The 111,032-nt window shown below is 67.1% G+C and carries 108 protein-coding genes and 3 pseudogenes (2 of these 111 only partly in view); 67 read left to right on the top strand and 44 right to left on the bottom strand.

Annotated features, from left to right (window positions below):
* A protein-coding gene (locus ACW17U_RS17405) for a TraB/GumN family protein (RefSeq protein ID WP_492054086.1) crosses the window boundary here: on the bottom strand, positions 1-44 show its 5' portion. 931 nt of this gene lie to the left of the window's left edge; the window shows 44 of its 975 coding nt (coding positions 1-44); it begins with the start codon at positions 42-44; its stop codon lies off the left edge, out of view.
* A 94-nt stretch (positions 45-138) separates the two neighbouring features.
* Entirely contained in the window at positions 139-2,265 is a 2,127-nt protein-coding gene (locus tag ACW17U_RS17400; protein ID WP_062150832.1) for a M3 family metallopeptidase, read from the bottom strand.
* 136 nt (positions 2,266-2,401) lie between these two features.
* Here ACW17U_RS17400 and ACW17U_RS17395 point away from each other — a divergent pair, with 136 nt between their 5' ends.
* Positions 2,402-3,253, top strand: a complete 852-nt coding sequence (locus tag ACW17U_RS17395; protein ID WP_062150835.1) for a glutamate racemase — start codon at positions 2,402-2,404, stop codon at positions 3,251-3,253.
* Here the strand turns inward: ACW17U_RS17395 and ACW17U_RS17390 are convergent.
* Positions 3,250-4,680 (bottom strand): LytTR family transcriptional regulator DNA-binding domain-containing protein, encoded by a 1,431-nt coding sequence (locus ACW17U_RS17390; RefSeq protein ID WP_492054083.1) that lies wholly within the window; start codon positions 4,678-4,680, stop codon positions 3,250-3,252. The two genes, ACW17U_RS17395 and ACW17U_RS17390, sit on opposite strands and share 4 nt — an antisense overlap.
* Before the next feature lie 112 nt (positions 4,681-4,792).
* On the opposite strand from ACW17U_RS17390, the gene ACW17U_RS17385 reads away from it, so the two are divergent.
* From ACW17U_RS17385 to ACW17U_RS17365, 5 genes are all read left to right on the top strand, one after another.
* Positions 4,793-6,256 carry an alpha/beta hydrolase gene (locus ACW17U_RS17385; protein WP_492054081.1) on the top strand — a complete coding sequence of 488 codons (1,464 nt, stop codon included), beginning with the start codon at positions 4,793-4,795 and terminating at the stop codon, positions 6,254-6,256.
* A gap of 80 nt (positions 6,257-6,336) precedes the next feature.
* Positions 6,337-8,787 (top strand): FtsK/SpoIIIE family DNA translocase, encoded by a 2,451-nt coding sequence (locus tag ACW17U_RS17380; protein WP_492054080.1) that lies wholly within the window; start codon positions 6,337-6,339, stop codon positions 8,785-8,787.
* A 380-nt stretch (positions 8,788-9,167) separates the two neighbouring features.
* Positions 9,168-9,389 (top strand): hypothetical protein, encoded by a 222-nt coding sequence (locus tag ACW17U_RS17375; RefSeq protein WP_492054078.1) that lies wholly within the window; start codon positions 9,168-9,170, stop codon positions 9,387-9,389.
* A gap of 191 nt (positions 9,390-9,580) precedes the next feature.
* The gene (locus ACW17U_RS17370; protein WP_492054076.1) at positions 9,581-10,267 is read left to right on the top strand and encodes an outer-membrane lipoprotein carrier protein LolA; all 687 of its coding nucleotides are present in this window, start codon (positions 9,581-9,583) and stop codon (positions 10,265-10,267) included.
* Between the two features lie 231 nt (positions 10,268-10,498).
* Entirely contained in the window at positions 10,499-11,305 is an 807-nt protein-coding gene (locus ACW17U_RS17365) for an exodeoxyribonuclease III (RefSeq protein ID WP_492054074.1), read from the top strand.
* Here ACW17U_RS17365 and ACW17U_RS17360 read toward each other — a convergent pair.
* Complete coding sequence (locus tag ACW17U_RS17360; RefSeq protein WP_492054073.1) at positions 11,302-11,907, bottom strand: TetR/AcrR family transcriptional regulator; 606 nt, start codon at positions 11,905-11,907, stop codon at positions 11,302-11,304. The two genes, ACW17U_RS17365 and ACW17U_RS17360, sit on opposite strands and share 4 nt — an antisense overlap.
* 118 nt (positions 11,908-12,025) lie before the next feature.
* Here ACW17U_RS17360 and ACW17U_RS17355 point away from each other — a divergent pair, with 118 nt between their 5' ends.
* A complete protein-coding gene (locus ACW17U_RS17355; RefSeq protein WP_492054071.1) occupies positions 12,026-13,354 on the top strand; it encodes an oxygenase MpaB family protein in 1,329 nt (442 codons plus the stop codon).
* Here the strand turns inward: ACW17U_RS17355 and dnaQ are convergent.
* Genes dnaQ through ACW17U_RS17330 form a run of 5 tightly spaced genes read right to left on the bottom strand, consistent with a single transcriptional unit; the run spans position 13,351 to position 17,050 of the window.
* Complete coding sequence (gene dnaQ, locus ACW17U_RS17350) at positions 13,351-14,064, bottom strand: DNA polymerase III subunit epsilon (RefSeq protein ID WP_492054069.1); 714 nt, start codon at positions 14,062-14,064, stop codon at positions 13,351-13,353. The genes ACW17U_RS17355 and dnaQ overlap by 4 nt on opposite strands.
* Positions 14,065-14,094: 30 nt before the next feature.
* Complete coding sequence (coaE, locus tag ACW17U_RS17345; RefSeq protein ID WP_492054067.1) at positions 14,095-14,688, bottom strand: dephospho-CoA kinase; 594 nt, start codon at positions 14,686-14,688, stop codon at positions 14,095-14,097.
* 3 nt (positions 14,689-14,691) lie between these two features.
* On the bottom strand, positions 14,692-15,549 hold the full coding sequence (gene aroE, locus ACW17U_RS17340) for a shikimate dehydrogenase (RefSeq protein ID WP_492054066.1): 858 nt from the start codon (positions 15,547-15,549) through the stop codon (positions 14,692-14,694).
* On the bottom strand, positions 15,546-16,145 hold the full coding sequence (locus tag ACW17U_RS17335) for a Maf family protein (RefSeq protein ID WP_492054064.1): 600 nt from the start codon (positions 16,143-16,145) through the stop codon (positions 15,546-15,548). Before ACW17U_RS17335 ends, aroE begins: the two co-directional genes overlap by 4 nt.
* The gene (locus ACW17U_RS17330; protein WP_062150870.1) at positions 16,142-17,050 is read right to left on the bottom strand and encodes a pyruvate, water dikinase regulatory protein; all 909 of its coding nucleotides are present in this window, start codon (positions 17,048-17,050) and stop codon (positions 16,142-16,144) included. The genes ACW17U_RS17335 and ACW17U_RS17330 overlap by 4 nt, the downstream gene beginning before the upstream one ends.
* A 433-nt stretch (positions 17,051-17,483) precedes the next feature.
* Here ACW17U_RS17330 and hemE point away from each other — a divergent pair, with 433 nt between their 5' ends.
* The 4 genes from hemE (at position 17,484) to rho (ending at position 21,698) form a co-directional block, all read left to right on the top strand.
* Complete coding sequence (gene hemE / locus ACW17U_RS17325; RefSeq protein ID WP_492054062.1) at positions 17,484-18,524, top strand: uroporphyrinogen decarboxylase; 1,041 nt, start codon at positions 17,484-17,486, stop codon at positions 18,522-18,524.
* Positions 18,521-19,564 (top strand): ferrochelatase, encoded by a 1,044-nt coding sequence (gene hemH, locus ACW17U_RS17320; protein WP_492054060.1) that lies wholly within the window; start codon positions 18,521-18,523, stop codon positions 19,562-19,564. Before hemE ends, hemH begins: the two co-directional genes overlap by 4 nt.
* On the top strand, positions 19,561-20,028 hold the full coding sequence (locus ACW17U_RS17315) for a CopD family protein (protein WP_084746151.1): 468 nt from the start codon (positions 19,561-19,563) through the stop codon (positions 20,026-20,028). Before hemH ends, ACW17U_RS17315 begins: the two co-directional genes overlap by 4 nt.
* A gap of 260 nt (positions 20,029-20,288) precedes the next feature.
* Entirely contained in the window at positions 20,289-21,698 is a 1,410-nt protein-coding gene (rho, locus tag ACW17U_RS17310) for a transcription termination factor Rho (RefSeq protein WP_492054058.1), read from the top strand.
* Positions 21,699-21,778: 80 nt separating this feature from the next.
* Here the strand turns inward: rho and ACW17U_RS17305 are convergent, their stop codons facing one another.
* Entirely contained in the window at positions 21,779-22,744 is a 966-nt protein-coding gene (locus ACW17U_RS17305; protein ID WP_492054056.1) for a quinone oxidoreductase family protein, read from the bottom strand.
* A gap of 4 nt (positions 22,745-22,748) precedes the next feature.
* On the bottom strand, positions 22,749-23,456 hold the full coding sequence (locus tag ACW17U_RS17300) for a dienelactone hydrolase family protein (protein WP_492054054.1): 708 nt from the start codon (positions 23,454-23,456) through the stop codon (positions 22,749-22,751).
* A gap of 109 nt (positions 23,457-23,565) precedes the next feature.
* Between ACW17U_RS17300 and ACW17U_RS17295 the strand changes: the two genes are divergently transcribed.
* From ACW17U_RS17295 to ACW17U_RS17270, 6 genes are all read left to right on the top strand, one after another.
* Complete coding sequence (locus tag ACW17U_RS17295) at positions 23,566-23,811, top strand: DUF6489 family protein (protein ID WP_062150888.1); 246 nt, start codon at positions 23,566-23,568, stop codon at positions 23,809-23,811.
* Positions 23,811-25,154: a tRNA uridine-5-carboxymethylaminomethyl(34) synthesis GTPase MnmE gene (gene mnmE / locus ACW17U_RS17290; protein ID WP_492054052.1), complete on the top strand. Its 1,344-nt coding sequence runs from the start codon at positions 23,811-23,813 to the stop codon at positions 25,152-25,154. Before ACW17U_RS17295 ends, mnmE begins: the two co-directional genes overlap by 1 nt.
* A gap of 168 nt (positions 25,155-25,322) precedes the next feature.
* Positions 25,323-27,176, top strand: coding sequence for a tRNA uridine-5-carboxymethylaminomethyl(34) synthesis enzyme MnmG (gene mnmG, locus ACW17U_RS17285; RefSeq protein ID WP_492054050.1), 1,854 nt, complete (start codon positions 25,323-25,325; stop codon positions 27,174-27,176).
* Positions 27,166-27,828, top strand: a complete 663-nt coding sequence (rsmG, locus tag ACW17U_RS17280; RefSeq protein ID WP_492054048.1) for a 16S rRNA (guanine(527)-N(7))-methyltransferase RsmG — start codon at positions 27,166-27,168, stop codon at positions 27,826-27,828. The genes mnmG and rsmG overlap by 11 nt, the downstream gene beginning before the upstream one ends.
* On the top strand, positions 27,818-28,630 hold the full coding sequence (locus ACW17U_RS17275) for a ParA family protein (protein ID WP_492054046.1): 813 nt from the start codon (positions 27,818-27,820) through the stop codon (positions 28,628-28,630). The genes rsmG and ACW17U_RS17275 overlap by 11 nt, the downstream gene beginning before the upstream one ends.
* Positions 28,631-28,661: 31 nt before the next feature.
* Entirely contained in the window at positions 28,662-29,576 is a 915-nt protein-coding gene (locus tag ACW17U_RS17270) for a ParB/RepB/Spo0J family partition protein (protein ID WP_062150902.1), read from the top strand.
* A 215-nt stretch (positions 29,577-29,791) separates the two neighbouring features.
* Here the strand turns inward: ACW17U_RS17270 and holA are convergent, their stop codons facing one another.
* The 4 genes and pseudogenes from holA to ACW17U_RS17250 form a co-directional block, all read right to left on the bottom strand.
* Complete coding sequence (gene holA, locus ACW17U_RS17265; RefSeq protein WP_492054044.1) at positions 29,792-30,844, bottom strand: DNA polymerase III subunit delta; 1,053 nt, start codon at positions 30,842-30,844, stop codon at positions 29,792-29,794.
* A gap of 10 nt (positions 30,845-30,854) precedes the next feature.
* A complete protein-coding gene (gene lptE, locus ACW17U_RS17260; RefSeq protein ID WP_062150908.1) occupies positions 30,855-31,358 on the bottom strand; it encodes an LPS assembly lipoprotein LptE in 504 nt (167 codons plus the stop codon).
* A gap of 3 nt (positions 31,359-31,361) precedes the next feature.
* The gene (gene leuS, locus ACW17U_RS17255) at positions 31,362-33,953 is read right to left on the bottom strand and encodes a leucine--tRNA ligase (RefSeq protein WP_492054041.1); all 2,592 of its coding nucleotides are present in this window, start codon (positions 33,951-33,953) and stop codon (positions 31,362-31,364) included.
* Positions 33,954-34,093: 140 nt separating this feature from the next.
* A pseudogene (locus ACW17U_RS17250) lies at positions 34,094-34,631 on the bottom strand (DUF3576 domain-containing protein).
* A 249-nt stretch (positions 34,632-34,880) separates the two neighbouring features.
* On the opposite strand from ACW17U_RS17250, the gene ACW17U_RS17245 reads away from it, so the two are divergent.
* Positions 34,881-35,291, top strand: a complete 411-nt coding sequence (locus tag ACW17U_RS17245) for an NtrZ family periplasmic regulatory protein (protein ID WP_062150919.1) — start codon at positions 34,881-34,883, stop codon at positions 35,289-35,291.
* On the opposite strand, the gene ACW17U_RS17240 is transcribed toward ACW17U_RS17245, so the two are convergent.
* A complete protein-coding gene (locus ACW17U_RS17240; protein ID WP_492054039.1) occupies positions 35,288-35,914 on the bottom strand; it encodes a thiamine phosphate synthase in 627 nt (208 codons plus the stop codon). The two genes, ACW17U_RS17245 and ACW17U_RS17240, sit on opposite strands and share 4 nt — an antisense overlap.
* Here ACW17U_RS17240 and ACW17U_RS17235 point away from each other — a divergent pair.
* Positions 35,913-36,581 (top strand): YggS family pyridoxal phosphate-dependent enzyme, encoded by a 669-nt coding sequence (locus tag ACW17U_RS17235; protein WP_492054037.1) that lies wholly within the window; start codon positions 35,913-35,915, stop codon positions 36,579-36,581. The two genes, ACW17U_RS17240 and ACW17U_RS17235, sit on opposite strands and share 2 nt — an antisense overlap.
* Before the next feature lie 51 nt (positions 36,582-36,632).
* On the opposite strand, the gene ACW17U_RS17230 is transcribed toward ACW17U_RS17235, so the two are convergent.
* Positions 36,633-37,628 carry a helix-turn-helix domain-containing protein gene (locus tag ACW17U_RS17230; RefSeq protein ID WP_492054035.1) on the bottom strand — a complete coding sequence of 332 codons (996 nt, stop codon included), beginning with the start codon at positions 37,626-37,628 and terminating at the stop codon, positions 36,633-36,635.
* Between the two features lie 206 nt (positions 37,629-37,834).
* Here ACW17U_RS17230 and ACW17U_RS17225 point away from each other — a divergent pair, with 206 nt between their 5' ends.
* Positions 37,835-38,590, top strand: coding sequence for a DUF2306 domain-containing protein (locus ACW17U_RS17225; protein ID WP_492054033.1), 756 nt, complete (start codon positions 37,835-37,837; stop codon positions 38,588-38,590).
* A 47-nt stretch (positions 38,591-38,637) separates the two neighbouring features.
* Here the strand turns inward: ACW17U_RS17225 and ACW17U_RS17220 are convergent, their stop codons facing one another.
* Positions 38,638-39,144, bottom strand: coding sequence for a L,D-transpeptidase family protein (locus tag ACW17U_RS17220; RefSeq protein WP_062150930.1), 507 nt, complete (start codon positions 39,142-39,144; stop codon positions 38,638-38,640).
* Positions 39,145-39,205: 61 nt separating this feature from the next.
* Here ACW17U_RS17220 and ACW17U_RS17215 point away from each other — a divergent pair, with 61 nt between their 5' ends.
* Positions 39,206-39,892 carry a response regulator transcription factor gene (locus ACW17U_RS17215; RefSeq protein WP_062151853.1) on the top strand — a complete coding sequence of 229 codons (687 nt, stop codon included), beginning with the start codon at positions 39,206-39,208 and terminating at the stop codon, positions 39,890-39,892.
* Here ACW17U_RS17215 and ACW17U_RS17210 read toward each other — a convergent pair.
* Together ACW17U_RS17210 and secB are read right to left on the bottom strand one after the other, a co-directional pair.
* Positions 39,889-40,233 carry a hypothetical protein gene (locus ACW17U_RS17210; RefSeq protein WP_492054031.1) on the bottom strand — a complete coding sequence of 115 codons (345 nt, stop codon included), beginning with the start codon at positions 40,231-40,233 and terminating at the stop codon, positions 39,889-39,891. The genes ACW17U_RS17215 and ACW17U_RS17210 overlap by 4 nt on opposite strands.
* A gap of 86 nt (positions 40,234-40,319) precedes the next feature.
* On the bottom strand, positions 40,320-40,814 hold the full coding sequence (gene secB, locus ACW17U_RS17205) for a protein-export chaperone SecB (protein ID WP_492054029.1): 495 nt from the start codon (positions 40,812-40,814) through the stop codon (positions 40,320-40,322).
* Positions 40,815-40,981: 167 nt separating this feature from the next.
* Here secB and timA point away from each other — a divergent pair, with 167 nt between their 5' ends.
* The 3 genes from timA to ACW17U_RS17190 are packed head-to-tail and all read left to right on the top strand — an operon-like array spanning position 40,982 to position 43,301.
* Entirely contained in the window at positions 40,982-41,578 is a 597-nt protein-coding gene (gene timA / locus ACW17U_RS17200; RefSeq protein WP_492054028.1) for a TIM44-related membrane protein TimA, read from the top strand.
* Positions 41,578-42,744 (top strand): murein transglycosylase A, encoded by a 1,167-nt coding sequence (gene mltA, locus ACW17U_RS17195; protein ID WP_492054026.1) that lies wholly within the window; start codon positions 41,578-41,580, stop codon positions 42,742-42,744. Before timA ends, mltA begins: the two co-directional genes overlap by 1 nt.
* Positions 42,745-42,746: 2 nt before the next feature.
* On the top strand, positions 42,747-43,301 hold the full coding sequence (locus tag ACW17U_RS17190) for a Smr/MutS family protein (RefSeq protein ID WP_062150940.1): 555 nt from the start codon (positions 42,747-42,749) through the stop codon (positions 43,299-43,301).
* Positions 43,302-43,311: 10 nt separating this feature from the next.
* Here ACW17U_RS17190 and ACW17U_RS17185 read toward each other — a convergent pair whose 3' ends face one another.
* The 8 genes from ACW17U_RS17185 to ACW17U_RS17150 form a co-directional block, all read right to left on the bottom strand.
* The gene (locus tag ACW17U_RS17185; protein ID WP_492054025.1) at positions 43,312-44,049 is read right to left on the bottom strand and encodes a hypothetical protein; all 738 of its coding nucleotides are present in this window, start codon (positions 44,047-44,049) and stop codon (positions 43,312-43,314) included.
* Positions 44,046-44,630 (bottom strand): hypothetical protein, encoded by a 585-nt coding sequence (locus ACW17U_RS17180; RefSeq protein ID WP_492054023.1) that lies wholly within the window; start codon positions 44,628-44,630, stop codon positions 44,046-44,048. Before ACW17U_RS17180 ends, ACW17U_RS17185 begins: the two co-directional genes overlap by 4 nt.
* A gap of 263 nt (positions 44,631-44,893) precedes the next feature.
* A complete protein-coding gene (locus ACW17U_RS17175) occupies positions 44,894-45,220 on the bottom strand; it encodes a phosphoribosyl-ATP diphosphatase (RefSeq protein WP_492054022.1) in 327 nt (108 codons plus the stop codon).
* Positions 45,217-45,999, bottom strand: coding sequence for an imidazole glycerol phosphate synthase subunit HisF (gene hisF / locus ACW17U_RS17170; RefSeq protein WP_492054020.1), 783 nt, complete (start codon positions 45,997-45,999; stop codon positions 45,217-45,219). The genes ACW17U_RS17175 and hisF overlap by 4 nt, the downstream gene beginning before the upstream one ends.
* Entirely contained in the window at positions 45,999-46,733 is a 735-nt protein-coding gene (gene hisA, locus ACW17U_RS17165) for a 1-(5-phosphoribosyl)-5-[(5-phosphoribosylamino)methylideneamino]imidazole-4-carboxamide isomerase (protein ID WP_166504301.1), read from the bottom strand. The genes hisF and hisA overlap by 1 nt, the downstream gene beginning before the upstream one ends.
* A complete protein-coding gene (hisH, locus tag ACW17U_RS17160) occupies positions 46,721-47,362 on the bottom strand; it encodes an imidazole glycerol phosphate synthase subunit HisH (protein ID WP_492054017.1) in 642 nt (213 codons plus the stop codon). Before hisH ends, hisA begins: the two co-directional genes overlap by 13 nt.
* 11 nt (positions 47,363-47,373) lie before the next feature.
* Positions 47,374-47,964, bottom strand: a complete 591-nt coding sequence (gene hisB / locus ACW17U_RS17155; protein WP_492054016.1) for an imidazoleglycerol-phosphate dehydratase HisB — start codon at positions 47,962-47,964, stop codon at positions 47,374-47,376.
* Positions 47,965-47,972: 8 nt separating this feature from the next.
* The gene (locus tag ACW17U_RS17150; RefSeq protein WP_492054014.1) at positions 47,973-48,962 is read right to left on the bottom strand and encodes an adenosine kinase; all 990 of its coding nucleotides are present in this window, start codon (positions 48,960-48,962) and stop codon (positions 47,973-47,975) included.
* A 136-nt stretch (positions 48,963-49,098) separates the two neighbouring features.
* On the opposite strand from ACW17U_RS17150, the gene ACW17U_RS17145 reads away from it, so the two are divergent.
* The gene (locus ACW17U_RS17145; protein WP_492055761.1) at positions 49,099-49,953 is read left to right on the top strand and encodes an ATP-grasp domain-containing protein; all 855 of its coding nucleotides are present in this window, start codon (positions 49,099-49,101) and stop codon (positions 49,951-49,953) included.
* A gap of 48 nt (positions 49,954-50,001) precedes the next feature.
* Positions 50,002-50,706: a glutathione binding-like protein gene (locus tag ACW17U_RS17140; RefSeq protein WP_492054012.1), complete on the top strand. Its 705-nt coding sequence runs from the start codon at positions 50,002-50,004 to the stop codon at positions 50,704-50,706.
* On the opposite strand, the gene nth is transcribed toward ACW17U_RS17140, so the two are convergent.
* Positions 50,703-51,413 (bottom strand): endonuclease III, encoded by a 711-nt coding sequence (gene nth, locus ACW17U_RS17135; protein ID WP_492054010.1) that lies wholly within the window; start codon positions 51,411-51,413, stop codon positions 50,703-50,705. The two genes, ACW17U_RS17140 and nth, sit on opposite strands and share 4 nt — an antisense overlap.
* Positions 51,414-51,465: 52 nt before the next feature.
* Between nth and ACW17U_RS17130 the strand changes: the two genes are divergently transcribed.
* Positions 51,466-51,942 (top strand): DUF2244 domain-containing protein, encoded by a 477-nt coding sequence (locus tag ACW17U_RS17130; protein WP_062150975.1) that lies wholly within the window; start codon positions 51,466-51,468, stop codon positions 51,940-51,942.
* Between the two features lie 47 nt (positions 51,943-51,989).
* Positions 51,990-52,859, top strand: a complete 870-nt coding sequence (locus ACW17U_RS17125; protein ID WP_492054008.1) for a methylated-DNA--[protein]-cysteine S-methyltransferase — start codon at positions 51,990-51,992, stop codon at positions 52,857-52,859.
* A gap of 132 nt (positions 52,860-52,991) precedes the next feature.
* Here ACW17U_RS17125 and hslU read toward each other — a convergent pair whose 3' ends face one another.
* Together hslU and hslV are read right to left on the bottom strand one after the other, a co-directional pair.
* Positions 52,992-54,287: an ATP-dependent protease ATPase subunit HslU gene (gene hslU, locus ACW17U_RS17120; RefSeq protein ID WP_492054006.1), complete on the bottom strand. Its 1,296-nt coding sequence runs from the start codon at positions 54,285-54,287 to the stop codon at positions 52,992-52,994.
* Positions 54,288-54,886 (bottom strand): annotated as a pseudogene (gene hslV / locus ACW17U_RS17115) (ATP-dependent protease subunit HslV). It abuts the gene before it with no gap.
* Between the two features lie 5 nt (positions 54,887-54,891).
* On the opposite strand from hslV, the gene ACW17U_RS17110 reads away from it, so the two are divergent.
* Together ACW17U_RS17110 and ACW17U_RS17105 are read left to right on the top strand one after the other, a co-directional pair.
* A complete protein-coding gene (locus ACW17U_RS17110) occupies positions 54,892-55,629 on the top strand; it encodes a HesA/MoeB/ThiF family protein (RefSeq protein ID WP_492054004.1) in 738 nt (245 codons plus the stop codon).
* Between the two features lie 61 nt (positions 55,630-55,690).
* Positions 55,691-56,671 carry an alpha/beta fold hydrolase gene (locus tag ACW17U_RS17105; RefSeq protein ID WP_062150991.1) on the top strand — a complete coding sequence of 327 codons (981 nt, stop codon included), beginning with the start codon at positions 55,691-55,693 and terminating at the stop codon, positions 56,669-56,671.
* Between the two features lie 4 nt (positions 56,672-56,675).
* Here ACW17U_RS17105 and ACW17U_RS17100 read toward each other — a convergent pair whose 3' ends face one another.
* Entirely contained in the window at positions 56,676-57,662 is a 987-nt protein-coding gene (locus ACW17U_RS17100) for a 2-hydroxyacid dehydrogenase (RefSeq protein WP_062150994.1), read from the bottom strand.
* Positions 57,663-57,734: 72 nt separating this feature from the next.
* Here ACW17U_RS17100 and ACW17U_RS17095 point away from each other — a divergent pair, with 72 nt between their 5' ends.
* From ACW17U_RS17095 to ACW17U_RS17075, 5 genes are all read left to right on the top strand, one after another.
* A complete protein-coding gene (locus ACW17U_RS17095) occupies positions 57,735-58,259 on the top strand; it encodes an SH3 domain-containing protein (RefSeq protein WP_492054002.1) in 525 nt (174 codons plus the stop codon).
* Between the two features lie 95 nt (positions 58,260-58,354).
* Positions 58,355-58,870 carry a 3-hydroxyacyl-[acyl-carrier-protein] dehydratase FabA gene (fabA, locus tag ACW17U_RS17090; RefSeq protein ID WP_062150999.1) on the top strand — a complete coding sequence of 172 codons (516 nt, stop codon included), beginning with the start codon at positions 58,355-58,357 and terminating at the stop codon, positions 58,868-58,870.
* Positions 58,871-58,938: 68 nt separating this feature from the next.
* Positions 58,939-60,156: a beta-ketoacyl-ACP synthase I gene (fabB, locus tag ACW17U_RS17085; RefSeq protein ID WP_492054000.1), complete on the top strand. Its 1,218-nt coding sequence runs from the start codon at positions 58,939-58,941 to the stop codon at positions 60,154-60,156.
* 8 nt (positions 60,157-60,164) lie between these two features.
* Positions 60,165-62,120, top strand: a complete 1,956-nt coding sequence (locus ACW17U_RS17080; protein ID WP_492053998.1) for an O-linked N-acetylglucosamine transferase, SPINDLY family protein — start codon at positions 60,165-60,167, stop codon at positions 62,118-62,120.
* A 65-nt stretch (positions 62,121-62,185) separates the two neighbouring features.
* A complete protein-coding gene (locus ACW17U_RS17075; protein ID WP_062151007.1) occupies positions 62,186-63,001 on the top strand; it encodes an enoyl-ACP reductase FabI in 816 nt (271 codons plus the stop codon).
* A 12-nt stretch (positions 63,002-63,013) separates the two neighbouring features.
* Here the strand turns inward: ACW17U_RS17075 and ACW17U_RS17070 are convergent, their stop codons facing one another.
* Genes ACW17U_RS17070 through ACW17U_RS17060 form a run of 3 tightly spaced genes read right to left on the bottom strand, consistent with a single transcriptional unit; the run spans position 63,014 to position 66,333 of the window.
* Positions 63,014-63,622, bottom strand: a complete 609-nt coding sequence (locus ACW17U_RS17070) for a TetR/AcrR family transcriptional regulator (RefSeq protein WP_062151010.1) — start codon at positions 63,620-63,622, stop codon at positions 63,014-63,016.
* On the bottom strand, positions 63,622-65,214 hold the full coding sequence (locus tag ACW17U_RS17065) for a DHA2 family efflux MFS transporter permease subunit (RefSeq protein WP_062151013.1): 1,593 nt from the start codon (positions 65,212-65,214) through the stop codon (positions 63,622-63,624). Before ACW17U_RS17065 ends, ACW17U_RS17070 begins: the two co-directional genes overlap by 1 nt.
* A 9-nt stretch (positions 65,215-65,223) precedes the next feature.
* Positions 65,224-66,333, bottom strand: a complete 1,110-nt coding sequence (locus ACW17U_RS17060; protein WP_492053995.1) for an HlyD family secretion protein — start codon at positions 66,331-66,333, stop codon at positions 65,224-65,226.
* Between the two features lie 502 nt (positions 66,334-66,835).
* Here ACW17U_RS17060 and ACW17U_RS17055 point away from each other — a divergent pair.
* Complete coding sequence (locus ACW17U_RS17055) at positions 66,836-66,967, top strand: hypothetical protein (protein ID WP_492053993.1); 132 nt, start codon at positions 66,836-66,838, stop codon at positions 66,965-66,967.
* Here ACW17U_RS17055 and dut read toward each other — a convergent pair.
* Both dut and coaBC read right to left on the bottom strand, forming a co-directional pair.
* Positions 66,964-67,419 carry a dUTP diphosphatase gene (gene dut / locus ACW17U_RS17050; RefSeq protein ID WP_062151023.1) on the bottom strand — a complete coding sequence of 152 codons (456 nt, stop codon included), beginning with the start codon at positions 67,417-67,419 and terminating at the stop codon, positions 66,964-66,966. The genes ACW17U_RS17055 and dut overlap by 4 nt on opposite strands.
* 64 nt (positions 67,420-67,483) lie before the next feature.
* Positions 67,484-68,680 carry a bifunctional phosphopantothenoylcysteine decarboxylase/phosphopantothenate--cysteine ligase CoaBC gene (gene coaBC / locus ACW17U_RS17045; RefSeq protein WP_492053991.1) on the bottom strand — a complete coding sequence of 399 codons (1,197 nt, stop codon included), beginning with the start codon at positions 68,678-68,680 and terminating at the stop codon, positions 67,484-67,486.
* A gap of 140 nt (positions 68,681-68,820) precedes the next feature.
* On the opposite strand from coaBC, the gene ACW17U_RS17040 reads away from it, so the two are divergent.
* A complete protein-coding gene (locus ACW17U_RS17040) occupies positions 68,821-69,378 on the top strand; it encodes a hypothetical protein (protein WP_062151030.1) in 558 nt (185 codons plus the stop codon).
* 50 nt (positions 69,379-69,428) lie between these two features.
* Here ACW17U_RS17040 and ubiB read toward each other — a convergent pair whose 3' ends face one another.
* Together ubiB and ACW17U_RS17030 are read right to left on the bottom strand one after the other, a co-directional pair.
* Positions 69,429-70,934 (bottom strand): 2-polyprenylphenol 6-hydroxylase, encoded by a 1,506-nt coding sequence (ubiB, locus tag ACW17U_RS17035; RefSeq protein ID WP_492053988.1) that lies wholly within the window; start codon positions 70,932-70,934, stop codon positions 69,429-69,431.
* Positions 70,935-70,937: 3 nt separating this feature from the next.
* Positions 70,938-71,696, bottom strand: coding sequence for a class I SAM-dependent methyltransferase (locus ACW17U_RS17030; protein ID WP_492053987.1), 759 nt, complete (start codon positions 71,694-71,696; stop codon positions 70,938-70,940).
* A gap of 82 nt (positions 71,697-71,778) precedes the next feature.
* Here ACW17U_RS17030 and mutM point away from each other — a divergent pair, with 82 nt between their 5' ends.
* On the top strand, positions 71,779-72,642 hold the full coding sequence (mutM, locus tag ACW17U_RS17025; RefSeq protein WP_492053985.1) for a bifunctional DNA-formamidopyrimidine glycosylase/DNA-(apurinic or apyrimidinic site) lyase: 864 nt from the start codon (positions 71,779-71,781) through the stop codon (positions 72,640-72,642).
* 90 nt (positions 72,643-72,732) lie between these two features.
* Positions 72,733-72,871, top strand: a pseudogene (locus tag ACW17U_RS17020) (hypothetical protein); the annotation flags it as partial.
* Between the two features lie 83 nt (positions 72,872-72,954).
* On the opposite strand, the gene ACW17U_RS17015 reads toward ACW17U_RS17020, so the two are convergent.
* Complete coding sequence (locus tag ACW17U_RS17015) at positions 72,955-74,379, bottom strand: helix-turn-helix domain-containing protein (RefSeq protein WP_062151039.1); 1,425 nt, start codon at positions 74,377-74,379, stop codon at positions 72,955-72,957.
* Positions 74,380-74,566: 187 nt separating this feature from the next.
* On the opposite strand from ACW17U_RS17015, the gene ACW17U_RS17010 reads away from it, so the two are divergent.
* The 7 genes from ACW17U_RS17010 (at position 74,567) to ACW17U_RS16980 (ending at position 83,390) form a co-directional block, all read left to right on the top strand.
* Positions 74,567-76,186, top strand: a complete 1,620-nt coding sequence (locus ACW17U_RS17010) for an isocitrate lyase (RefSeq protein ID WP_062151042.1) — start codon at positions 74,567-74,569, stop codon at positions 76,184-76,186.
* A gap of 74 nt (positions 76,187-76,260) precedes the next feature.
* Positions 76,261-76,491: a hypothetical protein gene (locus ACW17U_RS17005; RefSeq protein WP_062151046.1), complete on the top strand. Its 231-nt coding sequence runs from the start codon at positions 76,261-76,263 to the stop codon at positions 76,489-76,491.
* Positions 76,492-76,559: 68 nt separating this feature from the next.
* Positions 76,560-78,140, top strand: coding sequence for a malate synthase A (gene aceB, locus ACW17U_RS17000; protein WP_492053983.1), 1,581 nt, complete (start codon positions 76,560-76,562; stop codon positions 78,138-78,140).
* Positions 78,141-78,233: 93 nt separating this feature from the next.
* Positions 78,234-79,022 carry an enoyl-CoA hydratase gene (locus tag ACW17U_RS16995; RefSeq protein WP_492053982.1) on the top strand — a complete coding sequence of 263 codons (789 nt, stop codon included), beginning with the start codon at positions 78,234-78,236 and terminating at the stop codon, positions 79,020-79,022.
* Between the two features lie 150 nt (positions 79,023-79,172).
* The gene (gene rpsT / locus ACW17U_RS16990; RefSeq protein ID WP_062151057.1) at positions 79,173-79,448 is read left to right on the top strand and encodes a 30S ribosomal protein S20; all 276 of its coding nucleotides are present in this window, start codon (positions 79,173-79,175) and stop codon (positions 79,446-79,448) included.
* A gap of 398 nt (positions 79,449-79,846) precedes the next feature.
* Entirely contained in the window at positions 79,847-81,313 is a 1,467-nt protein-coding gene (dnaA, locus tag ACW17U_RS16985) for a chromosomal replication initiator protein DnaA (RefSeq protein WP_062142476.1), read from the top strand.
* Between the two features lie 205 nt (positions 81,314-81,518).
* Complete coding sequence (locus ACW17U_RS16980) at positions 81,519-83,390, top strand: hypothetical protein (RefSeq protein WP_492053980.1); 1,872 nt, start codon at positions 81,519-81,521, stop codon at positions 83,388-83,390.
* A 22-nt stretch (positions 83,391-83,412) separates the two neighbouring features.
* On the opposite strand, the gene ACW17U_RS16975 is transcribed toward ACW17U_RS16980, so the two are convergent.
* Positions 83,413-84,030, bottom strand: a complete 618-nt coding sequence (locus ACW17U_RS16975) for an alpha-ketoglutarate-dependent dioxygenase AlkB (protein ID WP_492053978.1) — start codon at positions 84,028-84,030, stop codon at positions 83,413-83,415.
* 93 nt (positions 84,031-84,123) lie between these two features.
* On the opposite strand from ACW17U_RS16975, the gene ACW17U_RS16970 reads away from it, so the two are divergent.
* From ACW17U_RS16970 to dnaJ, 3 genes are all read left to right on the top strand, one after another.
* Positions 84,124-86,760 (top strand): M1 family metallopeptidase, encoded by a 2,637-nt coding sequence (locus tag ACW17U_RS16970; RefSeq protein WP_492053976.1) that lies wholly within the window; start codon positions 84,124-84,126, stop codon positions 86,758-86,760.
* Positions 86,761-87,084: 324 nt separating this feature from the next.
* Complete coding sequence (gene dnaK / locus ACW17U_RS16965; RefSeq protein ID WP_062142489.1) at positions 87,085-88,977, top strand: molecular chaperone DnaK; 1,893 nt, start codon at positions 87,085-87,087, stop codon at positions 88,975-88,977.
* Between the two features lie 160 nt (positions 88,978-89,137).
* The gene (dnaJ, locus tag ACW17U_RS16960; RefSeq protein WP_062142492.1) at positions 89,138-90,289 is read left to right on the top strand and encodes a molecular chaperone DnaJ; all 1,152 of its coding nucleotides are present in this window, start codon (positions 89,138-89,140) and stop codon (positions 90,287-90,289) included.
* A 98-nt stretch (positions 90,290-90,387) separates the two neighbouring features.
* Here the strand turns inward: dnaJ and ACW17U_RS16955 are convergent, their stop codons facing one another.
* Both ACW17U_RS16955 and ACW17U_RS16950 read right to left on the bottom strand, forming a co-directional pair.
* On the bottom strand, positions 90,388-90,903 hold the full coding sequence (locus ACW17U_RS16955; protein WP_492053974.1) for an energy transducer TonB: 516 nt from the start codon (positions 90,901-90,903) through the stop codon (positions 90,388-90,390).
* A 71-nt stretch (positions 90,904-90,974) separates the two neighbouring features.
* Complete coding sequence (locus ACW17U_RS16950; RefSeq protein WP_492053972.1) at positions 90,975-91,250, bottom strand: type II toxin-antitoxin system YafQ family toxin; 276 nt, start codon at positions 91,248-91,250, stop codon at positions 90,975-90,977.
* Positions 91,251-91,355: 105 nt separating this feature from the next.
* Between ACW17U_RS16950 and ACW17U_RS16945 the strand changes: the two genes are divergently transcribed.
* From ACW17U_RS16945 to trpS, 9 genes are all read left to right on the top strand, one after another.
* Positions 91,356-91,613 (top strand): type II toxin-antitoxin system RelB/DinJ family antitoxin, encoded by a 258-nt coding sequence (locus ACW17U_RS16945; protein ID WP_492053971.1) that lies wholly within the window; start codon positions 91,356-91,358, stop codon positions 91,611-91,613.
* 185 nt (positions 91,614-91,798) lie between these two features.
* Complete coding sequence (mutS, locus tag ACW17U_RS16940) at positions 91,799-94,498, top strand: DNA mismatch repair protein MutS (RefSeq protein WP_492053970.1); 2,700 nt, start codon at positions 91,799-91,801, stop codon at positions 94,496-94,498.
* A 21-nt stretch (positions 94,499-94,519) separates the two neighbouring features.
* A complete protein-coding gene (locus ACW17U_RS16935; protein WP_062142501.1) occupies positions 94,520-97,345 on the top strand; it encodes a [protein-PII] uridylyltransferase in 2,826 nt (941 codons plus the stop codon).
* 761 nt (positions 97,346-98,106) lie between these two features.
* Positions 98,107-98,511, top strand: a complete 405-nt coding sequence (locus ACW17U_RS16930) for a thiol-disulfide oxidoreductase DCC family protein (RefSeq protein WP_492053967.1) — start codon at positions 98,107-98,109, stop codon at positions 98,509-98,511.
* Positions 98,508-98,948 (top strand): DUF3429 domain-containing protein, encoded by a 441-nt coding sequence (locus tag ACW17U_RS16925; RefSeq protein ID WP_492053965.1) that lies wholly within the window; start codon positions 98,508-98,510, stop codon positions 98,946-98,948. Before ACW17U_RS16930 ends, ACW17U_RS16925 begins: the two co-directional genes overlap by 4 nt.
* On the top strand, positions 98,941-99,696 hold the full coding sequence (locus ACW17U_RS16920) for an SDR family NAD(P)-dependent oxidoreductase (protein WP_492053964.1): 756 nt from the start codon (positions 98,941-98,943) through the stop codon (positions 99,694-99,696). The genes ACW17U_RS16925 and ACW17U_RS16920 overlap by 8 nt, the downstream gene beginning before the upstream one ends.
* Positions 99,697-99,700: 4 nt before the next feature.
* Positions 99,701-100,654 (top strand): NAD(P)/FAD-dependent oxidoreductase, encoded by a 954-nt coding sequence (locus tag ACW17U_RS16915; protein ID WP_492053962.1) that lies wholly within the window; start codon positions 99,701-99,703, stop codon positions 100,652-100,654.
* Between the two features lie 99 nt (positions 100,655-100,753).
* A complete protein-coding gene (gene murJ / locus ACW17U_RS16910; protein ID WP_492055760.1) occupies positions 100,754-102,316 on the top strand; it encodes a murein biosynthesis integral membrane protein MurJ in 1,563 nt (520 codons plus the stop codon).
* Positions 102,317-102,483: 167 nt separating this feature from the next.
* A complete protein-coding gene (gene trpS, locus ACW17U_RS16905) occupies positions 102,484-103,533 on the top strand; it encodes a tryptophan--tRNA ligase (protein WP_492053960.1) in 1,050 nt (349 codons plus the stop codon).
* A gap of 127 nt (positions 103,534-103,660) precedes the next feature.
* On the opposite strand, the gene ACW17U_RS16900 is transcribed toward trpS, so the two are convergent.
* The gene (locus ACW17U_RS16900; RefSeq protein WP_062142525.1) at positions 103,661-104,929 is read right to left on the bottom strand and encodes a cytochrome P450; all 1,269 of its coding nucleotides are present in this window, start codon (positions 104,927-104,929) and stop codon (positions 103,661-103,663) included.
* A 119-nt stretch (positions 104,930-105,048) separates the two neighbouring features.
* Here ACW17U_RS16900 and ACW17U_RS16895 point away from each other — a divergent pair, with 119 nt between their 5' ends.
* The 9 genes from ACW17U_RS16895 to ACW17U_RS16855 form a co-directional block, all read left to right on the top strand.
* Positions 105,049-105,618 (top strand): NifU family protein, encoded by a 570-nt coding sequence (locus ACW17U_RS16895; protein WP_062142528.1) that lies wholly within the window; start codon positions 105,049-105,051, stop codon positions 105,616-105,618.
* Positions 105,619-105,716: 98 nt separating this feature from the next.
* The gene (locus ACW17U_RS16890; protein ID WP_062142531.1) at positions 105,717-106,304 is read left to right on the top strand and encodes a malonic semialdehyde reductase; all 588 of its coding nucleotides are present in this window, start codon (positions 105,717-105,719) and stop codon (positions 106,302-106,304) included.
* Positions 106,305-106,413: 109 nt separating this feature from the next.
* Complete coding sequence (gene tsaB, locus ACW17U_RS16885; protein WP_492055759.1) at positions 106,414-107,061, top strand: tRNA (adenosine(37)-N6)-threonylcarbamoyltransferase complex dimerization subunit type 1 TsaB; 648 nt, start codon at positions 106,414-106,416, stop codon at positions 107,059-107,061.
* Entirely contained in the window at positions 107,058-107,510 is a 453-nt protein-coding gene (locus ACW17U_RS16880) for a GNAT family N-acetyltransferase (RefSeq protein WP_492053957.1), read from the top strand. Before tsaB ends, ACW17U_RS16880 begins: the two co-directional genes overlap by 4 nt.
* A 44-nt stretch (positions 107,511-107,554) precedes the next feature.
* Entirely contained in the window at positions 107,555-107,962 is a 408-nt protein-coding gene (locus tag ACW17U_RS16875; protein ID WP_062142537.1) for a Fur family transcriptional regulator, read from the top strand.
* Between the two features lie 180 nt (positions 107,963-108,142).
* Positions 108,143-109,495 (top strand): tRNA (N6-isopentenyl adenosine(37)-C2)-methylthiotransferase MiaB, encoded by a 1,353-nt coding sequence (gene miaB, locus ACW17U_RS16870; RefSeq protein ID WP_492053955.1) that lies wholly within the window; start codon positions 108,143-108,145, stop codon positions 109,493-109,495.
* Positions 109,492-110,436, top strand: a complete 945-nt coding sequence (locus tag ACW17U_RS16865) for a PhoH family protein (RefSeq protein WP_062142543.1) — start codon at positions 109,492-109,494, stop codon at positions 110,434-110,436. Before miaB ends, ACW17U_RS16865 begins: the two co-directional genes overlap by 4 nt.
* Before the next feature lie 34 nt (positions 110,437-110,470).
* The gene (ybeY, locus tag ACW17U_RS16860; protein ID WP_492055758.1) at positions 110,471-110,923 is read left to right on the top strand and encodes an rRNA maturation RNase YbeY; all 453 of its coding nucleotides are present in this window, start codon (positions 110,471-110,473) and stop codon (positions 110,921-110,923) included.
* A gap of 9 nt (positions 110,924-110,932) precedes the next feature.
* On the top strand, positions 110,933-111,032 hold the start of the coding sequence (locus ACW17U_RS16855; protein WP_492053952.1) for a hemolysin family protein. The gene runs 806 nt beyond the window's last position; only the first 100 of its 906 coding nucleotides appear in the window; its start codon is at positions 110,933-110,935; the stop codon falls past the right edge of the window.

The following is a 111,032-nucleotide window of genomic DNA, read 5'->3' as shown; positions in this document are numbered from 1 at the left end:
GCGAAAAACACGATCGCGGTGAGGGTGGACTTCACGGACGCCATGTCACCTTCGCAGTCAAAAAACTCAATCCTGTCATCCCGGATAGCCTCTACGAGGCTTCCGGGATGACAGGCTTTTGGGCTCTGAGTGCGGAGCCTAGGCTCCCGGCGGCACCGGGAAGCCACGGTTGCGCATCAGGGCCCCGATCTTCACGTCGCGGCCGCGGAAGGCCTTGAACTGGTCGACCGGATCGACCGAGTTGCCCTTGGACATGATGGTGGCGATCAGCCTCTGGCCGGTGGGCTTGTCGTAGAAGCCGCCAGGGGCCTCCTTGAAGGCCTCGGCGACATCCGCCGTCAGGGTGTCGGACCACAGATAGCTGTAGTAGCCCGCCGAATAGCCGTCGCCGGAGAAGACGTGGCCAAATTGCGGGGTGCGATGGCGCATGACGATCTCCTTGGGCATGCCCAGCTTCGTCAGCTCATCGCGCTCGAAGGCGTCCGGGTCGATGGCGACGTCACCGGCCAGGTGCAGCTTCATGTCGATCAGGGCGCTGGCCAGATATTCGGTGGTGTCGAAGCCCTGGTTGAAGGTGTCGGCCGCCTTGATCTTGTCCACCAGGGCCAAGGGGATCGGCTCCCCGGTCTTGTAGTGGACGCAGAACTTGCTCAGCACCTGCGGGGTCGGCAGCCAGTGCTCGTTCAGCTGGCTGGGGAACTCCACATAGTCGCGGGCGACATTGGTGCCCGACACCGACGGATAGGTGGCATTGGCGTTGAGGCCATGAATGGCGTGGCCAAACTCGTGGAACAGGGTGGTGGCGTCGTCCCAGGAGATCAGCACCGGCTCGCCCGGCGCACCCTTGATGAAGTTGGAATTGTTGGAGACAATCGTGGTGATCTCGCCCCGGAACCGCTCCTGGGTCCGGTAGGCGTTCATCCACGCGCCCGAGCGCTTGCCAGGCCGGGCATAGGGATCGAAGTACCACAGGCCCACATGCTTGCCGGCGCGGGTCACCTCATAGACGGTGATGTCCTCGTGATAGACCGGCAGGCCTTCGACCTTCTTGTACTCGAAGCCATAGACCTCGCCCGAGGCCCAGAACATCGCCTCGCGCAGCTTGTCCAGCTGCATGTACGGCTTCACCTCGTTCATATCGAGGTCGTACTTGGCCTTGCGGACCTTCTCGGCATAGTAGCGATAGTCCCAGGGCGCGATCTTGAAGCCGCCCTTTTCAGCGTCGACGATGGCCTGCATGGCCGCCACATCGATGGCCACCTGGGCGATGGCCGGCTTCCACACCGCCTCCATCAGGGCCATGGCCTTGTCCGGCGTCTTGGCCATGGCGTTTTCCAGGCGCCAGTGGGCGTGGGTCTTGTAGCCCAGCAGCCTGGCGCGCTCGACGCGCAGCTTCAGGATCTTGGCGATCAGGCCGTTGTTGTCGGTGGCCCCGCCGTTGTCGCCGCGATTGACGAAGGCCTTCCAGACCTTTTCGCGGGTGGCGCGCACCGGCGAATAGGTCAGGTAGGGGTCAACGCTGGAGCGGGTGTTGACGATGATGAACTTGCCCTCGAGCTTGCGCTGGGCGGCGCTGGAGGCGGCATTGGCCTTCAAGGAGTCCGGCAGGCCGACCAGGTCGGCTTCGCTGAGTTCGATATAGGTGTTCTCGTCGGCCAGAAGGTTCTGGCTGAACTTGGTGAAATAGCCGGCCATTTCGGTGTTGATCGCCGCGACCCGGGCCTTGGCGGCGGCGTCGAGCTTGGCCCCGGCCCGCACGAAATTGGTGTAGTAGATCCACAGCACGCGCTGCTGCTCGGGCGTCAGCTTCGCCTTTTCCGGCGAGGTGTAGACCGCCTCGATGCGTTTGAAGAGCGCGGCGTTCTGGGTGATCTTGTCGCCCAGGCTGGCCAGCTTGGTGTCCAGCTCTTCCTCGACCACCTGGAACTCGGGCGTGCTCAGATTGCCGCCCCAGATGCCGTAAAAACAATAGAAGTCCGACAGGGCCCGTCCGCTGTCTTCTAGGGCGGCGATGGTGTTTTCAAAGGTCGGCGCGGCCGGATTGGCGGCGATGGCGTCGATCTCGGCCAGGTTCTTGGCCATGGCGACCTCTGCCGCCGGCTTGAAGTCGGCGACCTTGACCTTGTCAAAGGCCGGGACGCCGCCGAAGGGGCCGGTCCACTTGGCCAGAAGGGGATTGCCGTCTGCGGCCAGGGCGAAGCTCGGATTCAGGGTGGCGGCGACTCCGGTGGCGGCCGCTGAGGCGAGAAAGGTTCGACGTTGCACGGAAGATCTCCGGTGAAGGTGTTGTCGCGACCGTAGGCCAGCCGGAAGGCGGCGTCACATGACAGGACCGTAACCTTTCATGCGACCGAATTGCGGCGGCGTGGACGAACCGTTCGGCGGAGGCTAAACCACCCCCATGTCCATCGGCGTCTTTGACTCTGGCGTGGGCGGCCTCTCGGTCCACCGCGCCCTCGTACAACGCCTCCCGCAGGCGGATTTCACCTATCTGGCTGATCAGGCCAACGCGCCCTATGGCGGTCGGACCGGCGAGGAGATCGTCGACCTGACGCGCGCAGGCTGCGAGCGGTTGTTCGATCGCGGAGCCAATCTGGTCGTTCTGGCCTGCAACACCGCCAGCGCTATCGCCCTGCGTCGCCTGCAGCAGACCTGGCTGCCCGGCTATCGCAAGGCCCTGGGCCGCCCGGTCAATATTCTCGGCATCATCGTGCCGACCATCGAGGCAGCCACCGGCCTGCCCTGGGAGCACGAGGCCGAGCGCCGCGGCGACAAGGTGGAACAGCTGGATGTGCTGGGCGTGTTCTCAACCCCGGCCACGGCTCGCTCGCGCGTCTACGAGATCGAGATCGACAAGCGCAAACAGGACCTGGCGGTGTTTTCCCAGCCCTGCGGCGACCTGGTGCCGATGATCGAGGCCGACGCCGGTGTGGTCGAACTGGCCAAGGCCGTCGAGGCCCATGTCGAGGCTCTGAAAACCCGCATCGGTCGCTACCCACACCGGGTGGTGCTGGGCTGCACCCACTACGAGATCATCGCCGACATTTTCCGGGCAGCCCTGCCGGCCGGAACCCCGCTGATCCAGCAGCCGGCCGCCACGGCCGATGCCCTTGAGCTTTATCTGGAACGTCATCCGGAGCTGGATCCGGGGACCGGCGGGTCGCGCCTGTTCCTGACGACCGGCGCACCGGGCCCGCAGAACGGCCTGGTCGAAAGCTTCTGGGGTGGCCCGCTGAGGTTTGAGGCGGCCTAAACGCTCCGGGCGATGGAGGAGATCTCCAGGGCTTCCCGCAAGGCAGGCTGCCGCGAGCGGCTGACGGGCAGGGGCGGACCCTCGCTGAAATGCAGTTTCCAGCGCGTGCCGTCACGCTCCAGGCGCTGGACATGGGCCAGGTTGGCGATCACCGAGCGATGGATGCGCAGGAAGCCGGTCGGCAGTTGCGACTGCAGGCCCTCGAGGCGGGCGGCATGCAGCAGGCTGCGCCCCCCGACCATCCGCAGCTCAACATAGTCGTCCGCCCCCACCACGGCCAGGATCTCGGCCAGGGGGGCCAGTTCGACTCCGCGCGCCGAGGCTACGGTCAGGCGATCGGGAAGGCTGACGGCCTCGGTCAGGGCGGCTTCGCGGCCCCGGTCATCCCGACCCAGCCGCACCACCTCGACCATCAGCAAGGGCAGGACCAGACCGGCGGCGAGCAGGAAAAAGGACAGATCGGCCAGCCATTGCGGGAACCCGATGGCCAGGGCCAGGAAGAACGCCAGATAAGCCAGGGTCGGTCTCGCGCCCGGACGACGGTCGCGTACACCGATCGCAGCCGGCACGGCAGCCAGGATCACCCCGGTCATCAGGGCCAGCACCGTCTTGACGTCAAAACCAGGTGCCAGGGCGGTAGCGCTGATGACAATCAGGGCCACACCGATCATCAGTCGGCTGGCCTTGGGCCAGTACCGCGCGGCCACATAGCTGACGAGCAGGACCGCGAAGGCCGCCGCCAGCCCCCAGATGGCGCTCATCCGCCAGGCGTGCATGGGATAGGGATAGTTGAACAGGGCCCGCAGGCTTTCGACGATGGCCTGCAGGGCCGCGACTCCGGCCATGGCGGCCAGGACCAGGCTGGAGCCTGTGCGGCGCATGGCATGAATGACCCCGAAACCGAACGCCGCCGCCAGCAGCGTGCCGGCCGCCACAAAGGTGATCGCCAGGAGCACGGTCCGCTGTGGATAGGGATAGGGCCGTACGACCAAGGCGGTCATCGGGCCGTCAAACCTTAAGCCGCCATGGAAGGACGACAGGCGCAGCACGAGGTCATTGGCACCGGGTCGCCAGGCCGTCTCACGGACCGGAAAGATCGCCTGGTATCGCCCGGGCACCTCGTCCTGCGCCGTTTGGGCGGGACGTCCGTTGGAGCCCAGCTGCCGGCTATTGAGCCAGACCTCCGACGAGGCGGCACCTGACACATAGACGGCACGGGCCCGGCTATCGTCGGGGGCCTTGATGGTGGCGCGGATCCACAGCTCCCGGCCCTGGGGGTCAACGACACCCTGGACCGGACGGCAGTCGCTGAGCACAGGACCGCTCGGGCCCGCCACGCCCTGGCAGGCCTGCCATGACAGGGTCTGGGCCTGGGCGAGGGGCGCAAGGCCCGTCAGACAGAGGGTGAGGAGCAGGAGTCGCCACATGCTCACCCTTTTAGGGCGCCGCTCGCCGAGATGCGCCGCCATTCACCGATCAAGCGGCGCCATTGACCGAAGCGGCGTAGCAGGCCCCGACCCGAACGGTTCAGCTGTCGCCATGACCCAGACATCCCTTCATCGCCGCGCCCTGCTCGCCGCCGCCGGCCTCGCCTTTCCGGGCCTGGCCATCGCCCAGTCCATCGCGCCGCCCCCGGCCCCCGCCCCGAACCCGGCCGGTCCTTTCCGGTTCAAGGGCTGGCGGGGCCAGGACACCGAGGCCGAACGCGGCTTCTTCGAAGTGCCCGAAGATCGTCGTGATCCCAAGTCGCGGAAGATCCGGCTGAGCTATGTTCGGTTTGCCTCGACAGCCGCAGAGCCCGGTCCGCCGATCATCTATCTGGCCGGCGGCCCCGGTGGCACGGCGACCCGCGCCCTGTCCGGACCGCGGTTTCCGATCATGATGGCCCTGCGCGAGTCGGCCGACGTCATCGCCTTCGACCAACGCGGAACCGGCCTGTCCAACCCTATCCCCGAGCGGCCGGCCTCGACGCGGCCGCCGCCGGTCCTGACGCAGGAGGGCCTGACCGCCTATCAGCGTGAAGAGTTGCAGTCCGCCTGGGCCGACTGGACCAGGGCCGGCGTGGCCATGAGCGGCTACAATACCGAACAGAACGCCGACGACATCGACGACCTGCGCCGGCATCTGGGTGCCGAGAAGATCGATCTCTGGGGCATCAGCTATGGCACCCACCTGGCCCTGAGCGTGCTCAAGCGGCACGGCGACCGGGTGAGCCGGGTGGCCCTGGCCAGCCTCGAGGGCCAGGACCAGACGGTAAAGCGGCCGGCCGCGATCGACGCCTTTCTGCAGCAGGTCGATGGCCTGCTGGCCGCCGATCCCGCCATCCGCCGGGCCATCCCCGACCTGCCGGCCCTGATGCGTCGGGTCCATGCCAGGCTCGACGCCACGCCCCTGACCCTGCCGACCACACTGAACGGCGCGCCGGGCGAGTTGAAGCTGGGCGGCTTTGCCCTTCAGTTGATGGCGGGAGCCCTGATCGCCAATCCACAAACCCTGGTCATGCTGCCCGGACTCTATCTGGCGCTCGAGGCGGGCATGACGGAGGTGCTGACGCCGTTTGCAGGCGAGTTCGCCAACAGTCTCGGCATTGCCGGCATGCCGGAGGCCATGGACCTCGCATCTGGGATATCGCCCGCCCGCCTGGCCCTGGTGCAGCGCGAGGCCAAGACCGCCGTTCTGGGCTTGGCGCTGAACTTCCCCGTGCCGCAGCTGCTAGGCGTAATTCCGGGCATCGATCTGGGCGAGGCCTTCCGCGCGCCGCTCGTGATCGACCATCCGGCCCTGCTGATCGCCGGAACGCTGGACGGTCGCACGCCAATGTCCGAGCAGGACGAGGTTGCGGCCCAGTTCCGGCGCAAGGCCCGGGTGACCGTCGAGAATGCCGGCCACAATGTCTTTGAGGCCCATCCCGACGTCCAGGGCCTGATGGTCCGCTTCTTCCGCGGCGAACCCGTCGGCGATACCCGGCTGAGCCTGCCCCCACCGACCTTCAAGCTGGGCTGATCGCACGCCATCCGCCGCGACGTTCTGAATCGTCTCTGAACCAACGCCGTAAACGCCCCTTAACCCTCTTGCGGCAAAAGATGCTGGTTCGAGCGTTCGATACCGGTGTTTCGGAGAGTTTCATGGCGCGAGCAGCGCGGCGTACGGCGGCGGAGCTGTTCTGGGATGCGGTCCGCTACGGCTGGGCCCAGCCCTGGTCAGCCCGGTTCCGCGGCGGACTGGTGACGGTGATCGGTGGCGGTCTGCTGCTGGCCGTCGCCACCTATAATGCTGCCGATCCCAGCCTGAACGCCGCGACCGGCCAGGTCGCGACCAATGCCCTGGGTGGGCTCGGCGCGGCCGTGGCCGACATCCTGATGCAGTCGCTCGGCCTGTCGGGCTGGGGCGCGGCCCTGCTGATGCTGGTCTTCGGCGTGACCCGCGTCTCCCAGGCCGATCCGGCCGCCGAGCGTCACGACCTGCGCCTGCGCGCCCTGGTCGGGACGATCGGCCTGCTGGCCCTGGCCGGACTGCTGTCAGCCCCGCGCCCGCCGGCGGCCTGGCCGCTGGAAAAGGGTCTGGGCGGATTCTGGGGCGACGGTTTGCTGCACCTGATCGCCGCCATCTTCAGCTTCGCCCGCCTGCCCGGAGCCCGCCTGCTGGCGGCCCTGGTCCTGGCCATCGGGGCCCTGATCGCCCTGGCCTATGCCATCGGGGTGCGCCGCTTCGATCCGGAGGCCATCGCCGTGGCCATCGGTGACGCCCTGCAGGCCCGCGACCGGCCCGAGCCTGAACCCGCCCCGGCCGCTGCCAGGGCTCCCCGGGTCCGCAAGGCCGCCGAGGTGCCGGTCCAGGCCCGGCGTCCCGCCCGGCCCGAGGCCGAGACACCCGACCAGGCCTATACCCCGCCGCCGACGGTTGCGGACGACGAGGACGAGGCCCCCGTCCCGGTCCGGCCCCTGGCCATCGCCAAACCCAAGTCCCTGCCCAAGGATAGCGGCCGCGAACAGCGCGAACAGCAGAAGGCTTTCAATTTCAATGACGAAGGCGGCTTCCAGCTGCCGGAGCTGAATATGCTGGCCAAGGCCAAGCCGCGCTCGTCCGAGGTCGATGCCGCCGCCCTGCGCCAGAATGCCCGCCTGCTGGAAAGCGTGCTGGCCGAGTTCGGGGTCAAGGGCCAGATCGACCAGATCCGTCCCGGCCCGGTGGTCACCATGTACGAGCTGGTCCCCGCACCGGGTGTGAAGACCGCCCGGGTCGTGGCCCTGGCTGACGACATTGCCCGCTCGATGAGCGTGATCTCGTGCCGGGTGGCCGTGGCCCAGGGTCGCAATGCCATCGGCATCGAGATGCCCAATTCCAAGCGCGAGACCGTCTATCTGCGCGACCTGCTGTCCAGCCACGACTACGACAAGGCCAGCTCGATCCTGCCCATGGCCCTGGGCGAAACCATCGGCGGCGAGCCCTATATCGCCGACCTGGCCAAGATGCCCCACCTGCTGATCGCCGGCACCACCGGCTCGGGCAAGTCGGTCGGCGTCAATGCCATGATCCTGTCGATCCTCTACAAGCTGCCGCCCGAGAAGTGCCGCTTCATCATGATTGACCCGAAGATGCTGGAACTCAGCGTCTATGACGGCATCCCGCACCTGCTGGCCCCGGTCGTCACCGATCCGAAGAAGGCCATTGTCGCCCTGAAATGGACCGTGCGCGAAATGGAGGACCGCTATCGGCGGATGTCCAAGATCGGCGTGCGCAATATCGGCGGCTATAATGAGAAGGCCAATGAGGCCCTCGAAAAGGGCGAGCACTTCGAACGTACCGTGCAGACCGGCTTCGACGACGCCGGCCGGCCGATCTACGAGACCGAGCAGATCCGTCCCGAGGCCATGCCCTATCTGGTCGTGGTCATCGACGAGGTCGCCGACCTGATGATGGTGGCTGGCAAGGACATCGAAGGGGCCGTCCAGCGCCTGGCCCAGATGGCCCGTGCCGCCGGCATCCACCTGATCATGGCCACCCAGCGCCCGTCGGTCGACGTGATCACCGGCACCATCAAGGCCAATTTCCCGACCCGGATCAGCTTCCAGGTCACCTCAAAGATCGACGCCCGCACCATCCTCGGCGAACAGGGCGCCGAGCAGCTGCTGGGCCAGGGCGACATGCTCTACATGGCCGGCGGCGGACGGGTCACCCGTCTGCACGGGCCGTTCGTCAGCGACGGCGAGGTCGAGGCCGTGGCCCGGTTCCTGCGCGACCAGGGTACGCCCAACTATCTGGAAGAGGTCACCGCCGGCGGCGACGACGAGCAGGAAGAGGCCATCGAGGGTGCCTTCGCCGGCGAGGGCGGGGCCAATGACCTCTACGACCACGCTGTCGCCGTGGTCACCCGCGACCGCAAGGCCTCGACCAGCTACATCCAGCGCCGCCTGCAGATCGGCTACAACCGCGCCGCCTCCCTGATGGAGCGGATGGAGAAGGAAGGCGTGGTCGGTGCCGCCAACCATGCCGGCAAGCGCGAGATCCTGGCCCCGCCGCCGCCGGGCCTTTGAGCTAGAAATATTCCGTTCTCCCCGGCGAAAGCCGGGGCCCAGGTCGATCCCCGGGAGGCTCTGGATCTGGCGAGGGCATAAGGCGCGTCATCCCCAGACGCTCAGGCTGAATCTGGGCCCCGGCTTTCGCCGGGGAGAACGGGGGGCGGGTTTGGCGGTCACTCCCATCAGCCCGCCCCAGGACGGAGCCATCCTTACATCTCACGGCGAGACGATCGCTGGCCTGGAAAGATCGCTCAAGGACGACGCTCCGCGTCGCCGCGACGCGGCCGCCAGAGGCGGTCCTTGACTGATCTTTCCAGACCAGCACGCTGCGGCCTCCAGGAGATTTAGGGATCACACCGACCGGTAGGTCGGTTTGCTCAGAACGGAAACACTTCATGCCAACCACGCTGAAGGCCACCAAGATCGTATTTGCCGTTTGTATGGGTGTTGTTGTCGCCTTGGGCGGTCTGAAAGCGGGCTTTCGCCTATCCGCTTTGACTGTTTATCCATTTATGGGAGCGGCATGTTTGCTTGGGATGTGGGCTGGCCTCCGCCTCATAAAGCTGCGCCGCGCCAAAAGCGCCGAAGCGCTGAGAAATGGTCACTTCACTGACTGACCAGCCGGGCTCCGATTTCAACCAACTGGTCTCCACCCCAGCCCCATTCCAGCGCAACCCACGGCCCAGCCCCCGCGTTCCCCACCGACCCCAACCTGAACGGCCCTTCATCCCACCGCCGGAAAATGGCCTCGGATCGGTCTTTCGCTCGTCACCGCGTCAGGGCAAAGGTTGTCGCTCAAGGAGACCGCATGACCGACACCCCGACCACCCGCCGCGCCCTGATTGCCGCTGCCGGCGCCGGCCTGGCCGCCGCTTCGTTCGGCGCGCCGGTGTTCGCCCAGTCTGGCGGCACCCAGTCCAAGGCTCCGACAGCCGCCGTCCTGACCGCCGAGCAGAAGGCCCTGGTCGACAAGGCCACCGGCTATATCCAGGCGCTGTCCTCGGCCAAGGGACGCTTCATCCAGACCGACCAGCGCGGCACGGTCACCCAGGGCACGCTCTTTCTGCAGCGCCCCGGCAAGGCGCGCTTTGCCTATGAAGGGGCCTCAGGCCTGCTGGTGGTCAGCAACGGCAACAACGTCAATATCTTCGACAGCCGCCTGAAGACCTTCGAGAGCTATCCCCTGAGCCGCACGCCCCTGGCCCTGCTGCTGGCCCGCGAGGTGCGGCTGGATCGCGGCGTCATCATCACCGACGTCCGCCAGCTGGCCGACGGTTTCACGATCGTGGCCCAGGACGCTCGGCGTCAGACCCTGGGCCGGATCAGCCTGGATTTCAGCAGCGCGCCTGTGAGCCTGATCGGCTGGACCGTGAGCGATGTGAAGGGCGGCCAGATCCGTGTGCGCCTGGTCGATTTCGCGAAAACCGGCGAACTGGACCCCAAGCTCTTCGTCCTGACCGATCCGCGTCAGCACCGGGCCGGGGCCAAATCATGAATGTGACATTCCCACAACAGGCAAGAATCAACAGACTAATCGCTTGACTATTAAGCACGTCGTGGCATATTTGACACGCATGGCGACGAGGGCCCGACCCCCTCGCCGCAAACCGTGCCGGATACTATCCCCTCCCGGCGGCGGCATGAGAGACCCGACTTTCGCCCGGATGCTTAAGGCGTCCGGGCGTTTTTCATTTTCGGTCTGGCCCAAACCCTCTAAAGCCACGCCATGCGCCTCCGTATCGCCACCTGGAACGTCAATTCCGTCCGCCTGCGCGCCGAGCAGGTCGCCCGCTTCGTCGACGAGCAGGCACCCGATGTGCTGTGCCTGCAGGAGATCAAGTGCCAGGAGGCCGAGTTTCCGCGCGAAGCCTTTGAGGCGGCCGGCCTGCCGCACCTGAAGATCGCCGGCCAGAAGGGCTGGCATGGTGTTGCCATCGCCTCGCGCCTGCCGCTGGAGGACGCGCCCGTGCTCAAGCTCTGCCGCGAGGGCCATGCCCGCTGCGTCGGGGCGACCGTGGCCGGGGTCGAGATCCAGAACTTCTATATTCCGGCCGGCGGCGACGAGCCCGACCGGGCGATCAATCCGAAGTTCGACCACAAGCTGGACTTCTACGAGACCCTGACCGCCGAGATGAAGCGCCGCGATCCGAAAGCGCCGCTGGTCCTGACCGGCGACCTCAATGTCGCCCCCGGCGAGAACGATGTCTGGAGCCACAAGCAGATGTCGCGGGTGGTCAGCCACACCCCGATCGAGCTGGAAGCCTTTGCGGCCCTGATGGGGTCGCTGAATTTCCTCGACCTGCCGCGCCTGGCCACCCCGGAGCCGGAGAAGATGTTCTCCTGGTGGAGCTATCGCGCCGCCGATTTCCGCAAGTCCAATCGTGGCCTGCGCCTGGACCACATCCTGGCCAGCCCCGGCCTGCGCGATGCGGCGATCGTCGACGGCAAGGTGTCGTCGAAGGTGCATGACACGGTGCGCGAATGGGAACGCCCCAGCGACCACGCCCCGGTGACGGCGGATCTGAAGCTTTAGCCAGTCCGCCCCCGCGCGATCAGAGCCGACAGATAGCTTTCCATCAGCAGCACAAGCTCGTCCTCGAGCACGGCCGGCGACAGGCTGAGGTCCGGCTCGGCCGCCGCCGCCCGCAGCAGACCCGCCACCGCATGGGTCAGGACGAACAGCGACTCCGGTGACAGATCCAGCTGCAGCTCGGCCCGGCCGGCGATTGCGGCCAGAAAGGCCTGATGGTGATGCAGCATGACCGCATCGCCGCCCGCGCCGAACAGGGCATCCAGCAGCACCTTGCGGGTTTCGGGCGTGCCCTCGAAGGTGGTCATCAGGGCCTGGACGATCGGCCGAACACTGCCCAGTTGGGGCGCAGCGATCAGGGTCTCGGCGATCCGGTCCCGCGCGGCCTCGGCGCGGCCCTGGGCCATGGCCGCCAGGATCGCCGACTTGCCGCTGAAGTACTGGTAGAGGGTGCCGATACTGACCCCCGCCCGCTGGGCGATCCGGTTGGTGGTCAGGCTGTCGAGCCCCTCAGCCTCGAGAAGTTGAAAGGTCGCATCGAAAATCGCCGCGACAGTGGCTTCAGCCCGGCCCTGTCTTGGGGTTCGTCGCGTCTTTTCAGTCACTTGCCAGTCCCCTTCGCCGCTCCGTGGCTCGCCGACCAAGGCGAGTAGAAACATGAGCAATGCTTACATAATCTCAGGCTCCGGGCGAGAGACCGCCATCCGGCTGAGGATTTCGAGCATGAACGCCACGATCGAACAGGTCCGGGCCCGGGTCGCCGAGCAGAAGGTCCGCCTGCCGGAGCTCTATGGCGGCATCGATTTCGACCTAGTCCCCGAACGCTTTACCGAGATCCCGGCCGAAAGCGTCGCCCCGAAGGGTGTGGCGGGGGCCGAGCCCTCCGCGGAACAGCTGGACCTGATCCGGGCCTATACCCTGCTGGGCGACCGGGTGGCCGACGCCTATGCCGGCCTGATGCCGCAACACGGCTTTCGCGGTCTGATCGGCCTGCTGACCCGGGCCTGCGACGAGGGGGTGGAGGCAATCCCCGACGCACCGCCCGAACTGGTGGCCTTCATCCGCGACATGGAACAGATTCCCGACTGGCTCGACATGGACCTGGTGCGGGAAGGGGCAAGGCTGGACCGCCCGGCGGCGGCCGTCCTGTCGCCGTTCGCGATCCGCGGGGCCTTTGTCGCAACCTTCATGAACAAATATGCCGCCCTGCCCATGGCCCTGACCGGAACCCTGGGTCATGAGAGCGCCGCTCGCCGGGTCAATGAGACGGCGAGCTTCTTCACCACGACCCTGCTGCCCGGGGCCCTGGAGCGTCACGGGCCCGGCTTCAAGGCCGCCGCCATGGTCCGGCTGATGCATTCCATGGTGCGCTTCAATGCCCTGCGCCGACCCGGTGCCTGGGACGCCCGGGTCTATGGGGTGCCGATCCCCCAGGTCGACCAGATGCCGGCCGGCCTGATCCCGATCTTCCTGCTGAGCTACAAGCTGCTGCGCCAGGGGCGCACCACCTTCACCCCGGCCGAGCGGGCCCGTGTCGAGCTGAGCCGCTATCGCTGCTATCTGCTGGGCCTGCCCGAAGACCTGTTGGCCGACAATCCGGTCGGCATCGTTCAGGCCATGACCGCCCGCAACCAGACCTTAAGGCGCGGCTTCGACGACAAAACCTGCGGCGCGCTGGTCCGCGCCACCCTGTCGGCCTATCTCCCCTCCGATCGCGGCTGGCGAAATCGCCTGTTCAATTCGGTTGAGCGGGGCTTTGCCAAGGTCTTCTTCCTGCGCCAGTTCCTGGGCGGCGATCGCGCTGCGGCCGCAAGGATGGGGGTTGAGATCACCCCGGCGGACCGCATCCTGTTCCTGTTGGTCGCCCTGGTCGTGACCAGTCAGATGGCCGTCTATGGTCTGGCCCTGAAGATCCCGGGCCTGAGGTCGCTGGCAGACCTGAACCTGGTGCGGCAGCTGCGCCGGCACCTGGTCCGCTACGGCCATGCCGAGTTCACGACGGATGCGGCCCAGTATCGTCCGATGGCGGCCAAGGCTGAAGCGGCGATCTAGCCGGAGATCTCGACCAGGCCGAGCTTCACCCAGACGGCCTTGTCCTTCAGGGTCGACCGGATCCATTCGGCATGGACGGCCCGTTCGGCCTCGGTGGAGCGCGGGGCAAGAGGGCGGGGGCGCTGGCCATAGGCCCCGGCCTGTCGCTGTCCGGCCATGGCCTCGGTGACCACTGCCGTCAGTTCCAGGGCGCGTTCCTTGCCACCCTGCAGTTCCAGATAGACCTCGGCCAGCAGATGGGCGTCGATCAGGGCCCCGTGCTTGTCGCGGCTGTCCAGGCTGATCTTGTACCGTTTGCACAGGGCATCGAGCGAATTGTACATGCCCGGAAAGCGCTTCTTGGCCATGGCCAGGGTGTCGACCCAACGGCTTTCCGGCAGGGCCGGCCGACCGCATTTTTCCAGCTCGAAATTGACGAAGCTGCGGTCAAAGGCGGCGTTGTGGGCCACGACCACGCTGTCGCCGACAAACTCGAGGAAGCGATCGGCGATGACCTCGAAGCGGGGCTTGCCGGTCAGGAAGGCACTGGACAGGCCGTGGACCTTTTCGGCCTCGGCCGGCATGTCGCGCAGCGGATCGCAATATTCATGGAAGGACCGGCCGGTCGGCATGAAATCGACGACCTCGATACAGCCGATCTCGACCAGGCGATCGCCGGTCTTCGGATCAAAGCCGGTGGTTTCGGTGTCGAGGATGATTTCCCGGGCCATGGCGTTTCATGCGACCGTTCGACGGCAGCTTCAAGCCGTGGCGCGCAAGCGAGCCAGGATGTCGCGGACTTGTCCACGGGCATGGTCGAGGCCCTGGCTGGTGTCGATCACGAAATCGGCGCGAGCCCGCTTTTCGGCATCGGGAAGTTGGCGGGCCAGGATGGCCTCCAGCTTGGCCTCGTCCATGCCCGGCCGGGCCAGAACCCGGGCCCGCTGGACATCGGCCGGGGCCGAGACCACCACCACCTTGTGGACCCGTTTGTCGCCGCCGGTCTCGTACAGCAGGGGGACATCCAGCACGACGATGTCCTTGCGGTCGGCCGCCGCCTTTTCGAAAAAGCCGATGCGGTCGGCACCGACCAACGGATGGACGATGGCTTCCAGCCTTTGCAGAGCTTCGGGATTGCCCATCACGGCCGCGCTCAGCCGGGTCCGGTCGATGGCTCCATCGACCACCACGCCCGGAAAGGCCGCCTCGACCGGGGCCACCGCTGCGCCGCCGACCGCGTAGAGCGCATGCACAGCGCCGTCTGAATCATAGACCGGCACGCCCTCGGCCTCGAACATGGCCGAGGTGGTCGACTTGCCCATGCCGATGGAGCCTGTCAGGCCGACAATGATCATGGTTCAGGCCTCGCCCAGCAGGTTGAGCGCCAGTTGCCGCACATCGACCTCCGCCGGCGGGGCCTGGCCATAGAAGGCTTCAAACGATGGCACGGCCTGGCGCAGCAGCATTTCCAGGCCATCCACCGTGCGCCGGCCCAGGGCCTGGGCGCGCAGGAGAAACTCGGTGCGCAGTGGCTTGTAGACCATGTCCATCACCACCGCCTCGGCAGGGGTCAAAGCCAGCGGCGCTGCGGGACCGTCGCCGCCGCCCAGGCCTAGCGAGGTGGCGTTGATGATCAGGCCGGCATCGACCAGCAGGTCGGGCAGGGCGGACTCATCGGCGGCGACCACCCGGGTGCCGAACGCCGTGGCCAGCTCTTCGGCCCGGGCCAGGGTGCGGTTGACGATCCGAACCTGCGGCGCGCCCGCCAGCAGCAGGGCCGCGACGGCCCCTCGCGCCGCGCCGCCGGCCCCGAGGATCACGACCGGCGCAGCGCCGATATCGAAACCCGGTGCCTGAACGGCGATAGCCCCGAGCAGGCCGGGGCCGTCAGTATTGTCGGCCCGGATCGTTCCGTCGGCCGCAAAGATCAGCAGGTTGGCGGCCCCGGCCATGCGGGCCAGGTCGCTGGCGGTGTCCGCGACCGCCAGGGCGCGTTCCTTGAAGGGGATGGTGACGTTCAGGCCGCGAATGGCTCCGCCGCGCAGGCCGTCGACAAAGGCTTCAAAGCGATCCTCGGCAGGGGCGAAGGGCACATAGGCGGCGTCGAGGCCGGCCGCAGCGATCCAGGCATTGTGGATGACCGGGCTCATCGAGTGCCTGATCGGCGCGCCGCAGACGCCGGCGACCACCGCCGCGCCGGTGAGGGTGGCGCTCATGCCTCAAGGGCTCCGTGCAGACGCAGGAAATCCAGCAGTCCGACCAGGGGCAGGCCCAATATGGTGAAATAGTCGCCGTCTATGGCGTCGAACAGCTGCACGCCTTCGCTTTCCAGTTCGTAGCAGCCGACACAGTGCAGGATGTGCTCGCCGCGTCGGTCCAGATAGCCATCCAGCCAGGCGTCGCTGAACGGGCGCACGGAAAGCTTGGCGCTTTGCACCACCCGCCAGATCGGCTTGCCGTCGCGGGCCACGACCACGGCCGAATGCAGCTTATGGCTCTGACCGCGGAGCTCCAGAAGGAGAGCCCGGGCCTGGTCCAGGGTTTCCACCTTGTCGATCAGCCGTCCGGCGAAATCCAGGGTCTGGTCGGCGCCGATCACCAGCCCGGGCAGCTTGCCCGAGACCTTGACGGCCTTCAGCTCTGCGAGGGCATCGGCAACCTCGCGCGGCGCCGCGCCTTCAGCCAGCAGGCTGGCCTTGGTGGCCTCCTCATCGACGCCGGCGACAACCGACTCAAAGGTCAGACCGGCATTGCGCAGGATCGCCTGGCGGGCAGAACTCTTCGAGGCCAAGGTGACGGGCGTCAGGCTCATCCCAGAACCTCGACCTGGCCGCGACCGCCGGACAGCAGGTTGATGATCGCCGCGGCGGTCTCCTCGACCGATCGCCGGGTCACGTCGATGATCGGCCAGCCCATCTTCTCGAACAGGCGACGGGCGGCAATGATCTCGCTCCGCACGGCATCCGTGTCGATATAGTCGCTCTCGCGATTTTCTTTCAGAGACAGCAGCCGGTTGCGGCGGATCTGGATCAGCCGGTCCGGCGAGGTCATCAGGCCGACGATCAGGGTGTTCTTGAGCTCAAACAGTTCGGTGGGCGGCGGGCGTCCCGGCACCAGGGGCACATTGGCGGCCCGCACGCCGCGATGGGCCAGATAGATGCAGGTCGGGGTCTTGGAGGTGCGGGACACGCCGACGAGGATCACATCGGCCTGGGTCAGGTCCTGGCCACCCTGTCCGTCATCATGGGCTATGGCATAGTCCAGGGCCTCGATGCGGTCGAAATAGTCGTTGTTCAGGGCATGCTGCGCGCCCACCCGGGTAGAGATGCGTGCGCCGAGATAGCGGGACATTGCGCTGACCACGGGGTCGAGGGCGGCGATACAGGGCATTTCCAGGCGCCGGCAGCCTTCCTCGAGGGCCGTGCGCAGATTGGGATCGATGATGGTGTGCATGACCACACCGGGGGCCCCGGCGATCTCTTCAAGCGCCCGGTCGAGCTGCCGGGTCGAACGCACCAGGGCATAGATGTGCTCGATCGGCAGAATGTCCGTGAAGCGGGCGCAGACGGCCCGGGCCATGGCGTTCAGGGTCTCGCCGGTCGAATCCGAGACGAGATGGATATGGAAATAGGTGGCAAAGCGCGGCGGCGGCCGGTCCTCGCTGGCATGATTGCCCGAACCTTCCTGTGGATCATCCGTTAACGGTTGCTTAACCACTTGGTCTGCCTCTGGGGACGCCCGGGCGCCAAAGCCGTCCCGAAGCGTGATGTCCTAGTGTCGCTGTGATCAACGGCCACATTGACCGCCTAACATCCCCAAGCCGAAGCCGCATCCCTGGATATGTGATCACCTGGGTCCCACACTTCGGGATAAAGGGTTAATGCAAGCTTAAGGCGCGTTGGCTGTGTTAAGAATTTGTTAAGGAAGCTGGGGCCCTGGCCGATCATCCCCAGGATTAACCACACGCCATCCCCCTGTGGGTGAAGACGGGTACAAGCTTGGACGAACGGGGGATTCCGAAGCTACGGCGGCGGTTTTCCCCAGTTCCCACTTGCCCTTCCGCCTCTTCCTCCAAACTTAAGATCTTATTAAGAAATGAAGATGGGCCTTCGGGGTTGAGCCCGAGGGCAGGACAGGTTTTAAGGCCTGCATGAACGCGCCGAACCTCACAGCCCAGACGCCCAAGCTGCTTTCCGTCCTCGCCGGACAGACCGTGGATCGACCGCCGGTCTGGTTCATGCGTCAGGCCGGTCGTTATTTGCCCGAGTACCGGGCCGTGCGCGCCACGACGCCGGATTTCATCAGCTTCTGCTTCGATCCTGAAAAGGCGGCTGAGGTGACGCTGCAGCCGATGCGGCGCTTTCCCTATGATGCGGCCATTGTCTTCGCAGACATCCTGCTGATCCCGGGTGCCCTGGGTCAGAAGGTCTGGTTCGAAGCCGGGGAAGGTCCTCGCCTTGGGGAATTGCCGTCGATCGAGTCCATGGCGGAACTGGCCAGTGAGGCTGGAGCCAGGCTGTCGAACATTGGCGAGACCCTGAGCCGGGTCAGGGCGGCGCTTGATCCCGAAAAGGCTCTGATCGGCTTTGCCGGAGCGCCCTGGACCGTCGCGACCTACATGATTGAAGGCGGGTCCAGCGACCGTGCCGCAGCTCGAACCTTCGCCTATCATCAGCCGGAGAAGCTCGACCGTCTGATCGACATCCTGGTCGAGGCGACCATCGATTATCTCGTCATGCAGGTGAAGGCAGGGGCCCAGGCCCTGAAGCTGTTCGAAAGCTGGGCCGAGGGCCTGTCCGAACCACAGTTCGAGCGTCTGGTCATCCGTCCGCACATGGCCATCGTCCAGGGCCTGCGCGATCGCGGCGTAACTGTGCCGATGATCGGCTTTCCGCGCGGGGCCGGGGCTCTGGTCGAGACCTATGCCTCGGTGGTGCCCGTACAGGGCGTGGCGCTCGACACCCAGGCCAGTGCGGCCATGGGTCAGAGGATCCAGGCCCTGAAGCCGATCCAGGGCGCGCTGGACCCTCTGCTGCTGCGGGCGGGCGGCGATCAGCTTCTGCGCCGGGTCGACCAGATGATCGAGCAGTGGGGCCAGGGGCCCTACATCTTCAACCTCGGTCACGGCATCCTGCCGGACACCCCGATCGCCCATGTCGAGCAGGTTCTGGCCCGGGTGACCGGCAAATGAGCGCGCGCCGGAAGATTGCGGTCGTCCTGTTCAACCTCGGGGGGCCGGACGGTCCTGACGCGGTCCGGCCGTTCCTGTTCAACCTCTTTCGCGATCCGGCCATCATCGGGGCTCCGGCCTTCATCCGCTATCCGCTGGCGGCCCTGATCTCGACGACCCGGGAAAAGGCCGCCAAGGCCAACTACGCCATCATGGGCGGGGGCTCGCCCCTCTTGCCGGAAACCGAGAAACAGGCGGCGGCGCTGGAGGGTGCCCTGGCCGAGGCGCTTCCGGATGCCGAGACCCGCTGCTTCATCGCCATGCGCTACTGGAAGCCCCTGACCGAGGATACCGCCAAGGCGGTTAAGGCCTGGGCCCCCGACGAGGTCGTCCTGCTGCCGCTCTATCCGCAGTTCTCGACCACCACGACCGGATCTTCGGTCAAGGCCTGGAAGAAGGCCTATCGCGGTTCCGGGACCGTCCGGACCATCTGCTGCTATCCGACGGATGATGCCCTGATCGAGGCCCACGCCCGCCTGATCCGGGAGGCCTATGAAAAGGCAGGCAGCCCCAAGCCGGCGCGCTTGCTGTTCTCTGCCCATGGCCTGCCGGAAAAGGTCATCCAGGCCGGAGATCCCTACCAGCAACAGATCGAGGCCACGGCGGCGGCGGTGGCGGCGAAGCTGGGCGACGGCTGGGACTGGAAGGTCAGCTATCAGAGCCGGGTGGGCCCGCTGAAATGGATTGGCCCCTCGACCGATGACGAGATCCTGTCTGCGAGTGAGCAGGGTCTCAGCCTGGTTGTGACACCCATCGCCTTCGTCTCGGAGCATATCGAGACCCTGGTGGAGCTCGACCATGAATATCGCGAACTGGCCGTAGAGGCCGGCTGTCCGACCTATGTCCGGGTTCCGGCGCTTGGGATCGAATCCGGCTTCATCGGCGGTCTCGCCCAGGCGGTGGTCGGGTCGCTGCCCCGCGAAGGGATCGCGCCGGCCTGTGTCTGGCAGTGCGGCGGAGACCGGCGGCAATGTCCGCGGACCCTGGGAGCAGGCGCGTGATCGATTTCCTGGTTCAGAATTTCAATCTGGTTCGCGGGCTGCACATTCTGGCGGTCATTGCCTGGATGGCCGGCATGCTGATGTTGCCGCGCATCTTCGTCTACCACATGAGCGCCGAGCCGGGCTCGCGGATGGACGCGGTGTTCAAACAGGCCGAGCTGCGGATCCTCCGCATCATCATCAATCCGGCCATGATCCTGGCAACGGTGTTCGGCGGGCTGCTGATCCTGGCCGACAGTGCCATCCGCGGCTGGGGCTTCCTGCTTCAGCCCTGGATGCTGACCAAGATCGCGGCGCTGATCTTTCTGTTCGGCTGGCACGGTTTCATGGCCGGCGCGCGCCGCAAGTTCGCCAATGATCAGAACACCCGCTCGGAAAAGTTCTGGCGGATGACCAACGAACTGCCGTTCATCGCGGCGATCATCATCGTCCTGTCGGTGACGACCAAGTTTCTGAACCACTAGGAACCGCGCTGCGGCGCTTGACCCGCCCAGCGGCATGTGGTTCCCATCCAGCTGGCTCCGGCGCATCGCGTCGGGACTGACTCCTCTTTCGGACTGGCGCCCGTCCTGGCGCGCCCCCTGGAGCCTGGCTCCGAAGGTCCGTTCCCCAATCGATCCGCGTCGTCGTCATGGCGCGCTCGCCGTTTACGCGATGGCGTGAAACTGAAATCCTTTCCGGCCGGATCGTTTTTCGCGGTCCGTGCCCCCGTTTGAGTCAAATCATGACCGAAGACACCGAACACGACGTTTCCGCTGAGGAAGCCGTTGTCGACACCACCACCCCCGCCCAGACGGCCGGCGCCGAGTCCGAAGAGGATGGCGGCGACGAAGGCTCCGAGATCAGTGCGGCCGTGGCGGCCCTGGGCCTGAAGACCATGTCCCTGCAGGAGCTGAAGGAGAAATCCCCGGCTGACCTGCTGGCCTTTGCCGAGACCTTCGAGGTCGAGAACGCCAATTCCATGCGCAAGCAGGACATGATGTTCGCGATCCTCAAGACCCTCGCCGAGGAAGGTGTGGAGATCTCCGGCTCGGGCACCATGGAAGTTCTACAGGATGGCTTCGGCTTCCTGCGCTCGCCGGAAGCCAACTACCTGCCGGGCCCGGACGACATCTATGTCTCGCCCTCGCAGATCCGGAAGTATGGCCTGCGCACCGGCGATACGGTGGACGGTGCCATCCGCTCACCGCGCGAAGGCGAGCGCTACTTTGCCCTGACCGGCGTGGCCAAGATCAATTTCGAGGCCCCCGACAACGTCAAGCACAAGATCCACTTCGACAACCTGACGCCGCTCTATCCCGAAGAGCGCCTGAACATGGAACTGCCCGATCCGACCATCAAGGATCGCTCCGGCCGGATCATCGACATCGTCGCCCCGCTCGGCAAGGGCCAGCGCTGCCTGATCGTCGCCCCGCCGCGCGTGGGCAAGACCGTGATGCTTCAGAACATCGCCAAGTCGATCGAGACCAACCACCCCGAGTGCTACCTGATCGTGCTTCTGATCGACGAGCGTCCGGAAGAAGTCACTGACATGCAGCGCACCGTGAAGGGTGAGGTCATTGCCTCGACCTTTGACGAGCCGGCAACCCGTCACGTCCAGGTGGCCGAGATGGTCATCGAAAAGGCCAAGCGCCTGGTCGAACACAAGCGCGACGTCGTCATCCTGCTGGACTCGGTCACCCGTCTGGGCCGCGCCTACAACACCACCGTCCCGTCGTCGGGCAAGGTCCTGACCGGCGGTGTCGACGCCAATGCCCTGCAGCGTCCGAAGCGCTTCTTCGGCGCCGCGCGCAATGTGGAGGAAGGCGGTTCGCTCTCGATCATCGCCACGGCCCTGATCGATACCGGCAGCCGCATGGACGAAGTGATCTTCGAAGAGTTCAAGGGCACCGGTAACTCGGAAATTATCCTGGACCGCAAGGTCGCCGACAAGCGGATCTTCCCGGCCATCGACGTGCTGAAGTCCGGCACTCGCAAGGAAGAGCTGATCACCCCGCGCGACCAGCTGCAGAAGACCTATGTGCTGCGCCGGATCCTCAATCCGATGGGCGCGTCGGACGCCATCGAGTTCCTGCTCGAGAAGATGCGCCAGTCCAAGACCAACGGCGACTTCTTCCAGTCGATGAACACCTGAGTTCAGACGGCCTCACCGCCATACGGAAAAGCCCCGGGGATGACCCGGGGCTTTTTTGTGGTCTGACCGGGTATCTGGCCCTACGGCAGCAGCAGGGTAGCGCCGGTCGTACGTCGGCCTTCCAGGGCCTCATGGGCAGCCCGGGCCTCTGACAGGGGGAAGGTCTGGCCGATGTCGATCCTGACCGCGCCCGATGCGAGGACGGCGAACAGGGCCCGGGCGCTTTCGTCCAGCTCGTCCGTGGTGACGATGTAGTCGAACAGGCGAGGGCGGGTCACGAACAGCGACCTGCTGGACAGCTCCAGCGGTGAGAACGGCGGGACGGGTCCGGAGGCATTGCCGAAGGTCGCCAGGACGCCTCGTCGCGCGAGGCTTTTCAGGCTGGCCTCGAAGGTGTCCTTGCCGACGCCGTCATAAACCACGGCCACGCCTTTGCCGCCGGTGATCTCGGCGACGCGGGCGGCGACGTCCTCATGGTCATAGAGGATCACGTGGTCGGCACCGAGGTCACGGGCGATGGCGGCCTTGGCCTCCGATCCCACCGTGGCAATAACGGTCGCGCCGAGGCTCTTGCACCACTGGACGAGGATCGAACCGACCCCGCCGGCGGCGGCGTGGACCAGAACGACATCGGCAGGTTTCACGTGGAAACATCGCCGGACCAGAAACTCGGCGGTCATGCCCTTGAGCAGCACGGCCGCGGCGACCTCGAGACTGACGCTGTCGGGAACCTTCACGGCCCGGTCCGCCGGAACCGCGGCCGCCTCGGCATAGGCTCCGAGCGATCCATTATAGGCGACGCGATCTCCGGCTGCGAAACGTGTGACGCCCTCGCCGAGGGCCGCGACGACGCCGGCCGCCTCCAGCCCGAGCACCGCCGGCATCTTCATCGGATAGAGGCCAGAGCGGTGATAGGTGTCGATATAGTTCAGGCCGACGGCGTGATGTCTGACGAGGATCTGGCCGGGCCCCGGAGCGGGGAGGGGCAGGTCTACGGCTTCGAGCACCTCGGGGCCGCCGGTGCGCACGGCTTGCATGGCCAGCATCGGATCAGCCCAGATTGGTCTTGAAGAAGGCCAGGCTGCGGCCATTGGCCATGGCGGCGTCTGCGGCGTCGTAGTGCGCGCCGCCTTCCCGGGCAAAGGCGTGGTCGCGGCCGACATAGGTATGGATCTCGATCTGCGGATGGTCCTTCAGGGCGGCCAGGATCACAGCTTGCGCTTCCGGCGGCACGAACTGGTCCTTCTCGGCGATGTGCAACAGAAGGGGACGCGCCAGCTTGTCAGCCTCGCCTACGTGCTTTTCCAGACCCACGCCGTAATAGGACACGCAGGCGTCAGCGTCCGTGCGGGTGGCGGTCAGGAAGGCCAGAAGCCCGCCGAGGCAATAGCCCACGGCCCCGACCTTGCCCGATACACCGTCCATGGCGCGGACAGCCGCAATCGTGGCGGCGATGTCGGCGACCCCGTTGTCCACGTCGAACGCATTGAACAGTTCAAAGGCGCGTTTCCACTCGGCCTCCGACTGGTCGGTGATGTCGATGCCAGGCTCGATCCGCCAGAAAAGGTCGGGGCAGATGGCCACGAAGCCCTGGGCCGCCAGGCCGTCGCAGATATCGCGCATGACCTTGTTGACCCCGAAGATCTCCTGGATCACGACGATAGCCGGCGCCGGGCTTGCCGCCGGATCTGCCTGGGGTCGCGCCACATAGGCCGTAAAGGCGCCGTCAGGCGTGGTGATGCTGAGGGTCTCGCTCATCGGGGCTCTCCGTCCTAAGGGGTCGATGTGACTTTCGACCAAAGCGCTCTAACGTGCCGCGTCGGGCCTGGCCCATAACAATATTGTGCCCTGACCTGAGGGAACCACCATGAAGATGACCATCGAGATCGACTGTACCCCCGTGGAAGCGCGCACCTTCCTCGGCCTGCCGGATGTCAGCCTGCTCAACGACCACATGGTCAAGGAGATGCAGACCCGGATGGACGCCAATATGGCCATGTTGGCGCCCGAGGAGCTGATGAAGAACTGGATGGCCTTCGGCACCGGGGCCCAGGACCAGTTCCGCAAGCTGATGACGGCGGCGGCTGGCGCGGCGGTCGGCAAGCGCGACTGATGAGCGATACGATCTTCGCCCTGGCTACGGCGGCCGGACGGGCGGCTGTGGCTGTGGTTCGGATTTCGGGTCCGGCCACCTTGCACGTGGTCTCGGCCCTGGCCGGCAAGGTACCGCCGGCGCGCCTTGCGGCCTTGCGGCGGCTGAAGCATCGGGGCATCGAGCTGGACGAGGCCCTGGTGCTGCGGTTCCAGGGGCCGGCGAGCTATACCGGCGAGGATGCAGCAGAGTTTCACGTGCATGGCGGCCGGGCCGTCGTCGATGCCCTGATGCTGGCTCTGGCGGATCTGGGGCTGAGGCTGGCTGAGCCCGGTGAGTTCACGCGCCGGGCCTTCGAGAACGGCAAGCTGGATCTGGCCCAGGCCGAAGGTGTGGCCGATCTGATCGACGCCGAGACCGAGGCCCAGCGTCGCCAGGCGCTCGGCCAGGTCGGGGGAGCCTTGACCCGGCGCTATGATCGCTGGCGGGATCTGCTGGTTGAATCCCTGGCCATGCTCGAGGCGGCGGTAGACTTCCCGGATGAGGATCTTCCCGAGGCCGTGGCCCAACGCGCGCGTCCTGGGCTGGTGGCCCTGGCCTCCGAGATCGATGCGGCCCTGGCCGATGTTTCCCGTGGTCACAGGGTGCGTGACGGCTATCGGATCGCCCTGGTCGGGGCACCCAATGCCGGCAAGAGCACGATCCTGAACGGTCTGGTCGAACGTGAGGCGGCCATTGTCACCGCCATTGCCGGTACGACCCGTGACATTATCGAGGTGCCCCTGGAGCTTGGGGGCTACCGGGTGTTGCTGGCCGATACGGCCGGCCTGCGTGATACCGACGACGTGGTCGAAGCCGAGGGTGTCCGCCGGGCCCGGACCTGGTCGAGCGAAGCGGATCTGCGGCTCTGGATCGTCGATGGTTTTCACGTGGAACAACTCGACCGCGACGAAGGCCCTGTTCTGTCGGCGGGGGACTGGGTGGTGATCAACAAGATGGATATCGCCGATCCGGCCGCCGCGTCGTTGGCGGCCGAGGGGCTGCGGAACAGGGGTCTGATGGTAACCACCGTCTCGGCCCGGGCCCCGGGTGAGCTCGACCGGCTCAAGGCGGCCCTGGTGGACCACGTGACGGAAGCCTTGTCGGGCTCTGAGTTTCCGGCCGCGACGCGCTTGCGGCATGCCGAACGTTTGCGGGAAGCCCGTGCGTTTCTGGTCAGGGCTCTGTCGTCGGAGGGCCTGGAGGTTGAGCTGGCGGCCGAAGATGTCCGACTGACCGCCCGCGCCCTGGGCCGGATCACCGGCACGATCGATGCCGAGGATGTGCTGGACCGGGTCTTCTCGAGCTTCTGCATCGGCAAGTAGGGTTTCACGTGGAACACTGACAGCTTGTCCACAGGCTGATCACAGTTGCGTCCCGGCTGTTTCACGTGAAACGTCGCGGACTCAGATCGACCTTTTTGCCCCAAGCGCGTATAGAGAAGTCCAGCGCCCCCGCCAGACCCGGGGGCGTTCGCATTGAGGCCTATTGCTTTGTCCAACTCCTGGGATGTCATCGTCATTGGCGGCGGTCATGCCGGCTGCGAAGCCGCCAGTGCGGCGGCGCGGACCGGTGTGCGAACGCTGCTGTTGACGCACAAGCTCGAGACCATCGGCGAGATGTCCTGCAACCCGGCCATTGGCGGCCTGGGCAAGGGCCATCTGGTTCGCGAAATCGACGCCCTCGACGGCGTCATGGGCCGGATGGCTGACAAGGCCGGGATCCAGTTCCGGATGCTCAATCGCTCCAAGGGGCCTGCCGTGCGGGGGCCGCGCTCCCAGATCGATCGCCGGCTCTATCGCGAGGCGATGCAAGCCGAGCTGAATGCCACGTGTAACCTCGAGATCATTGCAGCGGCCGCCGAAGATCTCGTCGTCAAAGACGGCAAGGTTGCCGGTGTGGTCGATGGGGACGGGGTGACCTATCGGGCACCGCGGGTGGTCCTGACCACCGGCACCTTCCTCAAAGGGGTCATCCATCTGGGCGAGACCCGTACCCCGGCCGGTCGGGTCGGGGATGCGCCGTCAATCGGTCTGTCCGACCGGCTCTATGGCCTGAACTTCCACATGGGACGGCTCAAGACTGGCACGCCGGCCCGTCTCGACGGCGCGACGATCGGCTGGGATCGCCTCGAGATGCAGGCGGCCGATGAAGAGCCGGTACCGTTTTCGTTTCTGACCGATCGGATCACCGTCCCGCAGATCCAGTGCGGCGTGACCTATACGACGGCAGAGACCCACCAGATCATCGCCGATCGCCTGGGCGAATCCGCCGTCTATGGCGGTCGTGCCACGGGGATTGGGCCGCGCTATTGCCCCTCGATCGAGGACAAGGTGGTGCGCTTCGCCGACAAGACCAGCCACCAGATCTTTCTGGAGCCGGAAGGCCTCGACGATCCGACCGTCTATCCCAACGGGACTTCGACCTCGGTTTCGGAAGAGACCCAGCTGATGTTCCTGCGGACCATCCCGGGTCTGGAGCAGGTCGAGGTCAAGCGCTTCGGCTATGCGATCGAATATGACTATGTCGATCCCCGTGAACTGTTCCCGACCCTGGAGACCAAGCGCCTGCCCGGTCTCTATCTGGCCGGCCAGATCAACGGCACGACCGGCTATGAGGAGGCGGGGGCCCAGGGTCTGGTCGCCGGCCTCAATGCCGCTCTGGCGGTTCAGGGCCGTGAGCCTGCGATCTTCGCCCGCGATGAAGCCTATATCGGCGTGATGATCGACGACCTCGTCACCCGTGGCGTCACGGAGCCCTATCGGATGTTCACCAGCCGGGCCGAGTTCCGCCTGACCCTGAGGGCCGACAATGCCGATCAGCGTCTCACCGATCGCGGCATAGCCCTTGGCCTGGTCGGCCCGGTGCGCGCCGAGGCCTGGGGGGCCAAGAAGGCCCAACTGGAGGCCGCCCGGGCCTTTGCCCGGTCGGTTAGCCTGACCCCACCCGAAGCCCAGAAGGCGGGCTTCAAGGTCAAGGAAGACGGTGAGCGCCGCAATATCTTCGCCCTGCTGGCCTATCCGGATGCGACCCTGGACCGGCTGGCTGAGGTCTGGCCCGAGGTTTCCACGTGGAACATGGCCGTCCGGGAGCAGATCGAGATTGAGGCCACCTATGCGGGCTATCTCGACCGCCAGCGCGCCGATGCCGAATCCTTCCGCAAGGAGGAAGATCTCCGCCTGCCCGCCGATCTCGACTATGGGGCCATTGGCAGCCTTTCGAACGAGGTCCGCGAGAAGCTGGTGAGGGTCAAGCCCCTGACCCTGGGCCAAGCCGCCCGGATTGAAGGCGTGACGCCGGGAGCCCTGACCGCGCTCCTCGCCCACGTGCGCCGTCATGCCGCCTGAGATCCTGACCCAGAGCCCGCCACCGGCCGAGCCGATGCTCGATGCAGCGGCTTATCAAGCCCTGACCGGGGTCTCGGACCGCCAATTGGCGGACCTGGCCCGCTATCAGGAGCTGCTGGCCACGTGGAACGCGGTGATGAACCTCGTCGGCCCGGCGACCCTGGCCACCTATTGGACAAGGCATGCCCTCGACAGCTCGCAGCTGCTCGATCTGGCTCCCGGCGCAAAGATCTGGGCAGACCTTGGTGCCGGGGCGGGTCTGCCCGGGGTCGTTCTGGCCATACTTCTGAAGGACACACCGGGTGCGACCGTCCATCTCGTCGAGAGCATGGCCAAGCGCTGCCGGTTCCTGTCCGAGGTGGTTACCGCCCTCGACCTGCCGGCCCAGGTGCACAATGCCCGGGCCGAAGACCTGAAGCTCAAGGTCGAGGTCGTGACGGCCCGGGCCTGCGCGCCGATGACCCGGCTGCTGGGGTTCTCGCAACCCTATCTGCAGCGGGGTGCCCTGGGCCTGTTCCTCAAGGGGCAGGATGTCGCCAGTGAGCTGACCGAGGCCGAGAAGGCCTGGGTATTCGATGCCGAACTGCGACCCAGCCAAAGCGACCCTCGGGGTCGGATCGTTCAAGTAAAGGGGCTTTCCCGTGTCCGCTAAGCCACTCCAGCCGCTCCGCGTTCTCGCCATCGCCAACCAGAAGGGCGGCGTCGGCAAGACCACGACGGCGATCAATCTGGGCACGGCCCTGGCTGCCTGTGGCGAACGGGTCCTGCTGATCGACGCCGATCCGCAGGGCAACTGTTCGACGGGCCTCGGCATCACCCGCCAGCAGCGTCGCACAACCCTCTATGACGTGCTGATGGGAGAGTCGCCGGTGGTCGATGCCGCCGTGTCGACCAGCCTGCCGGGTCTCGACGTCGTGCCGGCTGATGCCGACCTGTCCGGTGTCGAACTGGAACTGGGTCAGACGGCCCGCCGGTCCTACCGGCTGCGCGACGCCCTTGAGCCCCTGCGGGCCGGCGGGCCCTACACCTATGTCCTGATCGATTGTCCGCCGTCGCTGAACGTCCTGACCGTCAATGCCATGACCGCCGCTGATGCGGTGTTCGTGCCCCTGCAGTGCGAGTTCTTCGCCCTCGAAGGTTTGACCCAGCTGATCCGGACCATCGAGCGGGTCCGCGGCAGCCTCAATCCGCACCTCGAGATCCAGGGTGTGGTCCTGACCATGTACGACAAGCGCAATAGCCTGTCCGAACAGGTGGCCAAGGACGTCCGGGCCCATTTCGGCGACAAGGTCTATGACGCTGTCATTCCGCGCAATGTGCGGGTTTCTGAGGCGCCGTCCTTCGGCAAGCCCGTCCTGCTCTATGATCTGAAATGCGCCGGTAGCCAGGCCTATCTGAAACTGGCCCGGGAAGTGATCAGCCGCGAACGGGCCCGCCTGTCCCAGGCCGCCTAGAACCAGAACAACAGTCGTTTCGAGCTTGAAGATGGAGTCCGTCGTGGTGGGAGAGCCGGGTATGGCCGAAGGGCGTAGGGGTTTGGGTCGCGGTCTGTCCGCCCTGCTGGGCGAGGTCGAAGCCGCGCCGGCCCAGGCCCCGGGCGAACGGCTCGGCGGGGCCAATGAGGCTCCGATCGAACTGCTGCGGCGCAATCCTGACCAGCCTCGCCGGACCTTCCGGGAAGACGATCTGGTCGAGCTGTCCAACTCGATCCGCGAAAAGGGCATATTGCAGCCCATCCTGGTGCGGCCGGCCCCAGGCGCGGACGGGGAATACCAGATCGTCGCCGGCGAACGCCGCTGGCGTGCGGCCCAGCGCGCCGGTCTGAAGACGGTGCCGATCCTGGTCCGCGATCTGGATGATCTGGCGGTCCTTGAGATCGGCATCATCGAGAACGTCCAGCGGTCTGATCTGAACATCCTGGAAGAGGCCCTGTCCTACCGGGTGCTGATGGACAAGTTCGACCGGACCCAGGACAACATCGCCCAGACCATCGGCAAGAGCCGCAGCCATGTCGCCAACACCCTGCGGCTTCTGGCCCTGCCCGATGAGGTCCAGGCGCATCTGGTCAGTGGCGAACTGTCTGCGGGCCATGCCCGCGCCATCGCCGCGGCGGAGGACCCGGCGGCCCTGGCCCGCGAGATCATCGAGCGCGGTCTTTCGGTTCGTGACACCGAGGCCCTGGCCCGCAAGTCACCGGGCGGCGGGTCGTCCAAGAGCAAGGGTGGCCGTCCCGCCAAGGTCAAGGACACCGACACCCAGGCGCTCGAGCATGACCTGTCCTCGGTGCTGGGTCTGACCGTGGTCATCGATCACCGCGACGGTGCCGGTCAGCTGACCGTCAGCTACGCGACGCTCGAACAACTCGACGACCTTTGCAACCGTCTGACGCGCGGGGTCTGATCAGGCGCACACAATGGGATTTCGAAAGGTGTGAAACCACAGGTTTTGACCCCGCTCTGTGGCGCACAGAAGGGCGTCCTTCCGTACGCGGGGAAGCACCATTTTTGTCAGACGACGTTGAAATTCGCGAAAATCGTCGCAAGACGCTGTTCCGCAAGGCTTTCCCGAAAGTCATCCACAGGTGAGCAAAGGCCCGTTTTCGGGCCGTTCTGGGCCTAGAGGCCCAGACGCCGGGCCCGGCCGGCGATCATCAGGGCGAGGCGTTCGGAAATCAGCTGGTCAGGCGATCCCGAGGTCTTGCAGGCCCGATCGGCATTGAGGATCTCGCCCTGGATCTCCAGCAGCAGGTCCAGGGTCCAGGCCCGGGCCTGGCGCAGAAATTCGCGTTCCTGTTTCCAGAACACGCCGGAGGCCTTGGCGGCCGCCGTCAGGTCAATGCCGTTCTTGTGCAGGGTCAGGGTCCGGCGCAAGCGACCCAGGTGGTAGCCCATGGCCCGCACCGCTGCGGGTCCGCCTTCGCCTTCGGCGGCTGCGCGCCGCAGACCGGCCTGGGCCGCCCCGAGCCGACCCCCAAAGGCATCGATGGCCGCGTCACCCAGAGAGGCCTCCGGCTCGACGCCGAGAAACTCGGTCAGGTCGGCGGCGGTGGCGTTGACGCCGCTCCCGGGGCCGAGGAACAGGGCCAGGCGCTCGATCTCCATCCGGGCCACGCCGCGTTCCTTGGGCAGGCGTGAAACAAAAAGATCGAGGGCCTCGCCGTTCAGGCTGACCTTGTCGCGGGCCAGGGTTTCGCGCGCCAGGCGAGCCATGTCGCCGGCCTCGTCCTCGTAGCAGGGAATGACCGCGCAGCCGGCGGCCTTCTCGCCGACCTTGCGCAGGCTTGAGTCGCGGCCCAGAGCGCCGGCCTCGACGATGAACAGGGCTTCGGGATTGAGCTGGCCGTCGACATGGCGGGTCAGGGCCTCGGCCGTCGCCTTGTCTGGTCCGGCCTTGTCTCCGGTCAGACGCAGGCGGACCAGCCGCCGCCCCCCCATCATCGACAGGGCCGAAAGCTCTTCCTCCAGCTTGCCCGGATGGGATTCGACATCGCTCTCGGTCAGCTGGGCGGTATCGAACGGATCGTCGGGCCGGGCAAAGAGCCGCTTGGCCAGCTGATCGGCCCTATCGCGCACCACGCCGCGATCCTTGCCATAGATGACGACGGCCCGGATGTCCGGGGCCGGGTCCTTCAGGAACCGTTCGACATCCGGCCGCTTGGACAGGATCATGGTGCGGGCGTCAGGACTTGATCTTGCGACCGCCGGCCATCCAGGCGGCGAGATCCAGCTGGATGTTGCGTGCCACCTCGACGGCTGCCCGTTCCTGACCGTCATTCTGGGCCACGATGGCCGAATAGGGCTGGTCGGCCGAGTCATAGGTCACAGCGGCCTCGCTACGGCCTTTGCGGACCTCTACGCCGGTCTTGGCGTCCAGAAGGCGCCAGTTGACCACCATCCGCAGTTCATAACGGTTGGCGACATTGTCGACCCGGACGCCCCGGGCATAGCGCTGCTCGTTGATGGCCAGCGTCAGCCGGTAGGCCGACGGCGAACCACTGCTGCGCACAAAGGCGTCATCCAGTTGCTCGCGCAGCAGGAAGCCCGCGCGGCCATCAGGCGCGACGGTTTCGATGGCCGCCAGTCCCGGCGTGACGCCCGGCGTCGCATAGAGCGGCGTGAACCCGCAGGCCGAAAGGCCGAGAGCCGAAGCGGCGAGGGCGCCCACCAGGAAAATGCGTGTCATGGGTCAGTTGGCCACGATGTTGACGATACGGTCCTTGACCACGATCACCTTGCGGACCGTGACCCCCTCAAGGTGGGCCAGAACGGCGGGATCGGCCAGCGCGATCTTTTCGACCTCGGCTTCGGCGAGGCCGGCCTTGACCTTGATCTCGCCACGGCGCTTGCCGTTGATCTGGATCGGCAGGGTGCGCTCGTCATCGGCGGCCAGGGCGGCGTCGGCTACGGGCCAAGGCGCATCGACCACCAGTCCCTCGGCGCCGAGGCTGGCCCAGGCTTCTTCCGCCAGGTGCGGGGTAAAGGGGGCCACAAGGCGCGCCAGGATGTGCAGGGCTTCCTTGCGGGCGGCCAGCACAGCGGGCGTCGCACCTTCGGCCGGCGCGGCCTTCAGGGCATTGAGGAACTCGTACAGACGGGCCACGCCGCTGTTGAAGCGGAAACCCTCGATGCTGTCGGTGACGAAGCCGATCAGCTTGTGGGCCGACTTGCGCAGGGCCAGGGCCGTCTCGTCGGCCGGATCATGGGCAAAGTCGCCGGACGGCTGGCTGTCGAACTCGTTCCACAGTCGGTGGGTGAAGCGCCAGGAGCCTTCGACGCCGCTATTGGTCCATTGCACATCGCGTTCGGGCGGGCTGTCGCTCATCACGAACAGACGGGCGGCATCCACGCCATAGGCGTCGAAGATGTCCTCGGGGGCGACGACGTTCTTCTTGGACTTCGACATCTTCTCGATGTCGCCGATCGTGATCGGCTCGCCGGTCGTAGCGTGCTTGGCGGTGCGGATGTTGTTTTCCGCCGTTACCACAACGTCGGAGGGTTCGACCCACTCGCCGGCGGTGTTCTTGTAGGCCTCGTGGGTGACCATGCCCTGGGTGAACAGGCCCGCGAAGGGTTCTTCCACCGATACCAGGCCCTCGTCCTTCAGGGCGCGGGTAATGAAGCGGGCATAGAGCAGGTGCAGGATCGCGTGCTCGACCCCGCCGATATACTGGTCGACCGGCATCCAGTGATCGGCCGCCGCCTTGTCGATGCACTCGGCCGCCTCCGGATTGGCGAAGCGGGCGAAGTACCAGCTGCTGTCCATGAAGGTGTCCAGCGTGTCGGTCTCGCGCTGGGCCGCACCGCCGCAGGACGGACAGGTCGTGTGCTTCCAGGTCGGGTGGCGGACCAGCGGATTGCCCGGCTTGTCGGCCTCGAAGGTGACGTCGTCCGGCAGCACCACCGGCAGCTGGTCTTCCGGCACCGGAACGGGGCCACAGGCCTCGCAATGGATGATCGGGATCGGGCAGCCCCAATAGCGCTGGCGGCTGACGCCCCAGTCGCGCAGGCGATAGACCGTCGCGCCCTGGCCCTGTTCCTGGGCCTCGATGCGGGCGATCGCCTCGGACTTGGCAGACTCGATATCCAGGCCGTCCAGGAACGACGACTTGTAGATCGAGCCGGGACCGACATAGGCCTCCTTGCCGATCTCGAAGGACGCCGGGTCCTCGCCGGGCGGCAGAACCACCGGCAGCACCGGCAGGTCGTACTTGCGGGCGAAGTCCAGGTCGCGCTGGTCATGGGCCGGGCAGGCGAAGATCGCCCCGGTGCCGTAGTCCATCAGGATGAAGTTGGCGATCCAGACCGGCAGGGTGATGGTCGGATCCAGCGGATGGACCACACGCAGGCCGGTGTCGCGACCCAGCTTTTCGGCCCCCTCGATATCGGCTTCCGAGGTGCCGCCCTTGCGGCATTCGGCGATAAAGGCCTGCAGCTCGGGATTGCCGGCCGCTAGCTGCTCGGCCAGCGGATGCTCGGGCGCGATCCCGACGAAGCTGGCCCCGAACAGGGTATCGGGACGGGTGGTATAGACCTCCAGCCCTGCGTCATGGCCGGCCGGTGCAGCGCCATCGAACTTGAAGGTGAAGCGCAGGCCCTTGGACCGGCCGATCCAGTTCTCCTGCATGATGCGGACCTTTTCAGGCCAGCGATCCAGGGTCTTCAGGCCCTCGATCAGGGCGTCTGCATAGTCGGTGATGCGCAGGAACCACTGGGTCAGCTTGCGCTTCTCGACCGGCGCGCCCGAGCGCCAGCCCTTGCCGTCGATGACCTGCTCATTGGCCAGGACGGTCATGTCGACCGGGTCCCAGTTGACCGAGGCTTCCTTGCGATAGACCAGGCCGCGCTGCAGCAGCTTCAGGAACCAGGCCTGCTGCTTGCCGTAATATTCCGGATCACAGGTGGCGAACTCGCGCGACCAGTCGATCGACAGGCCCAGGGCCTTCAGCTGCTCGCGCATGGCGGCGATATTGTCGTAGGTCCAGCCCTTGGGGTGGACGCCGCGCTCCATGGCGGCGTTTTCGGCCGGCATGCCGAAGGCGTCCCAGCCCATCGGGTGAAGAACGCTGAAGCCCTGGGCGCGCTTGTAGCGGGCCACGACGTCGCCCATGGCATAGTTGCGCACATGGCCCATATGGATGCGCCCCGATGGATAGGGGAACATCTCGAGCACATAGTATTTCGGCCGCGCGTCCGAGATGTCCGCCGTCCGGAAAACGTCGGCTTTCGCCCAGGCGTCACGCCATTTGGGCTCGGTGTCTTTGGGATTGTAGCGGGCCATGAAAACCGGGTGTCTAGATATGCCAATAGCGCCCCAGGCAGGCGCGTCCGCAGACATATAAGCGGTTTCGCGGCCGGAGCGCGCTCGAAAGTAGGGGAATTCGGGTCTTCGTCGCCGCGCGGCGAAGACCCGTCAGGGGGTTAGCCCTTGATATTGGAGAGCCGAAGCTGACGCGCGCGGGTCAGGATCGCATTTTCGATATCGGTGGCCGTCTGGTCAGCCGCCGGCACATCGGTCCAGCCGCCGGCACCGTCCTTGGCCTGCTTGAACACATTGACGTTCAGGCCGTCAGCGCGAAAGGCGGGTGTCCAGGATATAGATGGTCGCCTTGAAGCGCTCATCGGGCTTTTCCGGGTTCACATACCAGTCGGTGACGATCACGCCGCCATAGGGATCGGCCGAGGCCAGGGGCATGAAGGCCAGGGTGTCGAGGGTCGCCCGCCACAGATAGCCATTGACGCCGATCGAGCCTTCGCTGGCCGGGGCCTTGCCGCCGCCGCCGCCCAATCCCTTGAAGGGATTGAAACCGCCCACGTCGTCTTGCGACACGGTCTGGAACACCTTGGGACCCTTGGTGCTGCCGCAGGCCGAGAGGCCCAGAACCGACAGCGCCAGCATGCCGGCAACGACGCCCCGCAACACTGACCCACGCTCAAACGCCATAGTATCTCGCTCCAATGTCTCGCCGGCGCGATCGCGCAATCTGGCGCGCCCCCGCGGCCGGAGCCGGTCTATAGCATGGCCGCGCTGCCTCAAAACAGGAATCGCGTGACTGGTCCGCCACAGGCGCCGCCTGAATCGCATTCATCGTCCGATTGTGCGACCAAACGCCGGTTGACCACGTTAGGGTCAGGCCATTAAGCGATCATAAGGGCGCACATTCTACAGTCGGGATGTGTGTGGTTTGGGACAGGCGACAAGACAGTGATGACCGCGACGCGTTTCATTACAGCCGGTGCAGCGGCGCTGATCCTCACGGGATCGGCGACGATCGCCCAGGCGCAGGTCAAGACTCGCGCCGCTACGCCTGACTTTACCGTGAAGAACGACTTCACCAGCAACCCGAAGGGCGTGTTCAGCCCGCAGGACTCCCGCAAGACCCTGCAGTGGGACGCCAAGAAGGGCAAATGGGGCCTGAAGCTGGGTCTCGACCAGCCGCTGGGCCGCGAAATGGAACTCAAGGACGTCGAGGCCGGTGCCTATTTCAAGGTCACCCCGTCCATTCGCGTCGGTGGTGCGGTGGCCCTCGGCGACAACAATCCCGCCCTAGCCGCCCGCAAGGCCGAGCCAGTTGAGCCCGCGCCGCGCGTCCGCCTCGAAACCGCGTTCAAGTTCTAACTCAGCAACGCGTCGACGGCCGCCAGGCCAACGATTCCCGTCCCTTCCAGCTGTTCAACTGTTTCCGCCCGGATTCCGCCCAGGGCGTAGATCGGTGTGTCAGTCATCCCGACCCATCGCCGAAGACCCTCCACGCCCAGGGGTGTTCCGGCTGACGGGCTGTTGCTGGCGAAAACCGGCGAAACGAATAGTGCATCTGCGCCCAGGGCGCTGGCGGTTCCGACAGCCTCCGCATCATGGGCCGCCTGGGTCAGGATCCAGTCGGATCGCCTCGCCCGGATCGTCGGGGCCGTGTTCCCGAGCCTTTGCGGCAAGTGAAGTCCGTCGGCACCGATCGTCTTGGCCAGGTCCTCATCCGCGCCGACCAGCAGGAGAAGGCCTCTCCGGTCGGCGATACGCCTCAGCCTTTGGCCCTGATCGACGGCATCGGCCGCGCCAAAGGCCCTGAACACCACCGCAGCATGCCTCGGCAGGCGCTCGGCGACGGACTCGGGGTCCGGCACCCTGGCCGGGTCGGTGAAGAAAACCAGGCTCGGCAGCACAATTCCCCGCACCGTCCTTGGCGCAAGGGTTCTGGCCGTCCTAGACAGGACCTCCAGTTCACCGCCGGCCTTCACGATCATGTCAGACGTCTCCCAAACCAGCCCCCTGGCCTCAATCCGGGCCCGCATTGCTGCGGCCGAGGTTGCGGCCGGTCGTGCGCCGGGCTCGGTCACGCTGGTGGCTGTGTCCAAGACCCAGCCCTGGGACCATATCGCCCCGGTTCTGGCGGCTGACCAGACGGTGTTTGGTGAAAATCGTGTCCAGGAGGCCATTGAGCGCTGGACGCCGCATCGCCCCGGCCTGGAACTGCGGCTGATCGGTCCGCTGCAGACCAACAAGGCGCGCGAAGCCGTCGGCTTCTTTGATGTCCTTGAAACCCTGGACCGCGAAAAGCTGGCCCGCGTTCTGGCCGACGAAATCCAGCGCCAGGGCCGGGCGATCCGCCTCTATGTCCAGGTCAATATCGGGCAAGAGCCGCAGAAGGCCGGAATTTCGCCGGCGGAGGCCGACGCCTTCATCGCCGCCTGTCGCGGGCCCTATGGCCTGACCGTGGAGGGCCTGATGTGCATTCCGCCCGCCGAGGATGATCCCGCGTCCCATTTCGCCGCCCTGAGGGCCATTGCGCAGCGCAACGGCGTCGAGAAGCTGTCCATGGGCATGAGCGACGACTTCGAGACCGCGATTGCCCAGGGGGCCACCTCGGTGCGGGTGGGCTCGGCGATCTTTGGGGTCCGCGCGCCGCAGTGAGAAGCGGTCCGGGCCAAAGGTCTCTTGGGGCACCCCTGCGGGGCGAAACCCTTAACCGGGCACCGAAGACGCTTTGCGGAATTGCTGGGGCGTAAGCCCTGTCTCGAGTTTGAACGCCCTGTTGAAGGGACCGATAGAGCCAAAGCCGCAATCATAGGCGATCGTGAGAATGGGCAGGTGCTCGTAGGCGGGATCCGCCAACTGCCGTTTGGCCTCCGTGATGCGGAAATGGTTGGCCATCTGGTTGAAGTTGCGAAAGCCCAGGGGCCCCGTGATGCAAGCCGTGATCTTGTAGTCGGGTTCGCCGAGGCGGCGGGCCACATCCGCCACTTTCAAACTCTGGCGGGTGTAGAGGCCGTCCTGCACCATCAGCTGCCGAAGCGCCGGGGCCAGGCCGTTGGCGTCGCTCGTTCTATCGCGCTGCCGTTCCGGCCGGGTGACCGACAGGGGATGTCGATGGCGGTACCAGATGGCCGCCCCCATCCCCAGCAGAGAGAAGATGGCACAGGCGGTTTTGATGGCCATCCGCTCCTGCGCGGTCAGCTCGCCGGCCGGGGCACCGCCCACCCAGATGACCGCAATGGCCAGCGAGGCCAGGTAGCCGGCCATAAAGGTCAGGCGAAAGCCTTGCTCGCCCCGATTCAGGCTCGAGTTCAGGCCCTTCAAGGGTTCGATGGCGGCCAGCAGGAGGAGGGCCGAGCTGACCAGCTCGCCCAGATTGCCAACCATGCGGGGCAGGGGTCCGGCACTCGCGCCTGACCAGCGCAGGACGGCGCCGGACGCCACCAGGATCAGAACCAGCCCGAGCGGCCACAGTTCCCGCCGGGGCCTGGCAGGCTGAAAAAGGGCGCGGACCAAGAGCCACGACCAGCCGCAGGTCGCGTCGCCCGCGATCGCGACCAGTTCGGAAACCAGGCCCAGCCGGCGTCCGATGATCTGGCTGAGACAGAATGCACCCACGGCCGCGGCGAAGAGCGCGCCATAGAGGAGCGTATCGTCTGGACGGCCTCCGCTGCGCGGCGTCGTGCCCAGGCCCTCAGCGCGCATGGAACCCCTGTTCCTCAAGCCGGCCGCTCATGAGCAAGCTCCAAAAAACCTGACCGATTTCCAAATCGGCGAGAACGTCGCTGTGAAAACCCGCACGCCTTGGCCGATCGCAATCCGCCGAGAGTAGAACGAACATGACGACAGCAGAACTTGCAATTCCATCAAAGACCGCTTCGCCGGGCGAAGCCCTTCTGAGGCGAGCAGGTGTGGCCTGGTTCCTGGTCGCCGCAGCCGGCCAGGGTGCCTTCATCTGGATGATCATCGCCCACTATGGTCGCAGGACCATGGCCGGCGATCTGGCCGGGTGGAACGACAAGCCCATCATCAAGGGCTACGTCTCCGCCGATGACCTGGGCAACCTCATGTTCGCGGTCCATGTGCTGCTGGCGGCGGTGGTGACGCTCGGCGGCCTCTTGCAGCTTGTACCGGCGATCCGTCGAAAACTGCCCGCCCTGCATCGCTGGAACGGACGGCTGTTCTTCATCATCGCCTATGTGATGGCCCTCGGCGGGTTCTGGCTGACCTGGGTGAGGCCCACCTATCTTTCGCTGATTTCGGCGGTTTCGGTTTCCCTCAATGGTGTGCTGATCCTGGTCATTGCCGGTCTGGCCTGGCGGTTTGCCGTGACCCGGAAGTTCGAGGCCCATCGCCGCTGGGCCATGCGCGCCTTCATGGTCGTCAATGGGGTCTGGTTCCTGCGCGTCGGCATCATGGGCTGGGTGGTGGTGTCTGGCGGCGGCCTCGGCATGAACCGTACTCTATCGGGACCGGCCGACATTGTGCTGCAGTTTGGGTCCTACCTGATCCCTCTGGCGGTGCTTGAGGTCTATCTTCGCGCCCAGCGCAGCGCGCGACCTGTTGTCAAAAGGCTCGCGGCGGGACTGGTGATCGCGATGACCGCCGTCACGGCGGTCGGTGCGGTCGGTGCCACCCTCTTCATGTGGGGGCCCTACATGCTGTGAAGCCGAGCGCGCCCGGCCGGACTCCGAGTCCGGCCCACGGGGCTCGCCTAGATCCCGATCTCCACCGCATCCCCGGGCTGGGCCGTGGCCAGAAGGGCTTCCAGATCGGCGCGCGCCAGGGCGACGCAGCCTTCGGTGCCGGAAAAGTCCTCGCGGGCCAGATGCAGGAAGATCGCCGAGCCCATGCCGGGAACCGGCGGATCATCGTTGTGGGCCAGGATGCCGACCAGGTCATAGACGTGATCGTCGCGCCAGAGCCGCTCGGCGCTGGCGGCATAGGGCAGCTTGACCGGGCGATTATAGGCCGGATCGCCCGGAGCGTCGCACCAGCCGTCGTCCGGGGCCATGGGGCGAACGGGCAGGGCGGTGGTCGGCCCGTCTGGATAGACGTCTGGGCGATAGAGGATTTCGCGGATCAGCCAGACGCCGGCGGGGCTCCTGTTGTCGCCCTCGCGCTTGTCGGCGGCGGCAATGACGCCGGCCTTGCCCAGGGCGCAGCGGACGGCGCGTCCGTTGATGTCAATCTGGCCGTCAGGGCGGGCCTTGAAGATCATTGTCGCCTTCTCCGCTCCCAAGGGTTGTCGCGAGGGGTCGCACCGGTGCATGTTCCGCCATATGGCGCAACGCAAGACCCTTTTGCTGATCGACGACGACGACGACCTGCGGGGCGCGTTGGCTGAACAGCTTGCCCTGCACGAAGAGTTCGCGGTGGCCGAGGCCGCCACGGCGGGCGAGGGCGTGCGGATGGCGCGCGAGATCAAGCCCGATCTCGTGCTGCTGGATGTCGACCTGCCCGACATGGACGGCCGCGAGGCCTGCCGGCTGATGCGCAAGAACGGGGTCATGGCCCCGGTGATCATGCTGACGGCGGCGGCCAGCGACAGCGATACGATCCTGGGCCTGGAGTCCGGGGCCAATGACTATGTCACCAAGCCCTTCCGTTTCGGGGTGCTGCTGGCCCGCATCCGTGCCCAGTTGCGCAGCTACGAGGCCTCGGAAGACGCCCTGTTCCGCATCGGCCCCTACGAGTTCCGCCCTTCGGCCAAGCTCCTGGTCGACGAGAAGCAGAAAAAGGTGCGGTTGACCGAGAAGGAAACCAACATCCTCAAATACCTCTATCGCGCCGGCTCCAAGCCGGTCTCGCGCGAGGAGCTGCTGACCGAGGTCTGGGGCTATAATGCCGGGGTCACCACCCACACCCTGGAAACCCACGTCTATCGCCTGCGCCAGAAGATCGAGCCGGATCCGACCGTGGCCAAGATCCTGATCACCGAAATGGGCGGTTACCGGCTGCAGCCTTAGAGGCTGTCATCCGCTTCCCAGGCAGCCCGTTCTTCTAACCACTCGTCAGCGCCCCATTTGCTCTTGGCGAGGTTGAAACGCATCCACTTATCAAACGCTTCGAACGGCACTGTGTGAGGCAAAATCGTTGCGAGCTCCTCGGCGGCCGCCCGCTTTTCAAGTATCGCTAGCGCTTGGTGAAATGCCCAAATCGCGACTTGCCGCCAGTTGTCATCGACGGGGATAGCTGCCGCATTGGCTTCGTAAATTCGGTTCAGAGTGTTCTGCGCATCAAGCGTAAAAACGGTCTGCGGCCAGAGCGCCTTGGTGCTTTCGAATAAGGCTGCTTTGTCGATGGTCACGACGCCCTGCCTTCGTTGAGCAATTTAAAGAAAAGGCCCCGATCACAGCATGATCGAGGCCTTGTTTTTCAGCGATGCACCCGAAATCAGGCGTTGCCGACCACCACGCCTTCGGCCTGGGCCTTGCGGGCCGCATAGACGCCAGCGAAGTCGATCGGGTCGATCAGGAAGGGCGGGAAGCCGCCTTCGCTGGTGACGTCGGCGATCAGACGACGGGCGAAGGGGAACAGGAAGCGCGGGCACTCGATCAGCAGGACCTGCTCCAGATCGGCTTCCGTCACGCCCGAGATGTGGAACAGGCCGCCATAGACGACTTCCACATGGAAAACGGCCTGGTCTTCGCGGGTCGCGCGGGCCGACAGCTTCAGGTCCACCTCGAACAGGCCGTCGGTGCGGCCGCGGGCATTCATTTCGACGCCCATATCGATGGCCGGCTGGGCCGTGCCTGCCCGCAGACTGTCGGGCGCATGCGGGCTCTCGAACGAGAAGTCGCGCACGAACTGGGCCATGATGCGGATGCCCGATTGAGCGGCCGCGTTGTCGTCTGCAAGCGCCTCAGGGGCGGCGGTCGTGTCGGTCATTAGGAATAAATCCGTACTCGGCGTCTAAAAAGGCCGCTAGGAGAGAGCGGCGCTGCTAACACGCGGGCGGCCTTGGTGCAACGCCAGGCGCCTTACGCGAGAGCTCGCCTCACCTATATAGACATGGCGACCAGTCTGTCGAAGCAGCCGCGGATAACCAAGTGCTTATGCAAATTCTCGTCCTTGCCGTCATCGCCGCCGTGGTCCTGTACCAGCTCTACGCCACACTCGGGCGTCGGGTGGGGCGTCAGCCCGAGGATGCGCCGGCGACCGGGGCCAGAACCGTTCCGGCACCGGCCGGGCCGGCCGAAGCCTTGGCCGCCGGGCCCCTCGAAGGCGTCGCGGCCCTGCGCGCGCGCCAGCCCGACTTCAACACCGCCCATTTCCTGAGCGGGGCCCGCTCGGCCTATGAGATGATCGTCAAGGCCTTCGCTGTCGGTGATCGCGAAACCCTCAAGCCGCTGCTGGCCGACGACGTCATGGCCAATTTCGAGGCGGCGATCGTGGCCCGCGAGGCCGAGGGTCGCAGCGAGACGGTCGAGATGATGTCGCCACCGCGGGTCGATCTCGACACGGTCGCGGTGGTCGGCGACACCGCCCGGGCCGTCGTGCGGATTCTGGCCGAGGTTCGCGCCAGGACCACCAGCGCCGAGGGCGACGCAGTGGATGACCGCCGCACCGCCGAGCTCTGGACCTTTGAACGTTCTCTGAAATCGACCAATCCGAACTGGATCCTGGTCCACGTCGCCGCCGCCGAAGCCTGATGCTGCGGAACGGTCTGATCGCTGTCGCAGCCGCCCTGACCCTGGCGGCCTGCGCAACCACGACACCGACCCCGGTGGCCACCGGTCCCGTCGCGCCCCCGGTCCTGCCCGGTGCGAGCCCGACCCCGGCGTCTGCGAATCCTGTCCCGACCCTGCAGGCCCTGGCTTTTGGCACCCTGGCGGGCTGGACCGAAGAGGACCACCTGGCGGCTCTGGATGCCTTCCGGGCCGGCTGCGGTGTGGCGCGCGAGCCTGATATGGCCCGGGTCTGTCGTCTGGCCCGTACCGACGGACCGCGCGATGAACTGGGGGCACGTCTGTTCCTGGAAGCCAATTTCAGACCCCAGGCGGTAGGGGATCAGGGCCTGCTGACCGCCTATTTCGCGCCGAAATACGAGGCCCGCCTGTCGCGTTCGGACGAGTTCAGCGCGCCGGTGCGGGGGCTTCCGGCGGATCTGGTCATGCTCGACCTTGGGGCCTTCGAACCGTCCCTGGCGGGCAAGAAGGTCAGCGGCCGGGTCAGGGCCGGCAAGTTCGAGCCCTATCCGGACCGCAAGGCCATCGAGGCCTCGCCCGCCGACAAGCCCCTGGCCTGGATGCGGCCGGAAGAGCTGTTTTTCCTGCAAATTCAGGGGTCGGGCGTTCTGGTCACACCGGACGGTCGCCGACAGCGGGCCGCCTTTGCCGGCGGCAATGGCAAGCCGTTTGTCGGTATCGCCACGGCCATGCGCGATCGGGGCCTTCTGACCGACAACAACACCTCCGGTGACGCGATCCGCACCTGGCTGGCCGACAATCGCGGCCCGAGGGCTGACGAGATCATGCAGCTGAACCCGCGCTACATCTTCTTCAAGCTGTCGGACGACGACGGCCAGGAGGCCGTGGGCTCGGCCGGCATACCCCTGCCGGCGGGCCGGGCCATCGCCGTCGATCCCAGCCGCCACGCCATGGGCGGCCTCTACTGGCTGGACGCCGCAGCCCCAAAGCTGGCCGGTGCCTTCCCCGCCTATCGCCGTCTGGCTGTGGCTCTGGACGTGGGCGGGGCCATCAAGGGCGAGGTGCGGGCCGATCTCTATACCGGCAGCGGCCCCACCGCCGGCATCGAGGCCGGTCGCGTGCGCCATGACCTGCGGATGTACCGTCTGGTTCCGATCCCGAAATCCTAGCCATGAAACGGCCGCCGCGACCGGAAGAACTGCGCCTCTGGGGCATGGTCGCCGACACGGTGCATGCGCGGCCTGGCGACAAGCCGCTGAAGCTGCGGGCCAAGGTCAAGATCAAGCCGGTCAGGGCCCCCAAGGCCGCCAAGGTCCAGCCCACTCACCTGGCCTCCATCGCCCCTCTGCGCATCGACCCGTCCGAGATCAAGCCGACACCGGTCAGGACGCCCAAATCCGCACCCGGCCATATCGAACCCAATCGCCGCAAGCGCCTGATCAAGGAGCATGATCCGATCGGGGCGCGGCTGGATCTGCACGGTTTTGACCAGGACCAGGCCCGCCCGGCCCTGGAAGCCTTTATCCGGCGGGCCTATGCCGATGGCCATCGCGCCGTCCTGATCATCACCGGCAAGGGCAAGATCGGCCACGGGGTCCTGAAGAAGCGCACGCCGGAATGGCTGGCCGCGCCGGCCCTGCGCGAGATGATCGCCGGGGTATCCCAGGCCGACCAGCGGCACGGCGGAGAGGGCGCGCTCTACGTGGCGCTGAAGCGGCGGGCCTAGGCGCGGGGCCTCAGTCGTCTCGCTCACGGCCCTGACCGCCCTCGCCGCCACCTTCGCCGGACTCGCCGTCGGCGCTGCGGTGACATCGGACACAGTTCTGGATGTTGCGGATGCCTTCTTCCCGATGCTGGGCCTCAATCTGCCCGGGCTGGTGAGCATGGCAGCCATAACAGGTGAAGGTCCGCAGGTTCCCGCCGACATGACAGGTCGAACAGGGCGCGTCATGAGGGCCCGCCAGCTTGAAGTAGCGGCCGTGATCAAAGGTGGCGGGCTTCCAGGCCTGGGTGCCGTGGCATTGGCTGCAGGGCAGGGCCACACCGCGATGAAAGTCGTTGCTCGGTGCGCTGTGGCAGCTTGAACAGGCCGCCCGGGCCTGGGGTTGTAACAGGGCATGGTTGAAAGGACGGACGAGATTGTGCGTCAGCCTGGGCCTTGGGTGATCGGTGTGGCAGGCCATGCAGTCCTGCGAGATCAGGGTCTGGTGAAAAGGCGGCCGTGAGCCCGCGTGCTTGATGAATTCCCCCAGAGTCGTGCGACGGCCGATGTCGGCGACGGTGTGGCAGGCCACGCAGCGTTCGGTCGATGCCCCGGCCAGGGGCGCATGACAGGCAAGGCAATTCTGCTGCAGGGCCGCATGAGCAGGTTTGAGGTCCCCGGGACTGACCATCTGGTGGGGGAAAACGAAGATCAGGGCGATGATCGCCGCCAGACCGACACCGATGCTGATCCAGACCCATCGCGGCGTCATTTCCAGCCCCACAGGACAAAAATGGCGCTGACATGCGCCAGGGCGAGGATGGCGAAGACCATGGCGATCGGCAGATGTACCTTGCGCCAGGCTCTCATCACATCGACGGCCAGGCTGTCATTGTGAAGTCGCGCGCTGACCTCGGCGTCGGAAACCCCCTCCGCCTTCAGTTCCGTGCGCGCCGCCTTGAGCCGGGTTTGGGCGCGGCGAAGCAGGTACTTGCCGGTCAGGCCGCTGACGATGTTGATCAGCATGGCGACCACGGCCAGCCAGGCCAGCACGGCATTGAAGTGAATGCCAGCATGGACAAGCACCAGCAAGGACCCCGTCCAGGCCAATCCTTCGTGCAGGTGGAGCAGACGCACGGGGTCGCCGGTCTTGAGGATGCCCCGCTTGCGCAGCGAATGTCCGAACGAGGCCAGGATGAGCAGGACGCCCGGTATCCCCAGATACCGGCCGATCCACACCGCATCGATCAGATGCAACAGGGCATCGATCAGGAGGGTCGTGAGCAGGAGGGCTGCCAGTCCCAGAAAGAACGGCAGGACTTCACGCAGCAGGACTTGCGGCTTGGTGGACATGGGCTCAGCCCTGCCCAGGACCCGAGGAAGGTCTCGGAATCTGGCGGATCACGGCCGCGCCCGGGCTCAACACCGGTCGGATCAAGTCACGCATGGCGGCCTCACGACGCCGCAATCGGCGCTGCCTTTCGCCCCTTTTGCCCTGGACACGGCGAGGCGGCCTTGTGCTGGATCAAGCCGATCAGAAACGGCTTGGCGCGACCTGGCGTGGGGGGGCCGCCCTCAAGGTCAATCCGGCAACAGCAGGCGAGCGCGATGCTCGGCTATTGGGTCTGGCGTGACGCCTTCTCGGCGATGCCCGAGGTGCCCTCACGGGCCGCCAGCTTGTCGGCCACGGCGTCGAGCGAGACGCCCGAGGCCGCCAGCAGGACCAGCCAGTGATAGAGCAGGTCGGCGCTTTCGCTGGCGAGTTCGTCCGGGCCCTGGCCCACGGCGGCGATCACCGTTTCGACGGCTTCCTCGCCCAGCTTCTTGGCGGCCAGCTTCGGGTCGGTCAGCAGCCTGGCGGTATAGGAGGCGGCCGGATCGCCGCCTTTGCGGGTCTCGATCGTGGCGGCGAGGCGCTCCAGGGTTTCGAACAACCGGCTCATGCCGCGCCCTTCAGATCGTCGAGGCGCACGGGAATGCCGGCCTGCGCCATGGCCCGCTTGGCCTCGCCGATGCTGATCTCGCCGAAGTGGAAGATCGAGGCGGCCAGGACGGCGGCGGCGTGACCGTCGCGGGCAGCTTCGACCAGGTGCTCGGTCTTGCCGGCCCCGCCCGAGGCGATCACCGGCACGTTCACCGCGCCGGTCACGGCCTTCAGCAGGGGAATGTCATAGCCGATCTTGGCCCCGTCGCGGTCCATCGAGGTCAGCAGGATCTCGCCCGCGCCCCGTTCCACCACCCTGGCCGCCCAGTCGACGACGTCGAGGCCGGTGTCCTTGCGGCCGCCATAGGTCCAGACGTTCCAGCCGCTGCCGTCTTCGCGTAGCTTGGCGTCGATGGCCACGACCACGCATTGGGCACCGAAGGCATCGGCCCCGGCGGCGATCAGGTCAGGATTTTCGACGGCAGCCGTATTGGTCGAGACCTTGTCGGCCCCGGCCAGCAGCAGACGGCGCATGTCGGAGACCTCGCGCACGCCACCGCCCACCGAGACCGGCATGAAACAGACCTCGGCCGTGCGGGAAATCACGTCCAGGATCAGGCCGCGCCCTTCGCTGGAGGCGGTGATGTCGAGAAACATCAGCTCGTCGGCCCCGGCCGCGTCATACGCTCTTGCCTGCTCGACCGGATCGCCGGCGTCGCGCAGGGCCACGAAATTGACGCCCTTGACCACCCGCCCGTCCTTCACGTCGAGGCAGGGAATGATCCGGGTCTTCAGCATCAGGCCGCCGCCACCGTCAGGGCTTCGGCCGGCTGGATGGTGCCGGCATAGAGCGAACGACCCAGGATGGCCCCGGCGATCTTGACGCCCTTGCGGGCCTTCAGGCGCTCGATGTCGGCGACGGTCGCCACACCGCCCGAGGCGATGACCGGGATCGAGACCGCATCGGCCAGCTCGCCCACCCCCTCGACATTGACCCCGGTCAGGGCCCCGTCGCGGCTGATGTCGGTGATGATCAGGCCGGCCACGCCGGCGTCTTCGAAGCGGCGCGACAGGTCGATGGCGCTGAGCTCGGACAGGCCGGTCCAGCCGTCGACCGCGACCTTGCCGTCACGCACGTCCACGGCCACGGCGATCTGTTCGGGCCACAGGCGGGCGGCCTTCTTGACCAGTTCGGGATCGTGCACGGCGACCGTGCCGAGGATCACCCGGCTGACCCCGGCCTCGATCCAGCCCTCGATGCCCTCAAGCGTGCGGATGCCGCCGCCCAGCTGCACCGGGATCGAGATCGACTCGAGGATCGACTGCACGGCGGCGGTATTGACCGACTTGCCCTCGATGGCACCGTTCAGGTCGACGACGTGCAGCCAGGAGAAGCCGTCCTTGACGAAGTGTTCGGCCTGGTTGGCAGGGCTGTTGTTGAAGACCGTCGCCTTGTCCATGTCGCCGTGCAGCAGGCGCACGCACTGGCCGTCCTTCAGGTCGATGGCGGGATAGAGGATCATGGGCGCCATTCCAGAAAGTTGGCGAGCAGGGACAGCCCTGCGGCTTGCGATTTTTCGGGGTGGAACTGCACCCCTGCGACATTGTCCCTGACCACTGCCGCCGTGAACGGGCCGCCGTGGTCAGTCGTCGCCAGGACATCGGCCGGATCGGTCGGGGTCAGGGCGAACGAATTGGCGTAGTACATGTGCGCGCCGTCTTCGACACCCACAAACAATGGGTGATCACGCGTCAGTTTGATGGCGTTCCAGCCCATGTGGGGAATGGTCAGGTTCGGGTCGCTCGGCGCCAGTTTCCTGACCTCTCCGGCGATCCAGTCCAGGCCGGGCGTGACCCCGAATTCCAGACCCCGGGTCGCCAGCAGCTGGTGTCCCACGCAGATGCCCAGGAAGGGAACGCCCCGCCCGTGCACGGCCACGTTCATGGCCTCATAGACCTGCGAGGCGTCGAGGCCGGCGCGGCACGAGGCGAAGGCCCCGACGCCGGGCAGCACCACGCGGTCGGCGGCCGCGACGCGGGCCGGATCGGCGGTGACCACGATGTCGGCAGCGATCCCGCGACGACGGGCGGCCTCACGCAGGGCCTTCTCGGCCGAGCGCAGGTTGCCCGACCCGTAATCGATCAGGGCGACGGTCTGCATGGGAAGGTTTCCTACAGCACGCCCTTGGTGGAGGGGGCCAGGCCGCCGGTCTTGGGGTCGATCTCGACCGCCTGACGCAGCGCCCGGGCCAGGGCCTTGAACCCGCTTTCGGCGACATGGTGGGTATTGTCGCCGTAGAGGGTCTCCAGGTGGACGCAGGCCCCCAGGTTCATGGCGAAGGCGTGGTGGAACTCCTTGAAGAGCTCGGTGTCCATCTCGCCGACCTTGGGCCGCTTGAAGTCGACCTTCCAGATCAGATAGGGCCGGTTGGACAGGTCGATCGCGCAGCGCGTCAGGGTCTCGTCCATCGGGATATAGGCGTGGCCGAAGCGCCGGATGCCCTTGAAGCCGTCCAGCGCCTTGTTGATCGCCAGGCCCAGCACGATGCCGGTGTCCTCGACCGTGTGGTGCATGTCGATGTGTAGGTCGCCCTTGGTCTCGACCTTCAGGTCAAAGCCGCCGTGGCGCGCGAAGCTCTCCAGCATATGGTCGTAGAAACCAATGCCGGTGGAGATCGTAGAGACGCCGGTCCCGTCGAGATCGATCCAGACCCGGATCTGGGTCTCCTTCGTCTCGCGGACCACTTCAGCGGTGCGGGCCATGGTCTTCCTTAGAGTCCGTTCTGGGTCGCGAGGTCCCGCAGGCTGACCTGCGGGCGCGGACCGTAATGGGCAATCACCTCGGCGGCGGCCAGGGAGCCCAGCTGGCCACAAACGGGCAGAGGGCGGCCCTGCGAGAGGCCGTAGAGGAAACCCGCCGCGTATTGGTCGCCTGCGCCGGTGGTGTCCACGACATTTTTCACGGGGTAGGCCGAGATTTCGTGAACCTGACCGCCGGCGACCACGACCGAACCGTGCTCGCTGCGGGTGACGGCGGCGATCGTGACCTTCTCCGCCAGGGCCTTTACGGCGGCGTCGAAGTCGTCGGTCTCGAACAGGGCGCAGACTTCCGAGGCATTGGCGAAGACGATGTCGCACTGGGTTTCGACAAAGCCGAGCAGGGCTGAGCGATGGCGCTCGACCACGAAGCTGTCGGACAGGGTGATGGCGATCTGGCGGCCGGAGCCATGGGCCAGGCCGGCGGCCTTGGCAAAGGCGCGGCGGGCTTCCGGCGGATCGAACAGATAGCCTTCCAGATAGGAATAGCGGGCCGCCTCGATGATCGCCGGATCGACATCGGCGCTGGTCAGCTCGACGCAGGCCCCCAGATAGGTGCTCATGGTGCGCTGGGCGTCAGGCGTGACATTGATCAGGCTCTGGGCCGTGGCCGGACCCTCTGCCAGGGGCGGGGTGGTGAAGGCGCAGCCGATGGCCTTCATGTCGTGGCGGAACACATTGCCCAGCTGGTCGTCAGCGACCTTGCCGATGAAGGCGGCCTTGCCGCCGAAGCTGGCGACGCCGGCCACGGTATTGGCGGCGCTGCCGCCCGAGGCCTCGATGGCTGCGGCCATCACATCATACAGACTGGAGGCGCGGGCCGGATCGATCAGGGCCATCGAGCCCTTCACCAGGCCCTCGCGCTCGAGGAAGGCGTCGTCGCACTGGGCGATGACGTCGACAATGGCGTTGCCGATGGCGGCGACGTCGTAGAGGGCGGTCATGGAAATCGGCAAGCCTTTGAAAGCGCTGGGGGCGGAAAGCCCCTCAGGGGCGGCAAGTAAAGGAAGCGGGCGCTCAAGGCAACGAAGGCTTGCCCCTGGGCTTGCGACATTCTAACGGCGAGGGATGAGCTCGCCGATCGCCGATATCCTGCTGCTGGGACCTTCGACCGGACACGCTGCCTATTCGGCGGCGTCGGTCCGTCTGTTCGAGCGGCTCGCGGCCCCGCTGCGGGCCAGGGGCCTGACCGTGATCGGCCAGCCCTGGACGGATCCGGTGGATCCCGCGTCAGCGAACCTGGTCCTGCCGCTGCTGGCCTGGGGCTATCACCTGCGACAGGCCGAGTGGTTTGCCCAGCTGGACGCCTGGGAGGCCGCCGAGGTTCCGGTGATCAATCCCGTGCCGACCCTGCGCTGGAATACCCGCAAGACCTATCTGATCGCCCTGGAGTCCCGGGGCGCGCCGGTCGTCCCGACCCACGCCCATGACCGCCTGACTCCGGAAGCCCTGGCCGCTGCCTTTGACGCCTTCGGGGTCGACCAGCTGGTGGTCAAGCCGCAGATCTCCGGCGGCTCGCAGGATACGGTGCGGGTTCGCCGGCAGGAGGTCCTTGAAGGCGGCCCTGCAGGCCCGGCCCTGATCCAGCCCTTCCTGCCGGCCGTGGGCGAGGAGGGCGAGCTGTCCCTGTTCTTTTTCGACGGCCGGTTCAGTCATGCCGTGGCCAAGGTGGCCGCGAGCGGCGATTTCAGGGTCCAGCCGCAGTTCGGCGGTCAGGTCTCGGGGGTCGCGCCGGAGCCCGAGGCCCTGCGGGCCGCGCAGATGGTGCTGGAGGCGGCGGACCTGCCCCTGACCTATGCCCGGGTCGACCTGATCCGGGGTCTCGACCATACGCCGCAGCTCATGGAGCTCGAGGTCATCGAGCCGGACCTCTTTCTGGAGCATGGCCATGACGACGGGGCGGCCTTTGCGGCGGCGGTGATGGCCCGCCTCTAGGCACGGGAAAATTCGGACCTATCTAAGCCGTAACAGAGGGAGTTACTGATGTCCGAGCTTTCCGCCTTCCCGATCACGACCCGCTGGCCCGCCAAGCATCCCGACCGCCTGCAGCTCTATTCAACGCCCACGCCCAACGGCGTGAAGGTGTCGATCATGCTGGAAGAGATCGGCCTGGCCTATGAGCCGCACGCCATCAACATCATGGCCAATGAGACCTGGGGGCCCGAATTTCTGTCCCTGAACCCCAACGGCAAGATCCCGGCGATCCTCGATCCCAACGGTCCGGACGGCCGGCCGCTGGCGCTCTGGGAATCCGGCGCGATCCTGCTCTATCTGGCCGAGAAGACCGGCCAGCTGTTGCCCAAGGATCCGGTTGCCCGCCTCGAGGCCATCCAGTGGGTGTTCTTCCAGGTGGCCGCCGTCGGCCCGATGTTCGGCCAGCTCGGCTTCTTCCACAAGTTTGCCGGCAAGGACTATGAGGACAAGCGGCCCCGCGACCGCTACGCCGCCGAGAGCAAGCGCCTGCTGGGCGTCCTGGAGGGCCGCCTCGCCGACCGCCGCTTCATCATGGGCGAGGACTTCAGTATCGCCGACATCGCCCTGCTGGGCTGGGTGCGCAGCATCGATGGCTTCTATGGGGCCGGCGAGCTGGTCGACTATGGCAGCCTGAAACATGTCCCCGCCTGGCTGGAGCGCTGCCTGGCGCGGCCGGCGGTGCAGCGCGGCCTGGAGATCCCGGCGCGGCCCTAGGCCCCCAGGAAGAGCTCGCGGGAGGGGCACAGGTCGCTGATCTTGCAGATCTCGCACCGGGGCTTGCGCGCCACGCAGACATAGCGGCCGTGCAGGATCATCCAGTGATGGGCCCGGGTCTGGAAAGGACCCGGGACGATCCGCATCAGTTCCGCCTCCACGGCATCCGGCGTCTTGCCGGCGGCCAGTTTCAGGCGGTGGGCGACCCGGAAGACATGGGTGTCGACGGCAATGGCCGGTTCGATGTCGAGCTCGTTCAGCACCACGCTGGCGGTCTTGCGACCGACCCCGGGCAGACTCTCCAGATCGTTGCGGTTCAGGGGCACCTGGCCGCGGTGACGGTCCATCAGGATCCGGGCCGCAGCCATGACGTTCTTGGCCTTGGTCCGGAACAGTCCGATCGAGGCGATATGGCGGATCAGGCCTTCCTCGCCGAGTTCGAGCATCTTCTCGGCGCTGTCGGCGACGTCGAACAGGGGGCCTGTGGCCTTGTTGACCTGGACGTCGGTGGCCTGGGCCGAGAGGGCGACGGCCGTGACCAGTTCATAGGGGTTTCGGTAGTTCAGCTCGGTCTTGGGCCGCAGCTCAAGACTTTCGAAGCGGTCGAACAGGGTTGCTACCCGCTGGCGCTGGGCCGGCGAGATCCGCCTGGTCCCGGGCCGGGCCTTTTTCGCCGGTTTCGTCTGTAAAGCCATGGTCGCGACCATGCCGTGATGCGGCCCCCTCGCCAAGGCGGGCCAGCGTGCCTAAATCGATGCCATGGCCACCGCGCTCTACATGGATGCCGTGATTTCGCCCAATCGGTCCCTGAGCCGGAGGGGCCTGCGGGTCTTGATGGCGGTGATCATCGCCTTCAACCTGATGGTCGCGGTCTTTCTGCTGGTGCTGGGCGCGCCGCTGGTCCTGCCCTTTCTGGGCCTGGATATTCTCGCCATCTGGTGGGCGCTGAACGTCAGTTTCCGCGCGGCGGAACGCAGGGAGCGCGTCCGGGTGACGGCCGAGGCCATCACGGTCCGTCGCGAGGACGAAAAGGGCTCTCGCTTGGTCTGGACCTCGCCGACCGCCTTCACCCGGGTCGATGTGGACCAGCCCGGCGAACACGAGGCCCGGGTCCGCCTGCGCATCCATCGCCGGCGGCTGACCGTCGGCCGGGCCCTCAGTCCGCCCGAGCGGGTCGAGTTCGCCGACGCCCTGCAGCGCGCCGTCCGCGAGGCCCGCGCCGAACGCTATGGCTGAGCAAGAACCGGGCGGACGCCGGTGCGTCGCGGGTTTAGTCTTCTGGCATGGCTCTCGATATGCACCCCTCCGAAACCTATGCCCGTCTGTCGGAACGCTCGGCGGACTATCACCGCATGGCGGTCGCCCTCGACTGGCTGGCCGAGCGCTGGCAGGAGCGCCCCTCGCTCGAAGAGGCCGCCGAGGCGGTCGGGCTGTCGCCTTTCCATTTCCAGCGGATCTTCACCCGCTGGGCGGGGGTCAGTCCCAAGACCTTTGTCTCGGCCATAGCCCATGCCGAGGCGCGCCGGTCGCTGGAGGCCGGGGCCAGCGTCCTGGATGCCGCCTATGATGCCGGCCTGTCCGGCCCGTCGCGCCTGCACGACCTGTTCATCGCCCAGGAGGCCGCCACGCCCGGCGAGGTCCGCCGTCGGGGCGCCGGAATGACACTGACCTATGGCTGGGCCCCGACCCCGTTCGGACGGGGCCTGTTCGTCATGGCCGAGCGCGGCCTGGCGGGTCTGGCCTTCTCTGACGGCGATGACGCGGCGACCTATGACGACATGCACCGTCGCTTTCCCGCCGCCCACTGGATCCGCGACGACGAAGCGGCCGGTCATACCGCCGTCCATGCCTTTGCCGGCGGCCAGGGGCCCCTGCCGATCGTGCTGATCGGCTCGCCCTTTCACATCCAGGTCTGGAAAGCCCTGCTGCGTATCCCGACGGGGGCCACCAGCACCTATGGCCAGGTGGCGGAATGGGCCGGCAAGCCACGGGCCTACCAGGCCACCGGCGGGGCGATCGGAGCCAATCCGATCTCGCTGCTGATCCCCTGTCACCGCGCCATCGCCAAGGACGGACGGCTGACGGGCTATCACTGGGGCCTGGCCCGCAAGGCGGCGATGCTGGGGCTGGAGGCGGTCCAGGCGGCGGGCTGACTGGACTGGCCCCCTACGGGCTGCTCCGCAGCCGTCTTCCCCCGGAGGGGGAAGATGAGGTCCGCGCGCTTTATCTTCCCCCTCCGGGGGAAGACGATCGCGAAGCGATCCGTAGGGGGCAAGTACCGCTCTTTACAGAATAAACCGGCTCAGATCGGCATTGGCCGCCAGGGCCCCGACCTTGTCGGTCACATAGGCCGCATCGATGGTCACGGTTTCACCGCCGCGGTCGGCGGCGGTGAAACTGATTTCCTCGACGACCTTTTCCAGGATGGTCTGCAGTCTTCGGGCCCCGATGTTCTCGACCGAATTGTTCACCGCCACGGCGGCGTCGGCCAGGGCGTCGATGGCGTCGGCGGTAAAGACCAGGGTGACGTCCTCGGTCAGCAGCAGGGCCTGGTGCTGGCGGATCAGATTGGCTTCCGGCTCGGTCAGGATCCGCCTCAGGTCGTCGCGGGTCAGACCCTTCAGTTCCACCCGGATCGGCAGGCGGCCCTGGAGCTCGGGCAGCAGGTCGCTGGGCTTGGCCACGTGGAAGGCGCCCGAGGCGATGAACAGGATATGGTCGGTTTTCACCGGGCCATACTTGGTCGAGACCGTCGTGCCCTCGATCAGGGGCAGCAGGTCGCGCTGCACGCCTTCGCGCGAGACGTCGGCCCCGCCGCGCTGCGACGAGGAGGCCACCTTGTCGATCTCGTCGAGAAAGACGATGCCGTGGTTCTCGGCCAGCTCGATGGCCTCCTGGGTCAGGGCTTCCTGATCCAGCAGCTTGTCGCTTTCCTCGGCGATCAGCGGCGCATGGGCGGCCGCCACGGTGGTGCGGTGGACCTTGGTCCGGCCACCGCCCAGGGATTTCATCATCTCCGACAGGTTCAGGACCGAGGCCCCGGCCTGGCCGGGGATCTCGAACATCCCGCCGCCGCCGGTATCGGCCAGCTGCAGTTCGACCTCCTTGTCGTCCAGCTCGCCGGCCCGCAGCTTCTTGCGGAAGCTTTCGCGGGCGGCGGTCGAGCCGGGGCCGGTCAGGGCGTCGAGGATGCGTTCCTCGGCGGCGGCTTCGGCCCTGGCGCGGACGCTGGCCCGGCGGCGGTCGCGGACCATGCCCAGGGCGCTCTCCACCAGATCACGCACGATCTGGTCGACGTCGCGGCCGACATAGCCGACCTCGGTGAACTTGGTCGCCTCGACCTTCAGGAACGGGGCCTGGGCCAGACGCGCCAGCCGGCGGGCGATCTCGGTCTTGCCCACGCCCGTGGGGCCGATCAGCAGGATGTTTTTCGGCGTGACCTCGTCGCGCAGGTCGGCGGGCACGCGGCGGCGACGCCAGCGGTTGCGCAGGGCCACGGCGACGGCCTTCTTGGCCTCGGTATGGCCGACAATATAGCGGTCGAGCTCGGAGACGATTTCGCGCGGGGAGAACTCGGTCATTTACAGGCTTTCAACCGTCAGATTGCCGTTGGTGTAGACGCAGATCTCGGCGGCGATGGCCATCGCCTTGCGGGCGATGTCTTCGGCCGAAAGATCCTGGTCGATCAGGGCCTTGGCGGCCGCGAGGGCATAGTTGCCGCCCGAGCCGATGGCCGCGACCGAGCCGCCGCCGGCGCTTTCGCCGGGTTCCAGCACGTCGCCGACCCCGGTGACCGTGTAGATGGCGGTGGCATCGGCCACGAGCAGCATGGCCTCCAGCCGGCGGAGATAGCGGTCGGTGCGCCAGTCCTTGGCCAGGTCGACGCAGGCCCGGGCCAGCTGGTCGGGATACTGTTCCAGCTTGGCCTCAAGCCGCTCGATCAGGGTGAAGGCGTCGGCCGTGGCCCCGGCGAAGCCGGCCACCACCTTGCCGCCGGCCAGACGGCGCACCTTGCGGGCATTGCCCTTGACGACGGTTGGCCCCATGGAGACCTGGCCGTCTCCGGCGATCACGGTCTGACCGTTCTTGCGCACCGCCAGGATGGTCGTGCCGTGCCAGTCTGGGAAGGAATTGCTGTTTTGCATGGTCCGCATGTGGCGAGGCCGAGCGTGGAGATCAAGCGCGATGAGCTTTTCGGACGGCGAGGTCGAACGCTATGCCCGCCATCTGGTGCTGCGCGAGGTCGGCGGACCGGGCCAGCAGAAGCTGAAGACGGCCCGGGTCCTGCTGGTCGGTATGGGCGGTCTGGGCGCGCCGGCCGCGCTCTATCTGGCCGCCGCCGGGGTCGGAACCCTGGGCCTGGCCGATCCAGACAGGGTGTCCCTGTCCAATCTGCAGCGCCAGGTCCTGTACCAGACCGCCGATATCGGCCGCTCCAAGGTCGAGGTCGCCGCCGAGCGTCTGACGGCGATCAATCCGCATGTGGCCCTCGAAACCCATCCGGTATGGCTGGACGCCGCCAATGCCGGGGACCTTGTTTCCCGGTATGACCTGATCCTCGACGGCACCGACGACTTTGCCACCCGCTTCGCCGTCAGCGACGCCTGTCTGGCCCACGGCAAGACCCTGGTCAGCGGGGCCCTTGGCCGCTGGACCGGTCAGGTCGCGGTGTTTCAGGGCCAGCCCTGTTATCGCTGCCTGGTGCCCGAGGTGCCGCCGGACGCCGAGACCTGCGCCCTGGTCGGGGTGGTCGGGGCCCTGGCCGGTGTGATCGGTGCGATGATGGCCCTGGAGGCGGTCAAGCTGATCACCGGCGCGGGGCAGGCCCTGAACGGCCGCCTGCTGATCTACGACGCCCTGGCGGCGGAGACCCGCACGGTGCGGATCGGGGCCGATCCGGCCTGCCCGGCCTGCGGCGCTTGACGGCGGGGCCATACCGGCCTTCTCTCGCCGTCCAAAAGCAAGACGTCAGGGGTAGGGCCGAATGAAGACGCTGTTTCGCGGGGTGTTGATCGCCCTGGCTGTGATCATCGCCTTGCTGGCCGTCAGCTGGCTGGTCCTGCAGCGCAAGGACATCCCCTATGCGACCCTGGAGGCCAAATATGGCAATCCGGCCTCGCGCTATATGGATCTCCCCGACGGCGTGCGGGTGCATTATCGCGACGAGGGCCGGCGCGACGGACCGACCCTGGTTCTGGTCCACGGCTTCTCCGCCTCCCTGCACGCCTGGGAACCCTGGGTGCGGTCCCTGTCCGGCGATTATCGCGTCATCACCCTGGACCTGCCCGGCCACGGCCTGACCCGCGCCGATGCCGGCTATGCCGCCGGTCGGGCGGGCTATGGGGCGGTGGTCGATCAGGTGACCCGCAAGCTGGGGGTCGAGCGCTTCACCCTGGGCGGCAATTCGATGGGCGGGGCTGTGGCCTGGGAATATGCCCTCGACTATCCTGACCGGCTGGAAGGCCTGGTTCTGGTCGATGCCGCCGGCTGGCCGTCGAGCGGCGGCAATCAGGCGGTGATCTTCCGGATCCTGCAAAATCCCCTGGGCCGGGCCGTGCTCAAGAACATCGATACCCGGCCCCTGGTCCGTCAGGGTCTGGTGGCGGGCTATCTGGATCCCAAGCTGGTGACCGAGGCCCTGGTCGACCGCTATGTCGACCTGGCCCGCGCGCCGGGCCATCGCGACATCCTGCTGGGCCTGCAGTCGGGTCCGCGCCGGGTGGCGACGGCGGAAAGCCTGGCGGCGATCAAGGTCCCGACCCTGGTGATGTTCGGCGAACAGGACAAGCTGATCCCGGCCGCCCACGGCAAGCGCTTTGCCGAGGCCATACCGGGTTCGACCCTGATCCTCTATCCCGAGGCCGGCCACGCCCCGATGGAACAGATCCCCGACCGCTCTGTCGCCGACCTCAAGGCCTGGCTGAAGGCGAAGGTCTATCCGGTGGCGGTGCCGTCAGGGTCCTGAAGCCCTACAGCATCGCCGGAATGACCCGGTCCGGTGGGCGGTGGCCGTCCATGAAGGTCTTGACGTTGACGATGACCTTTTCGCCCATGTCGATGCGGCCCTCGACCGTGGCCGAGCCCATATGGGGCAGGAGCACGACATTGGGCAGTTTCAGCAGCTTGGGATTGATGGCCGGCTCGTGCTCATAGACGTCGAGGCCCGCCCCGGCGATGTCGCCACGGGCCAGCATATTGGCCAGGGCCCCTTCGTCGATCACCTCGCCGCGGGCCGTATTGACCAGGATGGCGTGCGGCCGCAGCAGCTTCAGGCGGCGGGCCGACAGCAGGTGATAGGTGGCCGGGGTGTGCGGGCAGTTGACCGAGATGAAGTCCATCCGGGCCAGCATCTGGTCGAGGCTTTCCCAGTAGGTGCAGCCCAGTTCCTCGGCGATACGGGGGCTGACCGGCTTGCGGTTGTGATAATGCACCTGCATGCCGAAGGCCTTGGCGCGGCGGGCCACGGCCTGGCCGATCCGGCCCATGCCGATGATGCCCAGGCGCTTGCCCCACAGGCGGCGGCCCAGCATCCAGGTCGGGGACCAGCCATGGAAGCCGCCCGACTTGACCACCTCGGCACCTTCGACGACGCGGCGCGAGGCGGCCATGATCAGGGTCATGGTCAGGTCGGCGGTGTCCTCGGTCAGCACGCCCGGCGTATTGGTGACGATGATGCCGCGCGCATTGGCGGTGGCGACGTCGATATTGTCGACCCCGGCCCCGAAATTGGCGATCAGCTTGAGCCGATCGCCGGATCGGGACAGAAGACGCGAGTCGATCCGGTCGGTGATCGTCGGCACGAGCACATCGGCCCGTTTCATGGCGTCCACCAGTTCATCCGCCGTCAAGGGTTTGTCGGTGACGTTGAGTTCGGTGTCGAACAGCTCGCACATCCGCGTCTCCACCGGATCGGGGAGTTTGCGGGTGACGATGACTTTGAGCTTGCGGGCTGCCATGGGCGGTTGAAAAGCTCTCTCTGACGGGCGTTAGAAAAGCTGTAGCAAAGGGGCCCGATGGGGCCAAGCAACATGCCGCCGAATTGCAAACATCGTTCGCTCGGGATCACGGCCGCTTTGGTGCTGGCGGTACTTGCCGCGCCGGCCGCCGCCGCCGATGCGCCCCGCACCACGCCCTCGGGCCTGGAGGTGCCGCGCTATGTCTCGCTGAAATATGACACGGTCAACGCCCGTAACGGCCCGGACGAGGCCCACCGCCTGCTGTGGGTCTATCGCGCCAGGGGCCTGCCGGTGCAGGTGGTGGCCGAAACCCGCGAGTGGCGGCGGATCTGCGATCCCGAGGGCGGCCTGGCCTGGGTGCACAAGCGCACGACCGATGGACGCCAGACCGCCATGCGCCTGAAGCCGACGCCCCTGGCCCTGCTGGCCAATCCCAAGGACGGGTCGCGGGTCAATGCCTGGCTGCGGGGTCGTTCCACGGCCAATCTCGACCGTTGCGACAAGGGCTGGTGTCGTCTGAAGGCTGACGGATCTTCGGGCTGGGCCCGCGAGGGCGAGATCTGGGGAGCCGCCCCCGAACCTCAGTGCAAGCCCTGACCGCCGGGGGCTCCTGAAAAAAGAGCCCGGATCGTTCACAAGCGTTACTGAAAGTAACATTGAGGCGCGACCCGCCCTCGTGCTAGGGCGAGATCATGCAACAGAGCTCCTACACCCTCGACGAACTCCTGGCCTGCGGTCGCGGCGAGATGTTTGGCCCCGGCAACGCCCAGCTGCCCGTGCCGCCCATGCTGATGTTCGACCGCATCGTCCGGATCGAATCCGAAGGCGGCAAGTACGGCAAGGGCTATGTCGAGGCCGAGTTCGACATCCATCCCGACCTCTGGTTCTTCGGCTGCCACTTCATCGGCGACCCGGTCATGCCCGGCTGCCTGGGCCTGGATGCCATGTGGCAGCTGGTCGGCTTCTTCCTCGGCTGGTCGGGCGCGCCCGGTCGCGGCCGCGCCCTGGGCGTCGGCGAGGTCAAGTTCACCGGTCAGGTCACCCAGGACGTCAAAAAGGTCGTCTACAAGATCGATCTGAAGCGGGTGATCATGCGCAAGCTGGTCATGGGCATTGCCGACGGCGTGCTCGAGGCCGACGGCAAGGTCATCTACGAAACCAAGGACCTGAAGGTCGGTCTGTTCACCGCCGAGCAGATGGCGTCCTGATCCGCTTGCAGGGTCGGCCAGTCGAGAGCTGACCCCAGGGGATCCGGGGGAGAGGAAGAGGAAAGTACATGCGTCGCGTCGTCGTCACCGGACTGGGGATCGTCTCGTCCATCGGCAACAACGCCAATGAGGTTCTCGCCTCACTGCGTGAAGCCAAGTCCGGTGTGGTTGCCGCACCCGACTATGCGGAACTCGGCTTTCGCTGCCAGGTGCATGCCACGGTCAAGCTCGACTCCTGGGAAGCCCTGGTCGATCGCCGTGCGGCGCGCTTCCTGGCCCCGGGCACGGCCTATGCCCATATCGCCATGGAACAGGCGATCGCCGATTCCGGCCTGGAAGAGGCCAGCATCTCCAATGAGCGGACCGGCCTCATCGTCGGATCGGGCGGCCCGTCCACCCAGGTGATCATCGAGGCGGCGGCGACGACCCGGGAAAAGGGTCCCAAGCGGATCGGCCCGTTCGCGGTGCCCAAGGCCATGAGCTCGGGCCCCTCGGCAGTGCTGTCGACCTGGTTCAAGATCCGCGGCATCAACTATTCGATCAGCTCGGCCTGCGCGACCAGCGCCCATTGCATCGGCGCGGCCGCCGAACAGATCCAGATGGGCAAGCAGGACATCGTCTTCGCCGGCGGCTGCGAGGAGCTCGACTGGAGCCTGTCCAACCTGTTCGACGCCATGGGCGCGATGAGCAGCAACTTTAACGACCGCCCCACCGTGGCCAGCCGCGCCTATGACAAGGACCGCGACGGCTTCGTGATCGCCGGCGGGGCCGGCATCGTGGTGCTGGAAGAGTATGAGCACGCCAAGGCGCGCGGCGCGAAGATCTATGGCGAACTGGTCGGCTATGCCGCCAATTCCGACGGCTTCGACATGGTCGCCCCCTCGGGCGAGGGCGCGGCCCGCTGCATGCGTCTGGCCATGGGCCAGGCCGGTGGCCGGACCATCGACTATCTGAACCCGCACGGCACCTCGACGCCGGTCGGCGACAGCAAGGAAATGGGCGCGGTGCGCGAGGTGTTCGGCGACAAGGCGCCGCTGATCTCCTCGACCAAGTCCCTGACCGGCCACAGCCTGGGGGCGGCCGGGGCCCAGGAGGCGATCTATTCGATCCTGATGCTCAATAATGATTTTGCCGCCCAGAGCGCCAATATCGAGACCCTGGATCCTGAATTTGCCGACCTGCCGATCCTGCTGGAGCGGTCCGACAAGCCCCTGACCACGGTGATGTCCAACAGCTTCGGCTTTGGCGGCACCAATGGCACGCTGATCTTCAGCCGCGCCGACTGACGGGACACTTGGCGACCGCCCGCGCGGCATTCGACCTCTACAGAGCCGGCCGTCTGGCCGAGGCAGCCGCCCTGTGCGAGCGGCTGGTGATCGAGGCGCCCAGCGTCGAGGCCTGGCACCTGCTCGGCGTGTCGCGGCTGGGTCTTGGCCAGGCCGAGGGTGCCCTGACCGCTCTGGATGCGGGCCTGGCCCTGGATGCCCGGCGGTCGGGCCTGTTATCGGCCCGGGCCCTGGCCCTGAACGCCCTGGTGCGAGACGTCGAGGCGGTGGACGCGGCCCGGGCGGCGATCGCGGCTGATCCTGACAACCCGCCCGTCCTCAACGCCCTGGGCGTGTCGCTGCGGCGGCTGGGCAAGGCCGAACAGGCCCTGACGGCCTATGATGCGTCGCTCGCGGCCGAGCCGGGCTTTGTCGATGCGCTCTGCAATCGTGCCGTGGCCCTGACCGATCTTGGTCGCTTCGACGCGGCCCTGGCGGCGCATGACCTGGCCGTCCGCGCCGCACCGCGCGAGGCCAGGGCCCTGGCCAACCGCGCGGCCCTGAAGTCGCTGCTGAACCGGCCGGCCGAGGCGGCGCGCGACCTCGAAGCCGTGCTGGAGCTGGATCCGCTCTATCCCCGCCTCGCCGGCGACCTGATGTGGGCGCGCCGCCAGACCTGCGACTGGCGCGAGGACGTGGCGCTGGACATGCTGGTCAAGGCCGACCTCAAGCTCGGCCGCCCGGGCGTTTCGCCCTTCGCGGCCCTGGCGATGTTCGACATCCCCGCCCTTCACCGCCGGTGCGCCGAACTGGCGGCGCCGCCGCCGGTTCCACGGCCAGGCCGGTCCGGCCACATGCCAGGTTCGCCGATCCCGGTCGCCTATCTGTCGGCGGACCTGCATGACCACGCCACGGCCAGGCTTCTGGCCGGTGTCCTTGAGGCGCATGACCGCGACCGCTTCGAGATCACCCTGCTGTCCTACGGACCCGACCTGGGCGGGGATCTGCGCGATCGGATCGATCGGGCGGCCCATCGCCGGATCGATGTCCGCAGCCTGTCCGACGCTGAGGTGGCGGATCTCGTTGAACAGCTGGGCATCGAGATCCTTGTGGATCTCAAGGGCTACACCCAGGACGGCCGGCCGGGGATCCTGGCCCACCGCGCCGCCCCGGTTCAGGTCAGCTGGCTGGGCTATCCGGGAACCCTGGGCTGTCCCTATGTCGACTATGTCATCGCCGATCCTGTGGTCTTGCCGCGGGGCGCAGAGAGTGACTGGAGCGAGGCGGTGGTGCGGTTGCCGCTGTACCAGCCCAATGACGCCCTGACGGAGGCGACGACTCCGGTGCCGGCACGGGCCGATGAGGGCCTGCCGGAGGACGCTTTCGTGTTCGGCTGCCTGAACAGCCCCGGCAAGATCACGCCGGAGACCTTTGCCGCCTGGATGCGGATTCTGACCAGGTCCCCGGGTTCTGTCCTGTGGCTCTATGAGGGCGTGCCCGGCGCGTCGGCCAATCTCAGGGCGCAGGCCGCAGAACTGGGGGTAGATCCCCGGAGGCTGGTCTTCGCCCGCCCGGTCCAGCACGCGGCCCACCTGGCGCGCCAGGGTCTGGCCGACCTGATGCTCGACACCTCGCCCTATGGTGCCCACACCACCGCCAGCGACGCCTTGAGGAGGGGTGTTCCGCTCTTGACCGCGCCGGGCGAGAGCTTCGCCAGCCGGGTCGCTGCCAGCCTGCTGACGCAGCTGGGACTTCCGGAGCTGATCGCCGCCGATACCGACGCCTATGTGGCTCAGGCCGTGCGCCTGGCCAGTGATCGTGCGGCGCTCACGGCGCTCAAGACCCGGCTGGAGGGGGCCTTGCACGCCACGGCGGTGTTTGATCCGGCGGCGTTCTCCGCCACCCTGGAGCGCGCACTTGAAACCATGGCCAAGCGGTCATGGGCCGGCCTGCCGCACGAGAGCTTCGATGTCGAGCCTCTCTGAAGGGTTCCGCCCGGTGACCGCGCCTGCTAACCACGGACAACGATTTACCAAAGAGGGCCTGACCCATGGCTGACGATTACGCATTCCCCAAGGGTGAGCTGATGCGGGGCAAGAAGGGCCTCGTCATGGGCGTCGCCAACCACAACTCGATCGCCTGGGGCATCGCGTCACAACTCGCCGCCCAGGGCGCCGAGATGATCTTCACCTATCAGGGCGAAGCCCTCGAGCGCCGCGTGCGGCCTCTGGCCGAGAGCATCGGCGTGACCACCCTGGTGCCGGCCGATGTCACTGACGACGCCTCGATGGACGCCGCCTTTGCCGCGATTGAAGACAAGTTCGGCACGATCGATTTCGTCGTCCATTCGGTGGCCTTTGCCAACAAGGATGAACTGAAGGGGTCGTTTGTCGACAACACCACCCGCGACGGCTTTCTGCTGGCCATGAACATCTCGGCCTACAGCTTCGTCGACGTGGCCAAGCGCGCCGCCAGGCTGATGCCCAATGGCGGCTCGCTGATCACCATGACCTATCTGGGCTCAGAGCGGACCATTCCCAACTACAACACCATGGGCGTGGCCAAGGCCGCCCTGGAAGCGGCGACCCGCTATATCGCCCGTGACCTCGGCCCCAAGGGCATCCGTTGCAACGCCATCTCGGCCGGTGCCATGCGCACCCTGGCCCTGGCAGGTATTGCCGGTGGCCGTGGCATGATCGCCCAGGGCCGGGCCTTCAGCGCGATGAAGGAAGATACCTCGATGGAAGGCGTTGCCGGGGCCGCCCTGTGGCTGGTCTCCGACCTCGGCCGTTCGACCACGGGCGAAGTCGTTCACGTCGATGCCGGCTTCCACATGATGGGCATGCCCGACGAAGTCGAAGCCTAGGGGCTTCCGGGCCTAGGGCCCATAGGCTTTCAGGAACCGTTTGGCGGCCTCGCGGGCGAGGTCGTCAAACTGGGCCTGGGTCTTGTCGGCGGGCAGGCACAGCAGGGCCCGAAGCTGGGCATGGCCCAGGACCATGCCGGAAAAGAACTCAGCGGCCTGGTCGAAGTCCTCGACCTGCAGGCGGCCGAGGCGCGTCTCGGTCTCCAGGAAGGCGGCCAGCTGTCGGCGGGCATGGCGCGGACCGGCCTCGAAGACCTCATGGGCCACCTCGGGCATTTCGCCGGCCCCCTGGATCACGACCCGCATGACCGAATAGCTGCTGGCCCCGTTCACCGTCTCCAGGATCGAGCGGGCATAGGCCTCGAGCGCGGCCTGGGGATTTTCCTCGGCCCCCGGCATGCGCAGCGGGGCGGTGATCAGCTCGACCCGGCGGGCCATCAGGGCGCGGACCAGCTCGGCCTTGCAGCCATAGTGGTTATAGACCGTCTGTTTGGAGACGCCGGCGTGGCGGGCGATCGCCTCCATGGGCGCGGACAGGCCACGCTGGCCGATCACCTCGATGGCCGCGTCGAGAATGGCCTCGGTCTTGGCGACGTCGATCTGTCCGGGGATCCTGGGCATCAGTGGGCGTCCGAAGGCGGCGGGGCAGCACCGGCCGCCGGTTTGGCCAGCAGGGAAACGCCGGCCGCGATGAAGCATCCGAAGGCCAGCAGGGTAAAACTGTCGCCGAAGGCCAGCACCGTGGCCTCCTGGTGCAGCATGCCGGAAAAGGCCTTGCGGGCCGCGCCGTCGGGATCGGAGACGCCGAGCTGGGCCATGCGGCTGGCCAGGCCCGCCATCATCCCCTGGGCCTCGACATTGCCGGTCTGAAGCTTCGAGGTCAGGTCGTTGTAATAGAGCGCCGTCTGCTGGCTGATGCTGGTGGCCAGCAGGGCCAGCCCCATGGCACCGCCGGTGTTGCGCGACAGATTGACCAGGCCCGAGGCGTTCTTGACCATGTGCGGGGGCAGGGTGCTCATCGTGATCTGCTGGGTGGCGATCATCGCGATCATGACTCCGACCCCTCGACAAGCCTGGACCCCGGCAAATTCCCAGAATCCCCAGTCCTTGGTCACGCCGTGGGCCATGTACATGCCCCAGCCGGCCAGAATGAAGCCGATGAACATCGGCACGCGCGGGTCGATCCTGCGCACCAGTCGGCCGGCAATAGGGCCGGTGGCGAACATCGACAGACCGGAAATGATCATGGTGGTGCCGACCTCGGAGGCCGAATAGTGGCGCACCCGGCCCAGGAACTGCGGCAGCAGGAAGGTGCCGCCGAACAGGCTGGCCCCGGAGACGGCGGTCATCAGCACGCCGATCGAGAAGTTGCGGTTCGAAAAGGCCCGCAGCTCGACGATCGGATTCTTGTAGCTCAGGGAGCGCCAGACGAAGACCACCCCGCTGATCACGGCCAGGACCGCGAGGCCCAGAATGAGGTCGTCCTGGAACCAGCTGTTCTTGGCCCCTTCCTCCAGCACAAACTGCAGGCTCATCAGGAAGGCGGCCATCACCCCCAGGCCGAACCAGTCGAAGCCGGCCTTCAGGCTGGGATCGCCCTCATCGAACTTGCCCCAGCGGGCCACGCCGAACAGCACGATCAGGCCGGTGGGCACATTGATGAAGAACAGCCAGCGCCAGCTGAGCCATTCGGTCAGGTGGCCGCCCAGGGTCGGCCCGACCGTAGGGGCCAGGGTGACGATCAGGCCCATGATGACACTGGCCGTGACCCGGCGCTCCGGCGGAAAGGCCGTGAAGGCCACGGCGAACACCGTCGGGATCATGGCCCCGCCGATGAAGCCCTGCAGGGCCCGGGTCAGGATCATCATGTCGATCGAGGACGACAGGCCGGTCAGCACGCTCATCACGATGAAGCCGGTGCAGGAGGCCAGATAGAGTCTCTGGGTGCCCCACAGGCGTGAGAGATAGCCCGAAAGCGGGATCATCACGACCTCGGGGATCAGATAGGCGGTCTGGATCCAGCTGACCTGATCGGCGCTGGCCCCGACCCCGGCCTGGATCTGGGGCAGGGAGGCCGCGACGATCTGGATGTCGAGAATGGCCATGAACTGGCCGATGACCATGGCTCCGAAGCCCAGGAACAGCTTGGTCCAGTCGGCCTGGGTCATGGTCTTGGCGGGTGCGGCGGGTGCCGCCGTGACGGCGTCGGTCATGGCCGGCGCCTAGCGCGCGGCGCCCTGTCGGGCGACCTGGGTCGGGGCCTGGCCGACATCGGCGAACGAGGCCCCCGAGCGGTCGCGGACATCGACCTTGACCTCGACCGACAGGCCCGGCCGCAGGGCGGCTCCGAGGCCCGAGGTGTCGACGACGATCTTTACCGGCAGGCGCTGGGTGATCTTGGTGAAATTGCCGACCGCGTTCTCGACCGGGATCAGGGCAAACTCCTGGCCGGTGGCGGGGGCGAAGCTGTCGACCTTGCCGCGAATGGTCTGTTTGCCAAAGGCGTCCGCCTTGATCTCGACCGTCTGGCCCACCCGCAGGCGCGAGACCTGGGTCTCCTTGAAATTGGCGACGATATAGCTCTGGCCGAGCGGCACGACCGACATCAGCGAGACGCCGGGCTGCACCAGCTGTCCCGGGCGCACCGAACGGGCCCCGACGACGCCGGCCACCGGGGCCCGCAGGATGGTGCGGTCGAGATCCAGCCGGGCCTGTTCCACGGCGGCATGGGCGGCCTGGGCCTGGGCCTGGGTCTGGGCCCGGGCCGAACCCAGGGACTGGGCAGCGCGCTGTTCGGCTTCCAGAGCGGCCTGGGCGCTGGCCACGGCGGCCGCCGACTGGCTGGCACCGGCGCGGCTGGTCTGGACCTTCTGCTGCGAAACCCAGCCCTGGTGGGCCAGGCTGTCATAGCGATCGAGATCGGCCTTGGCGCGGCTGGCATCAGCCTGGGCGCTGGAGACGCCGGCCGCCTTCTGGGCGATCAGGGCCTGCTCCAGGGCACCCTTGTCATCGACGGCGCGGACGGCCGCGTCCAGGGCCTGGGCATTGGCGACGGCCTGGTCCAGCCGGGCCTGGAAGGTGGCCGGGTCGATCCGCGCGACCACCTGACCGACCTCGACCCGCTGGTTGTCGGCGACCAGGATCTCGGCGATGGCCCCCGAGACCTGCGGGCTGATCTGCACGGTGTCCGCCTGGACGAAGGCATTATCGGTGGCTTCGAAGTGCTGCTTGTCGAGGTACCACAGGGTTGCGCCGACCAGCAGGGCCACGCCGGCCACGCCACCGACCAGAACCGGGATAAGCTTCTTGTTTTCAGACGTCGCCATGACCAACCCCGCAGACCGCAACAGCCCTGTGCGCCCGATAGAAGGGTCTGGCGCGCTCGGCAAGTTTTAAATGGACTAATTCGTCCAAAAATCAACTGCGGTCCGGAGACTTTTCCGGTCGCCGCCCCTCGGCTGCCTCGGAGGGAGGGGGAGCCGGCAAGGTAGAATCGGCTGATCCGCCGGGTCGGCTCTGCGGCGGCGTACGGCAGGGCGTGGTAGGCTGCCCTTGGGGGGCGACCCCGGCGACATTCCGCCGCACAGGCCAGGCCGGCACCCCTTTTGGGCCAGATTTCCCGGATAGAGTCCCAATTCGGCGACCTGTCCCTCACGAGCGTCGCTCCAGGGCCACACCTTCCGGGTGTGTGACAACCCGTCGCAATTTCGTCTTGCGCGAGAATCATTAGAGACTAAAAGCCGTCCCCCACTGCAACCAAGGTCGGGGGAGCGCGTATCTCCCCAGCGGCCACAGTTCGCCGCGTTCGCTACGCCCGCGCCAAAGGATGCGCCGATGAATGTTCAACCGCCGCTGGAACACTCGCCCCTGGCCATGTTCCGTCCCGTCCTGTGGCTTGCCGTCGCAGCCTTCACCGCCGGCTTCGGCGGCTACATGATCCTCGGCCTGCGCGCCATCAACGGCTAGACGCCGGTCGAGCCGAATCCGCCCGCGCCCCGGTCTGTGGCTTCGAGGTCCTCGACCTCGACCAGGGTCCATTGCGGCGCGGCGGCGATGATCCCCTGGGCGATGCGGTCGCCCCGGCGGATCGTGAAGTCCTCGTCGCCCAGATTGATCAGCAGCACGCAGACCTGACCGCGATAGTCGCAGTCAATGGTGCCGGGCGCATTGGTGACCGTGACCCCGTTCTTGAAGGCCAGTCCCGATCGTGGCCGGACCTGCATTTCATAGCCGTCGGGGATGGCGACGGAAAAGCCGGTCGGGGCCATGCACCTTGATCCGGGCTTCAGGACGATCGGGGCGTCCTCCGGAACATGGGCCCGCAGATCAAAGCCGGCCGCCCCGGCCGTCGCATAGGTCGGCAGCGGCAGGTCGGAATTGCCGTCCCAGCGCTTGAAGCGAATGGTTTGAGCGGTCATGCGAAACAGTCCTGATCGTCGAGCCCAGCGGCTGTAGCCGATTGATCCGGCGCGGGCCAGACCGTCAGGCCAGGGCCTCTGCGATCTTCCGGGCGATGGCGCGGGCCACCTCGTCCTTGGGCGCGCGATCCCAGCGCTCGGTGCCCTCCTGGGTGACCAGCAGCACGGCATTGTCCTCGCCGCCCATCACGCCCGGCTCGGTGACGTCATTGGCGATGATCCAGTCACAGCCCTTGCGCGACAGCTTGGCGCGGGCATGCATCTCGACATCATTGGTCTCGGCCGCGAAGCCGACCACCAGCCGCGGCCGGTGCGGTCCGGTGGCCGAGACGGTGGCCAGGATGTCGGGATTCTCGACGAAGGTCAGGGCCGGCGGCCCGCCCTTTTCCTTCTTGAGCTTGGTGCCGAAGGCCTCGTCCACGCGCCAGTCGGCGACGGCGGCGACAAAGACCCCGACATCGGCCGGCAGGGCCGCCTGGCAGGCGGCGAGCATCTGCCGGGCCGTCTCGACATCGATGCGGGTCACGCCGCGGGGTGTCGGCAGGAAGACCGGGCCGGCGATCAGGGTGACCTCGGCGCCCAGCTGGGCCAGGGCCTCGGCGATCGCGAACCCCTGCTTGCCGCTCGAGCGATTGGTGATGCCGCGGACCGGGTCGATGGGTTCGAAGGTGGGCCCGGCCGTGACCAGGGCGCGCTTGCCGGCCAGGGGGCGGTCGGCCGGCCCCTTCAGGGCGTCCATGATGGCGGCAAAGATTACTTCGGGTTCGGCCAGGCGGCCGGGCCCGAACTCGCCACAGGCCATGGCACCGTCATCGGGACCGACGAAGCGGACCCCGTCGGCCTTCAGGGTGGTGACATTGCGCCGGGTGGCTGGATGCAGCCACATCCGGACATTCATGGCCGGGGCCATCAGGACCGGCTTGTCGGTGGCCAGGAGGGCGGTCGAGGCCAGGTCGCCGGCAAGGCCGTGGGCCGCCTTGGCGATCAGGTCTGCCGTGGCCGGGGCCACCACCACCAGATCCGCCGAGCGTGAGAGCTGGATATGGCCCATCTCGGCCTCGTCGGTCAGGGAGAACAGGTCGTCATAGACCCTGTCCTCGGCCAGGGATCCCAGCGACAGGGGGGTGACGAACTCCGCACCTGCCTTGGTCAGGATCGGCCGCACGGCGACGCCGGCCTTGCGCAGAAGACGCGTCAGCTCCAGCGCCTTGTAGGCGGCTATGCCGCCACCGACGATCAGAAGAACCCTTTTGTCGCTCACGTCCGTCGGCCTCCGCCCCGTTCGCTGCCCTTATGGCCCATGCGCGGCGATCCGACAAAGGACAAGCGTGTGACGGGCTCGACTCGCGTTCCGTTTTCGTTCATCAATCGGTTAGGTTGAACAGATGAGGCGACAGACTCATGAGGTTGAATGGATTTCAGGCCGCGACGACGGCCTTGCTGGTCAGTGGAGCCCTCGGGCTGAGCGGCTGTGACGGCGGTGCTTCGGCGGTCCGTGCCCCCAAGGGCGGCGAGCGGCCGGCGGTGGCCGATGCCCGGGAGGCGGGATCGACCTCCACTCCGGCCCCGGCAGGCGATCTGCGGGACGTACCGGTGCGCCAGGTTGCAGGCAAACCGTTCTGGGCCGCCAACCGGACCCGCTCGGCCGAGGAAAATGCCGAACGGGCCTTTGAGCGCAATGGCGAGACCTTCGGTGCCGCCACGGTCGAGGACTATGTCGAAACCGCCCACCGGTTCGTGAGCAATCCGCCCAAGGGCACCGAGACGCTCAAGCGACCCAATGGCGACACCCTGATCTATGACCCGAAGGGCAATGTCTTTGCCGTGGTTTCACGCGAGGGTGCGCCCCGGGCCCTGTTCAAGCCGGATGACGGCGCGGCCTATTGGGAGGTGCAGAAGACCCGCGAAAGCCGCCGGACCACGGCGGCCCGAGAGCGGGGCCAGGGTGAAAGCGGCTAGAGGCCAGGCGTGCCGGGCGTTACGGCCCGGCTGACGGTCCGAAAAAGACTCTAGCCGAACACCAGGACGATGGCGGTGATGGCCACCACGGCCACGGCTGCGCCGGTCGCGAACCAGGTCAGGGGACGGGGCTTGGCCGGCGCGGCCGCCTGGGCGGCAACCGGCGGTGCCTCGGCCAGGCGGGCGATGGCGCGCAGGGCCTTCAGGGCTTCGTCGGCAAAGTCGCGGACCTTGGCGGCGGGGGACAGTTCGCGGGTGATCCAGCGACGGACCACCGGATCGGCGGCCGCCCAGATATCGTGGGCCGGGTCGATGCGGCGGGCCACGCCCTCGACCGTGACCATGGTCTTCTGCAGCAGGACCAGTTCCGGCCGCAGGGCCATGTCGAACAGGGCGGTGATCTCGAACAGCTGGGCCAGCAGCTTGCCCATCGAGATGTCGCGGGCATCGAGGCCGAAGACCGGTTCGCCCACCGCCCGCAGGGCCTGGGCAAAGGCGTCGACATCCTGGTGGGCCGGAACATAGCCGGCGTCGAAATGGATGCGGGCGACGCGGGGATAGTCGCGATTGAGAAAGCCGTAGAGGATCTCGGCCAGATATTTCCGCTCGCCGGGGCCCAGGCGACCGATGATGCCATAGTCGACCGCCACTACCCTGTCCGGAGCGGCGACGAACAGATTGCCCTCGTGCAGATCGGCGTGGAACAGGCCGTGATCCAGGGCCTGGGCCAGGAACCCCCGGGTGATGTTTTCGGCCAGGGCCTTGCGGTCCAGACCGGGAAGCTCGAGCGCTTGCGGATCCGACAGGGGCGCGCCCTCGGCCCAGGCCAGGGTCAGGACCCGCTTGCCGACCCCCTGCCAGACCACGGCCGGGGCCGACATATAGGCGTCCTTGGCCATGACCTCGCCGAGCTCGGCGCAGCCGGCGGCCTCGAAGCGCAGGTCCATTTCCAGATCCAGGGCCCGGATCACCACCTCGACGAAGTCGCGTGGCTTCAGGCGGCGAACGGCGGGCACCAGGCCTTCAGCCAGGTCGGCGGCCAGACGTAGAACGGCGCTGTCCTCGGCCACCCGGCGTTCGATCCCTGGGCGCAGGACCTTGACCGCCACCTTGCGGCCGTCGAGCAGCCGGGCCGGATGGGCCTGGGCCAGGGAGGCGGCGGCCACCGGGGCCTCCAGCTCGGCAAACAGGGTCTCGACCGGACGGCCCAGGCTGCGTTCGATCTCCTCGCGGGCCTCGGCGAGCGGGAAGGGGGCCAGGCGGTCCTTCAGGCGGGACAGGTCCTCGGCGAAGGGGGTGCCGAAGATGTCGGCGCGGGTCGACAGGAACTGGCCCATCTTGATCGCAGCAGGACCCAGGCCCTCCAGGGCACCGGCCAGCCTCTGTCCCGGCCGTCCGAGGCGCGCCCGGGGACCGGACAACAGGCGCAGGGTCCGGGCCGCCAGCCGCGCCGACGGCGGCAGCAGAGGGTCCAGCTCGCGCGGGATCAGGGCATCGGCCCGGATCAGGACCCAGCCCGCGCCGATCAGGCGCCAGAACGCGGACATCTGGCCCATGGGCTAGACGGCCCAGCCCTGGTGCATGGCCGCGACGCCGCCGGTGAAGTTGCTGATCGTCACCCGCTTGAAGCCGGCCTTTTCCATCATGGCGGCAAAGGTCCTCTGGTCGGGGAAGCGCCGGATGCTTTCGACCAGGTACTGATAGGCGTCGCGATCCTTGGCCACCCATTCCCCGACCTGCGGAATGACCTTGAAGCTGTAGGCGTCATAAGCCTTCGCCAGGGCTTCGGTGACCGGCCGCGAGAATTCCAGACAGATGAACCGGCCGCCCGGCTTCAGGACCCGGCGCGCCTCACGCAGGGCTGCGTCGATGTCGGTGACGTTGCGGATGCCGAACGAGATCACATAGGCGTCGGCATAGGCATCGGGCAGGGGCAGGCGCTGGGCGTCGCCGACCGTCCAGGTGATTTCAGGCTCGCCGCCCTTGTCGATGCCGGCGGCGATCATCTCGGCATTGTAGTCGATGATATTGATCATCGCATCGGGACCGCCCCGGCGCTCCTGCGCCCGGCGGGCCATCTTGGCAAAGCGGCGGGCCATGTCGCCGGTACCGCCCGCGCAGTCGATGATGATCTCGCCCGGCTGCGGATTGAGCCGTGCGGCGACGGCGTCCTTCCACAGGCGGTGAACGCCCCCGCTCATCAGGTCGTTCATCAGGTCATAGTTCTTGGCGACGCGATCGAAAACGCCCCGCACCAGGCCCGCCTTCACCGAAGGATCGACGTCCTTGAAACCGAATGTGGCTGCGGGCTTGCTCATGACGTCTTTCGGCCAGGCTTTATATAAGGTCGTCCGCTATTAGACCGCGCGTCGCGTCACGTCACCTTCTTGAGGCCAACCCTTGCCCGAATTGCCCGAAGTCGAGACCGTCCGGCGCGGCCTGGAACCCACCCTGAGCGGCGCGCGGCTCAGCCGCGTGCGCGCCAACCGGCCTGATCTGCGCTTTCCCCTGCCCGAGGGCTTCGTCCAGAGGCTGACCGGGGCGAGGATCCTGCGGCTGGACCGCCGGGCCAAGTATCTGCTGGCCCCGCTCGATCGCGGCGACACCCTGGTCATGCATCTGGGCATGACCGGCCGGTTCGAGATCGCCGCGCCCGAGGGCACCGTGCGCCCCGGCGACTTCGCCCGCGAGGTCAAGCCCGACAACAAGCACGCCCACGTCGTGTTCGAAACGGAAGACGGGGCGGTGGTCACCTATCACGACCCTCGCCGCTTCGGCTTCATGGACCTGATCGCCACCGACCAGGTGGAGCGCCATCCCTGGTTTTCGACCATGGGCCCCGAGCCCCTGGGCGAAGGCTTTACTGCCCAGACCCTGGTCAGGGCCTTTGCGAACCGCAAGCAGGGCCCCAAGACCCTGCTGCTGGACCAGAAGACCGTGGCGGGCCTGGGCAATATCTATGTCTGCGAGGCCCTGCACCGGGCGGGCATCTCGCCGTTCAAGCCCTCCGGGATGATCGCCGGCAAGCGCCTGGGCCCCCTGACCACGATCATCAAGGAGGTCCTCGCCGAGGCCGTCGAGGTCGGGGGCTCGACCCTTAAGGACTTCGCCGCCGCCGACGGGGCGCTGGGCTATTTCCAGCACCGCTTCCGGGTTTACGACCGCGAGGGCGAACCCTGCCCGACCCGGGGCTGCAAGGGGGTCATTGCCCGCGAGGTCCAGGCGGGGCGGTCGACGTTCTTTTGTCCGGTGTGTCAGGTTTAGGTGGGGGAGGCTGCCTCGGAGCGGCCCTGCCCAAGGTCGGCATGGGGCGGTTAGCGGACATGCTCCCTCTCCCAAAGGGAGAGGGTTGGGGTGAGGGGTTACGGCGTTTGACGGAGTGCCGGCACGCCGTCCCGCCTCGTAACCCCTCACCCTCCCATCCCGGCCTTCGCCGGGACGGGCCCCTCCCTCTCTCAAAGAGAGAGGGACCATGAACGTCCGACCAGGCTCAAAAGCACCCCATGGCACTCCACGCCACCGATCCGCTCGCCGCGAGCTTCAAGGGCAGCCCGCCCCGCCCTTCAGGTCTGATCGTCAGCTGACAAAGGGGAAGGGTGACAGGGCCTTGTTGGCTTCCTCGACCAGCAGGGTTCGGTTGATCGGGGCGGCGGCGCGCTGGGGGCAGGCGGGGCGTTCGCAGATCCGGCACGAGGGCCCGATCTCGACGGCCGCCGGGGCGGCGATGTCGAGGCCTCGGGCATAGACCAGCTTGCCGGCGAATTTCAGCTCGCAGCCCAGGCCGATGACCAGTTCGTCCTCGAGACCCGCCTGCAGGCCCGAGATCCGCCGCACGGTCCGCGACAGGGTGAAATAGCGCTCGCGGTCCGGCGTCTCGATGACCTGGGTGATGATCCGCCCGGGGGTCTTGAAGCTGTCATGCACGTTCCAGCGCGGACAGGCACCGCCGAAGCGGGAGAACGGAAACGGGCCGGCGGCAAAGCGCTTGGAAATGTTCCCGGCCGCATCCAGGCGCATCATGAAGAAGGGCACGCCCCGCGCCCCCGGCCGGCTGAGGGTGGTCAGCCTCTGGGCGGCCTGTTCGTAGCTGATGCCGAACCGCGAGCGGACCCGTTCAATATCGTAGCCGCTGGCCTGCATGGCCGCCAGGAACGGCTCGTAGGGCATCATGATGGCGGCGGCCAGATAGTTGTCGAGGAACACCTTGAGCAGCTGGCGGGTGGCCCGGTCCGGGGCCTGGAAGCGGTTGGTCAGGGTCGTCAGGATCTCGCCGGCCTCCATCAGGCCCAGCTGGTAGCACATGGCGAAGATGCGGCTGGCCGGGGCCAGGGTCTCGGAAATCATCAGCCGCTTGCGGTGGTGATCATAGCGCCGCAGCGAATGGGCCATGGTCTCGACCGGCATGACCCGCGTCTGGATGCCGAACTGCTCCTGCAGCCGGGCCCGGACGGCCGGTCCGAGATCCTGGGGATCGGCCTTCATCGCCGCCACGATGGTTTCGGCGACCGTCTCCAGTTCGGCGAAATGATTGCGCTGGGCGCTGACCAGGTCGCGCACCCAGTCGGTCGGCGACTGCGAGGACAGGCCCGCCGCCCCGTCCGGTCGCTCGAAGACTCCCAGATCGATCAGCCGGCCGCGGTCCAGATAGGCGCGATAGAGCCGGGTCATGGCTTCGGCGAAGCCGGGGGAAAGCTCTGCCACCTCGGCGGCCTCATGGCGGCTGACGCCGAGATCGGTGAACATGCTGTCGGACAGCACCTCTTCCAGGCCCGCCCCGCCGCCCGGATCGTCGGCTGACAGGCTGCGCAGGTCCAGGTCATAGGCATCGGCCAGGCGCAGCAGGATCTGGGCCGTGGCCGGCCTCTGGTTGCGCTCCAGCAGGTTGAGATAGCTGGCCGAGACCCCGAGGTCTTCGGCCATCCGGCTCTGGGTCACGCCCAGGTCACGCCGCAGCCGCTTGAGCCGGCCGCCGAGAAACAGCTTTTTGTCGTTGGTCGCCATTCGGTCAATTTGTCACAGATTTACAGAACACACAAAGTGTCATTGTGACAAATCGTCTTCAATAGGTTCGACGGCCGCCCCGCCCTGGCCTTAGCTCCCTCTCACGAGTTTTCTTGTCCGACCCGCTCCTCGCATCCGGCTTTCGGCCGCGCAGGAGGGCTCGGCGCCTGATGTGGGACCAAGACCAATGACGCTGCGCAAGACCTATGCCCAACACCGCCAGGAACTGCTGGGCCGCTATCCCGATGGCGTGACCTCGGGCGGCATCGCCATCGACGACATCATCCAGCTGAAGCTGCAGAACACCTATTCGACCCATCTGGACATCGCCCGCGACATGGCCGGGGTCATGCGCGCCGACATGGCCGACTATGATCGCGACAGCGCCCAGTTCACCCAGTCGCTGGGTTGCTGGTCGGGCTTCCACGCCCAGCAGATGATCAAGTCGGTCAAGCGCCTGCGCGGCACCACCAAGGGCGCCTATGTCTATCTGTCGGGCTGGATGGTCGCCGGTCTGCGCAATCGCTGGGGCCATCTGCCCGACCAGTCGATGCACGAGAAGACCGCCGTGGTCGATCTGATCGAGGAGATCTATGTCTCCCTGCGCCAGGCCGATGAGGTGGGCCTGAACGACCTGTTCAAGACCCTGCGCGCCGCCCGCCAGGCCGGCGACACGGCCGCCGAGGCCGCCGCGATCGAGGCCATTGACGGCTTCGAGACCCATGTCGTGCCGATCATCGCCGACATCGATGCCGGCTTCGGCAACGAGAACGCCACCTATCTGCTGGCCAAGGAAATGATCAAGGCCGGGGCCTGCTGCCTGCAGATCGAAAACCAGGTCTCCGACGCCAAGCAGTGCGGTCACCAGGACGGCAAGGTCACCGTGCCGCGCGAAGACTTCATCGAAAAGCTGCGCGCCTGCCGCCTGGCCTTCGAGGAACTCGGCGTCGATGACGGCGTCATCGTGGCCCGCACCGACAGCCTCGGCGCCGGCCTGACCCAGAAGATCCCGGTCAGCCAGGAGCCCGGCGATCTGGCCAGCGACTATATCAAGTGGCTGAAGACCGAGGCCATCACGGCCGAGAATCCCATCCATAGCGGCGAGGTCGCGCTCTATCGCGACGGCCAGTTCGTCAAGCCGGTGCGCATGCCCAATGGCCTGTTTGCCTTCCAGGACGGCACCGGCCGGGCCCGGGTGATCGAGGACTGCATCGCCTCCCTGACCCAGGGCGGGGCGGACCTGCTGTGGATCGAGACCGACACCCCCAATGTCGACGAGATCGCCTCGATGGTGTCGGAGATCCGCAAGGTCGTTCCGAACGCCAAGCTGACCTACAACAACTCGCCGTCGTTCAACTGGACCCTGAACCTGCGCAAGCAGGTCCGTGACCAGTGGATCGCCGAGGGCAAGATCCACAAGGACTCCTATCCCGAGGGCAACAGCCTGATGTCGGCCGAGTATGATGCGACCGACCTCGGCCGCGAGACCGATGCCCGCCTGGCCGCCTTCCAGGCCGACATTTCGGCCCGGGCCGGGGTGTTCCACAACCTGATCACCCTGCCGACCTTCCACCTGACGGCCAAGAGCATGGACGAGCTGTCGCGCGGCTATTTCGGCGACGAGCGCATGAAGGCCTATGTCAATTCGGTCCAGCGCGAAGAAATCCGCCGCGGCGTCTCGGCCGTGAAGCACCAGCACGAGGTCGGTTCCGATCTCGGCGACAGCTTCAAGGAAATGGTCGCCGGCGAGCGGGCCCTGAAGGCCGGCGGTCACGCCAACACCATGAACCAGTTCGCCGCCGAATAGCCGACTGCCCCGCGCGCCCGTCCCGCCCCCAGGGGGCGGGCGCGACCCCCGCCCTCTCACAACAGGATCACGCCATGTCTGCGACGAAGTTCACCCCCGCCGCCATGCCCCAGGCGACCGACCAGCAACGCGCGGTCGATCGTGTGGCCGAGGCTTCCCACCGCCTGAACGAAGCCGTCCGCCGCGCCATCGACGCCGGCTATTCGGTGGAACTGGTCCGCGCCTCGCGTCACCATGACGGGGCCGGCAACTGGGGCGACCAGATCGTCCCGACCGTGCGCCCGACCGACGCCAAGCCCGCCTAAAAGACTCTTTCGACCCCGTCCCCGGGCCACCGGGGGCCAAGACCCTTCCTAAGCCTGCAGGATTGCCCATGCCCCTCGACATCGCCGCCAATATCCAGATCAACGGGCCCATCGAGGGGCAGGCCGTAGACATCCTGACGCCCGAGGCCCTGGCCTTCGTGGCCGACCTGCACCGCCGGTTCGACGCCCGTCGCCGGGAGCTGCTGTCGGCCCGCGCCCAGCGCCAGGCCCGCTTCGACGCCGGCGAGCTCCCCGACTTTCTGGCGGAAACGGCGGATATCCGGGCCGGTGACTGGACCGTGGCCCCGATCCCGGCGGACCTGCAAGACCGCCGCGTCGAGATCACCGGCCCCGTCGACCGCAAGATGATCATCAATGCCCTCAACTGCGGGGCCAAGGTGTTCATGGCCGACTTCGAGGACGCCACCTCTCCGACCTGGGCCAATCTGATCGAGGGCCAGGTCAATCTGAAGGATCGCTGGGCCGGCACCCTGACCCATGTCGATCCAAAGTCCGGCAAGAGCTATGCGCTGGGAGACAACCCGGCCGTCCTGGTCATCCGCCCGCGTGGCTGGCATCTGCCGGAACGCCATATGGAGGTCGATGGCCTGCCCGTCAGTGGGGCCTTGTTCGATTTCGGCCTCTATTTCTACCACAATGCCCAGGCGTCCCTGGCCCAGGGTTCGGGTCCATACTTCTACCTGCCCAAGCTGGAGAGCCACCTGGAGGCCCGCCTGTGGAACGAGGTGTTCGTCCACGCCCAGGCCGCGCTCGGCATCGCCCAGGGCACGATCAAGGCCACGGTCCTGATCGAGACCATTCCGGCCGCCTTCGAGATGGACGAGATCCTCTACGAGCTGCGCGACCACATGGCCGGCCTCAACTGCGGGCGCTGGGACTACATCTTCTCGTTCATCAAGCGCCTGGGCCGTCGGGCCGAGTTCCTGACCCCCGACCGCTCGGCCATGGTCATGGGCAAGGCCTTCCTGGGCGCCTATTCGCTGAAGCTGATCCAGACCTGTCACCGCCGCGGAGCCTTCGCCATGGGCGGCATGGCGGCCCAGATTCCGGTCAAGGGCGACCCGGCCGCCAATGACGCGGCCTTCGCGCGGGTCCGGGCCGACAAGGAGCGCGAGGCCGGGGCCGGCCACGACGGCACCTGGGTCGCCCACCCCGATCTGGTGCCGGTGGCCATGGAGGTCTTCGACCGCCTGATGCCGACCCCCAACCAGCTGGACAAGCGCCTGGCCGACCTCACCATCACCCAGCCGGAAATGCTGGCCTTGCATGACGGCGTCCGCACCGAGGCCGGGGTTCGCCAGAACATCCGGGTCGGGGTCCGCTATACCCAGGCCTGGATCGAGGGACGGGGCGCCGTGCCGCTCTATAATCTGATGGAGGATGCGGCGACCGCCGAGATCTGCCGCACCCAGCTCTGGCAATGGGTGCGCCTCGGCGCCGCCCTGGACGATGGCCGGGTGATCAGTTCGGAGCTGTTTGTCAGTCTGCTCACCGATGAAATGGCCGACCTGCGCCGCGACTTCCCGTCGCCGCGCCTGGAAGAGGCGGCGCACCTCTTTGCCCGCATGGTGCTGAATGACACGCTGGAAGAGTTCCTGACCCTGCCGGCCTATGCCCTGATCGACTGACGGCGCGCCCGGCGGGCGTAACACGTCCGCCGGGGCTCCCCTTCGTCGCGACGCGCTCTATAAAGCGTGCGCGTCACAAGGAGAGACCTGCCGATGGCCTATCAGACCCTGATCGTCGAAACCGCGCCGGAGGGGGCCGCCGGCGTCGTCCTGATCCGTCTGAACCGCCCAGAGGCCCTCAATGCCCTGAACGCCCAGCTGCTGGGCGAGCTTGCCGTCGCCCTGGGCGAGGCCCAGGCCGACGAGGCCGTGGGCTGTATCGTCCTGACCGGCTCGGCCAAGGCCTTTGCGGCCGGTGCCGACATCAAGGAGATGTCGGACAAGACCTATGCTCAGATGTTCACGGCCGATTTCTTCACCGCCGGAGCCCGGGCGGTCGAGCAGTGCCGCAAGCCGATCATCGCCGCCGTCTCCGGCTACGCCCTGGGGGGCGGCTGCGAGCTGGCCATGATGTGCGATTTCATCATCGCCGCCGACACCGCCAAGTTCGGCCAGCCCGAGATCAATCTGGGCGTCGCGCCCGGCATCGGCGGCACCCAGCGCCTGACCCGCTTCGTCGGCAAGTCCAAGGCCATGGACATGATCCTGACCGGCCGGATGATGGGAGCCGAGGAGGCCGAACGCTCGGGCCTGGTCAGCCGGATCTTCCCAGCCGACCTGCTGCTTCCCGAGGTGCTGGCCATGGCCGCCAAGATCGCTGCCCAGTCGCCCCTGGCGGTCGCCATGAACAAGGAACTGGTCCAGGCGGCCTATGAGACCACCCTGACCACCGGCGTGGCCCTGGAGCGCCGCCTGTTCCACTCCCTGTTCGCCTTTGAGGATCAGAAGGAGGGGATGGCGGCCTTTGTCGAGAAGCGGAAGCCCGAGTTTAAGGGCCGTTAAGGCCGGGGCGCGACCGCTTGTCGCATCTCTCGGCAAAACGGCCTCGACAGCCGTTGACCGATCTCATCGCTTCCCGTATATCCGCGCGCTCAAGATTTTCCCTGCTTCGCGGCTGTCCCGCGCGGCTGTCCGTTTCGAGGTCCAATTTCCATGGCCAACAATCCCGGCGCCAAGAAGGCGATCCGCAAGATCGCCCGCCGCACCGAGGTGAACACCGCTCGCCGTTCGCGCGTGCGCACCTTCCTCCGCAAGTTCGAAGACGCCCTGGTGGCCGGTGATGTCGCCGTCGCCAAGGCCGCCTTTGTCGAGGCTCAATCGGAACTGATGCGCGCCGTTTCCAAGGGCGTCGTTCATCCGAACACGGGCTCGCGCAAGGTCTCGCGCCTCGCTGCCCGACTGAAGAAGCTGGACAAGGCCGCCGCCTGACCAGACCTGTGAACGAATAAGTTTCGTTCAGGAAATTCAAGTATTTACAAGGGCCGGCTGGAGCAATCCAGTCGGCTTTTGCTTTGTGTTCAACCGCACGCATTGTTCGGATAACAGCGTCCGAAAAATAGTGAACTTAACTATTCCCTTGCCACGCGAGGGGCTCTCGCGAGTCAACAGAAATATCCGGACTCGGACGCAAGTTTTCCGTTTGACCGGCAGGGTCGGCTGGCTAGTTTAGGGCTCTCAGCGCCCTTCCAGTTTTTGGAAAAAAACGGTGGCGGCAGAACCCTGCGTTCTGCTGACTAAGCCTCCGTGTGCGTGGAGAACCGGTCGTTCGCCTTTGGGGGGCGTGCGGCGGGACGAGCGGTTTTGACCAGGTACGAGGCGGTGGACGAATGACAATCAAGGGTGGGGTGGCGAGCCAGGACTTCTCGGCTGCGATTCCAGCGGTTGCCTGCGAGTCCGCTGGCGGCGTCTGGCACAAGGTGTGCCTGACTCTGAAGCGCGAGCTGGGTGATGCGTCTTTCGGCTCGTGGATCGCGCCGGCTCTGTTGCGCGAAGGTCCGTCCGGCGATGTGGTTCTGGTCACCCCGACCGGTATTGCCCGGGACTGGATCCGTCGCAGCGCCTGGCGTCGCATCAGCGAACTCTGGATCGCCCATGACCCGACGGCCCGTCGCATTGACCTGAAATCCCGCCTGGAATTCGAAGCCTCGGCTGGCGCCTATGTCGACGCCGCCAAGGCTGAACCGATCGAGATCGTTCTGCCGGTCTCGACCGATGCGCCCAGCCTGGCCCCGGTACCGACCGGCAAGCCTTCGCGGACCCAGGGTCTGCAGGAACGCTTCACCTTCGAGACCTTTGTCCCGGGTCCCGCCAACGAATTTGCCCATGCCGTGGCGCGCCGGGTGGCGAGCTGGGCCGATGGTCATTTCAATCCGGTTCTGTTCCACGGCCCCTATGGATTTGGCAAAACCCACCTGCTCAACGCCCTGGCCTGGGAGGCCATGCGTCAGGCCCCGACCAAGCGCGTGGTCTATCTGACCGCCGAGCGCTTCCTGTCGACCTTCGTGCGCGCCGTGATGGATCGCCAGACGGCCGCCTTCAAGGAAGAGCTGCGCGCCGCCGACCTGCTGATCATCGACGATGTGCATTTCATCGCCGGCAAGCAGTCCACGCAGGAAGAGCTGTTCCACACCCTGACCGCCCTGGTCGAGGAAGGCCGCCGCGTCGTGTTCTCGTCGGACCGTCCGCCTTCGGCCATGACCGAGATGGACGCCCACCTGCGCTCGCACCTGTCGGCGGGCCTGGTCTGCGGCCTCGAGCCGGCCGACCGTTCGCTGCGCATGGGCATTCTGGAGCGCAAGATCCAGACCCTGTCGGCGGCCCACGGTTCCGAGCCGACCATGCGGCCTGACGTGCTGCAGTTCCTGGCCGACCGCTTTACCGACAGCGTCCGCGAGCTGGAAGGCGCGCTCAACACCCTGTCGGCCCGGGCCGGCGAGGGCCTGTCGCGCCTGACCCTCGACGAGGTCCAGGCCATCCTGCGGCCGCATCTGCGGGCCGGCGAGAAGCGCATCACCATCGACGACATCCAGAAGGCCACGGCCGATCACTACGGCATGAAACAGGCCGATCTGCTCAGCGAACGCCGCAACCGTGCCGTGGCCCGTCCGCGCCAGGCCGCCATGTGGCTGGCCAAGCAGCTGACCACCCGCTCCCTGCCCGACATTGGCCGTCGCTTCGGCGGTCGTGACCACACGACGGTTCTGCACGCCGTGCGCCGCATCGAGGCCCTGCGCCTCGAGGACAGCGCCCTGAACCACGACCTCGAGGTCCTGACGCGCAAACTGCGCGGCTAGGTCGCTCTGGAGGCTGACACCGATTTCCGTGACGTCAGCCTCGGGTCAGGCATCAGACTGAAAGGGGGGCGCCTGGCCGGGCGGCCCCTTTTTCTTTGGGCGACCCTGCCGCCAGGGCAACGGCGGTGCTGTTACCCGCAGAGCGGTGTTTGACCACCTGCCCCGATTTGGCGAAACTCGTCCCGGGGGCAAGAGGGGCGCTGCATTGACTGACGAGACAAGGCCGTTGCGGACCCGCAAGTCCCCCCGCGCCCCTGCGCCGACCACTCCGGACCCTATCGAGATCGCCATGGAGGCCAAGGCCTCAGGCCGCGATCCCGTGGGTTCTGCCGAGCAGTTGCTTCTGAGCCAGAACCGGCTGATCGGCTGGCAGATTGCCTCTGAACGGGCCGGCTTTGCCCTGAAGGTCCTGACCGGCCTGGCTGGCCTGATCGCGCTGGTCGCGGTTCTGGCCCTGGTCTGGAGCGCCAGCCAGTATCGCGGCGTGACCATCAAGCCCTTTTCCGTGCCCCCTGAGATGGAGGCCCGGGGCCTGACCGGCGCGGTGGTGGCCGAGCGGGTTATCGACCGCCTGGCGCGGCTGCAGGCCGCCACGGGGTCGACGCGGGCCGGAGCCCGCTATTCCAGCGGTTGGGGCGAGGTCGAGGTCACCATCCCCCAGACCGGCGTTTCGGCCACCGAGCTGTGGAAGTTCCTGCGTGGATGGCTCGGCCAGGAGATCGAGGTCTCCGGCGACATCGTCAAGGCCGGGACCGAGGTCCAGTTGAGCGTTCGGGCCGACCGGACGTCCGCGCCCCTGATCCGGGGCCCGGAAGCCGATCTTGAAGGTCTGCTGGACCGGGCCGCGGAAGCCCTGTTCGCCGAGACTCAGGCCTATCGCTACGGCGTCTATCTGATGTTTGAAGGCCGGCGGCTTGAGGAGGCCCAGGCGGTTTTCCAGCGACTGGCCCTGGACGATGACAGGGTCGAGCGGAAATGGGCCCTGGTTGGGCTCACCAACGTCCATTTGCGACAGGGCAATCTGGACCAGGCCCTGAAATCGGCAGGGGCAGCTTTCGCCGCGGACAGCCGGTTTGCGCTCGGCGTATCCATCTTCGCGCGCAGTCGCTATTTCGCCGGTCACTGGGAGACCAGCTATCAGACAAACGCCCGGGTCGCGTCGCTCGCCCAGGGGTCAGACGAGTTTGATCGCGATCGACTGGAGAACTTCAAGGTCGAGCACCTCGCCCTCGATGCGCGCTTCCGGCATGACCACAACCACGCCCTGGAGATCCTTCAGCGCTTCGGGAAAAAAGAAGTCCAGCGCAATCTCAATCACATCTGGCTGGCTGCGGGTCAGAAGATCGCCCTTCACCGTCCCAGCGAGGCGATGACCGAGGTGGCGGGGTCGCTCGGCAGTCCCGCCGAGGCGCTTGACGAAATGCGCCTGTCGCTCGCTGAGCGACTGGAGCGGCAGGACTGGGCGGGTGCTGTCGCACGGTATCGCTCGATCCAGGAGGCCCATCCGGAACAGCGTTTCAGCGTTTCCGGTCGCTACTTTAACGATGAAGGCCCCACGGCCTATGCCATGGCCCGGCTGGGGGACCTTGACGGGGCCCGGGCGCTGCTGGCCCAGGGACGCCACGACAGCTATCCGATCACCATCGCCAGGGCCCAGGTGGCGGCCCTCAGCGGTGACGTCGCGGGCTCGGAGCGCCTCTTCGTCGCGGCGACGGAACGGGCTCCCAGTCTTGCCGATGCCCATTTCGCCTGGGGTCAGGCGCGGCTGGAACGGGGGGATGCGGCGGGCGCGATCGCCGTCCTGAAGATCGCCGCCGAGCGCGCGCCGCGCTGGGCCGATCCCCTGAAGGTCTGGGGCGATGCCCTGGCTGCTGAGGGCCGCCACAAGGACGCTATCCGTCAGTACCAGGCAGCCGCCCGCTGGGCCCCGCAATGGGGCGCCCTGCATCTGGCCTGGGGCCAGGCCCTGGTCGCCCAGGGCCAGGAGGGCCAGGCCCGGGACCGCTGGCGTGCCGCAGCCGGCATGGACCTCAGCGCGACCGACCGCGTAACGGTTTCGCGACTCCTGGCCTCCTGACCCTTCCGGGCCGGGCCGCTCTTCACCCCGCCGCCGCCCGCCGCAGGGTCAGGTTGATCCGGCCGCCGCCGGGCACCAGGCTGGAGGAGCCGGCGATTACCCGGTCGACCCCGTGGAAGGCCATCCGGGCCGGACCGGACAGCCGGAGGACGTCGCCGGAGGCCAGTTTCAGGCTGCGGGTCGGGTCCTTGCGCGCGGTCCCGCCGAAGCGGAACACCGCCGTGTCGCCCAGGGAGATCGACAGCACCGGAAAGCGCGGGTCGGCCTCGTCGCGGTCCTGGTGCAGGCCCATGCGGGCCGTACCGCGATAGAGATTGACCAGACAGGCATCTGCCGGGACCTCGGGGTCGCCCAGCTGGGCCCAGAGGTCGAGCAGGACCCCGGGCATGGCCGGCCACGGCCGGCCGGTGGCGGGATGCTGCCCCGCATAGCGATAGCCTGTCCGGTCACTGACCCAGCCCAGGGCCCCCAGGCTGGTCATGCCGACGCTCATGGCCTGGCCGGAGGCCGTCTCATAGTGGTCGAAAGGCGCCGCCTCGGCGGCCTCCAGCACGGTCTCGACCAGGGCGGACTGGGCGGTGGGCGTCAGCAGGCTGGGCCAGAGGTCGAGGCCCGGGATGATGGTGAGCGGCTGGATCATTACGTATATTTAACGCGCCTGACGGGAGTGCAGGGTGTTGTTTCGCGAACCGGCCAGTGGGGTCGGGCCAAAAGTTCCAGTCCAGGTCTGTACATGCGTCGTCTTTTGTCTTCCGCGGCGGCCGCCGCGCTCATTTTCGCCGCTGGAACCGCCCTGGCCGCGCCGACCGCAGGGGCCGCCACGGCCGCCACCGTCACGACCCAGCTGCCGCGCAATGTCGTCCCGTCCCACTATGATCTGGCCTTTACCCCCGATGTCGAGGGCATGACCTTCAAGGCCCGGGTCAGGATCGCCATCACGGTGGTCGAGCCGACCCGCACCATCACCCTGCAGGCCGCCGACCTGACCTTCACGAGGGCCGAGCTGGCCGGGATCGGGGCCGCCAGCATCAAGGTCGATGACGAGGCCCAGACCGCCAGCTTCACCTTCGACAAGCCCCTGGCCAAGGGCCGGTACGAGCTGGCCATCGACTATGCCGGCAAGATCTACACCCAGGCCGCCGGCCTGTTCGCTCTCGACTATGAGACCGAGACCGGCAAGAAGCGCGCCCTCTACACCCAGTTCGAGAATTCCGACTTCCGTCGCTTCGTGCCCTCGTGGGACGAGCCCTTCTACAAGGCGACCTTCCGTGTCGAGGCGACGGTCCCGACCGGCCAGATGGCCCTGGGCAACATGCCGGTCGCGGCGAGCACCGACCTCGGCGGCGGCAAGACCCTGGTCAAGTTCGCGACGTCGCCGAAGATGTCGACCTATCTGCTGTTCTTCGGCCTCGGCGAGTTTGACCGGGCCTCGGTCAAGGTGGCCGGGGTCGATGTCGGGGTGGTCACCAAGAAGGGCGATACGCCCAAGGCGGAGTTTGCCCTGAAGTCGGCCGCCGACCTGCTGCCCTGGTACAATGACTATTTCGGCGTTCCCTATCCGCTGCCGGCCCTCGACAACATCGCCGCCCCGGGGCGCAGCCAGTTCTTCAGCGCCATGGAGAACTGGGGCGCGATCTTCACCTTCGAGTACGCCATGCTGCTCGATCCGAAGATCTCGACCCAGACCGACAGCCAGCGGGTCTTCACGACCGTGGCCCACGAGATGGCCCACCAGTGGTTCGGCGATCTGGTCACCATGGCCTGGTGGGATGACCTGTGGCTGAACGAGGGCTTTGCCTCCTGGATGGAGGGTCGGGCCACCGAGCACTTCCATCCCGAGTGGAACGCGGCCCTGGCCGCAGTCGGCGGCCGCGAATATGCCATGAGCCTCGATGCCCTGAAGACCACCCATCCGGTGGTCCAGCACGTCGAGACCGTCGACCAGGCCAGCCAGGCCTTTGACGGCATCACCTACCAGAAGGGCGAGGCGGTCATCCGCATGCTCGAGGCCTATGTCGGGGCCGATGCCTGGCGCGCCGGCGTGCGCACCTACATGAAGAAGCACGCCCACAGGAATACGGTCAGCGATGACCTGTGGCGCGAGATCGAGGCTGCCGCCGGCAAGCCGATCACCGACATCGCCCATGACTTCACCCTGCAGCCTGGCGTGCCGCTGATCACGGTCAGCGACCAGACCTGCACGGCCGGCAAGGCCACCCTGAGCCTGACCCAGGGCGAGTTCAGCAAGGACCAGCCCAACAAGACGCCCCTGGCCTGGCGGGTGCCTGTCACGGTCAGGGCGGTCGGCGGCGGTGAAGCCAAGACCCTGGTCGTCGGCGGCAAGGGCAAGGTGACGGTCGACGGCTGCGGCCCGGTGATCGTCAATGCCGGCCAGAGTGGCTATTTCCGGACCCTGTATGGCCCGGAGCGGTTCGGCGGCGTGGTGGGCAGCTTTGCCAGCCTGCCGGCCATCGACCAGCTGGGCGTGATGTCCAATACCTGGGCCATGGGCCTGTCCGGCTATCAGCCGGCGACAGACTTCCTCGACCTGGCCAGCGCAACCCCGGCCTCGGCCGATCCCCAGGTTCTGTCCAAGATCGCCGGGGTGTTTGAAACCATCGACGGCTACTATTCGGGCCTGCCCGCCGAAAAGGCGGCCTTCCGCAAGATCGCCCTCGCCCGCCTCAACCCCCTGTTCGCCCAGGTCGGCTGGACGCCGAAGGCCGGCGAGCCCGACACGGTGGCCATCCTGCGGGGCGAGCTGATCGGGGCCCTGGGCGGCATGGGGGATCCGGCGGTGGTCGCCGAGGCCCGCCGGCGCTTTGCGGCCGACCGGACCGACCCGTCGGCCATTCCCGGCCCCTTGCGCAAGGTGATCCTGGCGGTGGTGGCCCAGCATGCAGACGCCGCCACCTGGGATGCGATCCGGGCCCAGGCGCAGGCCGAGAAGACGCCGCTGATCCGCGCCCAGCTCTATGCCCTGCTGGCGGCCGCTGACGACAAGGTCCTGGCCCAGAAGGCCCTCGACCTGGCCCTGACCGCCGAGCCGGGCGAAACCCTTTCGAGCACCATGATCTCGCAGGTGGCCGGCAGCCACCCGGACATGACCTTCGACTGGGCGGTGGCTCACAAGGCGGCGGTCAACGAAAAGGTCGATACCACCTCGCGCACCCGCTTCATCACCGGCCTGGGGGCCGGATCGTCGGACCCGGCCATGGCCGACCGGATCCGGGCCTATGCCGCCGCCAATCTGGCGGAAGGCTCGCGCAAGGAGGCCGACAAGGCCGCCGCCGCCGTTCTCAACCGGGTGTCGATCCGCGAGAACCGTCTCCCGGCGATCACGGCCTGGGTAAAAAAGACCGGCGGCTGATCGCCGCCCTGCATCAAAAGCGGGAGGGTCGCACCCAGCGGGTGCGGCCCTTTTCCATTGTTCAGCTTGAAGATTCCCCTTCTCAAGATGAGGGAATGGACTTGCGGGGCGCTGCACATCCCCCATATCGGCTTCCAAGCGGGGTTGACGGGCTCGTCAACTTCGAGGAACGCACTCTGCCCGTCCGACATCAGTCAGCCGGGCGAGGATTGGATCAACCGTAGGAAGTTCGACCAGACGGGGACGGAGCGAGAAAAACCGGGGCGCTTGCGTCTAAGGCCCTTGTCACCGCCGTCCGCCATTCAGGAGCGACAGGTTCGTAATATGAGCAAGATTATCGGTATCGACCTTGGCACCACGAATTCGTGCGTGGCCATCATGGACGGCAAGACCCCGAAGGTCATCGAGAACGCCGAGGGCGCCCGCACCACCCCGTCGGTGGTGGCGTTCCTCGAGGACGGCGAGCGCCTGGTTGGCCAGCCCGCCAAGCGTCAGGCCGTCACCAACCCGACCAACACCCTGTTCGCGATCAAGCGCCTGATTGGCCGCAACGCGAGCGATCCGGTGGTCGAGAAGGACAAGGGCATGGTGCCCTATGACATCGTCAAGGGTCCGACCGGCGACGCCTGGGTCAAGGCCCAGGGCAAGGACTATTCCCCGCAGGAAGTCTCCGCCTTCATCCTGCAGAAGATGAAGGAAGCGGCCGAGACCCATCTGGGTGAGCCGGTGACCAAGGCCGTGATCACCGTCCCGGCCTATTTCAACGATGCCCAGCGTCAGGCCACCAAGGACGCCGGCAAGATCGCCGGCCTGGAAGTCCTGCGCATCATCAACGAGCCGACCGCGGCTGCTCTGGCCTATGGCCTCGACAAGAACGACGGCAAGAAGATCGCCGTCTATGACCTCGGCGGCGGCACCTTCGACGTCTCGATCCTCGAAATCGGCGACGGCGTCTTCGAGGTGAAGTCGACCAACGGCGACACCTTCCTGGGCGGTGAAGACTTCGACCTGCGGATCGTCGACTACCTGGCCGACGAGTTCAAGAAGGAGCAGGGCGTCGACCTGCGCAAGGACAAGCTGGCCCTGCAGCGCCTTCGCGAAGAGGCCGAAAAGGCCAAGAAGGAACTGTCCTCGACCGCCCAGTACGAAGTGAACCTGCCCTTCATCTCGATGAATGCGTCGGGCCCGCTGCACCTGAATATCAAGCTGTCGCGCTCCAAGCTGGAAGCCCTGGTCGAAGACCTGATCGCCCGCACCATCGGTCCGTGCGAACAGGCCCTCAAGGACGCCGGCCTCAAGAAGAGCGACATCGACGAAGTGATCCTGGTCGGCGGCATGAGCCGCATGCCCAAGGTCCAGCAGGCGGTGCAGGACTTCTTCGGCCGCGAGCCGCACAAGGGTGTGAACCCTGACGAGGTCGTGGCCCTCGGCGCCGCCGTTCAGGCCGGCGTTCTGCAAGGCGACGTCAAGGACGTGCTGCTGCTCGACGTGACCCCGCTGACCCTGGGCATCGAGACCCTGGGCGGCGTGTTCACCCCGCTGATCGAGCGCAACACCACCATCCCGACCAAGCGCTCCCAGACCTTCTCGACCGCTGACGACAACCAGTCGGCCGTGACGATCCGCGCCTTCCAGGGCGAGCGCCCGATGGCCGCCGACAACAAGTTCCTGGGTCAGTTCGACCTGCAGGGCATTCCGCCGGCCCCGCGCGGCATCCCGCAGATCGAGGTCACCTTCGACATCGACGCCAACGGCATCGTCAATGTCCATGCCAAGGACAAGGCGACCAACAAGGAGCACTCGATCCGCATCCAGGCCAATGGCGGCCTGTCGGATGCCGACATCGAGCGCATGGTCAAGGAAGCCGAGGCCAACAAGGCATCGGACGAAAAGAAGAAGGCCCTGGTCGAGGCCAAGAACCAGGGCGAGGCCACGGTCCACGCCACGGAAAAGGCCATGGCCGAGCACGGCGACAAGGTGTCGGGCGATGACAAGACCGCCATCGAGACCGGTCTCACCGATCTGAAGACCGCGCTGGAAGGCGAGGACGCCGAGCTGATCAAGACCAAGACCGACGCCCTGCGCCAGGCCTCGATGAAGCTGGGTGAGGCCATGTACGCCGCCCAGCAGGGTTCGGGTGACAGCGATGACGCGGCCGACGACGGTGTCGTCGACGCCGAGTTCGAGGAAGTCGACGACAACAAGCCGGCCAACTAGTCGTCATGGGCGCGCCGCGGAACGAATCCAGTCTGGTCGTTCCGCGGCCGCCAACGGCGGATCCGCGCGGTTGTGACGCCTTGCGCCCCGCGATCGAAAACCCCACCTCTTTCCCTATCAACGCCTCTCCCGTGGGCCTCTTGGGCGCCAGACGCTGACGATGCGCGACTATTACGAAATCCTGGGCGTGACCCGGACCGCCGATGATGCGGCTCTGAAGTCCGCATTCCGCAAGCTGGCGATGGAGCACCATCCCGACCGCAATGGCGGCTGCGAGGAATCGACCGGTCGGTTCAAGGAAGTCAACGAGGCCTATAGCGTCCTCTCCGACCCCCAGAAGCGCGCGGCCTATGACCGCTTCGGCCATGCCGGCGTCAATGGCGGCGGCGGGGGTGGCCAGGGCGGCTTCGGCGGTGACGCCAGCGATATTTTCAACGACGTGTTCGGCGACGTGTTCGGCGAGATGTTCGGTGGCGGCCGTCGCCCCTCGAACGGCCCGCAACGCGGCCAGGACCTGCGCTACGATCTCGAGATCACCCTGGAGCAGGCCTATGCCGGTGCCGAGGTCGAGATCAAGGTTCCGGCGGCCATCACCTGCGAGGTCTGTGACGGCTCGGGCGCCAAGCCCGGCACCAGCCCGACCGTCTGCGGCACCTGCGGCGGTCACGGCCGTGTGCGGGCGACCCAGGGCTTCTTCGCAGTCGAGCGCGGCTGCCCGCGCTGCGGCGGTTCGGGCCGCCTGGTGCTCGATCCCTGCCAGACCTGCAGTGGCCACGGCCAGGTGCGCCGCGAGCGCATCCTGTCGGTGCGCATCCCGGCCGGCGTCGATGACGGCGCCCGAATCCGCCTGTCCGGTGAGGGCGATGCCGGGGCCCGCAGCGGGCCGCGCGGCGATCTCTACATCTTCCTGTCGGTGATCCCGCACGAACTTTTCGAGCGCGACGGCCTGGACCTGTTGTGCACCGTGCCGGTGCCGATGACCGTGGCGGCTCTCGGCGGCGAGATCGACGCCCCCTGCCTGATGGGTGGCGAGGACTGCGACGGGGCCTGCAAGATCCCGGTCAAGGTTCCGGAAGGCTCCCAGACCGGCAAGACCGTCCGCCTCAAGGGCAAGGGCATGCCGTCCCTGCGCAGCCGCCAGCGCGGCGACCTGGTGGTCGAACTGTTCGTCGAGACCCCGACCCACCTGTCGGCCCGCCAGAAGGAACTCCTCAAGGAGCTGGCCGGCCTGTGCGACGACAAGCAGAACCCCAAGTCGGCCAATTTCGTCGGCAAGGCCAAGCGCTTCTGGGAAGAAGTTACGGGGAGCTAGGGCGTTTTCCGACGAAGCGGGTGCCGGTTCGTCGTCAGAAAGTGCTTTAAAACAAAAGACTTGAGCCTTTCACCGATCCAGTTGGATCGGAAAATGCTCTAGAGGTCGCGGCCGCGTTTGCCCGCGACCGAGAACACCAGCGCAAGTAGCGCGAAGGCGATCGCCCCCACGCCCGCGATCAACAGCATGTCGCCGGAATCGAGCGGCGCGAGCGACGGCTCGGCACCTTTGGGCAGCGCTGCCGTCGCGGTCTTGAGCCGAGACCAGCTGTCCTGCGGCATCTGGAAGACGATCGGGATCGTCACTTCGGGCGTCTTGGCTGCATAGTCGGCGGGCGGCGGCAGCATCCGGAACTTCTGGGACAGGGCGATGGCCGCGATGCCGAAATCCTCGCCAGTCGGGATTTCCGAGATCACCTGGCAGTTTCCCAGGCGGCCGTCAGGACCGACCTGGCACTTGATCACCGCCCTGCCTTCGATCCCGTGGCGCTGGGCGTGAGCCGGATAGGCCCATTCCATGTCATCGGCGGTCGGCTTTTCCAGCCAGTCGGGCTTGTAGCGGCCCATGACAGCGGGGCGCTCCGGCGTGGTGGCCGGCGCCTTGGATACAGACATGACGGACCCCCAACCTTGGGGCGATTTAGCGGCAGTTCTCAACGAGAGGCAAGCGACTCGACGCTCACGGCCTAGCTGAAGAGCTCGCTGTGGGAGCCCAGCCGCAGAAGCTCGATCGATGTCCTGGTTTTCCGATAGATCAGCACCAGGTCAGGCTTCAGATGGCAGTCCCGGCAACCCTTCCAGTCGCCCCTGAGGGGGTGATCCCTGTTGGCGACGGGCAACGGCGTTTCGCTGACCAGCAGATCGACTGTCGCCTTGAAAACGGCGTCCAGGTCCGTGTGCCTCCCGGCCTTCTCGCGCTTGTAGTCACGCTTGAACTGACCGGTGATTTCGAGCGCCAGCATTCTGCGTCTCCGATGGTTTGGGCGAGGCGCGGAGGATTCAGATTGACGATCGTCCCATTGTAGCTACATTGTAGCCACATCTCGCCCTCTGAAGGATCTATCGTCATGGCCGCTCTGGACACGGTTAGAGCGCGGATCGACGCCGACCTGAAAAGGGATGCGACGGCGGCGCTGGCCGATATGGGCCTCACGATCTCGGACGCCATTCGCCTCATGCTGGTTCGGGTCGCCGCCGAAAAGGCGCTGCCATTTGATGTCCGGACACCCAATGCCACGACGCGGGCGGCCATCGCAGCGGCTGATCGGGGTGAGCTTGTTCGCTTTGATAGCGTCGATGCCGCGCTGGCTGACCTCAACGACTAGAGATTTGCCGAGAGGCTCTGCCTGTCTGAGCGCCGTTGTCATGGTTTCCCTGACAGCTGAGTTCGCTACCAGTTCGCCCTCGCTCATGCCGCCCCTCTGACCGGCCGAACAAACCTACAGCACAAAACATGAACATTCTACATGGCGCTTCTGCGAAGCAGCGTCAAACGTTAAGTCATGGCGTCATGAACGCCCCCGCCGCTCCCGCCATCCAGACCTATGACGCCACCGGCGCGACGCCGGTCATGGCGCAGTTCTTCGAGATGAAGGCGCGGCAGCCGGATGCCCTGATCTTTTTCCGGATGGGCGATTTCTATGAGCTGTTCTTCGATGACGCGATCGCGGCCGCGGCGGCCCTGGGCATTTCCCAGACTTTCCGGGGGACGCATAATGGCGAGCCGATCCCGATGGCCGGGGTGCCGCAGCACGCGGCCGAGGCCTATCTGTCCAAGCTGATCCGCCAGGGCTTCAAGGTCGCCGTCTGCGAACAGATGGAAGACCCGGCCGAGGCCAAGAAGCGCGGCTCCAAGTCGATCGTCCGCCGCGACATCGTTCGGGTGGTGACGCCGGGGACCCTGACCGAGGAAGGCCTGCTCGACGCGCGCGGGGCCAATCGCCTCGCCGCCGTGGCCGTGCGGGCCGGACAGGCGGCCGTGGCCAGCGTCGAGCTGTCGACCGGCGAGGTCGAGGTGTTCTCGGTCAGCAAGGACGGCGTCGCCGCGATCCTGGCCGCCCTGGCCCCATCCGAGACCCTGGTCGCCGACCGGCTGCTGTCGGACGAGACCCTGTCCCAGACCCTGAAGATCTGCGGCGGCCTGATCCAGCCCATGCCCTCGGCCCTGTCCGAGCCCCAGGCCTCGGAGGCCCGGGTCAAGCGGCTCTATGGCGTCGAGACCCTGGACGGCTTTGGCGGCCTGTCCCCGGCCGAGATCGGGGCCCTGGGCCTGATCGCCGCCCATCTGGACATGACCCAGGCCGGCAGGCTGCCGGCCCTGCGGGCGCCGCGCCGGGCGGCCGATGCCGATGTCATGGCCATCGACCCGGCGACCCGCGGCAGTCTCGAGATTGACCGCACCCAGGCCGGTGACCGCAACGGGTCTCTGCTGGCGGTGATCGACCGCACGGTCAGCGCCGGCGGGGCCCGCCTGCTGGCCTCGCGGCTGGCACGGCCGCTGCTGGATGTCGCGGCCATTGATCAGCGCCTCGACGCGATCCAGTGGTTCGTCGAGCATCGGTCCCTGCGCCAGACCCTGCGCGAGACCCTGAAGGGTTCCGGCGACATGGCCCGCGCCCTGTCGCGCCTGGCCCTGGGGCGGGGCGGGCCGCGCGACCTGGGCTGCCTGCGCGACACCCTGAAGACCGGCCAGGCCCTGGCCGCCCTGGTCGCCGGCTCCGGCAATGCCTTGGCCTCGCCGCCGTTCGAGCTGGAACATGCCTTCCGCGCCCTGACGCCCGACCTGCATGAGGGTCTGGCCGGCTTCCTGGCGGCCCTGGAGGCCGGGCTGGGTCCCGACCTGCCGGCCCTGGCCCGCGACGGTGGCTTCGTCGCCGCCGGGGTGCGCGAGGAGCTGGATGAGGCCCGGGCCCTGCGCGACAACAGCCGCAAGGTGATCATCGCCCTGGAGGCCCAGCTGGCGGCCGAGAGCGGTGTGCCCCTGAAGATCCGCCACAACGGGGTACTGGGCTATTTCGTCGAGGCCACGGCCGGCAAGGCCGACCCGCTGTTCCAGCCGCCGCTGAACGCCACCTTCATCCACCGCCAGACCCTGGCCAACCAGGTGCGCTTCACCACGGTGGAGCTGGCCGATCTCGACGCCCGCATCGCCCAGGCCGCCGAGCGGGTCCTGGCCATGGAGGTGGCCGCCTTCGAGACCTGGCGCGAGGTGGCCCGCCTGCTGGCCGACGCCATCCAGATCGCCGCCGAGGCCCTGGCCCGCCTGGACGTCGCCGCCGCCCTGGCCGAATGGGCGCAGGACAGCGGGGCCACGCGTCCGGTCGTCGACCACTCCCTGGCCTTCGACGCCCAGGCCGCCCGCCATCCGGTGGTCGAGGCCGCCGTCAAGCGGGCCGGCGATCCCTATACGCCCAATACCTGCACCCTCGACGCCTCGGGCGAGACGGCCGCGCGCCTGTCGATCGTCACCGGGCCGAACATGGCCGGCAAGTCCACCTTCCTGCGCCAGAACGCCCTGCTGGCCATCCTCGCCCAGTCCGGCTGCTATGTGCCCGCCGTCCATTTCCGGCTGGGGGTGGTCGACCGCCTGTTCAGCCGCGTCGGGGCCGGTGATGACCTGGCCCGCGGCCGCTCGACCTTCATGATGGAAATGGTCGAGACCGCCGCCATCCTCACCCAGGCCACCCCGCGCAGCCTGGTGATCCTCGACGAGATCGGCCGGGGCACGGCCACCTATGACGGCCTGGCCATCGCCTGGGCCTGCGCCGAGGCCCTGCACGACACCAATCGCTGCCGGGCCCTGTTCGCGACCCACTATCACGAGCTGGCGACCCTGGAGGAGCGGCTGGACCACGTCTCCAACCTTTCCCTGCGGGCCAAGGAGTGGAACGGCGATCTGGTCTTCCTGCACGAGGCCGCGCCAGGACCCGCCGACCGCTCCTATGGCGTGCAGGTGGCCAAGCTGGCCGGGGTGCCGGCCCCGGTGGTGGCCCGGGCCCGCGAGGTGCTGGACCGCCTCGAATCCAAGGCCGAATCACCCGCCCGCCTCGATGACCTGCCGCTGTTTGCCATGAGCCAGGCCCTGTCGGCGCCCGTCCAGGCGACACCCAGTGTCGTGGATACGGCCCTGAAGGACCTGGATATCGACGGAATGTCGCCGCGCGAGGCTCTTGAGGCGCTATATCGCCTTAAGGGACTGCTCAAGGCTTAGCGGGTACACCATATCCCCATCATGCCCCGTCGCCTTCGCCCCACCCCGCTGGAACATGTCGTCGACGGCCACGCCCTGCGCGCCCGTCTGTCGGCCGCCGCCCTCGATGCCCTAGGCGACGAGGCCGCCCAGCGCGCCCGCGCCATCGAGATCCTCAAACAGGCCCTGTTCCGCGGCCGGATGATCGCCAAGGAGCGACTGGAAAACGGGGCCGGCGGGCTGGAGACTTCGCGCCTGCTGAGCGGCGTCACCGACGAGGTGATCACCGCCCTCTATGACTTCACCACGGTCCACGTCTTCCGGGCCCGCAACCCGACCGAGGGCGAGCGCCTGTGCCTGCTGGCCGTGGGCGGCTATGGCCGCCGCACCCTGGCCCCGTTCAGCGACATCGACCTGCTGTTCCTGCGGCCCTACAAGCAGACGCCCCATGCCGAGAGCGTCATCGAGTTCATGCTCTATGCGCTGTGGGATCTCGGCTTCAAGGTCGGCCACGCCTCGCGGACCGTCGAGGAATGCGTGCGCCTGTCGCGCGAGGATTTCACGATCCGCACCTCGATCCTCGAGGCCCGCCGCCTGACCGGCGACGAGCGCCTGGCCGCCGATCTGAAGAAGCGCTTCCAGGACGATGTGATGAAGGGCACCGGAGCCCAGTTCGTCGCCGCCAAGCTGAAGGAGCGCGACGACCGCCAGGCTCGGGCTGGGGCCAGCCGCTATATGGTCGAGCCCAATGTCAAGGAAGGCAAGGGCGGCCTGCGCGACCTGCACACCCTGATGTGGATCGCCGAATATCTGCATCCGGTCGACCGTCCGGAAGACGTCTTCAAGCTGGAGGTCTTCGACCGGCGCGAGGCCAAGGCCTTCATCCGCGCCTTCGACTTCCTGCACGCGGTGCGCGCCCACCTGCACTTCACCACCGGCCGCCCCGAAGAGCGCCTGACCTTCGACCTGCAGCCCGAGATCGCCCGCCGCATGGGCTATGGCGACCGGGGCGACGCCCCGGCGGTCGAGCGTTTCATGCGCCGCTACTTCCTGATCGCCAAGGAGGTCGGGGCCCTGACCCGCGCCTTCTCGGCCAAGCTGGAAGCCGACAATTTCAAGCACGAGCCCAAGGGCATTTCCCGCTTCCTGCCCGGCGGCGGCCGGCCCAAGCGCAAGGCCCTGGATGTCGAGGGCTTCTATGAGGACGGCGGCCGCCTGAACATTGACGGCCAGGACGTGTTCGAGGCCGATCCGGTCAATCTGATCCGGCTGTTCCGGATCGCCGACGAGCGCGATCTCGACCTGCATCCCGACGCCTTCACGGCCGTGACCCGCAGCCTCGGCCTGATCACCTCGCGGGTGCGGCGCGACGAGGAGGCCTGCGCGGCCTTCCTCGACCTGCTGGCGCGCGGCAAGCGCTCCTATCGCACCCTGACCCTGATGAACGACGCCGGAGTGCTGGGCCGGTTCATCCCGGAATTTGGCCGCATCGTCGCCCAGATGCAGTTCAACATGTACCACTCCTATACGGTGGACGAGCACACCCTGCGGGCCGTGGGCGTGATCGGCGACATCGCTGCCGGACGTCTGGCCGACGACCATCCCCTGGCCGTCTCGATCATGCCGCTGATCGAGGACCGCGAGGCCCTGTTCCTGGCCATGCTGCTGCATGACACCGGCAAGGGCGGGGTGGGCGGTCAGGAAAAGGCCGGGGCCCGCAGCGCCCGCAGCGCCTGCGAACGCCTGGGCGTCGACCGCCTGAAGGTCGAGCTGGTGGCCTGGCTGGTCGAGAACCATCTGGTGATGAGCGACTTCGCCCAGAAGCGCGACGTCTCCGACCCCGGCACGGTCGCCGCCTTTGCCCGCATCGTCGAGAACCCCGAGCGCCTGCGCCTGCTGCTGGTCATTACCGTCGCCGATATCCGCGCCGTGGGGCCGGGGGTCTGGAACGGCTGGAAGGGCCAGCTGCTGCGCGAACTCTACAACGCTACCGAGGCGGTGTTCCGCGGCGGCCGGGGCAGTGACGCCGCCGCCAGTGTCCAGCGCCATCAGGAGGCCGCTGCCGAGGCGGCGCGGGCCACCCTGATCGCCGACGACCCTGCCGCCAAGGGCTGGGCCGCCGCCATGGAGGACGCCTATTTCGGGGCCTTCAACACCCAGGACCTCAAGGACCATGCCGCCCTGGCCCGCCGCGCCGCCATCCAGGGCGGGGCCGCCGCCGAGGGCCAGGTGCGTCCGGGCTCCAATGCCGCCGAGATCGTGGTCGCCGCCAAGGACCGGCGCGGCCTGTTCGCCGACCTCGCCCTGGCCATCTCGTCCCTCGGCGGCAATGTGGTCGGCGCCCGGGTCTTCACCTCGCGCCAGGGCCAAGCCCTCGACGTCTTCTATGTCCAGGACGTCACAGGTGCCCCGCTCGGCTGCGAAAACCCCCGCGCCCTGCGCCGCCTGGCCGACGCCCTGGAAGCGGCCGGACGCGGCGAGATCATGAGCTTCGAGCCCCGCCGCGGAGCCGAACAGTCGCGCACGGCGGCCTTCACCATTGCACCCAGTGTCGTGGTCGACAATGAGGCCTCCAACGACGCCACCGTGGTCGAGGCCTCGGGCCGCGACCGTCCGGGCCTGCTGCACGCCCTGGCCCAGACCCTGGCAACGAGCGGCCTGTCGATCCAGTCGGCCCATATCGACGGCTATGGCGAACGCGCCGTCGATGCCTTCTATGTCCAGACAGCCGAGGGCGAGAAACTGACCGAGACCCGCAAGGTCACGGCCCTGAAGGCGGACCTGCTCTCGGCCCTGGAAGCCAATGAGGCCGGGGCGCCGAACACGCGGCCGGGCCTGAAGCGGGCGCGGGCGAGCGTGGCGCGGTAGGGGCGGTGTGTCTACTGGCTGACGCCGCAGGCCCCCTCCTGACCGCTAACGCGGTCGTCCTCCCCCCTGCGGGGGGAAGATGAAACGCGCCGACCTCATCTTCCCCCTCCGGGGGAAGACGATCGCGAAGCGATCCGTAGGGGGCAAGTGCGGGGATTGGGCTAGATCTATCCTCTGAGTTTCCCGAACAAACTCTATCCCAATCAATGCCTTGCAATAAATCGGAGCGCGCCAGTCCGACGCGATGAACCCGCCCGCATAATCAATCTCACCTGACAGCACGGGAAGGGCGTCCGGCCGGCGACCAGCGACGGCTGTCAGGGGTGATCGAGCGGGGCCACCGGTCGGACGAATGTCCGTTCCGGCGTGCTTAAAGTGAGGGCGGGGGACGTAAACCCGCCTATCGGGGGTCTGCCAGGGCCTCCGCCCGTCCGAAGGTTCGCTCCGGGTCCCTCCGGAACCGGCGTGGCTTGCAGCCCAAGGCTCAAGTCCGTCGCGAGGAGGACAAGGCCCGGGTGGGGCAAAAGGTTGAACCAGACCTGCGCGCCCCGGCCAGAGGGATAACGGTCACGCGGAGCGTCTGTCTTCGTCGAAACGGTACTTCTAAACCCCCTCATCCGGGCGAGGCCCGGACGCTTCGCGACCCTTCCCACACCTTCAGCGGTCCTCCGCGTGAAGCGGCCCGGCCGTGTCGGTCGCCCCAGCCCGATTGCTGTCCTCGCCGCGCCGCGTTACGGGTGGCGCGCAACAGGACAGACCCGGTGTCGAGCGTTCCAGATCCACAGATGATCCCCGCCGTGACGGTGTGGTTCGACGGCGATTGTCCCCTCTGCGTTCGGGAGATCGCCCTGATGCGCCGGCTGGACAAACGCGGGGCCATAGCCTTCGAGAACGTGGCCGGCGACGGGAGCTGTCCGATCGACCGGGCCGATCTGCTGGCGCGCTTCCATGCCCGCGAGGCCGGTGGGCCCATGGTCTCGGGCGCGGCCGCCTTCGCCGCCCTGTGGCGGGCCATTCCGGTTTTGGCCCCGTTCGGACAACTGGCGCGTCTTCCGCCGCTGTTGTGGCTGCTGGAACGGGCCTATCGCGGCTTTCTGCGCCTGCGGCCCCGCCTGCAGGCCCTGGTTCGCCGCCTGGATGCCCGCCCGAGCCGAGACGCCGCATGAAGCCCTCATCCCCCATCCCGCCCGTGGTCCTGGCCTATGGCCTGCTGGGCCTGATCCCCTTTCTGGCCCCGCCCCTGGTCGGCTGGCTGCAGCCTGACCAGGCCGCCCTGGCCGGCCGCGCCCTGGCCCTTTATGGCGGCCTGATCCTGTCCTTTCTGGGCGGCGCCCGCTGGGCCCTGGCGGTTCGCGAGGCCCGGGTTGATGCCCGGGTGGTGTCCCTGGCCATGATCCCGACCCTGGCCGCCCTGGCGGTCCTGCTGCTGCCGGACGCGATGCGGGCGGCGCAGCTGGCCCTGCTGGCCCTGGCCCTCTTGATCCACGGGGCCTGGGATGTCTGGTCGCGCGGCCTGACCGCCTGGTATCCACGCCTGAGGCTGGTTCTGACCCTCGGGGCGGTGGCCGGACTGTCGGCCGGGGCCCTGGTGCTGCATGGCTGAGGCCCCCGGCCCCTGCGGCCGGCTGGCGGTGGTCGTCGGCGGCACGGGCGGGGTCGGCGCGGCCCTGGCCGCCGCCCTGGTCGGGGATCCGGCCCATGACCGGGTGATCGTCCTGTCGCGTCGCCCCCCGGCCGAGGCCGTGGCAGCGGAGGCCGGGGAGCGGCTGGTCTGGATCGCCGCCGACATTCTCGACGAGGCCAGCCTGGCCGAGGCCGCCCGGCAGATCGGCGCCCTGGGGGTGCCGACCCTGATCCTGATCGCCACCGGCCTGCTGCATGGCGACGGCCTGGCCCCGGAAAAGTCCCTGCGCAACCTGAATGCCGAGGCCCTGACCCGGGTCCTGCAGGTCAATGCCGTGGGCCCGGCCCTGGTCGCCAAGCACCTTCTGCCCCTGACGCCGCGCGATCGTCCCAGTGTCCTGGCCGCCCTGTCGGCCCGAGTGGGCAGTATCGGCGACAACCAGCTGGGCGGCTGGTACGGCTACCGCGCCTCCAAGGCGGCCCTGAACATGCTGATCCGCACCCTGGCCGTCGAACATCGCCGCACTCGCCCCCTCGGCGTCTGTGTGGTTCTGCATCCCGGCACGGTGGCGACGGCCCTGAGCGCGCCCTTCCAGACCGGCGTCCCCGACGGGAAACTGTTCACGCCGGAGCAGTCGGCCGCCGCCCTGTTGGCGGTGGTCGCGGGCCTCGGCCCCGAGGCCAATGGCGGCTTCTATGCCTGGGACGGATCTCCGATCGCATGGTGACCTCATGACCGCAGCCGCGACGCCCCGCACCGCCGTGATCGGCGCCGGTATGGCCGGTCTGACCTGTGCCACCGCCCTGCAGGCCGCCGGTCGGACGGTCGTGGTCTTCGACAAGGCGCGGGGTCCGGGGGGCCGAATGTCGACACGGCGACAGGCCCTGGACGGGGGCGAGATTGCCTTTGATCACGGGACGCCCGCCTTTGCCGCCACCGGCAGCGACTTTCAGGCCCAGGTCGAGACCTGGCGGCAGGCGGGTCTGGTCGCCCCCTGGCCCGCTGCGGGCGAGGGACAGTTTGTCGGGCTTCCGGCCATGAACGCGCCCCTCAAGGCCATGGCCGCCCCGCTGGAGACCCGCTGGAGCCAGACGATCACGGGGCTGTCGCGCGACGGTTCCGGCTGGCGTCTGGTCGGGACGACGGAGGACGAAGGCCCCTTCGACCAGATCGTCCTGGCCCTGCCCGCCGAACAGGCCGCTGTCATGCTGGCCCCGGTCCAGCCTGACTTCGCTGCGGTGGTGGAGGCCGTCTGCTCCGAGCCGTGCTGGACCCTGATGGCGGTCTTCGCGCACCCGGTGCCGAGCCCTCAGGCTGTTCTGACCGGCGGCGGGGGGGTGGCCTATGCCGGGCGCGAGGCCGACAAGCCGGGACGCTGCGGGACGGAGGCCTGGGTGATCCAGGCCGGCCCGGACTGGTCGCGGACCCATCTGGAGCTCACCCCTGAAGCGGCCGTTCCGCTGCTGCTGGCCGGGTTCGGGGCCCTGCTGGGCGTCGCCCCGCCGGTCGCTGTATCGGCCGTGGCCCACCGCTGGCGCTATGCCCGGCCCCTGGCCGCGCCGCGCGAACCCCTCTGGGACCCGGCCCTGGGGCTGGGGGTCTGCGGCGACGGGCTGGGCGGCGGTAGCGTCGAGGGGGCCTGGCGCTCGGGCCATCGGCTGGCGCAGCGGCTGGTGACCGCATGAGCCGGCGTGCCTTCCCTTGACGCCCTTGCCGCCAGCGCTCAGAAGCCGTCCGTGAACGACACCGCCCCCCCCGCCGCCGCCCCGAAAAAAGCCCCCGGCATGATCCGGTCGTCGGCGATCTATTCCGGCCTGACCCTGGTCAGTCGCCTGATGGGCTTTGTGCGCGATCTGGTGATCTCGTATTTCCTCGGGGCCAGCGCCAATTTCGCGGCCGACGCCTTCAACACCGCCCAGATGTTCCCCAACCTGTTCCGGCGGATCTTTGCCGAGGGGGCCTTCGCGGCGGCCTTCGTGCCGGCCTATTCCAAGACCCTCGATCGTGATGGGGCCGCGGTGGCCGACAAGCTGGCGGCCGATGCCATGGCCACCATCGCCGCCTTTACGGTCGGTCTGACCCTGGTCTCCCAGGCGGCCATGCCATGGCTTATGATGGTGATCAGTCCGGGCTTCGGCTTCGGCACCGACAAGTACAAGCTGGCCGTGATCCTGACCCAGATCACCATGCCCTACCTGCCCTGTATGGCGATCGTGGCCCTGCTGTCGGGCGTGCTGAACGCCCGGGGCAAGTTCATCGTTTCGGCCGCCGCGCCGATCCTGCTGAACCTCGTGACCCTGATCGCCGTGATCCCGACCCGCAATGCCCATGACGCGGCGGTGGCGGCGTCCTGGGGCATTCTGGCGGCCGGGGTCTGCCAGGTGCTGCTGCTGGTCTGGGCGGTGCGCAAGGCGGGAGCCACGATCCGCTGGCGGCTGCCGCGCCTGACGCCCGAGATCAAGGGCCTGATCGCCCTGGCCGTGCCCGGGGCCATTGCTGCCAGCGCCAGCCAGATCAACATCACCATCTCCGGCGTGCTGGCCAGCCATGTGAACGGCGCGCGGACCTGGCTGGCCTATGCCGACCGCCTCTATCAGCTGCCACTCGGCCTGGTGGGCGTCGCCATCGGGGTCGCCCTGCTGCCGCGCCTGTCGCGGGCCGTGGCGGCCGAGGATCGCCGCGAAGCCCAGACGGCCATGGACCAGGCCATCATTTTCGCCCTGGCCCTGACCCTGCCGGCCGCCGTGGCCCTGTTCAGCATTCCCTATTTCCTGATCGACGGCCTGTTCACCCGCGGTGAATTCACGGCGTTCGACGCCCGCCAGACGGCCAATGCCCTGCTGCACTATGGCTGGGGCACCCCGGCCTTCGTCCTGGCCCGCATCCTGTCGCCGGCCTTCTTCGCTCGTGGCGACACCAAGAGCCCGATGCGTTTCGCCCTGGTTTCGGTGGCGATCAATATCGGCCTGGGCCTCGCCCTGTTCCCGGTCATGGGCGTGCCCGGCCTGGCCGCCGCGACCAGCGCCGCCTCCTGGATCAATGTGCTGCAGATGGCCCTGACCCTGAGCAAGCGCGGCGACTACACGCCCAGCGCCATGGCCTGGGGCAAGATCGTGCGGGTGCTGGCGGCCAGCGTCTCCCTGGGCCTGATCCTGGCGGCGATGTCGCACTGGCGCGCCGCCATTGAGGCCCCGATCCTGGCCATGGGCGTCGGTGCGGCCAAGGAGCTGGCCATCCTGGCGACCTGCGTCCTGGCGGCGGGCCTCTATCCTGTGCTGTTGCTGCTCTCCGGCGGCGTGACCCTTGCCGAGGCCCGGCTGGTGCTGCGGCGCGGGGCGGGGCGCTGACCCGGCTTGCCCTGAGGGGCGCGGAGCGGTAACCAGCGGCCATGGCTTTGATCGGTCCCTTCCCGCCGCGATGGCGCGGCTCCTGCTGACCCTGATCGCCGCATCCCGGGATGCGGTTGGCGTTTCCGCGCTCGCCATTCCAAGTTTCAAGATCCAAGGCTGAAGCCATGACCGACCAAGCTCCTGTCGCCGCCTATGCGGGTCCCGCCCGTGTGCTCTCCGGCGTGCAACCCTCCGGCGCCCTGCATCTGGGCAACTATCTGGGCGCGCTGGTGAAGTTCGCCCGCCTGCAGCACGAGATCGACACCTTCATCTTCGTGGCCGACCTGCATGCCATCACGGTGTGGCAGGAGCCGGCCGCCCTGGCCCAGCAGACCCGCGAGATCGCCGCCGCCTATCTGGCCGCCGGTCTCGATCCGGCCAAGGCCACCATCTTCCCGCAGTCGGCCGTGCCCGAGCACGCTGAACTGGCCTGGATCTTCCAGTGCGTCGCCCGCCTCGGCTGGCTGGACCGCATGACCCAGTTCAAGGAAAAGAGCGGCAAGAACAAGGAACGCAGCTCGGTGGGGCTCTACACCTATCCGGTGCTGCAGGCCGCCGACATCCTGATCTACAAGGCCACCCATGTGCCGGTCGGCGAGGACCAGAAGCAGCATCTGGAACTGACCCGCGACATCGCCGCCAAGTTCAACCACGACTTCGGCATTCCGGGCGGGGCGCCGAACTTCTTCCCGCAGCCCGATCCCCTGATCCAGGGTCCCGGTGCGCGGATCATGAGCCTGCGTGACGGCTCGGCCAAGATGAGCAAGTCCGACCCGTCGGACTATAGCCGCATCAACCTGACCGACGATGCCGACGCCATCGCCACCAAGGTCAAGAAGGCCCGCACCGATCCCGAGCCCCTGCCGGAAACCCTGGAAGAACTGGCCACCCGGCCCGAGGCCGATAATCTGGTCGGCATCTTCGCGGCCCTGGACGGCCGGACCAAGGCCGAGGTTCTGGCCGACTATGCCGGCAAGGGCTTTGGGACCTTCAAGCCGGCCCTGGCCGAGCTGGCGGTCGAGAAGCTGGCCCCGGTGGGTGAGCGCATGCGGTCCCTGCTGGCCGATCCGGCCGAGATCGACCGTATTCTCGCCAGGGGCGCGGAGCGGGCTCGCGAAGTGGCAGCCCCGACCGTGGCCGAGGTCAAGAAACTGGTGGGGTTCTGGGGGGCTTGAAACTCGCCCCCTCCTGACCGCTTCGCGGTCGTCCTCCCCCGTAGGGGGAAGACGAAGCCGCGCTGACCTCATCTTCCCCCTACGGGGGAGGAGCGCCGAAGGCGCGGAGGGGGCAAGTGTTCGCCGACTAGACCCGCTCGGGGATCCGCACCGTCAGGGTCTCATAGCCCTTCACGAAGCTAGAATAGACCCGGCGCGGTTCGTCGAGGACCTCGATCTTCGGGAAGCGCTTGAGGATCTCTTCCCAGACGATCTTCAGCTGCATTTCGGCCAAGCGATTGCCCACGCAGCGGTGGATGCCGAAGCCGAACGACAGGTGGCGGCGGGGGTTTTCGCGGTCGATGATGAAGCTGTCGGCGTTCTCGATCACGGTGTCGTCGCGGTTGCCCGAGACGTACCACATGACGACCTTGTCGCCCTTCTTGATGGTCTTGCCGGCCAGTTCGACGTCTTCCAGAGCCGTGCGGCGCATGTGGGCCAGGGGCGTCTGCCAGCGGATGATCTCCGACACCATCGACGGGATCAGCTCGGGATTGGCCCGCAGCTTGGCTTCCTGTTCCGGATTCTTGGACAGGGCATAGAGGCCGCCGGTCAGGGAGTTGCGGGTCGTGTCATTGCCGCCGACGATCAGCAGGATGATGTTGCCCAGATACTCCATCGGCGGCATGTCGCGCGTGGCCTCGCCATGGGCCAGCATCGAGATCAGGTCGCCGCCGGGCTCGGTGGCATTGACGCGCTCGTTCCAAAGATTGGTGAAATAGGCCAGGCACTCCAGCAGTTCGGCCCGGCGGGCCTCTTCGCTTTCGATCAGGCCGCTTTCCGGCGAGGCGGTGGCGATGTCCGACCAGCGGGTCAGCTTGCGGCGCTCTTCCCACGGGAAGTCGAACAGGGTGGCCAGCATCTGGGTGGTCAGCTCGATCGAGACCTTGTCGACCCAGTCGAAGGGCTCGCCGATCGGCAGGTCGTCGAGGATCAGGTTCACCCGCTCGCGGATCAGGCCTTCCAGCTTGGCAAGGTTCTGGGGCGAGACGATCGGGCTGACGGTCTTGCGCTGGATGTCGTGCTTGGGCGGGTCCATGGCGATGAACATCGGCAGGACGAAGTCCTCGTCGAAGTTCCGGATCGTGATGCCGCCCAGATGGGCGTCGGACGAGAACACCGCGTGATTGGTGTCGACGGCCATGATGTCGTTGTACTTGGTGACCGACCAGTAGGGGCCCGTCTCTTCGTCGCCCTTGGACCAGTGGACCGGATCCTCTTTCCGCATGCGCTCGAAATAGGGCCACATGGCGTCGGCCTGGAACAGGACCGGGTCGGCCACATGGTAGTCCTCAAGGGGAATGGACCAAGCCTTGGCGCGCGCATCGGCGCTCAGATCAATCGAGCCATCGCTCATGGAAGCCTCCCGCAGGTCGTTGTTTTCCGTATCACGCCAGAAAATGACGCCTGTGTCACCTTTCTTTGTCGTGAGCCGGATCTCTTGCGCATGGACGCCCCCGGGTCCATTTGTCCGCCATGTTCATCCAGACCGAAACCACCCCCAATCCCGAGGTCCTGAAGTTCCTGCCCGGCCGTGAAGTGCTGGGTGAGGGCGCACGCGAGTTCAAGACGGCAGCAGAGGCCGAGTCCTCGCCGCTGGCCAAGGCTCTGTTCCAGCTGGGCGACGTGACGCGGGTCTTCTTCGGCCCTGATTTCCTGACCGTGACCAAGGACCCCGATGCCGAGTGGCCACATCTGAAGGCCCCGATCCTGGCCGCGATCATGGACCATTTCACCAGCGGGCGGCCCCTGCTGCTGGATGCCACAGCCAGCGGGCATGATGATGACGGCGTCTATGACGAGGATGCCAGCCAGATCGTCGCCGAAATCAAGGAACTGCTCGACACCCGCATCCGCCCGGCCGTAGCCCAGGACGGCGGCGACATCGTCTTCAGCCGGTTCGAACCGGCCACGGGCGTGGTCTGGTTGCACATGCGTGGGGCCTGTTCGGGCTGTCCGTCCTCTTCGGCCACTCTGAAGTCGGGCGTCGAGAACATGCTCAAACACTATGTGCCCGAGGTCACCCGGGTCGAGCAGACGCTGTAGCGCCTGGACCTCGGTCTTGATGGCGTGCGCTTGCGCCGCCTCATCGGATTCCTATATTGTAACTAAGTAAGTTGCTGATAGCCCCCTGAGGATCGCAAATGGCCAAGCTCGACGCTCCGGCGCTCGCCCAACTGTTCACCGAAGCCCGTACCCGCAACGGCTGGAAGACCGACCCGCTGCCTGAAAGCCTGCTGCGCGAGCTGTACGACCTGGTGAAGTTCGGGCCCACGGCCGCCAACTCCACCCCGGCCCGGTTCGTTTTCGTGACCAGTCCGGACGCCAAGGCCAGACTGGCGGCGCTGTCCTCCGGCTCCAATGGCCCCAAGATCCTGCAGGCCCCGGCCACGGTGATCATCGGCTATGATCTCGACTTCCCCGAAACCCTCGACAAGCTGTTCCCGCACGCCCCGGGGGCCAAAAACTGGTTCGGCGACCCTGTGGCCAAGGAGTGGGGCGCGTTCCGCAACAGCTCGCTGCAGGGCGGCTATTTCATCCTTGCGGCCCGAGCCCTGGGGCTCGATGTCGGGGCGATGTCGGGCTTCGACAATGCCGGCGTCGATGCCGAATTCTTCGCCGGCACCAACATCAAGTCCAACTTCATCGCCTCGATCGGTTACGGCACGGACGATGGCCTGTTTCCGCGCAGCCCGCGCCTCGACTTCGAGGAAGCGGCACAGATCGTCTGATCACGACGGACCCTGCGCCGTCGGTCGCCTGAGCGGCCGAAGGCGCAGGGTTCTTTTTGTGCATCCAGCGCGTACGCGCTAAACCCCGGACATGATCCAGCCTGCCCCCATGATCCTGGCCATCGACACCTGCCTGGGCGCGAGCTCGGTCGCGATCCTGGCCGGTGACCAGGTGCTGGCCGCCCGCACCGAGCCCATGACAAGGGGTCATCAGGAACGGATCGGGGTCCTGGCGCGCGAGGTCGCTCATGAGGCCGGGGTGGCCTTTTCCGAACTGACCCGGATCGGTGTGACCATAGGACCCGGCTCGTTCACCGGCCTGAGGGTGGGCCTGGCCTTCGCCAAGGGCCTGGCCACCGCCCTGTCGATCCCCTGTATCGGGGTCAGTACCCTGGAAGCCCTGGCCCATGGCACGCCTGGCTTCGTCGCCGCCGTGCTCGATGCCCGGATGAGCCAGGTCTATCTGCAGGTCTTCGACGGTCGCATCGCCCTGATGGCACCAGACGCCCTCGATCTGGGCTCGGCGGCGGCAAGGCTGGCCGAACTGCATGGCGGTCAGGCCGTGACCCTGATCGGCTCGGGCGCGCCCCTGTTGGCGCAAACCTTTCCCAGGGCGACGATCCTGACGCCCGCTGCGCCGGATCCGGTCGCCATTGCCCGCCTGGCCGCCGCGCGGCCCGTCCCCCTGCATTCGCCCCGTCCGCTCTATCTGCGCGCGCCCTATGCCACCCTTCCGGCCGGCGCGGCCGCATCATGATCCTGCGCCCCGTAGGCCTTGAGGCCTGTTTCAGTCTGGCGGACCTGCATGACCGCTCCTTCGAGCGGCCCTGGAGCGCCCTGGCCCTTGAAGACCTGCTGAACTCGCCCGGCGTCTTTGCGGTGCTGGGCGAGGCGGGCGAGCCGGCCGTCGAGAAGGGCTTCATCCTGTGCCGCTCGATTGCGGGCGAGGCCGAGATCCTGACCATCGCCGTCGACCCCGGCGCGCGCCGCCGGGGCTGGGGTTCTGCCCTGGTGGAGATGGCGGCCGGCATCGCGGCGGAAACCGGCTCAGACGCCCTGTTTTTGGAAGTCGCGGCCGACAATGCCGCCGCCCTGGCCCTCTATGCGTCAGCCGGTTTTGCCAAGGTTGGTCTGCGCCGGGGCTATTATCCCCATCCTGAGGGCGACCGGGACGCAGTTGTCATGCGCCGGGCGCTTAACACATAAGGCTTTGCCGCCTATCTTGCGGCGACTCAGACGGAGGCGCCGCCTTGGATCGACTTGAAAAGCTGTGCATCGATAAGGGCATGCGCATGACCGACCAGCGCCGCGTGATCGCGCGCGTACTGTCGGCGGCCGACGACCATCCGGATGTCGAAGAGCTGCACCGCCGCGCCCACTCGGTCGATCCGCATATTTCCATCGCCACGGTCTACCGGACGGTGCGCCTGTTCGAGGAGAGCGGCATCATCGAGCGTCACGACTTCCGCGACGGTCGCTCGCGTTACGAAGAGACGCCCAGCCACCATCACGACCACCTGATCGACATGAAGACCGGCAAGGTGGTCGAGTTTGTCGATGAGGAGATCGAGGCCCTGCAGACGGCCATCGCCCGCAAGCTCGGCTACAAGCTGATCGACCACCGCCTGGAACTCTACGGGGTTCCGATCGAGGAGTGATCGGCTCGCAAGATGCTCCCCCTCAGGGGGAGCCGTCGCGGAGCGACTGAGGGGGTCATCGCGGCCTCTGCCCAGCTGCCCCCACCGGCCCTCCGGGCCACCTCCCCCAAGAGGGGAGGATCTCAACTGTGTCCCCAGCGATCTTGCGCTGATGCACGCACGCCCCCATAACCTCGCCGCATGAGCGAGACCCCGCAAAAGCGCCTCTATATCAAGACCTACGGCTGTCAGATGAACGTCTATGACAGCGAGCGCATGGCCGATGTCCTGCGACCGCTGGGCTATGGCGTCGTCGATGATCCCGAAGGGGCGGATCTGGTGGTGCTCAACACCTGCCATATCCGCGAAAAGGCCACCGAGAAGGTCTATTCCGAGCTCGGTCAGATCAAGCTGATGAAGGACCGCAAGGCCGAGGGCGGGGGTCGCATGACCATTGCCGTGGCCGGCTGCGTCGCCCAGGCCGAGGGCCAGGAGATCATGACGCGCCAGAAGGCGGTCGATCTGGTGGTCGGGCCCCAGTCCTATCACCAGCTGCCCGAGCTGATCGCCCGCGCCCACCGGGCGACCGGCGAGCGGCTCTCGACCCATTTCGCTGCCGACGAAAAGTTCGACGCCCTGCCGGCCGAGCGCCAGGTCAAGGGTGTCACCGCCTTCCTGACCGTTCAGGAAGGCTGCGACAAGTTCTGCACCTTCTGTGTCGTGCCCTATACGCGCGGCGGCGAATGGTCGCGGCCGGTCAATGACATCGTCGAGGAAGCCCGGCGCCTGGCCGATCAGGGCGTGCGCGAGGTCACCCTGCTGGGTCAGAACGTCAATGCCTATGACGGCGACGGCTCGACCCTGGCCAAGCTGGTCCGCCGGCTGGCCAGGATCGATGGCCTGGACCGGATCCGCTACACCACCAGCCATCCGCGCGACATGGGCGATGACCTGATCGAGGCCCATGGCGAACTGCCGGAGCTGATGCCCTATCTGCACCTGCCGGTGCAGGCCGGCAGCGACAAGATCCTCAAGGCCATGAACCGCGATCACACGGCTGAAAGCTATGTGAAGCTGATCGAGAAGATCCGCGCCGCCCGCCCCGACATCGCCATGAGCGGCGACTTCATCGTCGGCTTCCCCGGCGAGCGCGACGGCGATTTCGAAAAGACTCTCGACCTGGTTCGCGAGGTCGGCTTCGCCTCGGCCTTCTCGTTCAAGTATTCGCGCCGCCCCGGCACGCCGGCCTCGGCCATGACCGGTCAGGTCGACGAGGCGGTGAAGGCCGAGCGCCTGGAGCGCCTGAACCAGCTGCTCGACGAACAGCAGAAGGCGTTCAATGCCGGCCAGGTCGGCAAGGTCCTGCCCGTGCTGTTCGAAAAGGCCGGTCGTCACCCCGGCCAGATCGTCGGCCGCAGCCCCTATCTGCAGGCGGTCCATGCCGAGGGCGGCGAACAGCTGATCGGGACGATTGTTCCGGTCCGGATCGAATCCGCCGCCAAGATGAGCCTGGGCGGCGTGCTGGAAACCTCTTCCATTCTGGAGACCGCTTGAGTCGCACCCCCGAGTTCCTGCCGCTGTCGGACGATGCGGTTCATGCCGTCACCGGTCCCCACGGCCGTCACGCCGCCCTGATCGAGGACGCCTTCAGGGTGCTGATCGAGACCCCGGGCGGTGGCGTCACCCTCACCGGCGACGTCAAGGGACGTACCGGAGCCAAGCGGGCTCTGAGCGACCTGGCTCACCGCGCCGATGCGGGCCAGGAGGTGGTCGAGGCCGATGTGCGGATCGCGGTCGGCGAGGCCCAGAGCACGGGCGGTCAGGCCTCCGGACGAACGGTGCGCAAGGGTGCCGTGTCGCCCAAGACCAAGGGCCAGGCCCGCTATATGGAGGCCATGGGCAGCCATCCGCTGTCCTTCGGCCTGGGTCCGGCCGGCACCGGCAAGACCTTCCTGGCCGTGGCCCATGGGGCAGGCATGCTGCTGCGCGGCGAGGTCGATCGCCTGATCGTCACCCGCCCGGCCGTCGAGGCCGGCGAGAAGCTGGGTTTTCTGCCCGGTGACCTGAACGAAAAGGTCGATCCCTACATGGCCCCGGTCTGGGAAGCCCTGACCGACATCATGGGCGCTGACCAGCTGCGCCGCCGGCGCGAGAAGCTGGAGATCGAGGTTGCCCCGATCGCCTTCATGCGCGGCCGCACCCTGGCCCATGCCTTTGTCATCGTCGACGAGGCCCAGAACTGTTCCCGCCTGCAGATGAAGATGGTCCTGACCCGGCTGGGCGAAGGCTCCCGCATGGTGGTGACCGGCGATCCGACCCAGATCGACCTGCTCAATCCGCGCGATTCCGGTCTGGCCCACGCGGTTTCGATCCTGGAAGGCGTCGAGGGCGTGTCGGTCTCGCGGTTCACGGCCGCCGACGTGGTGCGCCATCCGCTGGTCGAGCGCATCGTCAAGGCCTATGACGCCGACGCCGCCCAAAGCACGCCGCGATAACGAGCCCGCCCCGCTGATGACCATCACTGTTGATATCGAGATCGAAGACGAGGCCTGGATCAAGGCCGAGCCTGAAACCGAAGCCCTGGTCTGGCGTGCCGCCCAAGCGGTGCTGGATGCCCATCAGGACATTGAAGGCCAGGGGATCGTCATTCTGCTGGCCGATGACGACAGCATCCAGGTCCTGAACCGCGACTTTCGCCAGAAGAATCAGGCCACCAATGTGCTGTCCTTTCCCTCGCCGCCCAATCCGGAAGGTCAGATCGGCGACATCGCCCTGGCCTTCGGGGTCTGCCAGCGCGAAGCGATTGAGCAGGGCAAGCCGCTGGCGCACCATTTGCAACATCTGGTGGCGCACGGGGTGCTGCATCTCTTAGGATATGATCACCAAGGCGACGAGGAGGCTGAGTCCATGGAGGCCCTGGAACGCGAGATCCTGGCCACCCTGGATGTTCCCGACCCCTATGCCGCAGCAGAGGGACAGTGATCCAAGGCTATGCCCAGCGACGACTCTAGTCACAAGCCCGCCGCTTCCGCGCGAATGAGCCGGGGCGTGCGGGCGTTTTTCCGCAGGATGCGCAAGCGCCTGGCCGTGC

The sequence above is a fragment of the Caulobacter sp. AVps16 genome, from assembly GCF_058681455.1.
Note: the sequence above shows the minus strand (reverse complement) of the source record. Positions and strands in the feature narration are given on the sequence as shown.

What these genes read in the sequence shown, in the direction of transcription:
- rsmG (WP_492054048.1), top strand. Translation starts at nt 27,166, where the DNA reads ATGCCGCCTGAGATCCTGACCCAGAGCCCGCCACCGGCCGAGCCGATG.
- murJ (WP_492055760.1), top strand. Translation starts at nt 100,754, where the DNA reads ATGATCCGGTCGTCGGCGATCTATTCCGGCCTGACCCTGGTCAGTCGC.
- secB (WP_492054029.1), bottom strand. Translation starts at nt 40,814, where the DNA reads ATGACCGACACGACCGCCGCCCCTGAGGCGCTTGCAGACGACAACGCG.
- hslU (WP_492054006.1), bottom strand. Translation starts at nt 54,287, where the DNA reads ATGACCGAGTTCTCCCCGCGCGAAATCGTCTCCGAGCTCGACCGCTAT.
- ACW17U_RS16890 (WP_062142531.1), top strand. Translation starts at nt 105,717, where the DNA reads ATGGCCAAGCTCGACGCTCCGGCGCTCGCCCAACTGTTCACCGAAGCC.
- ACW17U_RS17230 (WP_492054035.1), bottom strand. Translation starts at nt 37,628, where the DNA reads ATGCGCGCTGAGGGCCTGGGCACGACGCCGCGCAGCGGAGGCCGTCCA.
- ACW17U_RS17240 (WP_492054039.1), bottom strand. Translation starts at nt 35,914, where the DNA reads ATGATCGTGAAGGCCGGCGGTGAACTGGAGGTCCTGTCTAGGACGGCC.
- ACW17U_RS17335 (WP_492054064.1), bottom strand. Translation starts at nt 16,145, where the DNA reads ATGAGCCTGACGCCCGTCACCTTGGCCTCGAAGAGTTCTGCCCGCCAG.
- ACW17U_RS17390 (WP_492054083.1), bottom strand. Translation starts at nt 4,680, where the DNA reads ATGTGGCGACTCCTGCTCCTCACCCTCTGTCTGACGGGCCTTGCGCCC.
- ACW17U_RS16995 (WP_492053982.1), top strand. Translation starts at nt 78,234, where the DNA reads ATGGCCTATCAGACCCTGATCGTCGAAACCGCGCCGGAGGGGGCCGCC.
- ACW17U_RS17110 (WP_492054004.1), top strand. Translation starts at nt 54,892, where the DNA reads ATGAGCTTTTCGGACGGCGAGGTCGAACGCTATGCCCGCCATCTGGTG.
- tsaB (WP_492055759.1), top strand. Translation starts at nt 106,414, where the DNA reads ATGATCCTGGCCATCGACACCTGCCTGGGCGCGAGCTCGGTCGCGATC.
- ACW17U_RS17235 (WP_492054037.1), top strand. Translation starts at nt 35,913, where the DNA reads ATGTCAGACGTCTCCCAAACCAGCCCCCTGGCCTCAATCCGGGCCCGC.
- ACW17U_RS16950 (WP_492053972.1), bottom strand. Translation starts at nt 91,250, where the DNA reads ATGCTGGCGCTCGAAATCACCGGTCAGTTCAAGCGTGACTACAAGCGC.
- ACW17U_RS16915 (WP_492053962.1), top strand. Translation starts at nt 99,701, where the DNA reads ATGACCGCAGCCGCGACGCCCCGCACCGCCGTGATCGGCGCCGGTATG.
- ACW17U_RS17015 (WP_062151039.1), bottom strand. Translation starts at nt 74,379, where the DNA reads ATGGCGACCAACGACAAAAAGCTGTTTCTCGGCGGCCGGCTCAAGCGG.
- holA (WP_492054044.1), bottom strand. Translation starts at nt 30,844, where the DNA reads ATGATCCTGTCCAAGCGGCCGGATGTCGAACGGTTCCTGAAGGACCCG.
- ACW17U_RS17130 (WP_062150975.1), top strand. Translation starts at nt 51,466, where the DNA reads ATGGCCACCGCGCTCTACATGGATGCCGTGATTTCGCCCAATCGGTCC.
- coaE (WP_492054067.1), bottom strand. Translation starts at nt 14,688, where the DNA reads ATGATCATTGTCGGCCTGACAGGCTCCATCGGCATGGGCAAGTCGACC.
- ACW17U_RS17065 (WP_062151013.1), bottom strand. Translation starts at nt 65,214, where the DNA reads ATGACCGACGCCGTCACGGCGGCACCCGCCGCACCCGCCAAGACCATG.
- ACW17U_RS17365 (WP_492054074.1), top strand. Translation starts at nt 10,499, where the DNA reads ATGCGCCTCCGTATCGCCACCTGGAACGTCAATTCCGTCCGCCTGCGC.
- ACW17U_RS17040 (WP_062151030.1), top strand. Translation starts at nt 68,821, where the DNA reads ATGAGGTTGAATGGATTTCAGGCCGCGACGACGGCCTTGCTGGTCAGT.
- dnaQ (WP_492054069.1), bottom strand. Translation starts at nt 14,064, where the DNA reads ATGGCCCGGGAAATCATCCTCGACACCGAAACCACCGGCTTTGATCCG.
- ACW17U_RS17175 (WP_492054022.1), bottom strand. Translation starts at nt 45,220, where the DNA reads ATGAGCCGGTTGTTCGAAACCCTGGAGCGCCTCGCCGCCACGATCGAG.
- ACW17U_RS17010 (WP_062151042.1), top strand. Translation starts at nt 74,567, where the DNA reads ATGACGCTGCGCAAGACCTATGCCCAACACCGCCAGGAACTGCTGGGC.
- ACW17U_RS17380 (WP_492054080.1), top strand. Translation starts at nt 6,337, where the DNA reads ATGCTGGTTCGAGCGTTCGATACCGGTGTTTCGGAGAGTTTCATGGCG.
- leuS (WP_492054041.1), bottom strand. Translation starts at nt 33,953, where the DNA reads ATGGCCCGCTACAATCCCAAAGACACCGAGCCCAAATGGCGTGACGCC.
- mnmE (WP_492054052.1), top strand. Translation starts at nt 23,811, where the DNA reads ATGAGCGATACGATCTTCGCCCTGGCTACGGCGGCCGGACGGGCGGCT.
- ACW17U_RS17180 (WP_492054023.1), bottom strand. Translation starts at nt 44,630, where the DNA reads ATGTCCACCAAGCCGCAAGTCCTGCTGCGTGAAGTCCTGCCGTTCTTT.
- ACW17U_RS17370 (WP_492054076.1), top strand. Translation starts at nt 9,581, where the DNA reads ATGACCGACACCCCGACCACCCGCCGCGCCCTGATTGCCGCTGCCGGC.
- nth (WP_492054010.1), bottom strand. Translation starts at nt 51,413, where the DNA reads ATGGTCGCGACCATGGCTTTACAGACGAAACCGGCGAAAAAGGCCCGG.
- ACW17U_RS17385 (WP_492054081.1), top strand. Translation starts at nt 4,793, where the DNA reads ATGACCCAGACATCCCTTCATCGCCGCGCCCTGCTCGCCGCCGCCGGC.
- ACW17U_RS16895 (WP_062142528.1), top strand. Translation starts at nt 105,049, where the DNA reads ATGTTCATCCAGACCGAAACCACCCCCAATCCCGAGGTCCTGAAGTTC.
- fabB (WP_492054000.1), top strand. Translation starts at nt 58,939, where the DNA reads ATGCGTCGCGTCGTCGTCACCGGACTGGGGATCGTCTCGTCCATCGGC.
- mutS (WP_492053970.1), top strand. Translation starts at nt 91,799, where the DNA reads ATGAACGCCCCCGCCGCTCCCGCCATCCAGACCTATGACGCCACCGGC.
- fabA (WP_062150999.1), top strand. Translation starts at nt 58,355, where the DNA reads ATGCAACAGAGCTCCTACACCCTCGACGAACTCCTGGCCTGCGGTCGC.
- ACW17U_RS17070 (WP_062151010.1), bottom strand. Translation starts at nt 63,622, where the DNA reads ATGCCCAGGATCCCCGGACAGATCGACGTCGCCAAGACCGAGGCCATT.
- mltA (WP_492054026.1), top strand. Translation starts at nt 41,578, where the DNA reads ATGCTGCGGAACGGTCTGATCGCTGTCGCAGCCGCCCTGACCCTGGCG.
- rho (WP_492054058.1), top strand. Translation starts at nt 20,289, where the DNA reads ATGACCGAAGACACCGAACACGACGTTTCCGCTGAGGAAGCCGTTGTC.
- ACW17U_RS17295 (WP_062150888.1), top strand. Translation starts at nt 23,566, where the DNA reads ATGAAGATGACCATCGAGATCGACTGTACCCCCGTGGAAGCGCGCACC.
- ACW17U_RS17300 (WP_492054054.1), bottom strand. Translation starts at nt 23,456, where the DNA reads ATGAGCGAGACCCTCAGCATCACCACGCCTGACGGCGCCTTTACGGCC.
- dut (WP_062151023.1), bottom strand. Translation starts at nt 67,419, where the DNA reads ATGACCGCTCAAACCATTCGCTTCAAGCGCTGGGACGGCAATTCCGAC.
- ACW17U_RS17125 (WP_492054008.1), top strand. Translation starts at nt 51,990, where the DNA reads ATGGCTCTCGATATGCACCCCTCCGAAACCTATGCCCGTCTGTCGGAA.
- ACW17U_RS16935 (WP_062142501.1), top strand. Translation starts at nt 94,520, where the DNA reads ATGCCCCGTCGCCTTCGCCCCACCCCGCTGGAACATGTCGTCGACGGC.
- hisB (WP_492054016.1), bottom strand. Translation starts at nt 47,964, where the DNA reads ATGGCCCGCACCGCTGAAGTGGTCCGCGAGACGAAGGAGACCCAGATC.
- ACW17U_RS17185 (WP_492054025.1), bottom strand. Translation starts at nt 44,049, where the DNA reads ATGACGCCGCGATGGGTCTGGATCAGCATCGGTGTCGGTCTGGCGGCG.
- ACW17U_RS16925 (WP_492053965.1), top strand. Translation starts at nt 98,508, where the DNA reads ATGAAGCCCTCATCCCCCATCCCGCCCGTGGTCCTGGCCTATGGCCTG.
- ACW17U_RS17150 (WP_492054014.1), bottom strand. Translation starts at nt 48,962, where the DNA reads ATGACCGCCCTCTACGACGTCGCCGCCATCGGCAACGCCATTGTCGAC.
- ACW17U_RS16900 (WP_062142525.1), bottom strand. Translation starts at nt 104,929, where the DNA reads ATGAGCGATGGCTCGATTGATCTGAGCGCCGATGCGCGCGCCAAGGCT.
- ACW17U_RS17005 (WP_062151046.1), top strand. Translation starts at nt 76,261, where the DNA reads ATGTCTGCGACGAAGTTCACCCCCGCCGCCATGCCCCAGGCGACCGAC.
- aceB (WP_492053983.1), top strand. Translation starts at nt 76,560, where the DNA reads ATGCCCCTCGACATCGCCGCCAATATCCAGATCAACGGGCCCATCGAG.
- hemE (WP_492054062.1), top strand. Translation starts at nt 17,484, where the DNA reads ATGAACGCGCCGAACCTCACAGCCCAGACGCCCAAGCTGCTTTCCGTC.
- ubiB (WP_492053988.1), bottom strand. Translation starts at nt 70,934, where the DNA reads ATGGGCCAGATGTCCGCGTTCTGGCGCCTGATCGGCGCGGGCTGGGTC.
- ACW17U_RS16880 (WP_492053957.1), top strand. Translation starts at nt 107,058, where the DNA reads ATGATCCTGCGCCCCGTAGGCCTTGAGGCCTGTTTCAGTCTGGCGGAC.
- ACW17U_RS17375 (WP_492054078.1), top strand. Translation starts at nt 9,168, where the DNA reads ATGCCAACCACGCTGAAGGCCACCAAGATCGTATTTGCCGTTTGTATG.
- ACW17U_RS17105 (WP_062150991.1), top strand. Translation starts at nt 55,691, where the DNA reads ATGAAGACGCTGTTTCGCGGGGTGTTGATCGCCCTGGCTGTGATCATC.
- timA (WP_492054028.1), top strand. Translation starts at nt 40,982, where the DNA reads ATGCAAATTCTCGTCCTTGCCGTCATCGCCGCCGTGGTCCTGTACCAG.
- ACW17U_RS16970 (WP_492053976.1), top strand. Translation starts at nt 84,124, where the DNA reads ATGCGTCGTCTTTTGTCTTCCGCGGCGGCCGCCGCGCTCATTTTCGCC.
- miaB (WP_492053955.1), top strand. Translation starts at nt 108,143, where the DNA reads ATGAGCGAGACCCCGCAAAAGCGCCTCTATATCAAGACCTACGGCTGT.
- hemH (WP_492054060.1), top strand. Translation starts at nt 18,521, where the DNA reads ATGAGCGCGCGCCGGAAGATTGCGGTCGTCCTGTTCAACCTCGGGGGG.
- rpsT (WP_062151057.1), top strand. Translation starts at nt 79,173, where the DNA reads ATGGCCAACAATCCCGGCGCCAAGAAGGCGATCCGCAAGATCGCCCGC.
- ACW17U_RS16955 (WP_492053974.1), bottom strand. Translation starts at nt 90,903, where the DNA reads ATGTCTGTATCCAAGGCGCCGGCCACCACGCCGGAGCGCCCCGCTGTC.
- dnaJ (WP_062142492.1), top strand. Translation starts at nt 89,138, where the DNA reads ATGCGCGACTATTACGAAATCCTGGGCGTGACCCGGACCGCCGATGAT.
- dnaK (WP_062142489.1), top strand. Translation starts at nt 87,085, where the DNA reads ATGAGCAAGATTATCGGTATCGACCTTGGCACCACGAATTCGTGCGTG.
- ACW17U_RS17305 (WP_492054056.1), bottom strand. Translation starts at nt 22,744, where the DNA reads ATGCTGGCCATGCAAGCCGTGCGCACCGGCGGCCCCGAGGTGCTCGAA.
- ACW17U_RS16975 (WP_492053978.1), bottom strand. Translation starts at nt 84,030, where the DNA reads ATGATCCAGCCGCTCACCATCATCCCGGGCCTCGACCTCTGGCCCAGC.
- trpS (WP_492053960.1), top strand. Translation starts at nt 102,484, where the DNA reads ATGACCGACCAAGCTCCTGTCGCCGCCTATGCGGGTCCCGCCCGTGTG.
- hisA (WP_166504301.1), bottom strand. Translation starts at nt 46,733, where the DNA reads ATGGCGCCCATGATCCTCTATCCCGCCATCGACCTGAAGGACGGCCAG.
- ACW17U_RS17220 (WP_062150930.1), bottom strand. Translation starts at nt 39,144, where the DNA reads ATGATCTTCAAGGCCCGCCCTGACGGCCAGATTGACATCAACGGACGC.
- ACW17U_RS16945 (WP_492053971.1), top strand. Translation starts at nt 91,356, where the DNA reads ATGGCCGCTCTGGACACGGTTAGAGCGCGGATCGACGCCGACCTGAAA.
- hisH (WP_492054017.1), bottom strand. Translation starts at nt 47,362, where the DNA reads ATGCAGACCGTCGCCCTGATCGATTACGGGTCGGGCAACCTGCGCTCG.
- hisF (WP_492054020.1), bottom strand. Translation starts at nt 45,999, where the DNA reads ATGCTGAAGACCCGGATCATTCCCTGCCTCGACGTGAAGGACGGGCGG.
- ACW17U_RS17055 (WP_492053993.1), top strand. Translation starts at nt 66,836, where the DNA reads ATGAATGTTCAACCGCCGCTGGAACACTCGCCCCTGGCCATGTTCCGT.
- ACW17U_RS16920 (WP_492053964.1), top strand. Translation starts at nt 98,941, where the DNA reads ATGGCTGAGGCCCCCGGCCCCTGCGGCCGGCTGGCGGTGGTCGTCGGC.
- ACW17U_RS17215 (WP_062151853.1), top strand. Translation starts at nt 39,206, where the DNA reads ATGGCGCAACGCAAGACCCTTTTGCTGATCGACGACGACGACGACCTG.
- ACW17U_RS17030 (WP_492053987.1), bottom strand. Translation starts at nt 71,696, where the DNA reads ATGAGCAAGCCCGCAGCCACATTCGGTTTCAAGGACGTCGATCCTTCG.
- ACW17U_RS17100 (WP_062150994.1), bottom strand. Translation starts at nt 57,662, where the DNA reads ATGGCAGCCCGCAAGCTCAAAGTCATCGTCACCCGCAAACTCCCCGAT.
- ACW17U_RS17075 (WP_062151007.1), top strand. Translation starts at nt 62,186, where the DNA reads ATGGCTGACGATTACGCATTCCCCAAGGGTGAGCTGATGCGGGGCAAG.
- ACW17U_RS17395 (WP_062150835.1), top strand. Translation starts at nt 2,402, where the DNA reads ATGTCCATCGGCGTCTTTGACTCTGGCGTGGGCGGCCTCTCGGTCCAC.
- lptE (WP_062150908.1), bottom strand. Translation starts at nt 31,358, where the DNA reads ATGACACGCATTTTCCTGGTGGGCGCCCTCGCCGCTTCGGCTCTCGGC.
- ACW17U_RS17140 (WP_492054012.1), top strand. Translation starts at nt 50,002, where the DNA reads ATGTCCGAGCTTTCCGCCTTCCCGATCACGACCCGCTGGCCCGCCAAG.
- ACW17U_RS17095 (WP_492054002.1), top strand. Translation starts at nt 57,735, where the DNA reads ATGCCGCCGAATTGCAAACATCGTTCGCTCGGGATCACGGCCGCTTTG.
- ACW17U_RS17270 (WP_062150902.1), top strand. Translation starts at nt 28,662, where the DNA reads ATGGAGTCCGTCGTGGTGGGAGAGCCGGGTATGGCCGAAGGGCGTAGG.
- aroE (WP_492054066.1), bottom strand. Translation starts at nt 15,549, where the DNA reads ATGAGCGCCACCCTCACCGGCGCGGCGGTGGTCGCCGGCGTCTGCGGC.
- dnaA (WP_062142476.1), top strand. Translation starts at nt 79,847, where the DNA reads ATGACAATCAAGGGTGGGGTGGCGAGCCAGGACTTCTCGGCTGCGATT.
- ACW17U_RS17355 (WP_492054071.1), top strand. Translation starts at nt 12,026, where the DNA reads ATGAACGCCACGATCGAACAGGTCCGGGCCCGGGTCGCCGAGCAGAAG.
- ACW17U_RS17190 (WP_062150940.1), top strand. Translation starts at nt 42,747, where the DNA reads ATGAAACGGCCGCCGCGACCGGAAGAACTGCGCCTCTGGGGCATGGTC.
- ACW17U_RS17245 (WP_062150919.1), top strand. Translation starts at nt 34,881, where the DNA reads ATGACCGCGACGCGTTTCATTACAGCCGGTGCAGCGGCGCTGATCCTC.